At 58.5% G+C, this 115,343-nt stretch carries 97 protein-coding genes and 6 pseudogenes (2 of these 103 only partly in view); 54 read left to right on the top strand and 49 right to left on the bottom strand.

Translation table 11 applies throughout. The features are described 5' to 3' along the window. Positions 1–464, top strand: the 3' portion of a protein-coding gene (locus AC4ANK_RS12875; RefSeq protein ID WP_057425673.1) for an MFS transporter. The gene continues 955 nt to the left of window position 1, outside the view; 464 of the gene's 1,419 nt are visible here — the last part of the coding sequence; the start codon falls outside the window, past its left edge; it ends in the stop codon at positions 462–464. Between the two features lie 22 nt (positions 465–486). Here the strand turns inward: AC4ANK_RS12875 and AC4ANK_RS12870 are convergent, their stop codons facing one another. Continuing rightward, complete coding sequence (locus AC4ANK_RS12870) at positions 487–711, bottom strand: DUF6555 family protein (protein ID WP_004658504.1); 225 nt, start codon at positions 709–711, stop codon at positions 487–489. A 116-nt stretch (positions 712–827) separates the two neighbouring features. Continuing rightward, on the bottom strand, positions 828–2,378 hold the full coding sequence (gene norR / locus AC4ANK_RS12865) for a nitric oxide reductase transcriptional regulator NorR (RefSeq protein WP_002553816.1): 1,551 nt from the start codon (positions 2,376–2,378) through the stop codon (positions 828–830). Between the two features lie 371 nt (positions 2,379–2,749). Here norR and AC4ANK_RS12860 point away from each other — a divergent pair, with 371 nt between their 5' ends. From AC4ANK_RS12860 to AC4ANK_RS12840, 5 genes are read left to right on the top strand one after another with little or no spacing between them, the layout of a single operon-like run. Then, positions 2,750–4,201 carry a UbiA family prenyltransferase gene (locus AC4ANK_RS12860; protein WP_460382805.1) on the top strand — a complete coding sequence of 484 codons (1,452 nt, stop codon included), beginning with the start codon at positions 2,750–2,752 and terminating at the stop codon, positions 4,199–4,201. Continuing rightward, positions 4,198–5,514 (top strand): FAD-binding oxidoreductase, encoded by a 1,317-nt coding sequence (locus tag AC4ANK_RS12855; protein ID WP_002553818.1) that lies wholly within the window; start codon positions 4,198–4,200, stop codon positions 5,512–5,514. The genes AC4ANK_RS12860 and AC4ANK_RS12855 overlap by 4 nt, the downstream gene beginning before the upstream one ends. Beyond that, positions 5,511–6,251, top strand: a complete 741-nt coding sequence (locus AC4ANK_RS12850; RefSeq protein WP_002553819.1) for an SDR family oxidoreductase — start codon at positions 5,511–5,513, stop codon at positions 6,249–6,251. Before AC4ANK_RS12855 ends, AC4ANK_RS12850 begins: the two co-directional genes overlap by 4 nt. Further along, positions 6,248–7,213, top strand: coding sequence for a lysylphosphatidylglycerol synthase transmembrane domain-containing protein (locus AC4ANK_RS12845; RefSeq protein ID WP_031596188.1), 966 nt, complete (start codon positions 6,248–6,250; stop codon positions 7,211–7,213). Before AC4ANK_RS12850 ends, AC4ANK_RS12845 begins: the two co-directional genes overlap by 4 nt. Positions 7,214–7,267: 54 nt before the next feature. Further along, positions 7,268–8,695, top strand: a complete 1,428-nt coding sequence (locus AC4ANK_RS12840; RefSeq protein ID WP_002553821.1) for a DUF2723 domain-containing protein — start codon at positions 7,268–7,270, stop codon at positions 8,693–8,695. Positions 8,696–8,743: 48 nt separating this feature from the next. Here AC4ANK_RS12840 and AC4ANK_RS12835 read toward each other — a convergent pair whose 3' ends face one another. The 7 genes from AC4ANK_RS12835 to AC4ANK_RS12805 all read right to left on the bottom strand — a co-directional run bounded on the left by AC4ANK_RS12835 (position 8,744) and on the right by AC4ANK_RS12805 (position 17,620). Then, on the bottom strand, positions 8,744–10,570 hold the full coding sequence (locus AC4ANK_RS12835) for a glycoside hydrolase family 15 protein (RefSeq protein ID WP_002553822.1): 1,827 nt from the start codon (positions 10,568–10,570) through the stop codon (positions 8,744–8,746). After that, positions 10,563–11,363 (bottom strand): SDR family oxidoreductase, encoded by an 801-nt coding sequence (locus tag AC4ANK_RS12830; protein WP_002553823.1) that lies wholly within the window; start codon positions 11,361–11,363, stop codon positions 10,563–10,565. The genes AC4ANK_RS12835 and AC4ANK_RS12830 overlap by 8 nt, the downstream gene beginning before the upstream one ends. Before the next feature lie 67 nt (positions 11,364–11,430). Next, positions 11,431–12,468, bottom strand: coding sequence for an NADP(H)-dependent aldo-keto reductase (locus tag AC4ANK_RS12825; protein WP_002553824.1), 1,038 nt, complete (start codon positions 12,466–12,468; stop codon positions 11,431–11,433). Between the two features lie 87 nt (positions 12,469–12,555). Then, complete coding sequence (locus AC4ANK_RS12820) at positions 12,556–14,367, bottom strand: ABC transporter ATP-binding protein (protein ID WP_002553825.1); 1,812 nt, start codon at positions 14,365–14,367, stop codon at positions 12,556–12,558. 307 nt (positions 14,368–14,674) lie between these two features. Next, complete coding sequence (locus AC4ANK_RS12815) at positions 14,675–15,745, bottom strand: DUF1615 domain-containing protein (protein WP_002553826.1); 1,071 nt, start codon at positions 15,743–15,745, stop codon at positions 14,675–14,677. Between the two features lie 80 nt (positions 15,746–15,825). Continuing rightward, positions 15,826–16,734 carry a glutaminase B gene (gene glsB / locus AC4ANK_RS12810; RefSeq protein ID WP_002553827.1) on the bottom strand — a complete coding sequence of 303 codons (909 nt, stop codon included), beginning with the start codon at positions 16,732–16,734 and terminating at the stop codon, positions 15,826–15,828. 70 nt (positions 16,735–16,804) lie between these two features. Then, positions 16,805–17,620, bottom strand: a complete 816-nt coding sequence (locus tag AC4ANK_RS12805; protein ID WP_002553828.1) for a class II aldolase/adducin family protein — start codon at positions 17,618–17,620, stop codon at positions 16,805–16,807. A gap of 233 nt (positions 17,621–17,853) precedes the next feature. Between AC4ANK_RS12805 and AC4ANK_RS12800 the strand changes: the two genes are divergently transcribed. Beyond that, positions 17,854–18,891 carry an ABC transporter substrate-binding protein gene (locus AC4ANK_RS12800; RefSeq protein WP_002553829.1) on the top strand — a complete coding sequence of 346 codons (1,038 nt, stop codon included), beginning with the start codon at positions 17,854–17,856 and terminating at the stop codon, positions 18,889–18,891. A 452-nt stretch (positions 18,892–19,343) separates the two neighbouring features. Here the strand turns inward: AC4ANK_RS12800 and AC4ANK_RS12795 are convergent, their stop codons facing one another. From AC4ANK_RS12795 to AC4ANK_RS12770, 6 genes are all read right to left on the bottom strand, one after another. Continuing rightward, positions 19,344–21,746, bottom strand: a complete 2,403-nt coding sequence (locus tag AC4ANK_RS12795; RefSeq protein WP_002553830.1) for a TonB-dependent receptor plug domain-containing protein — start codon at positions 21,744–21,746, stop codon at positions 19,344–19,346. A gap of 279 nt (positions 21,747–22,025) precedes the next feature. Continuing rightward, on the bottom strand, positions 22,026–22,427 hold the full coding sequence (locus AC4ANK_RS12790) for an ExbD/TolR family protein (RefSeq protein WP_002553831.1): 402 nt from the start codon (positions 22,425–22,427) through the stop codon (positions 22,026–22,028). A gap of 1 nt (position 22,428) precedes the next feature. After that, a complete protein-coding gene (locus AC4ANK_RS12785; RefSeq protein WP_002553832.1) occupies positions 22,429–23,157 on the bottom strand; it encodes a MotA/TolQ/ExbB proton channel family protein in 729 nt (242 codons plus the stop codon). 117 nt (positions 23,158–23,274) lie between these two features. Continuing rightward, positions 23,275–24,105, bottom strand: a complete 831-nt coding sequence (locus AC4ANK_RS12780; protein WP_031596192.1) for an energy transducer TonB — start codon at positions 24,103–24,105, stop codon at positions 23,275–23,277. A 291-nt stretch (positions 24,106–24,396) separates the two neighbouring features. Further along, complete coding sequence (locus AC4ANK_RS12775; protein WP_031596194.1) at positions 24,397–24,891, bottom strand: copper chaperone PCu(A)C; 495 nt, start codon at positions 24,889–24,891, stop codon at positions 24,397–24,399. Next, the gene (locus AC4ANK_RS12770) at positions 24,885–25,490 is read right to left on the bottom strand and encodes an SCO family protein (protein ID WP_002553835.1); all 606 of its coding nucleotides are present in this window, start codon (positions 25,488–25,490) and stop codon (positions 24,885–24,887) included. The genes AC4ANK_RS12775 and AC4ANK_RS12770 overlap by 7 nt, the downstream gene beginning before the upstream one ends. A gap of 394 nt (positions 25,491–25,884) precedes the next feature. Between AC4ANK_RS12770 and AC4ANK_RS12765 the strand changes: the two genes are divergently transcribed. Further along, on the top strand, positions 25,885–28,383 hold the full coding sequence (locus tag AC4ANK_RS12765) for a TonB-dependent receptor plug domain-containing protein (protein ID WP_044423842.1): 2,499 nt from the start codon (positions 25,885–25,887) through the stop codon (positions 28,381–28,383). Between the two features lie 17 nt (positions 28,384–28,400). Here AC4ANK_RS12765 and AC4ANK_RS12760 read toward each other — a convergent pair whose 3' ends face one another. Then, the gene (locus AC4ANK_RS12760) at positions 28,401–28,955 is read right to left on the bottom strand and encodes a TetR/AcrR family transcriptional regulator (RefSeq protein WP_002553837.1); all 555 of its coding nucleotides are present in this window, start codon (positions 28,953–28,955) and stop codon (positions 28,401–28,403) included. A gap of 179 nt (positions 28,956–29,134) precedes the next feature. Between AC4ANK_RS12760 and AC4ANK_RS12755 the strand changes: the two genes are divergently transcribed. Together AC4ANK_RS12755 and AC4ANK_RS12750 are read left to right on the top strand one after the other, a co-directional pair. Then, the gene (locus AC4ANK_RS12755; protein WP_031597984.1) at positions 29,135–30,295 is read left to right on the top strand and encodes an efflux RND transporter periplasmic adaptor subunit; all 1,161 of its coding nucleotides are present in this window, start codon (positions 29,135–29,137) and stop codon (positions 30,293–30,295) included. A gap of 33 nt (positions 30,296–30,328) precedes the next feature. Then, positions 30,329–33,472: an efflux RND transporter permease subunit gene (locus AC4ANK_RS12750; protein ID WP_002553839.1), complete on the top strand. Its 3,144-nt coding sequence runs from the start codon at positions 30,329–30,331 to the stop codon at positions 33,470–33,472. Positions 33,473–33,517: 45 nt separating this feature from the next. Here AC4ANK_RS12750 and AC4ANK_RS12745 read toward each other — a convergent pair whose 3' ends face one another. Beyond that, a complete protein-coding gene (locus AC4ANK_RS12745) occupies positions 33,518–35,101 on the bottom strand; it encodes a sensor domain-containing diguanylate cyclase (protein ID WP_002553840.1) in 1,584 nt (527 codons plus the stop codon). 334 nt (positions 35,102–35,435) lie between these two features. Continuing rightward, positions 35,436–36,536, bottom strand: coding sequence for a dimethylsulfone monooxygenase SfnG (gene sfnG, locus AC4ANK_RS12740; RefSeq protein ID WP_002553841.1), 1,101 nt, complete (start codon positions 36,534–36,536; stop codon positions 35,436–35,438). Between the two features lie 323 nt (positions 36,537–36,859). On the opposite strand from sfnG, the gene AC4ANK_RS12735 reads away from it, so the two are divergent. Both AC4ANK_RS12735 and AC4ANK_RS12730 read left to right on the top strand, forming a co-directional pair. Then, positions 36,860–37,195: a hypothetical protein gene (locus tag AC4ANK_RS12735; protein ID WP_002553842.1), complete on the top strand. Its 336-nt coding sequence runs from the start codon at positions 36,860–36,862 to the stop codon at positions 37,193–37,195. 208 nt (positions 37,196–37,403) lie between these two features. Next, a complete protein-coding gene (locus AC4ANK_RS12730; protein WP_002553843.1) occupies positions 37,404–38,441 on the top strand; it encodes an LLM class flavin-dependent oxidoreductase in 1,038 nt (345 codons plus the stop codon). A 137-nt stretch (positions 38,442–38,578) separates the two neighbouring features. Here AC4ANK_RS12730 and AC4ANK_RS12725 read toward each other — a convergent pair. Continuing rightward, a protein-coding gene (locus AC4ANK_RS12725) for an IS3 family transposase (RefSeq protein WP_095077641.1) occupies positions 38,579–39,930 on the bottom strand; the annotation gives its coding sequence in 2 pieces (ribosomal slippage) (positions 38,579–39,471 and positions 39,471–39,930; 1,353 coding nt in all). Positions 39,931–40,244: 314 nt separating this feature from the next. Here AC4ANK_RS12725 and AC4ANK_RS12720 point away from each other — a divergent pair. The 3 genes from AC4ANK_RS12720 to AC4ANK_RS12710 all read left to right on the top strand — a co-directional run bounded on the left by AC4ANK_RS12720 (position 40,245) and on the right by AC4ANK_RS12710 (position 42,574). Continuing rightward, positions 40,245–41,462 (top strand): aldose 1-epimerase family protein, encoded by a 1,218-nt coding sequence (locus AC4ANK_RS12720; protein WP_002554134.1) that lies wholly within the window; start codon positions 40,245–40,247, stop codon positions 41,460–41,462. Positions 41,463–41,620: 158 nt separating this feature from the next. Then, on the top strand, positions 41,621–42,298 hold the full coding sequence (locus tag AC4ANK_RS12715; RefSeq protein WP_460385214.1) for a type 1 glutamine amidotransferase domain-containing protein: 678 nt from the start codon (positions 41,621–41,623) through the stop codon (positions 42,296–42,298). Between the two features lie 126 nt (positions 42,299–42,424). Further along, on the top strand, positions 42,425–42,574 hold the full coding sequence (locus AC4ANK_RS12710) for a hypothetical protein (protein WP_002554136.1): 150 nt from the start codon (positions 42,425–42,427) through the stop codon (positions 42,572–42,574). Between the two features lie 6 nt (positions 42,575–42,580). Here AC4ANK_RS12710 and AC4ANK_RS12705 read toward each other — a convergent pair whose 3' ends face one another. From AC4ANK_RS12705 to AC4ANK_RS12695, 3 genes are all read right to left on the bottom strand, one after another. Next, positions 42,581–43,516 carry a LysR family transcriptional regulator gene (locus AC4ANK_RS12705; protein WP_057425588.1) on the bottom strand — a complete coding sequence of 312 codons (936 nt, stop codon included), beginning with the start codon at positions 43,514–43,516 and terminating at the stop codon, positions 42,581–42,583. Between the two features lie 77 nt (positions 43,517–43,593). Beyond that, a complete protein-coding gene (locus AC4ANK_RS12700; protein ID WP_002554139.1) occupies positions 43,594–44,811 on the bottom strand; it encodes a cyanate transporter in 1,218 nt (405 codons plus the stop codon). 113 nt (positions 44,812–44,924) lie between these two features. Further along, positions 44,925–46,028 (bottom strand): MBL fold metallo-hydrolase, encoded by a 1,104-nt coding sequence (locus AC4ANK_RS12695; RefSeq protein WP_031595838.1) that lies wholly within the window; start codon positions 46,026–46,028, stop codon positions 44,925–44,927. Positions 46,029–46,222: 194 nt separating this feature from the next. Between AC4ANK_RS12695 and AC4ANK_RS12690 the strand changes: the two genes are divergently transcribed. Then, positions 46,223–46,837: a TetR/AcrR family transcriptional regulator gene (locus AC4ANK_RS12690; protein WP_002554141.1), complete on the top strand. Its 615-nt coding sequence runs from the start codon at positions 46,223–46,225 to the stop codon at positions 46,835–46,837. Between the two features lie 18 nt (positions 46,838–46,855). Here the strand turns inward: AC4ANK_RS12690 and fahA are convergent, their stop codons facing one another. Further along, on the bottom strand, positions 46,856–48,151 hold the full coding sequence (gene fahA, locus AC4ANK_RS12685) for a fumarylacetoacetase (RefSeq protein WP_002554142.1): 1,296 nt from the start codon (positions 48,149–48,151) through the stop codon (positions 46,856–46,858). Next, positions 48,148–49,455 (bottom strand): homogentisate 1,2-dioxygenase, encoded by a 1,308-nt coding sequence (gene hmgA / locus AC4ANK_RS12680; protein WP_002554143.1) that lies wholly within the window; start codon positions 49,453–49,455, stop codon positions 48,148–48,150. Before hmgA ends, fahA begins: the two co-directional genes overlap by 4 nt. A gap of 138 nt (positions 49,456–49,593) precedes the next feature. Between hmgA and AC4ANK_RS12675 the strand changes: the two genes are divergently transcribed. Continuing rightward, positions 49,594–50,385 carry an IclR family transcriptional regulator gene (locus tag AC4ANK_RS12675; protein ID WP_002554144.1) on the top strand — a complete coding sequence of 264 codons (792 nt, stop codon included), beginning with the start codon at positions 49,594–49,596 and terminating at the stop codon, positions 50,383–50,385. 1 nt (position 50,386) lies between these two features. Here AC4ANK_RS12675 and AC4ANK_RS12670 read toward each other — a convergent pair. Beyond that, a pseudogene (locus tag AC4ANK_RS12670) lies at positions 50,387–51,956 on the bottom strand (sensor domain-containing diguanylate cyclase). A gap of 356 nt (positions 51,957–52,312) precedes the next feature. Between AC4ANK_RS12670 and AC4ANK_RS12665 the strand changes: the two are divergent. Continuing rightward, complete coding sequence (locus tag AC4ANK_RS12665; protein ID WP_460382817.1) at positions 52,313–54,511, top strand: putative bifunctional diguanylate cyclase/phosphodiesterase; 2,199 nt, start codon at positions 52,313–52,315, stop codon at positions 54,509–54,511. Between the two features lie 58 nt (positions 54,512–54,569). On the opposite strand, the gene hppD is transcribed toward AC4ANK_RS12665, so the two are convergent. Together hppD and maiA are read right to left on the bottom strand one after the other, a co-directional pair. Continuing rightward, positions 54,570–55,646 carry a 4-hydroxyphenylpyruvate dioxygenase gene (gene hppD, locus AC4ANK_RS12660; RefSeq protein ID WP_031595842.1) on the bottom strand — a complete coding sequence of 359 codons (1,077 nt, stop codon included), beginning with the start codon at positions 55,644–55,646 and terminating at the stop codon, positions 54,570–54,572. A gap of 144 nt (positions 55,647–55,790) precedes the next feature. After that, positions 55,791–56,426, bottom strand: a complete 636-nt coding sequence (maiA, locus tag AC4ANK_RS12655) for a maleylacetoacetate isomerase (protein ID WP_031595844.1) — start codon at positions 56,424–56,426, stop codon at positions 55,791–55,793. A gap of 159 nt (positions 56,427–56,585) precedes the next feature. On the opposite strand from maiA, the gene glcD reads away from it, so the two are divergent. From glcD to AC4ANK_RS12635, 4 genes are read left to right on the top strand one after another with little or no spacing between them, the layout of a single operon-like run. Continuing rightward, positions 56,586–58,085, top strand: a complete 1,500-nt coding sequence (gene glcD, locus AC4ANK_RS12650; RefSeq protein ID WP_002554150.1) for a glycolate oxidase subunit GlcD — start codon at positions 56,586–56,588, stop codon at positions 58,083–58,085. Beyond that, a complete protein-coding gene (gene glcE / locus AC4ANK_RS12645; protein ID WP_002554151.1) occupies positions 58,085–59,143 on the top strand; it encodes a glycolate oxidase subunit GlcE in 1,059 nt (352 codons plus the stop codon). Before glcD ends, glcE begins: the two co-directional genes overlap by 1 nt. 2 nt (positions 59,144–59,145) lie before the next feature. Beyond that, the gene (glcF, locus tag AC4ANK_RS12640; protein ID WP_002554152.1) at positions 59,146–60,378 is read left to right on the top strand and encodes a glycolate oxidase subunit GlcF; all 1,233 of its coding nucleotides are present in this window, start codon (positions 59,146–59,148) and stop codon (positions 60,376–60,378) included. A gap of 35 nt (positions 60,379–60,413) precedes the next feature. Next, positions 60,414–60,821: a heme-binding protein gene (locus AC4ANK_RS12635; protein WP_002554153.1), complete on the top strand. Its 408-nt coding sequence runs from the start codon at positions 60,414–60,416 to the stop codon at positions 60,819–60,821. Positions 60,822–60,899: 78 nt separating this feature from the next. On the opposite strand, the gene AC4ANK_RS12630 is transcribed toward AC4ANK_RS12635, so the two are convergent. After that, on the bottom strand, positions 60,900–61,829 hold the full coding sequence (locus tag AC4ANK_RS12630; RefSeq protein WP_054072808.1) for a WD40 repeat domain-containing protein: 930 nt from the start codon (positions 61,827–61,829) through the stop codon (positions 60,900–60,902). A 371-nt stretch (positions 61,830–62,200) separates the two neighbouring features. Continuing rightward, on the bottom strand, positions 62,201–63,217 hold the full coding sequence (gene gntR / locus AC4ANK_RS12625; RefSeq protein WP_002554155.1) for an HTH-type transcriptional regulator GntR: 1,017 nt from the start codon (positions 63,215–63,217) through the stop codon (positions 62,201–62,203). Positions 63,218–63,499: 282 nt separating this feature from the next. Between gntR and AC4ANK_RS12620 the strand changes: the two genes are divergently transcribed. The 3 genes from AC4ANK_RS12620 (at position 63,500) to csrA (ending at position 66,188) form a co-directional block, all read left to right on the top strand. Next, positions 63,500–63,988 carry a gluconokinase gene (locus AC4ANK_RS12620; RefSeq protein WP_005732609.1) on the top strand — a complete coding sequence of 163 codons (489 nt, stop codon included), beginning with the start codon at positions 63,500–63,502 and terminating at the stop codon, positions 63,986–63,988. A gap of 100 nt (positions 63,989–64,088) precedes the next feature. Next, positions 64,089–65,441, top strand: coding sequence for a GntP family permease (locus tag AC4ANK_RS12615; RefSeq protein WP_004667761.1), 1,353 nt, complete (start codon positions 64,089–64,091; stop codon positions 65,439–65,441). Between the two features lie 558 nt (positions 65,442–65,999). Continuing rightward, positions 66,000–66,188 carry a carbon storage regulator CsrA gene (csrA, locus tag AC4ANK_RS12610; RefSeq protein ID WP_002554157.1) on the top strand — a complete coding sequence of 63 codons (189 nt, stop codon included), beginning with the start codon at positions 66,000–66,002 and terminating at the stop codon, positions 66,186–66,188. Positions 66,189–66,296: 108 nt separating this feature from the next. On the opposite strand, the gene AC4ANK_RS12605 is transcribed toward csrA, so the two are convergent. The 3 genes from AC4ANK_RS12605 to AC4ANK_RS12595 all read right to left on the bottom strand — a co-directional run bounded on the left by AC4ANK_RS12605 (position 66,297) and on the right by AC4ANK_RS12595 (position 69,566). Further along, entirely contained in the window at positions 66,297–67,697 is a 1,401-nt protein-coding gene (locus AC4ANK_RS12605; RefSeq protein WP_002554158.1) for a hypothetical protein, read from the bottom strand. A gap of 666 nt (positions 67,698–68,363) precedes the next feature. Beyond that, positions 68,364–68,624, bottom strand: coding sequence for a DUF1652 domain-containing protein (locus tag AC4ANK_RS12600; RefSeq protein WP_460382822.1), 261 nt, complete (start codon positions 68,622–68,624; stop codon positions 68,364–68,366). Between the two features lie 459 nt (positions 68,625–69,083). Continuing rightward, positions 69,084–69,566, bottom strand: coding sequence for a GNAT family N-acetyltransferase (locus tag AC4ANK_RS12595; protein ID WP_002554160.1), 483 nt, complete (start codon positions 69,564–69,566; stop codon positions 69,084–69,086). 363 nt (positions 69,567–69,929) lie between these two features. Here AC4ANK_RS12595 and AC4ANK_RS12590 point away from each other — a divergent pair, with 363 nt between their 5' ends. From AC4ANK_RS12590 to AC4ANK_RS12580, 3 genes and pseudogenes are all read left to right on the top strand, one after another. Further along, a complete protein-coding gene (locus tag AC4ANK_RS12590; RefSeq protein ID WP_460382824.1) occupies positions 69,930–70,874 on the top strand; it encodes an alpha/beta hydrolase in 945 nt (314 codons plus the stop codon). A 54-nt stretch (positions 70,875–70,928) separates the two neighbouring features. Next, on the top strand, positions 70,929–71,366 hold the full coding sequence (locus AC4ANK_RS12585) for a GNAT family acetyltransferase (RefSeq protein ID WP_002554162.1): 438 nt from the start codon (positions 70,929–70,931) through the stop codon (positions 71,364–71,366). A 110-nt stretch (positions 71,367–71,476) separates the two neighbouring features. Then, positions 71,477–73,168 (top strand): annotated as a pseudogene (locus AC4ANK_RS12580) (TonB-dependent siderophore receptor); the annotation flags it as partial. On the opposite strand, the pseudogene AC4ANK_RS12575 reads toward AC4ANK_RS12580, so the two are convergent. Continuing rightward, positions 73,136–74,014 (bottom strand): annotated as a pseudogene (locus tag AC4ANK_RS12575) (site-specific integrase); the annotation flags it as partial. The pseudogenes AC4ANK_RS12580 and AC4ANK_RS12575 sit on opposite strands and share 33 nt — an antisense overlap. Between AC4ANK_RS12575 and AC4ANK_RS12570 the strand changes: the two are divergent. The 4 genes and pseudogenes from AC4ANK_RS12570 to AC4ANK_RS12555 all read left to right on the top strand — a co-directional run. Continuing rightward, positions 74,013–74,222: a hypothetical protein gene (locus tag AC4ANK_RS12570; RefSeq protein ID WP_460382826.1), complete on the top strand. Its 210-nt coding sequence runs from the start codon at positions 74,013–74,015 to the stop codon at positions 74,220–74,222. The pseudogene AC4ANK_RS12575 and the gene AC4ANK_RS12570 overlap by 2 nt on opposite strands. 54 nt (positions 74,223–74,276) lie before the next feature. Beyond that, entirely contained in the window at positions 74,277–74,558 is a 282-nt protein-coding gene (locus AC4ANK_RS12565; protein ID WP_015062535.1) for a hypothetical protein, read from the top strand. Further along, the gene (locus AC4ANK_RS12560; RefSeq protein WP_460382827.1) at positions 74,539–75,768 is read left to right on the top strand and encodes an IS91 family transposase; all 1,230 of its coding nucleotides are present in this window, start codon (positions 74,539–74,541) and stop codon (positions 75,766–75,768) included. Before AC4ANK_RS12565 ends, AC4ANK_RS12560 begins: the two co-directional genes overlap by 20 nt. Before the next feature lie 181 nt (positions 75,769–75,949). Further along, positions 75,950–76,408, top strand: a pseudogene (locus AC4ANK_RS12555) (TonB-dependent siderophore receptor); the annotation flags it as partial. Between the two features lie 58 nt (positions 76,409–76,466). Here AC4ANK_RS12555 and AC4ANK_RS12550 read toward each other — a convergent pair. Next, positions 76,467–76,988 (bottom strand): DUF3237 domain-containing protein, encoded by a 522-nt coding sequence (locus AC4ANK_RS12550; RefSeq protein ID WP_002554164.1) that lies wholly within the window; start codon positions 76,986–76,988, stop codon positions 76,467–76,469. A gap of 224 nt (positions 76,989–77,212) precedes the next feature. Here AC4ANK_RS12550 and AC4ANK_RS12545 point away from each other — a divergent pair, with 224 nt between their 5' ends. The 3 genes from AC4ANK_RS12545 (at position 77,213) to AC4ANK_RS12535 (ending at position 80,226) form a co-directional block, all read left to right on the top strand. Continuing rightward, positions 77,213–77,842, top strand: a complete 630-nt coding sequence (locus AC4ANK_RS12545; RefSeq protein WP_002554165.1) for a TetR/AcrR family transcriptional regulator — start codon at positions 77,213–77,215, stop codon at positions 77,840–77,842. Between the two features lie 185 nt (positions 77,843–78,027). Next, positions 78,028–79,656, top strand: a complete 1,629-nt coding sequence (locus tag AC4ANK_RS12540) for a methyl-accepting chemotaxis protein (protein WP_002554166.1) — start codon at positions 78,028–78,030, stop codon at positions 79,654–79,656. Between the two features lie 141 nt (positions 79,657–79,797). Next, the gene (locus AC4ANK_RS12535) at positions 79,798–80,226 is read left to right on the top strand and encodes a nuclear transport factor 2 family protein (RefSeq protein WP_002554167.1); all 429 of its coding nucleotides are present in this window, start codon (positions 79,798–79,800) and stop codon (positions 80,224–80,226) included. Positions 80,227–80,254: 28 nt separating this feature from the next. Here AC4ANK_RS12535 and AC4ANK_RS12530 read toward each other — a convergent pair whose 3' ends face one another. The 3 genes from AC4ANK_RS12530 to AC4ANK_RS12520 all read right to left on the bottom strand — a co-directional run bounded on the left by AC4ANK_RS12530 (position 80,255) and on the right by AC4ANK_RS12520 (position 83,825). Further along, the gene (locus tag AC4ANK_RS12530; RefSeq protein ID WP_002554168.1) at positions 80,255–81,136 is read right to left on the bottom strand and encodes a CAP domain-containing protein; all 882 of its coding nucleotides are present in this window, start codon (positions 81,134–81,136) and stop codon (positions 80,255–80,257) included. Positions 81,137–81,274: 138 nt separating this feature from the next. Beyond that, positions 81,275–82,915, bottom strand: coding sequence for a methyl-accepting chemotaxis protein (locus AC4ANK_RS12525; protein WP_460382830.1), 1,641 nt, complete (start codon positions 82,913–82,915; stop codon positions 81,275–81,277). A gap of 184 nt (positions 82,916–83,099) precedes the next feature. After that, a complete protein-coding gene (locus tag AC4ANK_RS12520; protein ID WP_002554170.1) occupies positions 83,100–83,825 on the bottom strand; it encodes a GNAT family N-acetyltransferase in 726 nt (241 codons plus the stop codon). A gap of 567 nt (positions 83,826–84,392) precedes the next feature. On the opposite strand from AC4ANK_RS12520, the gene katB reads away from it, so the two are divergent. Together katB and AC4ANK_RS12510 are read left to right on the top strand one after the other, a co-directional pair. Next, the gene (gene katB / locus AC4ANK_RS12515) at positions 84,393–85,898 is read left to right on the top strand and encodes a catalase KatB (RefSeq protein WP_004665787.1); all 1,506 of its coding nucleotides are present in this window, start codon (positions 84,393–84,395) and stop codon (positions 85,896–85,898) included. A 61-nt stretch (positions 85,899–85,959) separates the two neighbouring features. After that, a complete protein-coding gene (locus tag AC4ANK_RS12510; RefSeq protein WP_002554172.1) occupies positions 85,960–86,520 on the top strand; it encodes an ankyrin repeat domain-containing protein in 561 nt (186 codons plus the stop codon). Between the two features lie 12 nt (positions 86,521–86,532). On the opposite strand, the gene AC4ANK_RS12505 is transcribed toward AC4ANK_RS12510, so the two are convergent. From AC4ANK_RS12505 to AC4ANK_RS12495, 3 genes and pseudogenes are all read right to left on the bottom strand, one after another. Further along, positions 86,533–88,626 (bottom strand): hybrid sensor histidine kinase/response regulator, encoded by a 2,094-nt coding sequence (locus AC4ANK_RS12505; protein ID WP_460382833.1) that lies wholly within the window; start codon positions 88,624–88,626, stop codon positions 86,533–86,535. A 207-nt stretch (positions 88,627–88,833) separates the two neighbouring features. Next, entirely contained in the window at positions 88,834–89,052 is a 219-nt protein-coding gene (locus tag AC4ANK_RS12500; protein ID WP_002554174.1) for a DUF6434 domain-containing protein, read from the bottom strand. Positions 89,053–89,149: 97 nt separating this feature from the next. Then, a pseudogene (locus AC4ANK_RS12495) lies at positions 89,150–89,731 on the bottom strand (substrate-binding domain-containing protein); the annotation flags it as partial. 343 nt (positions 89,732–90,074) lie between these two features. Here AC4ANK_RS12495 and AC4ANK_RS12490 point away from each other — a divergent pair. After that, positions 90,075–91,304: an IS91 family transposase gene (locus AC4ANK_RS12490; RefSeq protein ID WP_460382836.1), complete on the top strand. Its 1,230-nt coding sequence runs from the start codon at positions 90,075–90,077 to the stop codon at positions 91,302–91,304. 178 nt (positions 91,305–91,482) lie between these two features. On the opposite strand, the pseudogene AC4ANK_RS12485 reads toward AC4ANK_RS12490, so the two are convergent. Further along, positions 91,483–91,623, bottom strand: a pseudogene (locus AC4ANK_RS12485) (MFS transporter); the annotation flags it as partial. A gap of 224 nt (positions 91,624–91,847) precedes the next feature. Between AC4ANK_RS12485 and rarD the strand changes: the two are divergent. Continuing rightward, positions 91,848–92,732 carry an EamA family transporter RarD gene (gene rarD, locus AC4ANK_RS12480; RefSeq protein WP_002554179.1) on the top strand — a complete coding sequence of 295 codons (885 nt, stop codon included), beginning with the start codon at positions 91,848–91,850 and terminating at the stop codon, positions 92,730–92,732. A 3-nt stretch (positions 92,733–92,735) separates the two neighbouring features. Here the strand turns inward: rarD and zapE are convergent, their stop codons facing one another. Both zapE and AC4ANK_RS12470 read right to left on the bottom strand, forming a co-directional pair. Then, complete coding sequence (gene zapE, locus AC4ANK_RS12475; RefSeq protein WP_031595853.1) at positions 92,736–93,851, bottom strand: cell division protein ZapE; 1,116 nt, start codon at positions 93,849–93,851, stop codon at positions 92,736–92,738. 51 nt (positions 93,852–93,902) lie between these two features. Then, on the bottom strand, positions 93,903–95,348 hold the full coding sequence (locus AC4ANK_RS12470; RefSeq protein WP_031595854.1) for a SulP family inorganic anion transporter: 1,446 nt from the start codon (positions 95,346–95,348) through the stop codon (positions 93,903–93,905). Here AC4ANK_RS12470 and AC4ANK_RS12465 point away from each other — a divergent pair. Together AC4ANK_RS12465 and ampC are read left to right on the top strand one after the other, a co-directional pair. Then, positions 95,347–95,493: a hypothetical protein gene (locus tag AC4ANK_RS12465; protein ID WP_005744526.1), complete on the top strand. Its 147-nt coding sequence runs from the start codon at positions 95,347–95,349 to the stop codon at positions 95,491–95,493. The two genes, AC4ANK_RS12470 and AC4ANK_RS12465, sit on opposite strands and share 2 nt — an antisense overlap. Beyond that, positions 95,493–96,650, top strand: a complete 1,158-nt coding sequence (gene ampC / locus AC4ANK_RS12460) for a class C beta-lactamase (RefSeq protein WP_031595856.1) — start codon at positions 95,493–95,495, stop codon at positions 96,648–96,650. The genes AC4ANK_RS12465 and ampC overlap by 1 nt, the downstream gene beginning before the upstream one ends. Here ampC and ada read toward each other — a convergent pair. Beyond that, positions 96,639–97,745, bottom strand: a complete 1,107-nt coding sequence (ada, locus tag AC4ANK_RS12455) for a bifunctional DNA-binding transcriptional regulator/O6-methylguanine-DNA methyltransferase Ada (RefSeq protein WP_460382839.1) — start codon at positions 97,743–97,745, stop codon at positions 96,639–96,641. The two genes, ampC and ada, sit on opposite strands and share 12 nt — an antisense overlap. Before the next feature lie 70 nt (positions 97,746–97,815). Further along, positions 97,816–98,481, bottom strand: a complete 666-nt coding sequence (locus AC4ANK_RS12450; RefSeq protein WP_002554183.1) for a DNA-3-methyladenine glycosylase family protein — start codon at positions 98,479–98,481, stop codon at positions 97,816–97,818. Between the two features lie 261 nt (positions 98,482–98,742). Here AC4ANK_RS12450 and efeU point away from each other — a divergent pair, with 261 nt between their 5' ends. From efeU to AC4ANK_RS12425, 5 genes are all read left to right on the top strand, one after another. Further along, positions 98,743–99,597, top strand: a complete 855-nt coding sequence (gene efeU / locus AC4ANK_RS12445) for an iron uptake transporter permease EfeU (RefSeq protein WP_002554185.1) — start codon at positions 98,743–98,745, stop codon at positions 99,595–99,597. An 8-nt stretch (positions 99,598–99,605) separates the two neighbouring features. Next, positions 99,606–100,817 carry an iron uptake system protein EfeO gene (efeO, locus tag AC4ANK_RS12440; RefSeq protein WP_002554186.1) on the top strand — a complete coding sequence of 404 codons (1,212 nt, stop codon included), beginning with the start codon at positions 99,606–99,608 and terminating at the stop codon, positions 100,815–100,817. Positions 100,818–100,841: 24 nt separating this feature from the next. Beyond that, positions 100,842–102,164: an iron uptake transporter deferrochelatase/peroxidase subunit gene (gene efeB, locus AC4ANK_RS12435; RefSeq protein WP_002554187.1), complete on the top strand. Its 1,323-nt coding sequence runs from the start codon at positions 100,842–100,844 to the stop codon at positions 102,162–102,164. A 29-nt stretch (positions 102,165–102,193) separates the two neighbouring features. Continuing rightward, entirely contained in the window at positions 102,194–103,018 is an 825-nt protein-coding gene (gene efeO / locus AC4ANK_RS12430) for an iron uptake system protein EfeO (protein WP_002554188.1), read from the top strand. Positions 103,019–103,718: 700 nt separating this feature from the next. Then, positions 103,719–104,948: an IS91 family transposase gene (locus tag AC4ANK_RS12425; protein WP_460382836.1), complete on the top strand. Its 1,230-nt coding sequence runs from the start codon at positions 103,719–103,721 to the stop codon at positions 104,946–104,948. A gap of 593 nt (positions 104,949–105,541) precedes the next feature. Here the strand turns inward: AC4ANK_RS12425 and AC4ANK_RS12420 are convergent. From AC4ANK_RS12420 to AC4ANK_RS12410, 3 genes are all read right to left on the bottom strand, one after another. After that, complete coding sequence (locus tag AC4ANK_RS12420) at positions 105,542–106,312, bottom strand: molybdopterin-dependent oxidoreductase (RefSeq protein WP_002554189.1); 771 nt, start codon at positions 106,310–106,312, stop codon at positions 105,542–105,544. Continuing rightward, on the bottom strand, positions 106,309–106,929 hold the full coding sequence (locus AC4ANK_RS12415) for a cytochrome b/b6 domain-containing protein (protein ID WP_002554190.1): 621 nt from the start codon (positions 106,927–106,929) through the stop codon (positions 106,309–106,311). The genes AC4ANK_RS12420 and AC4ANK_RS12415 overlap by 4 nt, the downstream gene beginning before the upstream one ends. A 72-nt stretch (positions 106,930–107,001) precedes the next feature. After that, entirely contained in the window at positions 107,002–107,607 is a 606-nt protein-coding gene (locus AC4ANK_RS12410; RefSeq protein ID WP_002554191.1) for a hypothetical protein, read from the bottom strand. A 169-nt stretch (positions 107,608–107,776) separates the two neighbouring features. Between AC4ANK_RS12410 and AC4ANK_RS12405 the strand changes: the two genes are divergently transcribed. Both AC4ANK_RS12405 and AC4ANK_RS12400 read left to right on the top strand, forming a co-directional pair. Further along, positions 107,777–108,466, top strand: a complete 690-nt coding sequence (locus AC4ANK_RS12405; RefSeq protein ID WP_002554192.1) for a heavy metal response regulator transcription factor — start codon at positions 107,777–107,779, stop codon at positions 108,464–108,466. Continuing rightward, entirely contained in the window at positions 108,445–109,833 is a 1,389-nt protein-coding gene (locus tag AC4ANK_RS12400; protein ID WP_031597597.1) for a heavy metal sensor histidine kinase, read from the top strand. Before AC4ANK_RS12405 ends, AC4ANK_RS12400 begins: the two co-directional genes overlap by 22 nt. Before the next feature lie 19 nt (positions 109,834–109,852). On the opposite strand, the gene AC4ANK_RS12395 is transcribed toward AC4ANK_RS12400, so the two are convergent. Further along, positions 109,853–110,521, bottom strand: a complete 669-nt coding sequence (locus tag AC4ANK_RS12395; RefSeq protein WP_002554193.1) for a polysaccharide lyase family 7 protein — start codon at positions 110,519–110,521, stop codon at positions 109,853–109,855. 37 nt (positions 110,522–110,558) lie between these two features. Between AC4ANK_RS12395 and AC4ANK_RS12390 the strand changes: the two genes are divergently transcribed. The 6 genes from AC4ANK_RS12390 to AC4ANK_RS12365 all read left to right on the top strand — a co-directional run. Next, positions 110,559–110,798, top strand: a complete 240-nt coding sequence (locus AC4ANK_RS12390) for a hypothetical protein (RefSeq protein WP_031597599.1) — start codon at positions 110,559–110,561, stop codon at positions 110,796–110,798. Positions 110,799–111,076: 278 nt separating this feature from the next. Further along, complete coding sequence (locus AC4ANK_RS12385; RefSeq protein WP_002554194.1) at positions 111,077–111,529, top strand: MarR family winged helix-turn-helix transcriptional regulator; 453 nt, start codon at positions 111,077–111,079, stop codon at positions 111,527–111,529. Continuing rightward, a complete protein-coding gene (locus AC4ANK_RS12380) occupies positions 111,526–113,613 on the top strand; it encodes an FUSC family protein (protein ID WP_002554195.1) in 2,088 nt (695 codons plus the stop codon). Before AC4ANK_RS12385 ends, AC4ANK_RS12380 begins: the two co-directional genes overlap by 4 nt. Continuing rightward, on the top strand, positions 113,610–113,819 hold the full coding sequence (locus AC4ANK_RS12375) for a DUF1656 domain-containing protein (RefSeq protein ID WP_002554196.1): 210 nt from the start codon (positions 113,610–113,612) through the stop codon (positions 113,817–113,819). The genes AC4ANK_RS12380 and AC4ANK_RS12375 overlap by 4 nt, the downstream gene beginning before the upstream one ends. Further along, positions 113,816–114,700 (top strand): efflux RND transporter periplasmic adaptor subunit, encoded by an 885-nt coding sequence (locus AC4ANK_RS12370; RefSeq protein ID WP_005744634.1) that lies wholly within the window; start codon positions 113,816–113,818, stop codon positions 114,698–114,700. The genes AC4ANK_RS12375 and AC4ANK_RS12370 overlap by 4 nt, the downstream gene beginning before the upstream one ends. Then, positions 114,697–115,343 carry the 5' portion of an efflux transporter outer membrane subunit gene (locus tag AC4ANK_RS12365; RefSeq protein WP_460382845.1) on the top strand. It continues 787 nt past the right edge of the window, so 647 of the gene's 1,434 nt are visible here — the first part of the coding sequence; the start codon lies at positions 114,697–114,699; the stop codon falls past the right edge of the window. The genes AC4ANK_RS12370 and AC4ANK_RS12365 overlap by 4 nt, the downstream gene beginning before the upstream one ends.

Below are 115,343 nucleotides of genomic sequence, written 5' to 3'. Positions count from 1 at the left end.
ACAGCCTGGGGTATGCGTTCGTGATCACGCTGGCCTACCCGCTCGGCCCGTTGCTGTTCGTGAAATTTGCCAACCGCTTCGAGAACAAATGGCAAATCGTCGGCTCAGCGTTGGGAGCTATGATCTTCGGCAGCCTGTTTGCCTTCCAGACCAGCGCGGCAGGCCTTATTTTCTGCGGGATCATGATCACATTCTGCAACGCATGGCTGAGCTTCAGTTATCACTCATACCAGGGCGAGTTGTTTCCGACCAACATCCGCGCACGTGCCGTGGGCTTTTGCTACTCGTTCAGCCGCCTGTCAACGGTGTTCAGCAGCCTGCTGATCGGGATTTTCCTCGACCACTTCGGCACACCGGGCGTACTGGCGTTCATCGTTGGCAGCATGCTGATCGTGATCATCACCATTGGCCGGTTCGGACCACGTACACGCAATCTGGCGCTGGAGCAGATAGCCCACCGTTGAGTGAACTGACCGAGGAGTGGGTTCAGGCCTGAGCCCACTCCACATTGGTGACACCAAAGTGTTCCGCATAAGGCTTGGACACTTTGGCGACTTTCTCCAAACGGTATTTCGGTATGCGCGCAAGACCCGCGTCGACACTTGCACAGTGCCATGCTTCAGCGTTGTCCATATTCTCGGTGCGTATATAAAAACTCTTGAACGAACCGTTCAGCAGATAATCAATGCGGTAATGCTTTGGAAGTGCCATTGAAAGCCTGATCCTTTTTTCAGCAGTGGCTTGAAGTATAGGTGACTGCATTCACTGCAAAGAAATTCATTCTTTTTTCAATATCGGCGACCAACGAACATCCCCATTCGGATATATCAGCGAATACCCAGGCGCTTGGCAAGTCGATTGAGATTGGCTCTGTCCACCGCTAAATCGCGCGCCACTTCTGCCCAACGGCCTTGATGTCGTTCAAGACAATCAACAATCAAGGAACGCTGAAAAGCATCCACCGACGCCTTGAGCCCTGCCCCCTGCACAGCCGCTGAAAGGGCTTTTTCAGCCGTGGGTAGTGGCGTGGCAGACGCCGAGCCGTCGAGGCCCAGCGCAGGCCCTTCGACCGTCAGGATGCGCGGTTTTTGCGGATGGGCAGACAACGCCTTGAGCACCGCCCGGCTGATCAGGTGCTCCAGCTCACGAACGTTACCCGGCCAGGGGTGCGCGAGCAGCAGCCGCTGCGCCTCGGCGCTCAGGCGCAGCCCACGTAGCCCCATGCGCACACGGTTTTCCTCGAGAAAATAGCCGGCCAGCAGCAACACATCCCGTCCGCGCTCGCGCAGTGCTGGCACGAGCAGCGGGTAGACGCTCAATCGATGATAGAGATCCGCCCGAAACCGGCCGGAGCGCACTTCCTCGGCCAGATCACGATTGGTGGCAGCGATGATGCGCACATCCACATGGTGTTCCTGATCAGCACCCACCCGTTGCAACTGACCACTTTGCAGCACACGCAACAGCTTGGATTGCACCGACAATGGCAGCTCACCCACCTCGTCAAGGAACAACGTACCGCCATCCGCCAGCTCGAACCTGCCGCTACGCCCATTGACCGCCCCGGAAAAAGCGCCTTTGACATGCCCGAACAATTCGCTTTCGACCAGCATTTCAGGCAGCGCGGCGCAGTTGAGGCTGATCAGCGGCTTGTGTGCCCGCGGCGAGTGCAGATGGATGGACTCGGCCACCAACTCCTTGCCGACACCGGTTTCACCCATGACCAGTACCGTCAGCGGGCTGTTGCCGACCAGTTCAATCTCCTGCTGCATACGCTGGTGAACCGCGCTCTGACCAATCAGCTCGCGAGGCGCTCGCCCTCCGGCAGCGCGCTTGTAGACCTCGGCCAACTGGCGCTGATCTTCAAAACCCCGCGCCAACTGGTTGATGCGCTCGCCCGCCATGACCGTTGCCGCGGCGAGGCTGGCGAAGGCCTGCAGGTTATCCAGATCGACGCTGCCAAAGCTGGAGGGGTCCAGCGAATCCAGGGTAATAAGCCCCCAGGGCCGCCCCTGAACAGACAGCACGCAGCCCAGGCAATCATGCACTTCCAACGCGCCATGACCGTCGACCAGCCCGTCATAAGGGTCCGGTAAATCGCAATCGGCAGCAAAGCGCAGCGGCCCGTCACTCGCAAGCAACGCCTCGAAGCGAGGATGCTCGCTGACCCGGAAGCGACGACCGAGCGCGTCCGGGCTGAGTCCGTCGACCGCCAGTGGAATCAGCACATCACCCTCAAGCCTGAGCAGTGCAGTAGCGTCGCAAGGCAGCCAGTGGCGCAGCGAGCACAGCAGACGCCGATAACGCTCTTCGTCCGGCAGTTCTCTGGACAGGTCGGACACCAACGGTATCAGCTCACGCAACAGGGGGTGGGTCATTACGACTCCAGCAGACGGCCAACAAAGGCGTCATTATGACTCGCCAGGCTGAATAAGTGGTCACCGCGATGTTTATCCAGGCTCGCCCGTTCTGGCACCGTATGTCGAACACGTTGTATCAACGCGCGAATCAGAGCTACCGCCGTTAATCAGCCCTCTGAAATGACTCATTAACTTTACAATTTCCGTACCAGATTCCGTTATTTGATCAATCAATGAATCAATAGCGTTCATGCAATTACAGTTGCCCGACCCTTAATTTTTCTGACGCCACAGGCACGGCTGAATGATGGATATCGTTTAATTTTATTGATGTGGCGATTGTCCGGTCTTGTTCCATAGTGCGCTCACTTTTACAGGAGCAACTGTTCATGCCCGGCACTCAAGGAGGAGTTCTTGAGGTTGATACACCTCTGGTTGTCGACCTCGATGGAACGCTGCTGCGTTCAGATTTGCTGTTTGAAACCGCAGTAGCTTTTATCCGAGGCCGACCACTACAGGTATTCAAGCTTTTTACCTGGCTGTTACAAGGCAAGGCGTCCCTCAAGCAAGGGCTGGCTCTGGGCACCGACATCGACATTGCGTTACTGCCCTACGATGCTGCGGTCATCGCTTATATCCAGACCAGTCGGCAGCACGGGCGCAGGGTGGTTTTGGCAACGGCCTCTCACGAAACCCTTGCCAACCAGATTGCAGCACACCTGCAAATGTTTGATCAGGTCTGGGCCTCGGACGGTAAAACCAATCTTTCTGCCCATCGCAAACGCGATTTGCTGGTCAGCCATTATGGTGAGGGCGGCTTTGATTACATCGGTAATTCCCGGGACGACCTGCGCATCTGGAAAGTCTCACGCAAGGCCATCGTCGCCAGCCCGCTCGCAGGTGTGGAGCGCGCGGCGCGGGCACAAGGAAAAGTCGAACAGGTGATCAAATCCACATCGTCCCGACGCAGTGCGTGGTACAAGGCGTTGCGCCTCCACCAATGGCTGAAAAACACACTGATTTTTGTGCCCCTGCTCGCTGCTCACCAAGTCCAGAGCACGCAATTGCTGCTCGACGGATTGCTGGCATTTTTGTGTTTCGGGCTCTGCGCATCAAGCGTTTACCTGCTCAATGACCTGCTTGATCTGGCAGATGACCGCCACCATCGAAGCAAACGCGAGCGCCCGTTCGCCAGCGGTCAGTTGTCGATCGAATCCGGCTTACTGGTGATCCCGCTGTTGCTCGCAGCAGCCTTCGCCGGCGCGGCAATCATGTTGCCATGGCAATTTGCGGCGGTGCTGGCTGCCTATTACTTGCTGACGCTGGTCTACTCGCTTTACCTCAAGCGCCACATGGCAGTGGACGTCATTGTTCTGGCGATGCTCTACACCACGCGCATCCTGGCCGGTGCAGCGGCGTTTCAGTTGCCGCTGACGTTCTGGATTCTGGCATTTTCAATGTTTCTGTTTCTCAGCCTCGCGCTGGTCAAGCGCTATGCCGAACTGCGCGACGCTAGGCTGTGCGATGTGACCGTCAAGACACGCGGCCGCGGCTACTACCCGGGCGATCTGGACATGATCGCCTCCCTGGGTGCATCGTCGGGCAATCTGGCGGTAATGGTCCTGGCGCTTTACATCCATGAGGGCGCGACGGTTGCCCTGTATCAGCATCCGCATGTGATCTGGCTGGCCTGCCCGTTGCTGTTGTTCTGGATCACCCGGATCTGGATGCTCACCCATCGCGGTCAGATGAACGAGGACCCGGTAGTTTTCGCAATCCGCGACCGGATCAGCCAGGGGATCGGTTTTCTGTTCCTGCTGGTGTTCTGGATCGCCGCATGAGCGCGCCTCTCTACTCCTGGGGGCGCTACCCGCAGGTTGCCCAGCAAGGTCATGACTGTGAGGCGGTAAATCGCTTGCCGGCGCACATCTCGGAAACACTTGCGCACCATCACACCAGCCTGCCGTTCGGCAACGGCCGTAGCTACGGCGACAGTTGTCTGGCCAGCAGTGGTCACGTACTGGACATGCGCAAGCTGGATCGCTTCATCGCCGCAGACTGGCAGAACGGCGTGGTGCAACTGGAAGCAGGCATGACCCTGTCACAACTGCTGGCGGCAGCAATCCCGCGCGGCTGGTTTCTACCGGTCACACCGGGCACGCAGTTTGTGACGATAGGCGGCGCACTTGCCAACGACGTGCACGGCAAGAATCATCATCTACGCGGCACCTTCGGCTGTCATGTCATGCGTTTCGAATTGATACGTCATGGCGAGCCGCCGATGGTTTGTTCGGCCGTGGAAAACCCTTTTTTTTTCGCTGCCAGCATCGGCGGCCTGGGCTTGACCGGCGTTATCAGTCGGGTCGAGCTGCAATTGATGCCGATCCGTACCAGTCAGATCAACAGCACGGTGGTGCGCTTCGCCAATCTGGCAGAATTTTTTACCCTGTCGCACGAGCTGGACGCGCAGCACGAATACAGCGTGGCCTGGATTGATTGCCTGGCGCGAGGCAGTAATAGCGGCCGTGGCGTGTACATCGTCGGCGACCACGCTCGTTACGGGTCGCTAACGGTCGATGCGCCCAAGCGTCTGAGCATACCGTTCATTGCCCCGCTTTCACTGGTCAACCATCTGTCCTTGCGTGCATTCAATTCGATCTACTGGCACGCCCATCCACAACAGGCCAAGGCCCGCCGCAGCGCGTGCGAAGCGTTCTTCTACCCGCTGGATCGCATCCAGCACTGGAATCGTCTTTATGGTCGCAAAGGGTTTCAGCAATACCAGTGCGTGATCCCCGGGCATTGCGCGCCCAAGGCCATGCAACTGCTGCTCGATGCGATTGCTGCATCGGGCCGGGGTTCATTCCTTGCGGTACTCAAGCGCTGCGGCGATATCGCTTCGCCGGGGCTGCTGTCCTTCCCGATGCCGGGTACTTCGCTGGCACTGGATTTTTCGCAGACGCGCGAGCTGGCCGAAACACTGTTCCCACGCCTGGATGCCATTGTCCGTGAAGCGGGTGGACGTCTATATCCGGCAAAAGATGCACACCTGACCGGGAGCGATTTCCGCCAGGCCTATCCAGCCTGGGAGCAACTTGAAGCCCTGCGTGACCCTTCCTTGATGTCCCGCTTCTGGAAACGAGTGATGCCATGAAAAAAATTCTGATCATCGGCGCGACATCAGCCATCGCCCACGCCTGTGCCCGACTCTGGGCCGCGCAGGGCTGTGATTTTTTTCTGGTGGCGCGCGACATGGAGAAGCTCGACAGCAATGCAGCCGATCTCAAGGCGCGCGGTGCCGGGCGTATCGACACACACCGACTGGACGTTACGCACTTTTCAGAACACCCGGCTATGCTGGCCGACTGTCTGGCTGCATTGGGGCAGATCGATATCGTCCTGTTGGCTCACGGCACCCTGCCCGACCAGAAGGCCTGCGAGCAATACGCAGGCCTGGCCATACAGGAATTCATCACCAACGGTGCATCGGTTATTGCCTTGCTGACCCTGCTGGCCAGGCATTTCGAAGTGCAGCGCTGCGGCACACTGGCAGTGCTTTCCTCCGTCGCTGGTGATCGAGGACGCCCTTCCAATTACCTGTACGGCTCGGCCAAGGCTGCCGTCTCGACGTTCTGCGACGGGTTGCAGGCGCGGATGTTCAAACTCGGCGTACACGTAGTGACCATCAAGCCGGGTTGTGTCGACACGCCCATGACCCACGGCCTGCCGTTGCCTGCCTTGCTGGTTGCGCAACCGGCAGCTGTTGCCGAGCGCATCGTCAAGGGCATCGCACGCCGGTCTACAAGCCTTTATGCGCCGGGCTTCTGGGCATGGATCATGTGGGTGATTCGCGCGATTCCACAGCCATTATTCAAAAGGCTCGACCTTTGAGCGACATGCCGCTGCTGTCAGGCTGGCGCTATCGGGCGGTGCTGCTGTCGGTCGTCTTCTCGGCACTGGGCTATCTGGGATTTTCCCTGTGGGGCGGCTGGCAGGCAGTCAGCGCAGCAACCGGCAAGGTCGGGGTGCAGGGCATTGGCTTGGTCTTGCTGATGTCGGCAATCAACTACGCGCTGCGCTTCGGACGCTGGCAGCTTTACCTTGAGGTGCTGGGGCATCCGCTTGCCTGGCGGCAAAGCCTGCGGATCTACCTGGCCGGCTTCGCCCTGACAACCACGCCCGGCAAGGCCGGCGAAGCATTGCGTGGCGTATTGCTCAGGCCGCTGGGCGTACCGTACCCACAAAGTTTTGCTGCATTTTTCAGCGAACGCCTGTCCGATCTGCTGGCCATCGTGCTGCTGACGCTGTTCGGTCTGTCGTGGTACCCGCAGGCGCAACCCATGATTTTTATCGGCCTGGCGCTGGTTCTGGCGGGGCTGCTGGTGCTGTCTCAGGGTCATTTTCTGAAGCGCATGCGAGGTGCGCTGCCGACGGAGAAGAGCACACGACTGCACAGGCTGCGGCGGCAGCTGTTCGACATCCTGCTCGCCGCCCGTCAATGCCTGCACGGGAGAGTGTTGCTGACCGCCAGCCTGCTCAGTCTGCTTGCCTGGAGCGCCGAGGCACTAGCGTTTTACTGGATGCTTGGCTGGATGGGCGCGCAGATCCCACTGACGTTTGCCGTGTTCACCTATGCACTGGCAATGCTCGCCGGAGCGTTGAGCTTCATGCCGGGTGGCCTGGGCAGTGCCGAAGCAGTGATGGTCGGGCTGCTGATGTTCAAGGGCATGCCTGGGGCCGACGCGATTGCCGCCACGCTGCTGATACGTCTGGCGACCCTGTGGTTCGCAGTGGCGATCGGTGCCGTGATGCTTTCCCGATTCAACGCTGCACCACCGGGACGTCAGCCTTGAGGCAGTAAAGCAGGCACCCGACACCTTTTGTTCACCTCACGGAGGAGCTGTTCAATGCTACCCGATTCGCGCACCTCGATTGCCATGCCCCTGTTTCTGCTGGGTGCCGCCATCGCCGCAAGTTTTCTGGCCTCCAGCGGGCCGGTGCAATGGATGGACAATGGCATGTTTCTGGCCAACGCCCGCGAAGGCCATTATTTCAGTGAGTCGCTCGGACCGCTGGAGCATCCGCTTTATCAACTGCTCAACTCGGTATTCTTCACACTGTTCGGCCCACGCGCGCTCAGCCTGCTGAATTCGTTACTCCTCGTGCCGTTGGCATGGATCGTCTATCGACTGGCGCAAAGCCTCGGCGCCGGGCCACGTCAGGCCGTACTCGCTGGCGCAGCGACGGTATTGGCGCACGGAGTGTTCTGGGTGTCGACCAAAGCCGAGGTTTATCTGCTGCACACGCTGTTCGTACTGCTGGCTTATACGCTGCAGTTCAATGACAGTAACCGTCTGACGCCGCTGAAAAAGCTGTTCATGATTGGCGTGCTGACTGGAATGGCGGCCTCGACTCATCAACTGACCTTCGTGGTCCTGCTGCCGCTGTACCTGCATCTGCTGTACCTGTATAAAGCGCGCGTTTTGATCACCCTGCCCGGCTTCATGCTCGGCTTCGCGTCGGCGGCTGTCGCGGTATTCAATGACCTGAACACCGGATTGGGCCTGCTGGATATTGCTCGACGTTACCTGACCGGTGCGTCCGCGACCATTGCGGGGCCTGAGTGGCAAGGCAGCCTGTTGCGTTTCGACGAACTCCTGGAGGAAAGGAACGCAGCCATACTGGTGCTGCTGTCACTGATAGGGCCGCAGTTGGCGGGGCTGCTGCTGTTTCCCAAGGAGAGTCGGCTGCGGTTGTTGTGGAGTGCGGCGCTGTTGAATCTGGTTTTTGCCATTTCCTATAACGTGACCGACCGTTTCACCTTTTTTCTACCCGGCGTGGCGATGCTGAGCATCATCGGCATGATTCAGCTGCGGCGGGTTTTGCCACACAATGTGACACGCAGCACCTTGCTCAATCTCTCGGTATTGTCCTCGCCGACAGTGGTTCTGTTGGCGTATTCACTTTACGCAAACGGGGTCATACATTTTCCTGAGCATAAGGAGAAGCTGCCCTATCGCGACGATATCCGTTATTTCATGGTGCCTTACCTGCGCGACCGCTCTGCCGAGCAGTTCGTGCGCGCCTATGAACAGGTCGTGCCCAACGGTGCGTTGATCATCGCCGACTGGACACCGATGGGTGCCATGCGCTCCGGGCAAGCCATCGGGCTGCTTGGCGGTCGCAGGCTGGCCATGTGCGACGACAACGTTGCCATTCGAGCGGCCTTGAACAGCAACGGCGTCTATCTGCCACGGTTGAGCTATTGCGGGACGCTTACACAGAACTACCGGCTGGAAGAACAGCCGGCAGGATATTCATTGCAGGCGAACTGATCATGAATGAACCTCTGACTCACATTCATGACACGTTCGCGCACACTCTCAAGGCTGCCAGAGCGCCTGCCCGCCGCCCAGTTTGCGGTCCAGAAAACTGGCCGCGCTGATCAACGCCAGATGGCTCAGGGCCTGCGGTGTATTACCGAGATGATGAGCATGCGCGTCGAATTCTTCGGCGTACAAGCCCAGCGGGTTGGCGTAACGCAGCAATTGTTCGAACTCCAGATGCGCCTGCTCGACCCGACCGGCACGGGCCAGACATTCGACGTACCAGAACGAACAGGCAACGAATGCGCCCTCTTCGCCTGCCAGTCCGTCATCGTGATCATCATCGTTGCGATAGCGGAATACCATCCCGTCACGCACCAGTGCTGCTTCGATGGCGTCCAGCGTCGCCAGCCACTTCGGGTCATTGGCACCGACAAAGCGTACCAGCGGCATCAGCAGCATCGAGGCATCCAGATTGCGGCTGCCCTTGTGCTGCACGAAGTGGCCCAGGTCTTCGTTCCAGAAATTCCCCCAGATGTCGTTGTGGATCTCTTCACGTACCCTGGTCCAGCGCTCGAAGGGCCCCGACAGCGAGCGCTTGAACGCCAGGCGCAGTGCCCGGTCCAGTGCAACCCAGCACATCAGCCGCGAATGCAGAAAATGCTGATCGCCACCGCGCATTTCCCAGATGCCCACATCGCGGTCGCTCCAGTGTTCGCACACGTAGTCGACCTGGCGAACGACATGCTGCCAGCCATCATGGGAAATAGCGTCTCCATACTTGTTGGCCAGGTAGACGGCGTCCATCAGTTCGCCATAGATATCCAGCTGAACCTGCTTGTAGGCCTCATTGCCGATGCGTACCGGCTGAGCACCGCCGTAGCCGGACAAATGATCGAGATTGTCTTCCGGCAATTCTGCGTGGCCATCGAGGGCATACAGAATGCCGAGTTTCTCGGTCTGTTCACAGCAGTCATCCAGTCGCCCGCGCACCCAGCTCATGAAGGCATTGGCTTCATCGGTGTACCCCAGGCGCATGAACGCATACACGGTGAATGATGCGTCACGTATCCAGGTGTAACGGTAGTCCCAGTTGCGCTCGCCGCCCTCGGTTTCCGGCAGACCGAACGTCGCGGCTGCGACAATGCCCCCATGCTTGCGCGAGGTCAGCAGCTTGAGCGCCAGCGCCGAGCGAGTGACCATTTCACGCCAGCGGCCCTTGTATTGCGATTGCCCGGCCCAGCGCCGCCAGAATTTCAGTGTGTCGTCGAAATAGCGCGAGCATTTGCCTGCGGCCACGTTCGGGTCGTCGATACCGCCAAGAATGAACTCGACGGTCTGGCCTTTATGCATGTGAAACTTGGCTACAGCGTCCTGCTGCTCCAGCTGTAGCGGCGTAGCAGCCGACAAGCGCATGCCTGGCTGCCCTTCGGCCTCGAAACAGATGTCCTGGCCATCGACGCGAGCGGTGGTTTCAGCACGGCTGTAGTCCATGCGTACCCGGCAGCGCATGCGAATGGTGGCCTCGCCAAAACGCACTTGAACCCTACGCACGATGCGCGGCAGATCGTCCTGATCTTCACCAATCGGCATCAGGTCGGTGACTTCCACCACCGCGCCCTCGGAAATCCAGCGGGTTTGCAGGACATTGGTGTCCGGCAGGTAGATCTGCAGCCGCCTGGCGTCAGGCAAATCGGGCGCCAGCTGAAAGATCCCGGCATCGGGCGTATCCAGCAGCGCGGTGAAAATCGACGGGCTGTCGAAATCCGGCCAGCAGCAGAAATCGATGCTGCCGGTGTTGGCGATCAACGCGGCGCTGCGCATATCGCCGATGATGCCGTGGTCTTCGATACGGTTTTGCGCTTCTTGGGGAAAGTCAGCCATTGCCACGGAACTCCGGATAAAGGGTCATCCCGCCGTCGATGTACAGGGTTGTGCCGTGCACATAATCCGAGGCATCGGAGGCCAGCCAGAGCACGGCATTGGCGACGTCTTCAGGCTCACCGATACGGCCATAAGGGATCAGCTTGAGCATTTCCTTCTCGGCGTCGCCCTTGCGCGCGTCGGCATTGATCGGCGTGCGAATAGCACCCGGCGCGACGCTGTTGACGCGAATTTTCAGCTCGCCGACTTCCTGAGCGATGCTGCGCATCAACAGGTCGACGCCGCCCTTGGACGCTGCGTAATTGACGTGCCCGGCCCATGGAATCAACTGATGCACCGAACTCATGTGAATGATCTTGCCCATCGCCCGTGACACATCAGGGCGCATGCCTTGCTTGATGAACTGGCGCAACGCCGCACGGGCACAGAGAAATTGCCCGGTCAGGTTGACATTGATGACCGTGTTCCAGTCTTCCAGGCTCATGTCGACGATGGCTGCGTCTTTTTGCAGGCCCGAGTTGGCGACCAGGATGTCCAATGCGCCAAAGTGCTCGATGGTCTGCGCAAACAGGCGCTCGACGTCTGCTTCTTTCGACACGTCGGCCCCGACAGCAAGGGCGCGACCGCCCGTTGCGCGAATCTCTTCAGCCAGCTTCTCGGCAGGTTCAGCCTTGGAGTTGTAATTGATCACCACCGCCGCCCCGGCGTCCGCCAGCGCTCGCGCGGCACCCGCGCCGAGACCGGAACTGGCTCCGGTGACGATAGCGACTTGTTGCTTGAGTGAGATATGCATCGAATTTCAGCCTCGGAGTAAGCGTACTAGTGCTGACTGACGAGGCTGAAAGTAAGTTCAGTTCGGCTTAGGGTGCCGGGTTGGGCTGAGTGGTATGAATGGCTTCGATGCCGGCGATGACCTCGTCGGACAGCGTGACGGCGATGCTCTCCAGGTTGATCTTCAGTTGATCCAGTTTCGTGGCACCAATGATGTTGCTGGTCACGAACGGACGGCTGGTGACATAGGCCAGCGCCATCTGCGGTGGATCCAGACCATGCTCGCGAGCCAGCGCGACATACTTGGCTGTGGCAGTGACGGCCTGCGGGTTGTTGTAGCGCTGGAAACGCTCGAACAGGGTCAGGCGGCCATCAGCCGGACGTGCACCGTCCAGGTACTTGCCGGCCAACACACCGAACGCCAGTGGCGAATAGGCCAGCAAGCCGATCTGTTCGCGAATAGCGATTTCTGCCAGACCCACTTCGAAGGTGCGGTTAAGCAGGTTGTAGGGGTTCTGGATCGAGACAGCACGTGGCAGATCGAGGGTTTCGGCAAGGTGCAGAAAACGCTGAGTGCCCCATGGCGTTTCGTTGGATAGGCCGAAGTGGCGAATCTTGCCCGCCTTGACCAGATCGCCCAGTACCGACAGGGTTTCTTCGATTTCGACAGCCTGATCATCCGGGTCGTGGGTGTAACCCAGCACGCCGAAGAAGTTGGTCTTGCGATCCGGCCAGTGCAACTGGTACAGGTCCAGGTAATCAGTATTAAGGCGCTTGAGGCTGGCTTCCAGCGCCGCAGTGATGTTCTTGCGGTCAAGCCGCGGATTGCCATCGCGGATATGATCCATGCGACCTGGACCGGCGACCTTGCTGGCCAGTACCCAGTCGTTGCGGTCCCCGTACTTCTTGAAGTACTCGCCGATGATGCTTTCGGTCTTGGTGTAAGTCTCGCCACGCGGCGGCACCGGGTACATTTCTGCCGTGTCGAGGAAGTTGACCTTGGCATCCTTGGCCATACGAATCTGTTCGAATGCTTCATCCTGGGTGTTCTGCTCGCCCCAGGTCATGGTGCCCAGACAGATCGCGCTGACCGACAGATCGGTTTTGCCCAATTTACGAAATTGCATCGATGTCTCCGTTTGATTCAAAAAGATACAGCTTGAAACAGGGCTCCCATAAAACGCCGACTGGTCATTCACTGCAACACTTTTTATCTAACGATAGCCTTGCGCCTGCAGATCGAACAGCGCGGCGTAGCGCCCTGCGGCGGCGATCAGGCTGTCGTGATCACCGCGCTCCAGCACCCGCCCATGCTCCAGCACCACGATATGTTCGGCGTTGCGCACACTGGAAAAACGGTGGGAAATCAGCAGCGTCATGCGTCCCTTGGCGTACTCGCGAAAGTGCTCGAATACCGCAGCTTCTGCCCCGGCATCCAACGCGGCAGTGGGCTCATCGAGAATCAGAATATCGGCATCGCGGCGCATATAGGCGCGTGACAGCGCGATTTTCTGCCACTGCCCGCCGGACAGCTCCTGACCGCCTGCGAACCAACGCCCCAACTGTGTGGCGTAACCCTTGTCGAGCTGTTCGATAAACTGCGCTGCCATGCCTTGCGCAGCGGCTTCGCGCCAGCGGGTTTCGTCGTGAAAGGCGTGGGTATCGCCGACCCCTAGGTTTTCACCGACCAGAAACTGATAGCGGATGAAGTCCTGAAAAATCACGCCGATGCGCGACCGCAGGGCGTCTTCGTCCCAGTCCTGCAGATCGCTGCCATCCAGCAGAATACGGCCTTGGTCGGGCTGATAAAGGCGCGTCAGCAACTTGATCAGGGTGGTCTTCCCCGAGCCGTTCTCGCCCACCAGCGCCACGCTACGACCCGGTGCAAGATGCAGATCGATGTTTTCCAATGCTGCGCGGCTGGTGCCAGGGTAAGTGAAACTGACGTTCTCGAAACGCATGCCATCGCCGGGCAGCGCACCCTGGGTCAGGCTGCCAGCAGACGGCATGACCGGCTGACCGAGGTAAATGTACAGGTCGGCCAGGTACAGCCCGTCCTCGTACAAACCACTGATCGCACTCAGGCTGCTGCTCACAGCGGCCTGCCCTTGCTTGAACAGCACCAGGTACATGGTCATCTGCCCCAGGGTAATACGCCCATGCACCGCATCGACCACCACCCAGGCGTACGCCAGATAGAACGAAGCAGTGCCCAGCAAGCCGAGCAGAAAGCCCCAGCCATCACGGCGCACGGTCAAGCGGCGGTCTTCGGCATACAACCGTTCAAAGGTGTCGCGATATCGTTTGAGCAGCAGCGGCGCGAAGCCGAACAGCTTGACCTCTTTGATGTAGCCCTCGTGGGAGAGCAGTGTTTCGATGTAGTTCTGCCGACGGGTTTCCGGAGCACGCCGGGTAAACAGGCGGAACGCGTCGCCGGAAAAATGCGCCTCGGCAAAAAACACCGGCAATGCGCCGAGCACCAGAATCAGCAACGCCCAGGGCGAGAAATGCACCAGCAGTACGGCAAAGCTGATCAGCGAAATGAGGTTTTGCAGCAATCCCAGGGATTTGGTCACCAGCGCCAGAGGCCGGGTCGAGGCTTCACGCCGGACTCGTACCAGCTTGTCGTAGAACTCCGAATCCTCGAACTGCGACAGTGACAGGGTCTGGGCCTTCTCCAGAATCAACGTATTGACCTTCTGCCCCAGCAACACCCGCAACAGCGCCTGCTGCACCGACAGCCCGCGTTGCGCACCGGCCAGCAGCGCCAGTACACCGGCCTCCAGCAACACATAACGCAACACCGGCCATAGAGGCGCCTCGCCAGTGCTGGCATGCAGTTGCATGGCACTGACCACCGCATCGACAATCCGCTGCCCCAACCAGGCGGCCAGCGCGGGCAGCAAGCCTGCCACCAGCGTGGCAACGATCAAACCAACGGAGAGCGCTCGGGACGTGGTCCAGACCAGATGCATGGCCCGTAAGGCCTGCTGCATGAACGACGTGAAGCGTTTGAAAACCGGCATACGTTAAAAAATCCTGAAGAGCCTTACATATAGGGGGCAGTTCACTGGAGCGCTCATCGTTATACACAAAGCCTTGAGATGACTATCGTGCCAATGCTCCGCGTTGGCATGCAGTTCGTGACGCTCTGCGTCACACATCTTCAGTCTGGTGAAAACAGCAGGCGTAACCGGAGCTCAGGCCAGCATCTCGTACGACCTGAATCAGGTGTCGAGGCTCTAATGTGTGACGCGGAGCGTCACGAACTGCGTTACCACGCGGAGCGTGGTAACGATAATCGATGTGTGATCGCTTATTCCGGACTCACCCTCACTTCGGTGCGCGCTGTACGCAGCGTTCGCGGCGGTCGTCGACGCGTTCGGCGAACCAGGCGGTGGTCAGGTTGCGGGTGATTTTCGGGCTTTTCAGGGTGATGCCGGGCAGGATGGCTCTTGGCAAGGGCTTGCCTGCTGCCTTGTCCGCCAGTGCAAACACCTTGCTGTACAGATCGGTCTCTTCGAACTCCAGGGTATCGCCCTGCTTGAGCTGGTTCCATATCTGTGACTTGTTCATGCCCAGCCGGTCAGCCAGGGTTCGCACTGCCAGCTCGGTGGAGCCTGGCGAGGTGGAGTCGAAACGAATCAGATCGCCATCAAGCGCCAGCTCGATGCCGGTCGCACGACTCACCGCGTTCTGAAACGCGGCATTGCGACTGGCGTACCAACCGGCATTGAAATCGGCAAAGCGGTACAGGGACTGGGTGTAGTTCACCGGGTAACCCAGTAGATGAACGATGCCGAAATACATGCCGCCACGGCGAGTAAAGACTTCGCGTCGGATCGAGCCATCCACCGTGTAGGGATAATCTTCCGCATGCTTCTCGGCAAAGGCGATGCTGACCTGCATCGGGCCGCCGGTCTTGACCGGGTTGAAATTGCCGAACAGTGTCTGGCCCAGCGGTACCATGCCGATGAAATCATCAAAGATCGCGCTGAGGTCTTTCTCTGTGCGGGCTGAATCGAGCCGCTTGCCATAGGTCTTGCCGTCTGGTGAACGTACGCGCAATGCAGTGGCTATCAATGCATTGGGGATATGCAAGCGCGCCGCGCGGCGGTTTATTTCGGCACGGGCAATGCGGCCCATGTCCGGCACCGCAGGGTCGACCTGAAAGGTTGACTCCTGTTCGGTCACAGCCAATACCGAGCACAGGTTTTCGGTGGTCATCGGAATTTTCTGCGCGGCAAATGCGGCATGGATATCCGTTGCCCAAGCCTGCCGATCCGTAACAGTGGCAGGCATCAGGCGCACGATCTGCGCACGCGCCTGTTCCGGGCTCAGTTCAGGTTCCTGCACACGCTGGGTGCCACAACCTGCCAGCACCAGCAGCCCGACGCTCAGCATGAGCGATTTGCTTAGCCTTCGATTCAATCCATGACTCCTGCCAGGTTCGCGCTTTACCGCACCGTTCACTTCAGAAGGCTTTAAAACACCGACCAGTCGATCCTCGCGCTGAGTTTTTCCAGCGCAGCCATACCGACAAGGGAATTGCCCGCCGCGTTCAACTCCGGAGACCACACACAGACCGAAGCGCGCTCCGGCACAATCGCAACGATACCACCCCCTACTCCGCTCTTGCCCGGCAGGCCGACACGATAGGCGAAGTTACCGGCTTCGTCGTAAAGACCGCTGGTGGCCATGATCGAATTGACCTGAGTGGCCTGGCGTGCGGTGAGTATCTGCTCGCCACTGTGAGTGCAGAAGCCCTGATTGGCCAGAAAACCGAACGCCTTGGCCAGATCAATGCAATTCATGCTCAGCGCACAATGGTGGAAATAGCTGCGCAGCACGTCTTCCACATCGCCATGAAAATTGTCGAAAGACTTCATCAGATAGGCCGCTGCGGCGTTGCGCGAACGGTGCTGGTATTCGGATTCCGCAACTTTGGAATCGGAGGTGATCGCCCGGTTGCCGCACAGGCGTCGAACGAAGTCACGCATTGACAGCGACGGCGCCGCAAACCGTGCCTGATTGATGTCGCAGATCACCAGCGCGCCGGCGTTGATGAAGGGGTTGCGCGGCCTGCCCCGTTCGAATTCCAGCTGCACCAGCGAGTTGAACGGCTGGCCGGAGGGCTCGTGCCCCAGGCGCTGCCAGATGTCCTCACCGGAGTGCCCGATGGCCTGCACCAGGCTGAACACCTTGGAAATACTCTGTATCGAAAACTGCGTTTCGGCATCACCGGCGCTGAACACCTGGCCGTCGTTGCCGTACACCGCAATGCCCAGTTGATCAGGGCGCACCCCGCCCAGCGCCGGAATGTAATCGGCCACCTTGCCCTGACCAAGCAAGGGTCTTACTTCATCGAGGATTTCGTTCAGCAGGTCTTGCATGTGTGCGCCCCTTGTTTTGGCTGCGCACACTACACCAACCCCAGGCGCCTCGCATCACTGTGTGGCAGGCTCAGTCCCGGTAATCGGTGCCGCTACGCTCCAGCTCGCGGATCAGCGCATTCCAGTGTCGGGCGACACCCGGACCATTACCGTCCTTGATTGCCTTGGCCTGCTCTTCCACTTTGGCGATGACCTCCCGGGGCGGAAACACCAGCTCTGCGTTGCCGGCAGACTGCGCTGCAATCTGGATGTTGCAGGCGTACTCGAGGGCATGCAGCTGCTGGAATGCGTGCTCTACACTCACCCCGCCGGTGAGCAAGCCGTGATTGCGCAGGATCATCACGCTCTTGTCACCCAGATCCGCGACCAGTCGTTCACGCTCGCTCAGGTCCAGCGCAATGCCTTCGTAACCGTGATAGGCCACGCGCCCGGAGAAGGCAATGGAGTGCTGGGAAATCGGCAGCAGCCCGTCCTTTTGCGCCGACACTGCGATACCGTCACGGGTGTGGGTGTGCAGCACCGCTTGCAGGTCATGGCGCGCAGCGTGAATGGCACTGTGAATCACGTAACCGGCGTAGTTGATACCCAGCCCTGTCGGGTCATCGACAATCGTGCCGTCGATGTCGACCTTGACCAGATTGGATGCGGTGATTTCATCGAACAACAGGCCAAACGCGTTGATCAGAAAGTGCTCGTCCGGCCCCGGTACCCGCGCCGAGAAGTGTGTATAGATATGGTCGGTCCAGCGCTTGAGCGCGGCCAGCCGATAGGCCGCCGCCAACTTGACCCGGACTTCCCATTCCTGCGGCGAAACCCTGTCACGCACACTGCCGCCACCCGACGGCGTAGTACCTGGCTGGAGTGGCAAAGCGCTGACGTTGCTCATAATGTTGCTCCTTGGTGACTGCTGACTGGCCAGCCAGACTAGGCGCATTACAAATCAATTAAAAATCACATTTACTTCTAAGCTAATTATAGAAAATAAGAATATTAAGAACGACTGGTGTACAGGCTTCCCAAGCGTATCAGGCGGTCTATTCATATTCGTTAAGGTTATTTAAATAAATTTTTATATAGCGATATGCTCCATAAAATTCCGTTTCCGTTTTGGAGCCATGCATGTCAAAACCTGCCCCCTTTCTACCCTGTTTCAGCCGTCTGGCAGCGGCCATCGGGCTTGGTGCCGCGCTACTGACCGGAACGCTGATTGCGCCCGCCAGCGCACAGGCTGAAGGCGAAATTCGCATCGCCGAGCAGTTCGGCATCGTCTACCTGCTGCTCAACGTGGTGCGCGATCAACAATTGATCGAGAAACACGGCAAGGAAGACGGCCTGGAGATCAAGGTGGACTGGACCCAACTGTCCGGAGGTTCGGCGGTCAACGATGCGCTGCTGTCGGGCTCCGTCGATGTTGCCGGTGCCGGGGTTGGCCCGTTGCTGACCATCTGGGACCGCACCAAGGACAGGCAGAACGTCAAGGCGGTCGCATCGCTGGGCAACTTCCCCTATTTCCTGGTGAGCAATAATCCCAACGTCAAAACCATCGCCGACTTCACCGATAAGGACCGCATCGCGGTGCCGGCAGTCAGTGTTTCAGTGCAGTCACGCTACCTGCAATTCGCCGCCGCGAAACTCTGGGGTGATAAGGAATACGCACGCCTGGACAAGTACACCCTGAGCCTGCCGCACCCGGACGCCGCCGCCAGCCTGATCGCGGGTGGCACCGAATTGACCGGGCACTTTTCCAACCCGCCTTATCAGGATCAGGAACTGAAAAACCCCAACGTGCATGTAGTGCTCAACACTTATGACCTGCTGGGGCCTAACTCTCCCACGGTACTGTTCGCCACCGAGAAATTTCGCAACGAAAACCCGAAAACCTACAAGGCCTTCATTGAAGCGCTGGCCGAGGCAGAAGCTTTTGTCAGCAAAGACATTGGTGCTGCCGCCGACATCTACCTGCGCGTCACCAAGGCGAAGATCGACCGTGCCGAACTGTTGAAGATCATTGATCAGCCGGAGTTTCAATTCACCATCACGCCGAAGAACACCTACCCGCTGGCCGAGTTTTTGTACCGTGTCGGCGCGATCAAGAACAAGCCGGCGTCTTGGAAGGATTACTTCTTTCAGGATGCCACCCCGTTGCAGGGCAGTTGAGAGTGAAACGCAGAGCATTTTTGTGACGCTCTGCGTCACACAGGTTCTGCGAGGTCAGATAGATTCAGATAAGACTCAAGTCCCCTTTTCGCCCCTCGGCGCCTCACTTTGAGGGACCAAAGTGAGCAAAGTCCTCGCTTCTGTTTCCGGCCCGACTTCGTCGGGTTCCTTCGCCCTGTCACTGATCCGGGGGCCGCCGCAACGGGCCATCCTTGGCCCGGTGCGGCTTGCTCAGCGTCCTGCCTCGCATCCCCCGGATCAGCGTCAGGACTCAGCCGTCACTAACGTCGCACTCTGCGTCGTCAGTGCCGTCGCGACAAAAAATCGCTTTCATTTATGTGCAGTGACTACGGGCAAGACATGCCGTTGTGTTGCAGCACAGATATGACGCGAAGCGTCACGAGCTGTATGCCAACGCGAAGCATTGGGACGACAATCAGCGGCAAGTCAAATTACCAGTTGTACGTCACCTTGCCGTAGTAAAACGCCCCGCTATACCCGTAAGGCGAGAACGTGCTGTAAGCCAGGTTGCCGCCACTGGACGAGAAGTCGTTGAGTTTCTCGGGGTATTTGTCGGTGATGTTGTCGCCGCCCAGGGTGAAGACCCAGTTCTTGAGTGTGTAGTCTACTGCGAGGTCCAGCAGCCACGCCGCGCTGAAGGTCTGATCTTTGACCTTGTCGGCCTGGTAGCTGGTGAACTCGCCATAGCGAACCAGGTTGGAATGCAGTGCCCAGTTACCGAACGTCAGATCATTGCCCAGCGTCAGTTTGTGCTGCGGAGTGGTGTCACCCAGCAGACCGATGCGCTCCCTGCGATCCACCCGAACCAGATTCACCCCTAACTGATCGAGAATCGCCGGGTTGGCTTTCACGTCGGTGACTTTAGTGTGGTTGTAGTTGTAGCCCACTGTGCTGTTCCAACGGACGCCGTTATCGAACTGGTAGCGGTAATTGGCAACCAGATCGACACCATCGGTGCTGGTGTCTGTGGCGTTGGTGAAATAGCGCGCGCTGGTGTAGTTGATATCACCCACGCCATTGCTGCGCAGGTAGTTGATGGCCGTGTTGTTGAGCACCAGGTTAGAGGACAGCGAGATACGATCCTGAATATCAATGCGGTAGACGTCGGCCGTCACGGTCAGGCTGTCCAGTGGCTGGAGCACCAGGCTCAGGCTGTAGTTGCGCGACTTTTCGGGCTTGAGGTCTTCGGCGCCTAACAGTTGCGCAACGTTACTGCCGGCCGGAAACGTACCCGCTTCCTGGATAGTGTTGCCAATCAGTTGTGACGAGGTAAAGGTGAAATTCTGCTGCGCCAGTGAAGGGGCGCGGAAGCCTGTCGATACGCTGCCTCGCAAAGCCACCTGCGGGGTGAAGTCATAACGCGCCGAGAGCGAGCCACTGACGTTGGAGCCAAAATCGCTGTAGTCCTCGTGGCGAACGGCAGCCGACACACCGAGCTTCTCGGTCAGGTTGGTTTCCACATCCAGATATTGGGCGAAGTTGTGTCGCGAGTAGCTGCCTGCATCGGCGGCGCGGAAGCCGCCCAGCCCGGAACTGCCGGTCTGAAAATACGACTCGGCCTGCCCCGCTTCGATCTGATAACCCTGGTGCAGGTATTCGGCGCCGAACGAGACCGACACCGGGTGAGGCAGCCATGCCGCGCTGAACTCCCGCGACAGATCGAAGCCAAGTTGCTTCTGATCGTTGGTCAGCGTGCCGTTATCGAACGAGCGCGGCGTGTTCAGGCCAAGTGACGTATTGATGGTTTTGGTGCGCAGTTCATAGGTGTTTTTCCCGTAGTTGGCAGACACGTCGTAGTGCCAGTCATCCGCCAGCTCGCCGCGTAATCCCGCTACCAGCGAGGTGTCTTCCAGCGTGCCGTTAATCAGTGGCAGATAACCGTTGGGGTAAATCGCAGCGATGTTGTTGGAGGCGTTGCTCGGCCGATAAAACGCGGCCGTTTCACCACGGCGCTTGCTGTAGCCACCGAAGCTGTAGAACTCCGCCGCATCATTGAAACTGTACTCGGCGTTGTATTGCAGCTTGCCCTCGTGGGTTTGCGGCTCACCCTGACGGAACACCTGCTGACCGTAAGTAGTGGAACCTATGCTGGAAGTACGAAAATCATCACCGGCACGGTTGGTGTAGTCGTTGTTGGAGCCTTCACCCGACAGGTTCAACGTGCCGTTGTCGCCCAGCGCGAAACCGGTGTTGCCGGACACCTGACGCTGAATCCCGTCGCCCTTCTTGTACTGACCGTATTTGCTGGAAATCGAGCCGCCATGATCGGCGCTTTTGAGGATGATGTTGATCACCCCGGCAATCGCATCGGAACCGTATCGCGCTGAAGCACCATCGCGCAGCACTTCGATGTGGTCAATGGCAGACAGCGGAATGGCGTTCAGGTCGGCAGGTGCCGAACCGCGTCCCACCGCCCCACCCAGGTTGACGAAGGCCGATGTGTGGCGACGCTTGCCATTGACCAGCACCAGCACCTGATCCGGCGACAGCCCGCGCAATTGCGCCGGTCGGGTCAGCTCGGCACCGTCCACCAGGCTGGGCCGCGGAAAGTTTATCGAAGGGATCAAGCGCGCCAGCACCGTGCCCAATTCGCTGGAGCCGGAACTGCGCAGGCTGTCGCCGGAAATCACATCGATGGGCGACAGCGAAGCACTGGCGGTGCGCTCCTGCGCCCGAGTGCCGGTAACGATTACCGTGCTAAGGGTGGATGCGCCCTGGCTGTTTTGCTCATCTGTTGCCTGTGCAGCATGAGCACTTGCACTGATGCATGCGACGCTCAGCAAATTGGCTGAAAAAATCGCCGTGGCCAATACACTGCGTTTGAAATTCCCCATACCACTACCCCTTGAAATCCTTGATCCAGAAACTCTGTTCTGGTTACAACGAGCGATCCGTGCGGCGGACGGTAGCGATCATTAGAGTGTCTGATTGGTGTTCCGGAAGTCCGATGCTTTATAGCTTAATGACATTGATTTAAATATTTAAATATCAATAAAGAATAATCATCTACATTTGTGTCCAGACTGAAAAATGCCTGAAACGCGGACAAAAAAAGGCCGCACCTGCCTGAGGATGCGGCCCAAAACTGATGAAGCTGATGGACGAAGAATTGCTTACTTTGCGGTGATCACCGACAGTTTGGTAATGCCTGCGCGTTCGATGGAAGCCATGGCTCGTGCCACTTCGCCGTAATTCACGCCATTGTCCGCCTGCAACTGCACGCGCACGTCAGGGGCCTTGTCCTTGGCCGCCTTGAGGCTGGTTTCCAACAGATCTGGTTGAATTTCATCCTTATTGATGAACAGCTTGCCCTGCCCGTCGATACTCACCACTAGCGGGTCTTTCTGTTCCACCGGCGCAACCGATTCGGTCTTGGGCAGGTTGATCGGAATCGAGTTGGTCAGCAGCGGCGCGGTCACGATGAACACCACCAGCAGCACCAGCATCACGTCCACCAGCGGCGTAACGTTGATCTCGCTCAGCACTTCATCGGTATCTTGTGTGGAGAAAGCCATCTCAGGACGCCTCCTTCACTTTCTGTCCGGCCTGCCCGCCTGTAGCGCCAGACTTAAGGACCGGATGCAGCAGCACGCGAAATGCACTCTTCTGCGCCAGGCTATAGAAGTCGTGGGCAAAGTCATCCAGGTCGGCAGCGGTTAGTTTCAGGCGCCGCAGGAAGTAGTTGTAAACCAGTACCGCAGGCACGGCGACGGCGATGCCGACACCGGTTGCCACCAGCGCTGCACCGATAGGACCGGCAACGGTTTCGAGGCTTGCCGAACCGGCAGCACTGATACCCTTGAGCGCCGACATAATGCCCCAGACCGTACCGAACAGGCCGATAAACGGCGAGGTGCTGCCAATACTGGCGAGAATCGCCAGACCGGTCTCCAGCGAGCGGCGCTCCCGAACGATCTGCTGACGCAGGGCACGTTCAAGGCGGTCCTGATGGTTGATGGACTGACTGAGGTCGTTAGCCTGCGCGCCGTCCGGCACCTGAATGGCGGCGTAACCGGCCAGCGCAACACGAGCAGCAGCGCCGGGCTGTTCCTGGGCCAGTTGCGCGGCCGAATCCAGGCTCGATGCAGCCCAGAATTGCTTGTGGAACTTGCGGTCCTGGGACTTCAGGCGCGAGAACTGCACACCTTTGAGCAGGGCCAGGCCCCAGGTGGCGACGGAAAAAATGACCAGCAGCCAGATGACCGCGTGTTCGATGGATTCAAAAGGCGAAGCAAGTAGGTTCATGGCGCAGCTCTCTTTATGAACGAAGTCTGAACAAGGCATTGGGTGTATCGCGATGCGCCTTTGGTTCAGGTAGCTCGCCGGGTCAATCGAATGTCGTGTTTATTGGAACTTGAAACGTTATTTGATCTTGAAATCAATCGGCACACTGACCCAGCCGTCCTGGGCGACGTCGCCTTGTTTGGCGGGCACGAAACTCCAGCGCTTCACCGCTGCCAGCGCTGCGTCATCCAATTGATCGCGGCCGCTGCTTTTCTGTATCTGAATCTCGCCGGGCTTGCCGCTGGCCAATACATGGACGCGCAACAGCACGGTGCCTTCCCAGCCACGGCGCATTGCCAGCGACGGGTATTCCGGTGCCGGGTTGCGCAGATAGCCAGCGCTGGCAGAAGCCGGAGTTACCGGTTTTGGCGCGGGCGGTGCGGGAGCGACAGGTGCAGCGACAGGTGGCGCGGACACCGGTGGAGCTGGTTGCTCGACCGGTTTTGCCACTGGCTTGACGACCGGTTTGACCACCGGCTTGGGCGGCTGCGGCTTGGGTTTTGGAATCGGTTTGGGCGGTGGCGGCTTGACGGCCAGTTCATCTTCGACCGGGGGCGGCGGCTCGACCACAGGCTGCACGACAGGCTCGGGCGGTGGCGGCGGCGTCTCCGCAACCGGCGGCGCGGGCTGAGAGAACTCGATGGTCATCGGCGGAATTTCCGGCGGCACGACCGGCAATGCGGGTGTCGGGTTCTGGCTCAACCAGTAGATGACCGCGCCATGAAATACCAGCGCCAGTGCACCCAGCAGAATGGCTTCGCGTCGTCCAAGTATGGGTTTGGGGGTGCTTTGCAACCGCGATAACGCCAGAGGCGCACGGAAAGGACGCCCCAGATCGACCAGGTCGCCACTCGGCGTCTGGCGCCAGGGCACATCATGTGCGCTGGCTGCGGTCTGGACATTGCCCATTGATACACTCCTGCATTTTCATGATAAAAATCCAGGTTCTGTTGGTATCAGTCACCTTTCCAAAGTTGATGTGGCAAGGCAATCATCGCTGAAAGAGGCTTGTTCCTGAAAAGAATATTTGGTTCGTCGGTTAGACTTTAAATGAATATATGAACCAGCGCAGACCGTGATGCGAGAGCGTGAGGAACGATAACCTCAACTATCTTGCGACGCAGAGTTGTGACGCGGAGCGTCACAAGAGGCATTCCCACGCTGGAGCGTGAGGAACGATAGTCGTCAGGTAGATCAGGCTCAATGACCGCTGTGATCACCATGCCCGCTGTGCTCGTCGCTGGTCAGTGACTTCGCAATTGCGGTGACTTGAATCGACTCTTTCACGCCCTTGGCGTCTTCCACGGTCAGGGTCAGAGGCACCTGATCACCCTCTTTGACCTGCGCTGCAAGGCCCATGAACATCACGTGGTAGCCGTCGGAATCGAGCATCACCGGTTTGCCGGCTGGCAGGTCAACCGAGTTGACGCGCTGCATGCTCATCACGTCGCCTTTCATGCTCATCTCATGGATCTGCACGGTTTTCGCAACAGGTGAAGCAACATCGACCAGCTTGCTGTCCGTGTCCGAAGTGATGCGCATGAACGCACCAGTGGCGGACTGGCCCGGCACAGTGGCACGCACCCAGGCGTCATCGACTTTGGTTTCGGCCAGCGCCTGAGCGCTCAGGCCCAGCAGCGAAAGGGTCAGCAACAGAGGCTTTGCGACGTTACGAATAAGAACGGTCATCAGCATACTTCCATCAAAGTGAGCAGATCTTCAGTGCATTGTTGGGCGGACAGCCTGTGCGACAAGCCCAGGCGCAGCACGCCGCGGGTGTCGTAGACATAACTGGTGGCGGTATGCGAGATCGTATAGGTGTCGCCCAGCGGGACCTTTTCGAAGAATACGCCGAACTCCTTTGCCGCTGCGGCCGTTTCTTCAAGCGTACCGGACAGGGCGACGAAGGTCGGATCGAAAGCCTTCACGTAGGCGTCGATCACCTCGGGCGTATCACGCTCCGGGTCGAGGGTAATGAACACTACCTGGAGGGTCTTGCCCTCTTCGCCCATCAGCTTTCTGATCTGTGCAGCTCGCGCCAGTGCCGTCGGGCAAATGGCCGGGCATTGGGTGAAGCCGAAGAAGATCATCGGCATCAGGCCACGAAAACTCGACAGGGTCTTGACGTTGCCTTGTGCATCCTTGAGTCGGAAGTTGCGGCCAACTATCTCGTTGCTCATGTCTTTGCCGTGCTTGAACGGCAAGGCATTGGAATTGCCGCAGCCAGTCAGCAGGCCAAGGCTCAGCAACGAGAGGCCTGTGACCACCTCGCGGCGGGTCGGTTGGTACGTCATGTCTTGCGTCCCCTGGAGGGTTAGGCGCGTGGGTTCTGACACATTCAAAGGCCGCGAATTTACCACCCCAAGGCAACAGGGAATACCGCCAATCCTGTTTCAAACCATGAGCAGGCGCGCAAACGTCGGCCTCATGGGCTGCAATACGTCGTGCGACAAAACAGCACAGGCAGCTTTACCACCCTCAAGTACTGTTACCGACCCCCCGTGCGCAACGCTTTAAATGCATACAAAACATATAATAAATAGAAATAATTCAATATTTTTATAATCAACATATAACCAAAAGGCCTTTCACAGGCTCTTTTCATAACCCTATATTCGCCAGCAAACCGACCCTTGCCTTGTGGAGGTGCCCAGAACTTTCTCAGCATTGCCCAAGGATCACTCCGTCATGGCCTTACCCGCTCACGCTCCCCGCCACGCCCTGCGCAACCCGCTGATCAAAAGCATAGCGCTTGTCGGCCTTGGCCTGATGAACCCCGCTCAGGCCGCCGATGAAACCCTCGACCGTGAGGCCCGGCTGGAGAAGGTCACGGTGATTTCCACCGGGGTTCGCGGTACACAGCGCACCGTGACTGAAAGCCCGGCCCCGATTGATATCGTAACCAGCGATCAGTTACTGAAAACCGGTCGCGCCGACCTGACCGAAGCCATCGCCAAACTGCTGCCTTCGTTCAACTATGGCACCAACGTCGCAGGCTATAACTCGACCATCCGCCCGTTGTCCAACCGCAGCCTTGCACCGGCCTACACGCTGGTGCTGGTCAATGGCAAACGCCGCCATAACAGCGCCCTGCCCGCCAATGGCTCGACCGACAGCAGCGGCGCGAACTCGGTGGACATCGACATGATCCCGATCAGCGCGGTGGAGCGCATCGAGGTGCTCAAGGACAGTGCCGCTGCGCAATACGGCTCGGATGCGATTGCCGGGGTGATCAACGTGATTCTCAAATCCAGCGCCGAGGGTGGCCATCTGGGGGTGACGTACGGCAAGCTGTACAGCGGTGAAGGCGAAGTGACCAAATTCGAAGGGGACACCGGCTTCGAACTGGGTGACGGCGGCTTTCTGCATCTTTCGGCCGACGCACGCAAGCGTGGCGATGCCAGCTGGAACGAAAAAGCCACCAATAACGCCTACTTTCCTGGCGACCCTCGAGAGGCGACGTGGGATCGGGTCGGCGTGAAGAATGGCGACCCGCAGATCAAGGCGTTCAACCTGGCCTACAACGCCGAACTGCCGCTGGATGATCAGATCACACTGTATTCCTACGGCACCTATGGGCAGCGTGACGCCATCATCAACAATTACTTCCGCTATCCCAACAGCAACGCCAACATTCCCGAACTGTTTGCCGACGGTTACTACCCGCTTAACAATCTGGACGACACCGACTATCAGTACCTGATTGGCGCCAAGGGTGAAGCGCTGGGCTGGAACTGGGACCTGAGCACTACATACGGGCGCAACAACAACCATCAGTACAGCGATCTGACCATCAACCCGTCGCTGGGACCGGCCTCGCCGACGTCGTTCGACGACCTGGCGACTTACCGATTCGAGCAATGGGTCAACAACGTCGACATCACCCGTGCGTTCGACGGGCTGTTTGGCGTGCCGCTGCAAGTATCCGCAGGGCTTGAGCATCGCTGGGAACGGTTCCGGACGTTTTCCGGCGACGCACAGGCCTATCAGGTGGGCGGCTATCGCTTTCCGGCTACTCTGCCCAATGGTCAGGCCAACCCGCTGGCAGGGCAGCTGGCGTCGATTGCCGCCCAGGCCGCAGCGGTCATCTCGCCGCAGGATGCCACCAGCCTGCAACGCAACAACTACGCAGCTTACGTCGATTTCGGTATCACCCCGATAGAACCTTTGTTTGTCGACCTGGCGCTGCGTGCAGAGCATTTCGACGATGACTCGGGCAACACGGTCAGTGCCAAGCTCAACTCGCGTTACGAATTTACCGACACCTTCGCCGTACGCGGTACCGTCGGCACGGGCTTTCGTGCGCCCTCGCTGACCCAGGTCGGCTACAGCATCTCGGACAACCGGGTCGGTGCTGCGCCGGATGGCACCATAGTGCCCGCCGTGACGCGCATCGCGCCGGTCAACTCGGCGCTGGCCCAGGCGCTCGGTGCGACCACCCTGGACCCGGAAAAATCGCGCAATCTGGGGTTCGGCGTGACCTGGCAACCGGCACCGCGCACCAGCCTGACCGCAGACGCCTACTGGATCGAGATCGACGACCGCATCGCCCGTACCGAAAGCCTGTACGGCCCAGCGCTGGCGCCCATCCTGGCGGCTCAAGGTGTGGACACCAGCACCTGGACTTCGTATTACGCCAACGCGTTTGACACCCGCACCCGCGGCCTGGACATCGTCCTCGACCATTCCAGCCAGTACGGTGCATGGGGCAACGTGCGCTGGAGCGCCGGGTTCAACTACAACAAGACCATTATCACCGACGTCAAGGACGCACCGGCAGCCTTGCAGGGCCTGGGCAGCAACCCTGGCGGCAGCCTGACCTGGGTCGGCCGGGCCCGCGAAGGCGACCTGACCGATGCTCAACCGAAAACCAAATGGGTACTGGGCGGCAAATGGACGCTGGGCGACCTGGGCGTGAATCTGCAAACCACCCGTTACGGCAAGGTCAAGACTCTCCAGCAGCTGGAGAGCGGGGATCGCAGCTTCGGGGCCAAGTGGATCACCGACCTGGATGTGTCCTACACCCTCTACGACAACATCACCCTCAGCGTCGGCGGCACCAATATCTTCGATGTGCGCCCGGACAAGCACGCAATTCCTTCCGCCGTTGGACTCAACCTGTACGGCAACTCACCGTTCTATCCGGGCGGTGGCTTCTGGTACAGCAAGATTGCCTATGATTTCTGACGTCTGCACAGACTTGCTTAGCGTGCCGCCGCGCCGTGCAGAAAAAACTGCGTCACCAATGCGCCCATACCGGCGCGAGCCACACGGCCGCGGCGTTCGGCGTCGACCATCCCGGAGAGCAGCGCTGCGAACATTTCGGTAAGGACGGCGGCACTGACGTCGATCCGGAACAGACCTTCATGCTGCCCACGCAGGAAAAACGCATCGAGGGCGTCGGAGTAAGGCAACCAGCGGCGCCCTCCGCTGCTTTCATCGAGCGAATCCGGGCGCCACTGAAATACCAGAAAGACCAGCATTTCGCGGTGCATGAGGTGGTTGTCGACCAGTCGCTGAAGCGCTTCCAGCGGCGGAGCATGCTGCAGATCCGCGTTGGCAACCATCTGGTTCATCAGGTCCGAGGCGTGATTGAGCAACAGTTCCACGAGGTTGGCGCGGGTGCCGCAGAAGCGGTTGAGCGTCGCCTTGCTGACGCCAGCCGCTTGAGCAATGTCCTTGAGCGTACCGTTGGAGTGGTCAACCAGCGCAACGGCCAGGGCTTTCAGAAATTTGTCGTCAGCAGCAGGTAATTCCATTGGGTACGTCTTCAACTCGTATAAGTGGCAGGCGGCGCATTGTGCAGAAACCTTACCGCGTTCTCAAAGCCTATACACAATTAGTCACTAAAGTCTCACATGAGTCAATATTGACTCATTCTCATACACAGTAGATCATTCGCGGCTTTAGTGTCTGATGGGCTGCGCCCGGGTGAGCGATGAGTAGTTTGAGCGATTGGCGTGTCATGCCTGCAGTAGCCCTGCTGGCAGTGTTGGGTCTGGCCGGGTGCGAGCAGAAACAGCAGCAGGATCACGCTGCATCGACAGCACCCAAAGAGGTGGAAGCCATCGAGGTCAAAGCCGAATCATTCACTGTCGTCGACGAACTGCCGGGCCGTATCGAACCGGTTCGTGTGGCGCAGGTACGCGCCCGGGTGTCCGGTATCGTGCTCACGCGCAATTTCGAGGAAGGCGCCGATGTGAAAGCGGGCGCGGTGCTGTTCCAGATCGACCCGGCACCGTTCAAGGCCGCGCTGTCCAAGGCTCAGGGCGACCTGGCCCGTACAGAGGCCACGCTGTTCGAAACTCAGGCTACGGTCAAACGTTACGAGTCGCTGGTCGAAATCGAAGCGGTCAGCCGTCAGACCTTCGACACCGCCCGCTCTGCGCTGCAAAACGCCATCGCCGCTAAAAAGTCGGCTCAGGCAGATGTCGAAACCGCTAGGCTGAACCTGGGCTATGCCACGGTCAAGGCGCCTATTTCAGGACGCATCGGCCGCGCGATGGTCACTGAAGGCGCGCTGGTCGGTCAGGGCGAAACCACCCTGCTGGCAACCATTCAGCAACTCGACCCGGTCTACGCCGACTTCACCCAGCCGGTCGCCGACGCCTTGCAAATGCGCGCGGCCATTCAGGAAGGTCGCCTGCCCAAGGGTGGCGAAGACGCGCTGTCGCTGAGCGTCGACGGTACTGACTATCAAAGCACTGGCACCCTGTTGTTTACCGACGTTGCAGTAGACCGGACCACCGGCCAGGTGTCGTTACGCGCCCGCTTCGCCAACCCCAAAGGCGTGTTGCTGCCGGGCATGTATGTGCGGGTGCGCACACCTCAGCGGGTCGATGCCAATGCCATCCTCGTCCCGCAACGTGCCGTTCAGCGCTCCAGTGATGGCGCAGCCCGCGTAATGGTGATTGCCCAGGACGGTACGGTCGAAGTCCGCCCGGTCAAAACCGGCGCAATGCAGGATTCGCGCTGGCAGATCACCGAGGGGCTGAAGGCAGGTGAACAGGTTGTCGTCGGCAACATGACCGGGCTCAATTCCGGTGACAAGGTCGTCGCCAAATCGCCCTCCGCCCAGCCGCAATCCAAGTCGCAATAAAGCCGCCTTCAGCGCGATCGAGGATCACCGTTCATGTCTCTGTTCTTTATCAAGCGACCCAACTTTGCCTGGGTGCTGGCCCTGTTCATTCTGCTGGCAGGTCTGATGGCCCTGCCCGCCTTGCCAGTGGCGCAGTACCCTGATGTGGCACCGCCGCAGATCACCATTACCGCTACTTACCCCGGCGCATCCGCGAAAGTGCTGGTCGATTCGGTGACCAGCGTCATCGAGGAAGAGCTGAACGGTGCCAAGGGCATGCTGTATTACGAGTCGACCAGCAACTCGACCGGCAGCGCTGAAATCAACGTGACATTCGTACCGGGCACCAACCCGGACCTGGCACAGGTTGAAGTTCAGAACCGTATCAAGAAAGCCGAGGCGCGCCTGCCGCAGACGGTACTCAGTCAGGGCCTGCAAGTCGAACAGGCCAGTTCCGGGTTCCTGTTGATCTTTACCCTGAACTACAAGGACGGCTCGGCTACCAAGGATACGGTCGCGCTGGCCGACTACGCGGCCCGCAACGTCAATAACGAAATCAGTCGGGTGAACGGCGTCGGCCGGTTGCAGTTTTTCGCCGCCGAAGCCGCGATGCGGGTCTGGATTGACCCGCAGAAGCTGGTTGGTTTCGGGCTGTCCATCGATGACGTGAACGCGGCCATTCGGGCGCAGAACGTACAAGTTCCCGCAGGCAGCTTCGGCAGCAGTCCGGGCTCATCACTGCAGGAATTGACCGCGACCCTGGCGGTCAAGGGCACACTGGACAACCCGGAAGAGTTCGGCCGCATTGTTCTGCGCGCCAACGAAGACGGCTCTGCTGTGCATTTATCCGATGTGGCACGTGTGGCCATCGGCAGTCAGGATTACAGTTTTGAATCGCGCCTGAACGGGCAGCGTGCAGTGGCCGGTGCCGTGCAACTGTCACCAGGTGCCAATGCGATCCAGACCGCCCGGGCAGTCAAGCAGCGCCTCACCGAGCTGTCGGTCAATTTCCCGGAAGGCGTCGAGTTTTCGATACCGTACGACACCTCACGCTTCGTCGACGTGGCCATCGACAAGGTGATCTACACCCTGATCGAGGCCATGGTGCTGGTTTTCCTGGTGATGTTCCTGTTTCTGCAGAACATTCGCTACACGCTGATCCCGACCATTGTGGTGCCGGTGTGTCTGGCCGGGACCCTGGCGATCATGTACCTGATGGGCTTCTCGGTGAACATGATGACCATGTTCGGCATGGTGCTGGCCATCGGTATCCTGGTCGACGACGCCATTGTGGTGGTGGAAAACGTGGAGCGGATCATGGCCGAAGAAGGCCTTTCTCCAGCAGCCGCAACGGTCAAGGCAATGCAGCAGGTCTCCGGCGCGATTTTCGGTATCACGCTGGTACTGGCAGCAGTGTTTCTGCCGCTGGCGTTCATGGGGGGTTCGGTCGGGGTCATCTACCAGCAGTTCTCGCTGTCGCTGGCCGTGTCGATTCTGTTCTCGGGTTTCCTGGCCCTGACCTTTACCCCGGCACTGTGTGCCACGTTGCTCAAGCCGATTCCGGCCGGGCACAGTGAGAAGCGCGGGTTCTTCGGCGGCTTCAATCGGCTGTTCGGTAGATTCACCGACCGTTACGAGCGGGTCAGTTCCGGCATGATCAAACGCGCTGGCCGCTACATGCTGTTGTACGTCGGTATCGTCGGTCTGCTGGGTTTTTTCTACCTGCGTCTGCCGGAATCCTTTGTGCCCGTGGAAGATCAGGGCTACCTGATCATCGACGTGCAACTGCCGCCCGGCGCGACCCGGTCGCGTACCGACCTCACCGCGCAATTGCTCGAGAACTACATGCTGTCCCGCGAAGCCACGGGTGCGGTGACCATGCTGCTGGGGTTCAGCTTCTCGGGCATGGGTGAAAACGCCGGTCTTGCGTTCCCGACCCTGAAGGACTGGTCGGAGCGCGGCAAGGGCCAGTCGGCAGCTGAAGAAGCGGCGGCGTTCAACCAGCATTTTTCCGGGCTCGCCGACGGTACGGTGATGGCGGTGACGCCTCCGCCCATTGACGGCCTGGGCACCTCGGGCGGCTTCTCGCTGCGCCTGCAGGACCGTGCAGGCCTGGGCCGCGAAGCCCTGCTGGCGGCACGCGACAAGCTGCTCGGCGAGGCCAACGGCAACCCGAAGATTCTCTACGCGATGATGGAAGGTCTGGCCGAAGCGCCGCAATTGCGCCTGAATATCGACCGCGAAAAAGCCCGTGCGCTTGGCGTGAGTTTCGAATCGATCAGCAATGCGCTGTCCACCGCCTTCGGCTCCTCGGTGATCAGCGATTTCGCCAATGCCGGACGTCAGCAGCGTGTGGTCGTGCAGGCAGAACAAAGTTCGCGAATGACTCCGGAAAGCGTACTCAAGCTCTACGTGCCCAACAGCAGCGGCACGCTGGTGCCGCTGGGCGCATTCGTTTCGACGCAATGGGAACAAGGCCCGGTGCAGATCGCCCGCTACAACGGCTACCCCGCGTTCAGGATTTCCGGCGATGCAGCACCGGGTGTGAGTACAGGTGAAGCGATGGCGGAAATCGAACGGATCGTTTCCGAGCTGCCGCAAGGCATCGGCTATGAATGGACCGGCCTCTCCTATCAGGAAAGAGTCGCCAGCGGCCAGGCAGCAGGCCTGTTCGGCCTGGCGCTGCTGGTGGTGTTCCTGCTGCTGGTTGCGCTGTATGAAAGCTGGGCGATTCCGCTGGTGGTGATGCTGATCGTACCGGTCGGTGCGCTGGGCTCCGTGCTGGCAGTGACTGCGGTCGGCATGCCTAACGATGTGTATTTCAAGGTCGGGTTGATCACGATCATCGGGCTGGCAGCAAAAAACGCGATTCTCATCGTCGAATTCGCCAAGGAGCTGTGGGATCAAGGCCATTCGCTGCGTGACGCGGCACTTCAGGCTGCGCGACTGCGCTTTCGGCCGATTGTCATGACATCGCTGGCCTTCATCCTTGGCGTCGTGCCCCTCACGCTGGCGACCGGCGCAGGCGCTGCGAGCCAGCGCGCGATCGGCACCGGCGTCATAGGCGGCATGCTCAGCGCTACACTGCTGGGCGTGATTCTGGTGCCGATATTTTTTGTCTGGGTGCTGTCAGTGTTGCGCCGTAAGCCGCATGTACAGCAGGTTGATGACGATAAACACCTGCCCGAGAAACAATAAACGATAAACAGTAAGCGGCCAGCGGGCTGGCGGGCTTCAATCCCGTCACTCCGCCGTTGGTCTGCTGCCGGTTTGCGGGTCCGCCGATGCCTTGACGCGGGTCCAGGCCGGCAGTGTGCTGGTGGCGATTTCCGACGCCACATTCACCCGGTTGCGACCCTGCGACTTGGCAGCATACAGCGCACGGTCGGCAAGTTCGATCAGGCTGCGCTGGTCGAGCTGCCGATCCGTGCCGACGAATGTGGCAACACCGAGGCTGACCGTCACGATGCCAAACGGGCTGGCGGGATGCTCGATCTGCTCGTCGCGGATAGCCTGCAGGATGTTCTCGGCCACCTGACGAGCACTCGACTCGTCAGTGCCGGGCAGCACCACCGCGATCTCTTCACCGCCATAACGAGCAGCGACATCACCGGGGCGGCGGATGCATTGTTCGACCACACGGGCCAGTGCCACCAGGCACTCGTCACCGGCCAGATGGCCGTAATGATCGTTGTAGCGCTTGAAATGATCGGCATCGATCAGAATCAGTGACAGAAGGCTGCGCTCGCGTCTGGCACGCTTGAATTCAACCTCCAGAAACTGATCGAACCGTCTGCGATTGGCCAGCCCGGTGAGCTTGTCTTCCGAAGCTATGAACTCCAGGTGCTGATTCAACTGGATGAGGGCTGCCTGAGAATCGAGTAACTGATCTTCCGCGCGTATACGGCTGTGAATGTGCCCTATCAGGCGGATGCCGAGGCCGACCACCAGCCCGAGCAGCACCAGCATGACCAGAATCGACTGTTTGGTCTGGCCCAGCCAGTCGAGCATGGCCTCTTTCTGGCCCAGCGCGACGACAGTGACAATCGGGTACACGGCGCTGCGCTTGAACGCATAAAAGCGCGCGACGCCGTCGATTCTGGAGACAAACTGAGTGGTGCCAGAGGGTCGATTGCGCTCAGAAGTAAAGATCGGCGTCGATGAGAGGTCACGGCCGATTTCCGCTTCAAGGTGCGGATAGCGCACACGCAACTGCCCGGCCGTCGACGTGAGGCTGATGATGCCGGTTTTGCCGACCTGAATATCCGAATAGAACTTCAACAGATGATCGACACCAATGGTCACGACCATCAGCCCGGCAAAACTCGAATCAGGGTGGTTGATGCGCCTGCTGACCGATATGACCCATTCGCCGGAGGCGCGACTGCGAATCGTCGGGCCGATGTAAGGTGCTTTGTCAGGCGTCTGCAGGTGGTGCTGAAAGAACTCGCGCTGGGTACTGTTGACGCCAATCGCCTTGGGATTGGTTGAAAAGGTGCAAATACCGTCAGCGTTGTACAGCGAAACCGTACCGATTTGCGGCAACGCGCCCATCTCACGGGCAATGACCCATCTGAGACGCTCGATCTGCTCAGGTCCGGCACCGTCTCTTTCGACACGCTCCGTCAGGCCGATCAGCATCAGCTCGCTTTGCTTGAAAATGCCATCGGTGTAAGTGCTCAGCGCCCCAGCCAGATTAATCGTGCTGGTCTGGATGTTCTCCAGCGTGTTGCGGCGCGCGGTCCATGCTTGCCAGGCCATCAACATCACCACGCAGGCGCACACTACGAAGATCAGCCATGACGCAAGCCGAAGGTCGCGTTTCAAAACTTGCCTCCACAACAGGTGAGAACCAGTGCATCTGGTTTTTCTGAAAACCGGACCTGATTGCTCAGGGGCCATCGACAATCCTTTCGCTATCAACTGCCATTGTCGGCAAGCGCTCGGCCGTACCTGAAGGCCTGGCATCAATGAAGCATGCCAGAGAGTGGCATCATAATGCCACGTACAGCGGTCTATTGGTTGATCGGGGTTCAACATACGCAGGCAGGCACGCACTGGATCACAGTGGTGCCTGAGTTTCTGGAGGGCTGTTTTCTGAAGGGGCTGTAAGCGAAGCTCGCTTACAGGGGCAAGGCAGGACGCACGTATTTGCCGGGCTTCATGCTGTTTCGGCGACAGGTTTGCGCAGTGCCGCAGCTTCCAGCTCGCGCACTAAAGGCAGCACGTGCTCGCCGAAATAGGCGACTTCTTCCTGGAAATGCAGAAATGCGGAAAGTACCAGATCGACACCAACGGACTTGAGCTCGACAATGCGCTCGGCAATCTGACGCGGCGTGCCGATCAAATTGGTCTTGAAGCCATCGTTGTACTGCACCAGATCCTGAAAGGTGGATTTGGCCCAATTGCCCTCGCCTTCCGGGCTGGCCTTGCCGGCCTGTTTCGCGGCATCACCAAACGCATTGACGGCTTTCGGATCTGCCTTGTCGACAATTTCAGCCAGCACCGCTCGCGCCTCTTCTTCGGTGTCCCGGGCAATGATGAAGGCATTGACGCCGATCTTCACTGAATGGCCGTTCGCGGCAGCCTTGGCTCGAATGTCATCGACCTGGGCCTTGATGCCTTCGACGGTATTGCCATTGGTGAAATACCAGTCCGACACCCGGGCCGCCATATCCCGCGCGGCACGTGAACTGCCACCCTGAAAGATCTCGGGATGAGGACGCTGGATCGGTTTGGGTTTGAGGGTGTAATCGTGGAAGCGATAGAAGTCGCCCTTGAAGGTGAAATTATCGGTGGTCCAGATACCCTTGAGGGCCCGAATGAACTCTTCGGAACGGCGATAGCGCTCGTCGTGCTCCAGCCAGGGTTCACCAATGGCCTGAAATTCGCCCTTGAACCAGCCGCTGACGATATTGACCGCCACGCGCCCGGCGGTGAGCTGATCAATGGTTGCCAGTTGCTTGGCCGCCACAGAGGGCGTCCACGGTCCTGGCAATATTGCTGCAATGACTTTGAGCTTTTCGGTGGCCGCCAACAGGGCATGGCTGAACGCTACGGACTCATGCTGGAATTCCGCACCGTAACCGGCAGTGAAGCGAATTTGCGTCAGCGCATATTCGAAACCGGATTGTTCGGCGATCTGCGCCAGCTTGCGGTTGTAGTCGATGGTCCAACTGGTACGCTGTTCGATCTTGCTGACGACCAGACCACCGCTGACGTTTGGCACCCAGTACGCAAATTTTATGGAAGATTGGCTCATATCGGCACTCCTCTGACTGCAGGCTTCCCGAGCGCATTAGTCGAACGGGCTTGCAGAACCACAGAGCAGCAACCGTGCCAGACAGTTAAATGAATACAGATCAAAGAGTTGCAGCGCCTGGAGGTTAGCGTCAACTGTTTGCACTTCGGCAAGCTGTCGAAACACTGTTGCCAGGGCAACAGTGTCTGGCCGGGTTGCGCATTCATGCAGTGTTTAATTTAGCGGAAACAAACCGACGGAAGGCTGACCGCGCAGCTATCCAGAATTAAATGGCTAGGGTATTTTTGGATCCAATGAAACCGCGTTCATCCGCAGGAGCACCGATGAAACTGCATGCCTTTTTACTTGCCTTGATGATCCCCGCACTGTCGGCGCATGCCGAAGCCAAAACCATAAACGTCCCCCATGACCCGACCGGGCAGCACGCGCTGGTGGAGAAAAGCGGCAGTCCCCAAGCGCGCGTCGTCGTTACTCGACGTGAAGGTCTGCTGGGCGTGATCTACTCCAAGCGCGTCTACAACTGCGCCAATCACACAGTGAACCTGGTGGGTACCGGCTCTACTCTGGAAATCATGGAACAGGCTCGCGCCGTCAGCGGCATGGGTCCGGTGATACGCGATTCCACAGCCGACTACATCGAGTCCGAAGCCTGCAGTTGATGTCGCACTGATCAAGCACCTCCCCGGCTGAATTAACTACGCCCGAAAGCGCCTCACATGAGGCGCTTTTTTCGTTTCGGCTGCCTCGCCATTCAGCCAACACGTCGGACGCAAAAAACGCTTGCACGTAAAGTATTACGGTATACCATCAGACAGAAATAACTCACCATGCCCGTGCAGGCAGCAGGATTCAAGCGAGGTAAGTGTCATGAAGTTTTCGTTGTTCGTGCACATGGAACGCTGGGATGAAAGTGTTAGTCATCGCCAGCTTTTCGAAGACCTGACCGAGCTGACGCTGATGGCCGAGCAAGGCGGTTTCAGCACCGTGTGGATCGGCGAACACCATGCGATGGAATACACCATCTCGCCGAGCCCCATGCCGCTGCTGGCGTATCTGGCCGCCAGAACAACGCGCATTCATCTGGGCGCGGGCACCATCATTGCGCCGTTCTGGCATCCGTTGCGGGTGGCAGGAGAATGCGCGCTGCTGGATGTGATCAGCAACGGGCGCATGGAAGTCGGCCTGGCGCGCGGTGCCTATCAAGTGGAGTTCGACCGCATGGCGGGCGGCATGCCGGCCTCCGAAGGCGGCAAGGCGTTGCGCGAAATGGTGCCGGTAGTCCGTGCGCTGTGGCAGGGTGACTATGCCCACGACGGCGATATCTGGAAATTCCCGACTTCGACCTCCGTACCCAAGCCAATCAACACGCCACCCATGTGGATCGCTGCTCGCGACCCTGATTCGCATAACTTCGCCGTGCAGAACGGCTGCAACGTGATGGTCACGCCATTGATGAAAGGCGACGAAGAAGTCGTCGACCTGAAGAACAAGTTCGAAGCAGCGCTGGCCAATAACCCTGACGTACCTCGGCCACAACTGATGGTGTTGCACCACACGCATGTGCATGCTGCGGACAACCCTGAAGGCTGGAAAACCGGTGCTGCCGCCATCGCGAAGTTCTACCGCACCTTCGACGCCTGGTTCGGCAACAAGCAGACGCCGGTGAATGGTTTTCTGGCACCCAGCCCGGAAGAGAAATTCAAGGAGCGTCCGGAGTTCGAGCTGGAGAATATCCGCAAGAACACCATGATCGGCACGCCGGAAGAGATCATCCCGCGCATCCGCCATTACCAGGAGCTGGGGGTCGACGAGTTCAGCTTCTGGTGCGACAACAGTCTGCCGCACGCCGAGAAGAAAAAATCACTTGAGCTGTTTATCAAGCACGTGGTGCCGGTGTTTCGTTGAGCTGAACGAGAACGACAGCTCGCTTGCCAATGCTCCGCGTTGGCGTGCAGTTCAGGACGCTCCGCGTCCCTTGCGACGCAGAGCGTCGCGAAATGCATTCCCACGCTGGTGAACTGCCCCCCAAAAGTTGGACGGTTTTAGCTTGCCGCCTGAGCCCTGTATTTTACGGGGCTTTGGCCGTTGAGCTTCAGCTTGATGCGGTCATGGTTGTAGTAGTGGATGTACTCATCCAGACCTGCTTTCAACTCATCGATGCTTTCAAACTGTTTCAGGTAGAAAAACTCGGATTTCAGTGTACCGAAAAAGCTTTCCATTGCCGCATTGTCCAGGCAGTTGCCCTTACGGGACATGCTTTGTTTGACGCCTCGTACCGATAGCTTATGGCGATACTGCGCGTGTTGATACTGCCAGCCCTGGTCCGAGTGCATCACAAGCTTCGGCTCGTCCTGCAACTGCTGAAGCGCCTTGTCCAGCATGCTGGTGACCAGCTCAAAGCTCGGCCTTGTCGACACTTCATACGCCACGATTTCACCGTTGTACAAGTCCATCACGGGTGAGAGATACAGCTTTCGATTGCCTACCTTGAACTCAGTCACATCGGTCACCCACTTCTGGTTCGGGCGTTGCGCGCTGAAATTGCGCTCCAGCAAATTCGGCGCAATGGTTCCGATTACGCCCTTATAGGAGCGGTATTTTTTGGGGCGCACCACTGATCGCAGGCCCAGTTCTGCCATCAGTCGTTCTACAACCTTCTTGTTGACCAAAATACCTGCAGTGCGAATGACCGCCGTGATACGCCGAGCGCCATAAAGGCCTTTCTCCTCGTGGTAAATGCTTTCGACTAACTGTTTCAAAGCAGCATAGGGATCGGGTCTGGATTGCACCTGAACCTGATAGTAAAACGTGCTGCGTGCCAAGCCCGCCAGCCTCAGCAGAGCGCAAAGCGGGAACCGGCCCCTCAGTTGCTTGATGCTCAGGGCTTTTTCGGTTGCCGTCGTTTCTGCTCCTTCAGCTCTTCCAACTTTTTTAGGTAAGCGTTCTCCATGCGCAGATATTCAAGCTCGCTCATCAACTGGTCGCGCGTCTTCTGCGTATCGTCGGCGGTTACTGGTTTGGCGGGATAAGGCTTCTTTGGCATGGCGACAGGCTTTCTTCTGGCAGGAACATACGGGGCTGTACCGCTACTGTAATGCCGCTTTTCCCAAATGACTATTTGGCCGGGATCCCCGATACCAAAATGCGCAGCGGCCTGACGGAGCGATAGCTTGTGTTCACGCCTGTGCTCAAGCACTGAGCGCTTGAAAGCTTCGCTGTATCGAAGACCAGGCTTGCGATGGCCGGTGTGACCATGACTCTTGTAGTTAGCGACCCAGCGTCGAAGCAGGCTGAAATCGATCGAGAACTGGCGGGCTACCATACGAAAGCCCATGTTGTCTTCAAGATACGCTTTGACGACAGTGAGCTTGAACTGCTCTGAATACTTACCCATTTGAACACCCCCGTGAGGTCGGATTGGTGTCCAACTTCTTGGGGGCAGTTCACCGCGTGGGAATGCAGTTCGTGACGCTCCGCGTCACACGCCGGTTCTGTGATGTAAGGTGAATTGGGGCTCGACTCAGGTCACCTTTTCGCCCCTCGGCGAGTTACTTCGATAACGTCGCACTCCGTGTCTTCAGTGCAATGGTGATTGAAAAGCGCTTTGCCTCGACTCGACCCATTGCTGAATCGATTAACTAGGCGTTAAATAGCTGTTGAAACGATATGCAGCACCATAATTCCAATAATTACAGAAGGACCACCACCATGAAATCCCTTCCCCTGCTCGTGGGCCTCGGTGCCCTCACAGCCGCTTCCAGTGTGTTTGCCTGGGATTATGTGCTGCTCGACACCGACAAGACTGCGCAGAATCAGCAGATCACCAGTCAGCAGCTGGGCGTCAAGACCGACAAGCCGTTCACTGTCACGATGCGTACGCTGCATGGCGGTCGTCAGGAAGGCGTGAGCATTATCGATATCGATAATGGCACGATGAAGCTGTCAGTCGTCCCGACCCGTGGCATGAACGTGCTGCAGGCATCAGTCGGCGATGTGCGCATGGGTTGGGATTCGCCGGTCAAGGACGTGGTCAATCCGGCCTTCATCGAGCTCAATGGCCGCGGCGGGCTGGGCTGGCTGGAGGGTTTCAACGAACTGGTGACCCGTTGCGGATACGAGTGGGTGGGCCACCCGGGCATGGACAATGGCGAACTGCTGACCCTGCACGGTCGCGCTGCCAACATTCCGGCGAGCGAGGTGACACTGCAGATCGACGAAAAGCCGCCCTACGCGATCCGCCTCAAGGGTGAATTGAAGGAGCAGGCGTTCAAGAAGGTCGACTTCTCGGTGCAGACCGAACTGGTCACCGAGCCAGGCAGCACGAGCTTTTCGCTCAACGATACGCTGACCAACAATGGCGACTATCCGAAAGAATACCAGGCGCTGTACCACAGCAACTTCAGCACGCCGTTCCTCGAGCAGGGGGCGCGTTTCGAAGCGCCGGTCAAGCAGGTCTCGCCGTTCAATGAAAAAGCCAAGGGTGACCTGGGCGACTGGCAGACCTACCGCGCACCGACGCCGGATTACGACGAGACGGTCTACAACATCGTGCCCTACGGCGATGCCAAGGGTGACACGCTGACCGTGCTGCACAACAAGGCTGGCAGCCTGGGCGTGTCGGTCGGTTTCAATACCAAGCAGTTGCCGGTGTTCTCGCTGTGGAAAAACACCGACACCAAAGGCCAGGGCTACGTCACCGGACTGGAACCGGGGACCAGCTTCTCCTACAACCGCCGCTTCCAGCGCCCGCTGAATCTGGTGCCAACCATTGCGCCGAAAGAGCAACGCCAGTTCCAGATCAGCTACAGTCTGCTGGCTGACAAAGGTGCTGTCGACAAAGCCCTTGGGCAGGTCAAGCACATTCAGGACGGTCGCGAGACAGAAGTGCGCAAAGAACCGCTGGTGGATCTGACCAAGGAGCAATGATCCTCATCCGAAAACGCAGCGGTGAAACAGGGCCGGATGTCGACGCACGTCATTGTGTCGACATCCGGCCCTGCTCGTTCCGGCGGTAAAAAATTCTCACAACACTTGAGGTTTTTGCCTGTCTACACCCTCTCACCCCTTCGAAGACGAGCATGCACATGAAAATCCTGATGGTTTTGACATCCCATGACCAACTGGGCGACACCGGCAAGAAAACCGGTTTCTGCCTCGAAGAGTTCGTCGCGCCGTATTACGCGTTCAAAGAGGCCGGTGCCGACGTTACGCTGGTCTCTCCGAAAGGCGGTCAACCACCGCTGGACCCGAAAAGCGATGAGCCTGATGCTCAGACCGACGACACCAAGCGCTTCTCCAAAGATGCCGATGCGCAAAAAGCGCTCGCCAATACGGGCCTTCTGTCTGGCGTCAATGCGGCCGATTTCGATGCCGTGTTCTACCCGGGCGGTCACGGCCCGCTGTGGGACCTGGCTGAAGACAAGGACTCCATCGCGCTGATCGAGGCCTTTGCCAAGGCAGACAAGCCACACGGGATGGTCTGCCACGCACCTGGCGTATTGCGTCACGTAAAGTCGCCGGACGGCCAGCCGCTGGTCAAGGACCGCCGTGTCACAGGCTTCACCAACAGTGAAGAAGAAGCGGTCGGCCTGACCAATGTCGTGCCTTTTCTGGTCGAAGACACGCTCAAGCAACTGGGCGGTGACTATTCCAAGGGCGACGACTGGGGCGTCTACGTGCTGACCGATGGCAAGCTGGTAACTGGCCAGAACCCGGCCAGCTCTGCGCAGGCGGCCAAAGACTTGATCACTCTGTTGAGCTGATTGATGTGCGCGGTTCAGCGTCCGACGCTAACAGCACCGGGCGATAAACCGCGCGTCATTTAAATCGAATCTTGCACCCGCCACACTGACCAATAACTACACCCCCCGACAAAAAGGAATACGGTCATGGCAGATGAATCCAAACGCGAAGACCTCGATCACAAACCGGAAAACGCCGGCAAGGTGGGCGAGAAGAACAAACAGCTCAATCAGCAGGGCGAACAGGCCCGACCTGCCACCTCACCCGACCCGCAGAAAGACAAGTCAGGCAACTGACACCCGTCAGAGCAAGCCGCGTTCGGCACACACCTTCACGACTTGTTCACGCAGCCAGCCGCTGGCTTCGTCTCGATCCGCTTGGGCGCTCCACAGCATGTCCAGGCTGAAGCCAGGCAGGTCCGGTGGCAGTTCGAATACGGAAATCCACGGTTCATTACCCAGCAGCGTCTGAATACGCCGTGGCAGAACCAGCATGAAATCGGTGCCTTCCAGCAATTGCAAGGCCGCCCGATAGCTGTTGGCCCGCGCGACAATGTTGCGCTCCAGACCCTGTCGCTGCAGCCAGCCATCCACCATGTTGGTGTGGGACGTCCACGGCGTCGGGTAGACATGACGGTGCTGGACGAAGGTTTGAGTGTCGATCAGGGCGCTGAGCGGCGCGAACCTGGAGTCCATGACGCAAACCAGATCATCCTCCATCAACACCTGCGAAATCAGACTGTCCGGGACTCGGTGAAAGCCAGGCCCGAAGCACAGGACGAGGTCAAAACGACCGTCGTTCAACTGCTCGGCAGGCAACTGCTTCTCAAGTTTTTGCACATTGACCGTCACCGAGAAACCAGCGGCAGCGAAGTCACGCATCAAATGCGGCAATACCAGCAGCTCGAAATACTCCGGCGCACAGACCGTGAAGGTCGTTTGTGTGCGAGTCGGGTCGAACAGATCGAGGCCGTCATGGCACAGATTGACCGAGCGGAGAATCTGCTGCACATGGTCGTGCATGGCCAATGCCTTGCGGGTCGGGCGCATGCCGTTGCGGGTGCAGATGAAAAGGTCGTCCTCGAAGTTCGCACGCAGCTTTTTCAGGCAGTAACTGACCGTCGACTGGCTGACATGCAACGCTTCCGCGACCAGGGTCAGGTTGCGCTGCTCATACACCGAGACAAAGACCATCAGGTCCTGCATGTCCAGCTTTCTCAGGGCATTACTGTTAAGCATCAAGGTATCTCGCTGGCGCTGTGACCAGGCGGTCAGGTCAACGCGCACAAGATAGCATCAAAATGCGATCATGCCGCCTATCTGCCAGTGATGACAGGTTCGCCGAGTGCGTCGCGCAGATGATCAGCATAACGCCGGGGGTCGAGTCGCACCACCATCAACAGCATGATCGCGACCAACGCCATCAGTGAACACCATGCACCCGCAAAGCTGCCCGTCAGGTCGCGGATTATTCCGGCAAACAGCGGCGACAGGCTGGCAATCAGATAACCCACGCCCTGCACGAATGCGGTCAGGCCGCCTGCCTGTCGAGGATCATCGGCATGGTCCATAGACACAATCAGGCTCATCGGAAACAAACCGCCGATCCCCAACCCCAGCAAACAGGTCCACAGCAGGCCCAGCCGCTGCGGCAGCAGAATCAGCCCGGCAAAACCGATCATCATCAACACCAGCAGCACCGCCAGCGCTACGCGTTTATCGCGACTGCGGTTAGCCAGCGCCGGAACCAGCAGACCCGATACGACCTCCATCAGGGTCAGAAAGCCCAGCAACAGGCCGGCATCCTGCTCGCTCCAGCCGTTCTCCAGATAATACGGCGCAAGCCAGGCCAGTACGCAGGTATAGGACGCAGTACCGAGGCCGAAGAAAACTCCCAGCATCCAGGCCCAAGGCGTGTGGAAGAAAGTCTGCCGGAGCCCTGCAGTGGTTGACGCATCGGAGCGCAATACGCGCCGCTGGGCAAACCAGAAGCACATTGCCAGAAGAGCCAGTAGTGACCAGACCGCCAGGCCGAAGCGCCAACTGCCACTGCTACCCATTACCACGGGGCTGAATGAAGCGGCCAGCGCGGCCCCGCCCATGATCGCAGTCACATACAAGCCCATGCACAAGGAGACATTGGCTTTGAAGCGCGATTTGATCAACGCGGGCATCAGCGCCTGAATCAAGGCAATACCCAGCCCCGCCAACACGACGCTGAAAATCAGTTCGACAGCAGAATCGAGAACCAGACGCGCCAGGGTTGCCAGGCCGATAAGCACCAGTGAAAGCAGGATGCTGCGATGCGTCCCCAGGTAACGCGCGATGCCGATGCCGAAAAACATCGCCAGCCCCATGGCCATGATCGGCAGCATGGTCAGCAATGACGCCATCCCGAAGCCCAGCGGCACCTCCAGACGAATCGCCGCAAGCAACGGACCGACCGCTGCCATCGATGGGCGCAGGTTGAGCGCCACCAGTACGATACTGACCATCAACCCCATATTCCGAACCGCCGAGCTACGCACCTGCATACCGTCACTATTACTTTCGATGATCAGGATTAGGCCGTGCGCGTGCTCATATGACAAATCAAAATCTGGGTGCTGCTATTTAAAAAATCAGTTCAGCAATGGCGCGGGCAGTTTCAGGCATTTTGCCGAGGGCATTTGCAGTTCGTTACTCGGCCGTGCTGCTCGGGCTCGGGCTCGGGTTCAGGCTCGGCAACTTCATCGACGCCGAGCCACCATGTCAAACCGCGACACGGGTATTGCACATAGAACGGCTGGCCCATCATCGGCGTGGTGATCGAGACATTCTGCTCCCAGGCCAGCGCCAGGATGCGATCGAACGGTTCGTGCCAAGCGTGCATCGATAGGTCGAAGGTGCCGTTGTGAATCGGCAGCAACCAGCGACCGCGCAGGTCCAGATGTGCCTGCAGCGTCTGCTCGGGTTGCATGTGCACATGCGGCCATTCGACGTTATAGGCCCCGGTTTCCATCAGCGTCAGGTCAAACGGTCCGTATTGCTCGCCGATGGTCTTGAAGCCATCGAAATAGCCGCTGTCGCCACTGAAAAAGATCCGCTGATCGCCGTCGATCATCACCCAGGACGCCCACAGGGTGCGGTTGCTGTCGAGCAGCGTACGCCCGGAAAAATGCTGCGAAGGCGTAGCGACAAATTCGATGCCCGCCACTTCGGTGGACTGCCACCAGTCCAGTTGGCGGACCTTGTGCGCGGGTACGCCCCATTCAATCAGCGTATCGCCTACACCAAGTGGTGCCAGAAAATGCTCGGTCTTGTCGGTCAGCGCCTTGATCGCCATACGATCCAGATGGTCGTAGTGGTTATGCGAAAGGATCACCGCCTTGATTGGCGGCAACTCTTCGAGGCTGATCGGCGGCTGATGAAAGCGCTGCGGCCCCGCCCACTGCACCGGCGACGCGCGCTCGGCAAACACGGGATCAGTCAGCCAGAACTGGTCGCGTAATTTGAGCAGGACCGTCGAATGCCCGAGGCGATACACCGTGTTGTTGGGCGCTGCCAGCAACTGCTGACGCGACAGCGGCTGCACCGGAATTTCGCCTGCGGGGCGCGTGTCCTTGGGCTTATTGAATGCCTGATCCCAAAAAATGCGGAGCGTTCGCAGCAGACTCGCCGGTTTCATCGTCGCATGATTCCGATATCGCCCCTCATGACGGGACAGGACAGGCAGTGAAGAAGCATCCTTTTTCTGATGTGTCGAGGCCATGGTTTGCTGACTCCTGGGAACAGGTTGAGGCACCAGCCGTGCATACTTTGTACGTGATCCCGTTGCAGGATGCTCGATGAAAGATATGTAACAGTGTTTTACACTACACGGTGTAGTTTTAAGCTTGCATGATCCTTGGCGACAAGTAAACTGCTGAGTGTAACTTTCTCTAAACGTCCGTTTGAAGCGAACCTATGACCGCACCCATGCGCCTCACCGATCAGAAACGCGAATCCATCGTCCAGGCAGCTATTGCCGAATTTGGAGATCGTGGTTTCGAGGTCACCAGCATGGACCGCATCGCTGCTCGGGCCGAGGTGTCCAAACGCACGGTCTACAACCATTTCCCCAGCAAGGAAGAGCTGTTCGCCGAGATGCTGCAGCGTCTGTGGAGCTGTGCCCCGCCGCAATCGGAAGTGATTTATCACCCCAATGTCGGTCTGCGCGAGCAACTTCGAGACCTGCTGTGGGGCAAGATGCGCAACCTGACCAACAGTAATTTTCTCGACCTGGCGCGTGTCGTGGTGGGCGCTACAATTCACTCGCCCGAGCGTGCTCAAGTGTGGATGGCCCGTATCAATGAGCGCGAAGAAACCTTCAGCGCGTGGATCCGGGCGGCTCAGAAAGGCGGTCGCCTGAAGCCTGTCGACCCCGGTTTTGCGGCGACGCAGATGCACGCGTTGCTCAAGTCGTTCGCATTCTGGCCACAGGTAACCTTCAATGCCGCACTGCTCAACCCTCAGGAGCAAAGTGATGTGGTCGAGTCGGCGTTGAACATGTTTCTGGGCTGGTACGAAGTGACTCCCTGAGGCTTCTGATCCGGTTTTTCAGTCGAGTACGATGCCCCGGCACTCGCCAAAGCCAATCGACACCTGCCCTTCCCGATGACAACGGGCACGCAGGATGACCTCGTCGCCAGCTTCCAGGAATATGCGCTTTTCACCGTTGGGCAACGCCACTGACTGCTTGCCGCCTGCGGTCATCTCCAGCAGGCTGCCGTACTGACCTGTCTGAGGACCGGACAGCGTACCCGTGCCAAGCAGGTCGCCCGGTTGCAGCTTGCAACCGTTGACGCTGTGGTGTGCGACCATCTGCGCCACGGTCCAGTACATGTTCAGCGAGTTGCTCAGACCCAACCGGTAAGGCTCCAACCCCTCGGCCTTCATCTGCGCGGTCAGCAGCAGCACTTCCAGCTCGATGTCCAGCGCGCCACCCTGCTGATCATTCTGATCAAGCAGGTACGGCAGCGGCTGAGGATCGCCCTCCGGACGCAGTGGCTGGGGGCTGCGGAAGGGTATCAGCGCTTCGGCGGTTACCACCCAGGGCGAGATCGTCGTGGCAAAGCTCTTGGACAGAAACGGTCCCAGCGGCTGGTACTCCCACGCTTGAATGTCACGCGCCGACCAGTCGTTGAGCAGGCAGAACCCGGCGATGAGCTCCGCGGCGCGGTCAATCGCGATGGCATCGCCCTGCGCATTCCCCGGCCCGATCCACACACCCAGCTCCAGTTCGTAATCCAGGCGTTTGCAGGGACCGAAAACGGGAACGTCCTGACCCGGCGCAAGGGTCTGCCCATTGGGCCGCCGGACCGGCGTACCGGATGTGCAGAGGGTCGATGCCCGGCCGTGGTAGCCAATCGGCACATATTTGTAGTTGGGCAGCAGCGGATTGTCCGGACGGAACAGCTTTCCGACGTTCAGCGCATGGTGAATACCAACGTAGAAGTCAGAATAATCACCTACCCGCGCCGGCATGTGCAGGCTGCACTCGCTCATCGGCAGCAGCAAACCTGCAACGGCCTGCATACTGTCACGTTGCGGGTTGTCCGCATCCAGCAGTTGCAGCAATGCGCTGCGCAATGCCTGACGTGCTGGAGCGCCCAGTGCAAAGAAATCGTTGAGCTGGTCACGGCTGGCCACTTCGGCAGCTTCAGCGGCCTGCCCGTGAAAAACCCTGGCGGCTGTTGCTGCGCGCAGATCGACAATCAGATCGCCAATCGCCACGCCACCACGCGGGCCGGTAGTGCCATGGCTGAACACACCCAGCGGCAGGTTCTGCAACGGAAAATCAGCGTGCTCGTTGGCCGATGCCACCCAGCTACGACGATTGAGAGAGCCAGTCATCGGCGCGGTTCCTTGTTGAATGTCCTGGTCATGTCGTTCCAGCAGGCATCGTAATCGGCTTGCAGTTGCGGGCAGCCGAGCGCGTGGCGGCTGGGACGCAATACCTTGCCGGTCTCGAACATGAAGGCCATGGTGTTTTCGATTTTGTTCGGTTTCAGCTCGGCAGCAATGGCCTTTTCTGCCGTGACATTATCCGGGCCGTGCGCGCTCATGCAGTTGTGCAGCGAGGCGCCCCCGGGCATGAAGCCTTCAGCCTTGGCGTCGTAGGCGCCATCGATCAGGCCCATGAATTCGTTCATCAGGTTGCGGTGGAACCACGGCGGGCGAAAGGTATTTTCCGCCACCATCCAGCGCGGCGGGAATATAACGAAATCGATATTGGCCTGGCCGTGGGCGGCACCTGGTGAAGTCAACACAGTGAAAATCGATGGGTCCGGGTGATCGTAACTGACCGTACCGATGGTGTTGAAACGCCGCAGATCATACTTGTACACAACGTTGTTACCGTGCCAGCCCACCACATCAAAGGGTGAATGCTCCAGGTGTGTCGACCACAGTTCACCAAGGAACTTCTGCACCAGCTCCACCGGTTGCTGATTGTCTTCAAACCAGGCCACTGGCGTCAGAAAATCACGTGGATTGGCCAGCCCGTTACTGCCGATCGGACCAAGCTCCGGAAGGCGTAAGGCGCAACCGTGGTTCTCGCAGATGTAACCGCGGGCGCTGCTGTCGAGCAGTTGCACGCGAAACTTCATGCCTCGCGGCAAGACGGCGATTTCCAGCGGCTCGATGTCCAGCAGACCCAATTCGGTGATGATTCTGAGTCGCCCCTGTTGCGGCACAATCAACCATTCGCCATCGGCGCTGAAAAACGCACGCTGCATAGAAGTGTTGGCTGCGTATACGTAGACGCTCACACCGTCTGCCTGATCCGCGGCCGAGGTACTCGCCAAAGGGATCAGGCCGTCAATGAAATCGACAGGCTCGGCGGGGATATCGAAGGCGTTCCAGCGCAGCCGGTTGGGGTTGATCGGGCCCTGCTCCTGACCGGCGATCTGCCGACCCATGCGTTGGTAACGCGGATGGGCCGCCGAAGGTTTGATGCGATACAACCAGGTACGCCGGGCTTCGCTGCGCGCGACCGTGAAGGCAGTACCCGAGAACTGCTCGGCATAAAGCCCCAGCGGGTGCTTCTGCGGAGAGTTCTGGCCAATCGGCAATGCTCCGGGCAGCGCCTCGCTGCTGAACTGGTTGCCAAAGCCCGACTGATAAGCCATTGCGTCGGAACGGGAGTGGATAGCCATCTGGACCTCTTGTTGTTATGGGGTCGGGCAGAGACGGGTAAAACATCATTTAACGTAAAACGATTACGCATAACGTAATTTGAGTTTGCCAGCCGGTCAAGCTATAAAGCTGCCTTTCCCGATCGGCGCACAGCACCCATGACCCAGGACATCGAAAGCTCGACAGGCGGACGTCAGCAAAAGGTTCAGGCCGCCGAAGTTGGGCTGGGCGTGCTCAAGGCGCTGGCCGATCTGTCGCCCTCCACTTCCCTGTCGAAACTGGCCGAGCATCTGGGCATGCCTGCCAGCAAGGTTCATCGTTATCTACAGGCGCTGATTGCCAGTGGCTTTGCCGAGCAGGATGCTGTCAACAATCACTACGGGCTGGGGCGCGAAGCGTTGCTGGTCGGGCTGGCCTCACTCGGCAAACTGGACGTGCTGAAAGTATCGGCGCCGTGGCTGGCCAGCCTGCGTGATGAACTGAACCAGACCTGCTTCCTGGCGGTATGGGGCAACAAAGGGCCGACTGTGGTGTATGTCGAAGCGTCGATGGGCGCAGTGACGCTGGTGACGCAAATCGGCTCGGTGCTGCCGTTGCTCGGCTCGTCTACCGGCCTGGTATTCGACAGCTTTCTGAACGAGCGCGAAACCGCTGCGCTTCGCGAGCAGGAAATGCCTTTGCTGAGTGCCGACCAGTTGCGCGACGTCAAGCTGCATATCGAGCAGATCCGTACGACGGGCGTCCACCAGATTCAGGGCTTGCTGATGCCGGGCATAAACGCAGCCTCTTCGCCGCTGTTCGCCATGGGCAACAAGCTGGTAGGCGTGATCACCGTGGTTGGGCCGGGATCGGTGTTGAACGACGAGACGCAGAATCTGGCGGCCAGGCGGCTTTTGCAAACGGCGCAGGCCATCAGCGAGCGTATGGGCGGTAGCCGTCCGTCAGACTGACTCAGGAAGAGGCGGTTGATACCCAAGCAAAATGGCTCGCTCCATGCCAGCCGTGAATCAGCCGACCTTCGACGCGGTTACGCCCTCTGGTTTGCCAGGTAAAGCAGCCGATCCGCTTCCGCCAACGCGGCGGTATGTCCATCCTTCTCTGCTGCGTTGATCGACACCACGCCCGAGCTGATGGTCAGTTTGCCCAGCGGGCTGGCCGAGTGCTCTATACGATTGGTTTCAACGGATGATCTGATTTTTTCCGCGATCTTCAGCGCCCCTGCCAGGTCGGTTTCAGGCAGCAGAATGACAAACTCTTCGCCGCCGTAACGTGCCGCGATATCCCCAGCCCGGTCAAGACTGTTGCCTATGAGCCCAGCCACTTGCTTCAGGCAGTCGTCTCCCTGCAGATGACCGTAGGTGTCGTTGTATTGTTTGAACCAGTCAATATCCAGCAGAATGATCGCGATAGTTGCAGTATTCCGGCTCGCCCCCCCCCACTCCTGCTGCAAGGCCGCATCGAAGCAGCGTCGATTGGCCAGGTGCGTGAGGCTGTCCGTGTGAGCGATGATCTCCAGCTCGTTCCTGGCGATGTTCAGTTCACCTTCCGCATTGATCAACTGCTGGATTTGCCGGTACAGCAGGACGCCAAGCAAAACCAGCGCAAGGATAATAATGCCGGTGATGGTCATGGACCGGTATGCATAGGCCCACCAGGGCGCGAACACATGCTGACAGGAGACGCCTGCAGCGGCGACGATCGGCAACCCGGACACCCGCCGATAGGCGTAGATCCTTTCCACCCCGTCCACCACGGAGTTGATCAACGCGGTGCCGCTGTCGCTGTAGGGCAGATAGCGAGTGAAGATATCGCCCTTGGCGACATTGGTGGTCATCAGTGCGGTTAATGTGGGGCGCCGCGCCAGCAGGTCGCCATTGTTCAGAGCGAGAAAGATCACCCCCTTGTCGTCTACATCCATGCGCTGGAAAAAAGCCTGGAAATAAGCCACCGGCACGGTGGCCAGTGCAACGCCAGCAAAACTGCCATCCGCAGCATTGATACGCCGACTGACCGGGATGACCATATCCCCGGTATTACGGCTTTCTACGATAGACCCCACATGAATGGACGGGTCAGGGTTATCGCGATGGTAAATGAAGTAATCGCGGTCTTCGTTGTTTCTGGTGTGCACGCCGTTGGCAAAGGAATTGGCGACCCAGTTGCCCTGAGCATCGTAGATGAACAGCCCTTGAAGCCCTTTGACGTTTATCAGGTCTTGAGCCATCAGCCTGGTCAAGCGGCTTTGCTGCTGGCCTGCGACCCCGTCCTGTTCCACACGCTCGACAAGGTCACGCAGCGTATTGTCAGCCTGTTGCAGGGTGTCCTGAGCCTGCTGCTCAGCGGCAAGCACGATATTGGACACCGCAATCCTGGCGGTGGCCGCGCGCTCGAGCTTCGACTGGTTCATCTGCCAGACGGTAGCCAGGGTCAGCGATAGACAGACCAGGGCAATGAAGCCGATCAACGCTTTGCTGAGCGCCGAAGGTGTAAGCCTCGTCGAAATAAAGGAAAGCCGTTTCATAGGGTTGTCATCAAATTGGCAGTGAACCCCGCCATGCAGTTTCCATACCTTAGCGCCACTAACCCGAACACGTTGTTACACCGAGGTCACGCGGGGCTTAGTTGAATGAATGCCCCGCAGGCTAGTTGCTCAAGAAGTCATTACAGGTATTCGGTTTTTTGACGATACAGCTTCTAAGCTGCTAGAGGCAGCTACCGATACACTACTGTGAGAGGTGCTGCAATGTATCGAACTTTGCTTTTCCGGCATGGCGCAAGCGCGTGTTGGCAGGGTGTTTTCACCGATGCCGGCACAGCGGCATTGTACATCGATCGCTTCGAGTTTCAGGCGCGATCAGCTTATAGCGATGACCTCAAATGAGTACTTACCCAGTCGGCGATGACGACGAAGAGCGTATTCGGATTTTGAATGCTTTTTCGTTGATGGATACCCCACCTGAGCACGAATACGATCAGATCGTGCAAATGGCATCGCGGATTTTCGATGTGCCCATTGTGCTGATTTCGCTGGTTCATCGCGATCGGCAATTCTTCAAGGCGCGTATCGGCCTCGATGTCTGCGAAACGGGCCGTGACGTCTCATTCTGTAATTTTGCGCTCATGGGCCGTAACGTTTTTCTGGTGCCTGATGCATTGCAGGATGAGAGATTCAGCTCAAACGCCTTGGTAGTAGGCGCTCCCTATATTCGCTTTTATGCCGGGGCGCCGCTGATAACCGCCAGCGGTCATGTGCTGGGCAGCCTGTGCCTGATCGACAATAAACCTCGGGAGACTTTCTCGCAGCGAGATCAATTGGTTCTTAAGGATCTGGCGGTCATAGTCATCGAAAGAATGGAGTTGCGTCGGCTTGCGCTTGAGAATGAAGACAGCCACGCCCGCTTCATGAATATCACCTCGACTTCACCCGACGCGATTATCTGCTCGGACAGCAAAAACCGGATCATCTCATGGAACAACTCGGCCGAGCTCATTTTCGGACATCGATCCGAGGACGCCCTGGGAAAGCCTCTCGACATTATTATTCCGCCAGAAATGCGCTCCAGGCATCATGCAGGTTTGTCGAGGGTGGCGTCAGGCGGCCCGACATTCATTATCGGAAAATCCATTAACCTGACGGCCATACATCGCGACGGTCATACAATCCCGATCGAGCTTTCGCTCTCACAATGGACGTATGCCGGCGAGCCACAATTCGGGGCGATCATTCGTGACGTCACCCAGCGTGTCGAGGCGGACAAATTACTCAAGCATGCGGCTGAATACGATCATCTGACCGGGCTTGCCAATCGATCGACACTCAAAAGGCGGATCAAGGAGGCGTGCGATGCGCAGCTGCCAGCAGCTATCCTGCTGATCGATCTGGACGGTTTCAAGGACGTCAACGACACGCTGGGCCACGCTGCGGGCGATTTTGTGCTCAAGGTGACCTCTCAGCGTCTTCGCGAACACGTACCGGCCTGCCATATGGTCGCCCGTCTGGGCGGCGATGAGTTTGTCGTTTTCCTGTCAGACACGGCAGACCCTGACAACGCAACCAGGCTGGGCCTGGCGCTCATAGCGGTCATCGAGGAGCCGATTGAGTTTGAAGACAATTCAATCTACATCGGTGCCAGCATCGGCGTCTCCGTAAGGTCCGGCTCCGACTACGACGAGGAGCAAATGCTCGGCAATGCGGATCTGGCGCTCTACCAGGCCAAGTCTGACGGACGCTCCCTTGTTCGCACCTTCACCTCCGAGCATCGACAGACCGCGTCAAGAAGAGGCGCGCTCAGCTCATCGATGCGTCAGGCGTGGGCCAACAAAGAGTTCGAGCTGTACTACCAGCCTCAGGTACGACTTGCGGACGGTCGTATTACCGGAGCCGAAGCCCTTATACGCTGGAACCATCCGACACTGGGTGTGGTGTCTCCGGCGGTTTTTCTACCTGCACTGGAAGCGGGTCTTCTCGCGGTACCGGTGGGCGAATGGATCCTGCGCTCAGCCTGTGAGCAGGCAGCGCAATGGCAAAACACCGGCTGTGACGAATTTCGCATCGGCGTCAATCTGTTCGCCGCTCAGTTTCGCATGCGTGACTTTGCCGAAATGGTTGAAAGTGCGCTTGAAGACTTTTCCTTGCCGACACACTCACTCGAGCTGGAGATCACGGAAAACATCATCCTGCGAAACGAACAACGCATTATGGAACCGTTGCGCCACCTTCGCTCATTGGGTGTGGGCATTGCATTCGACGATTTCGGTACCGGCTATGCGTCCCTGAGCCTGCTGAAAGACTATCCGGTGACACGGCTGAAAATTGACCGCTCATTCGTAAGTGGCGTGGAGCGCAGCAAGAAAGACGAAGTCATCATTGAGGCCGTTATCAGGCTGGCGAACGGCTTCAATCTCCAGGTCACGGCAGAAGGCATAGAAACCCGCGAGCAGGAAAGTCTGATGCGCCATTATGTGTGCGACGAGGGTCAGGGCTATTTGTATGGTCGTCCCATGCCAGCGCATGAATTTACCGAGCGTTATATCTCGTCTCTCAATCGACAGGCTGACGTGCTCAAGCACAAATGACTCAGAACGAGCCTGAGCAGGCTCGTCTGATCGCAAGGCGGACACTTCCGGTTATCGCTCAATCCGGCGTCAGTACGCCACGCTGTATCTGGTCACGCTCGATGGATTCGAACAGCGCCTTGAAGTTGCCTTCGCCAAACCCGTCGTCGCCCTTGCGCTGAATGAATTCGAAAAACACCGGGCCCATCAGCGTTGCGGAGAATATCTGCAACAGCAAGCGACGCTCGCCTCCTTCGGAAGAGCCATCGAGCAGAATACCGCGTGACTTGAGCTCGGCCTCCGGCTCACCGTGATCGGGCAGTCTTCCCTGAAGCATTTCGTAGTAAGTATCCGGCGGCGCCGTCATGAAACGCATGCCGGTTTCCTTCAGCGCGTCCCAGGTCTTGATCAGGTCATCGGTAAAGAACGCCACATGCTGAATGCCTTCGCCGTTGAACTGCATCAGAAACTCTTCGATCTGCCCGGCGCCCTTGGACGACTCTTCGTTCAGGGGAATCCGGATCATGCCATCCGGGGCGGTCATGGCCTTTGAGGTCAGACCGGTGTATTCGCCCTTGATGTCGAAATAGCGCAGCTCGCGGAAGTTGAACAGCTTTTCATAGAACCCTGCCCAGTACGCCATGCGCCCGCGATACACGTTGTGGGTCAGGTGATCGATGAATTTAAGGCCGGCACCGACCGGGTGGCGATCAACGCCTTCGATGAAGTTGAAGTCGATGTCGTAAATCGAGGTGCCTTCACCGAAACGGTCTATCAGGTACAGCGGCGCGCCACCGATGCCCTTGATGGCGGGCAAGCGCAATTCCATGGGGCCGGTGGCGATTTCCACCGGTTGTGCGCCCAGTTCAAGTGCCCGGTTGTAGGCCTTTTGCGCGTCTTTCACGCGGAACGCCATGCCGCATACAGAAGGGCCATGTTCGGCGGCAAAGTATGAGGCCAGACTGTGCGGCTCGTTGTTGAGGATCAGGTTGATCGCGCCCTGACGATACAGTGTCACGTCCTTGGAGCGATGGGTTGCGACTTTGGTGAAACCCATCATCTGAAACACAGGCTCCAGGCTGTTGGGGGTCGGTGACGCGAATTCGATGAATTCAAAGCCCATCAGGCCCATGGGGTTTTCGTAGAGATCAGCCATGACTGGCTCCTTGCAGGAAAAGTGAGAGTGGTTAAACCAGCGCAATCACTGTCCTGCGGGCGGCGCACACGGGATCCCTCGCACGCTGCGCGCGAGAAAATCACCGAATATCAGTTGCAGACCAAGAATCTTCATGAGGGCAGCCTACTCCGGCTTGTCCGATTGTGCATCAGGGTGTGCCTGTTGAAAGGCCGGATGTTGCATGGCCAGACGCTCGACCCGCTGGATACGCGGGTATGCACTCAGTTGGACGTTGTAGCGATGGGCTGCATACAGCTGTGGTAACAGGTAAATATCCGCAAGGCCGGGGCTCGTACCAAAACAGAAACCATCCTTTTCGATCAACTGCTCGACGGCCTGCAAACCTTCGCCGATCCAGTGCTCGATCCAGCTCAGAATAGCGGGTTCGTCGTGACCCAGACCGCGTAACCGGTTGAGCACCGAAACGTTGTGCAAGGGGTGAATGTCACAGCCGACCAGCGCCGCAACGGCCCGCTGGCGCGCACGCAGAACAGCATCCTGCGCCAGTAACGCAGGCTGCGGGTAGCACTCTTCCAGGTATTCAATGATCGCCAGTGACTGGGTGATGACCACGCCATCGTCCAGCCTCAATGCAGGCACCCTGCCCTGCGGGTTGACCGCCTTGTAGCCGGGTGTGCGCTGCTCGCCGTCATCAGGCAGCAGGTTGACCGGGATCGCAGCGTAATCCAGCCCTTTTAGGGCCAACGCAATACGCACACGGTAACTTGAGGTCGAGCGGTAGTAAGTGAATAGGTCCACGGAAGTCGCCTGCCTGACGCACGGGTGCTGTGTTTATTATTTTCGTAACAACATTACGTAATGCGTAAATTGCGCGATCCGCCTGACGCTGTCAACTCAAGCCTTGTGCTGAATGAGCTAGGATGCATTAACCCGATAAAAACAACGCTGGGTGCCTGCATGAATATTCTTTATGACGAACGCATCGACGGCGCGCTGCCCGCAGTCGACAAGCAGCAATTGCTGCACGAGATACGACGCCAACTGCCCGACCTGGACATTCTGCACCGCGCCGAAGAGCTTCGGCCCTACGAGTGCGACGGGTTATCGGCCTATCGCACCACGCCGATGCTGGTGGTGCTGCCACGGCATGTCGAAGAAGTGCAGACGCTGCTCAAACTGTGCCATGCGCATCGCGTGCCGGTGGTCGCTCGCGGCGCGGGCACCGGGTTGTCGGGTGGCGCACTGCCACTGGAGAAAGGCGTGCTGCTGGTGATGGCGCGCTTCAATCAGATCCTCGCTATTGATCCGGCTGCTCGTCTGGCGCGGGTCCAGCCCGGCGTACGCAACCTGGCCATTTTCCAGGCAGCAGCACCCCACGGTCTGTATTACGCACCCGACCCTTCCTCGCAAATCGCCTGTTCCATCGGCGGCAACGTGGCAGAAAATGCAGGCGGCGTGCATTGCCTCAAATACGGACTGACCGTGCACAACCTGCTCAAGGTCGAGATACTGACCGTCGAAGGCGAGCCAATGACCCTGGGCAGCGACACGCTGGACTCACCGGGCTTCGACTTGCTGGCACTGTTTACCGGCTCCGAAGGCATGCTCGGTGTCATTACCGAAGTCACGGTCAAGCTGTTGCCCATGCCGCAGGTGGCCAAAGTGCTGCTGGCGGCGTTCGATTCCGTGGAAAAAGCCGGCGGTGCGGTGGCCGATATCATTGCCGCAGGCATCATCCCCGGCGGGCTGGAGATGATGGACAATCTGGCGATTCGTGCCGCCGAGGATTTCATTCACGCAGGCTATCCGGTTGATGCAGAAGCCATCCTGCTTTGCGAGCTGGACGGGGTCGAAGCCGATGTACATGCCGATTGCGAACGGGTTCGCGAGGTATTGACACTGGCTGGCGCGATCGAAGTGCGTCAGGCGAAAGACGAGGCCGAACGGGTGCGCTTCTGGGCCGGGCGCAAGAACGCCTTCCCCGCCGTAGGCCGTCTGTCACCGGATTACTACTGCATGGACGGCACTATCCCGCGACGCGAGTTGCCAGGGGTATTGCGCAGCATCAAGGAGTTGTCAGCTCAGTACGGCCTGCGCGTGGCAAATGTGTTCCATGCTGGCGATGGCAACATGCACCCGCTGATCCTGTTCGATGCCAATCAACCGGGTGAGCTGGAGCGCGCCGAGGCGCTGGGCGGCAAGATCCTTGAGCTGTGCGTCGAGGTCGGCGGCAGCATCACCGGCGAGCACGGTGTCGGTCGCGAGAAGATCAACCAGATGTGCGCGCAGTTCAACAGTGACGAACTGACTTTTTTCCATGCAATCAAGGCCGCATTCGACGCCAGCGGCCTGCTCAATCCCGGCAAGAACATCCCGACCCTGCATCGCTGCGCGGAATTCGGTGCCATGCATATTCATGCCGGGCAATTGCCGTTTCCCGAACTGGAGCGCTTCTGATGAGCGAGATGGACAAAGACGTCAGCCAGGCTCTGCTCGAACGGGTCGATCAAGCGCTACGGGACAGCACGCCGTTACGTATTCAGGGTGGCAACAGCAAGGCCTTGCTTGGCCGTGAGACAACAGGTGAGGTGCTCGATACCCGCGAACACCGTGGCATCGTCAGTTACGACCCGACAGAACTGGTGATCACCGTCCGCGCCGGTACGCCGCTGAGCGAGCTGATGCAGGTGCTGGACGCCGCAGGCCAGATGCTGCCCTGTGAACCGCCCGATTTTGGCTGCGCAACGCTCGGCGGCATGGTCGCCGCAGGACTGTCGGGCCCGCGCCGCCCCTGGAGCGGGTCGGTGCGTGATTTCGTGCTGGGCACCCGGGTCATCACCGGCCTCGGCAAGCATCTGCGCTTTGGCGGCGAAGTCATGAAAAACGTTGCAGGCTATGACGTTTCACGCCTGATGGCAGGCAGTTTCGGCTGCCTTGGGGTGCTGACCGAGGTGTCGCTCAAGGTGCTGCCCAAACCGCGTTTGTGCAGCAGCATCGCGTTGCAGATGGACAGCTCGCAAGCCTTGGCCCGCCTCGCTGAATGGGGTCAGCAACCTATGCCTATCAGCGCAGCCAGCCACGACGGTCAAGTGCTGCGCCTGCGTCTTGAGGGCGGCGAAGGCTCGGTGGCAGCAGCCCATGAGAGGCTCGGTGGCGAAGTGTTCGATGGCGCTTACTGGCAGCAGTTGAATGAGCAGCGTCTGCCCTTTTTTCTGGACCCGCGACCTTTATGGCGGCTCTGCGTACCTGCCCAAAGCGCCGTACTGGAACTGCCAGGCGAGCAACTGCTCGACTGGGGCGGCGCACAACGCTGGCTGAAATCCGACGCAGACGGCGAAACCATTCGAGCGATCACCACGGCGGCTGGCGGGCATGCAACCTGCTACAGCCAGGGCGTTGTCGACAACCCGTTCCAGCCGCTGGCCGCACCTGTACTGCGTTACCACCAGGCCCTCAAGGCCCGGCTCGACCCGCAGGGCATTTTCAACCCCGGCCGACTGTACGCGGAGTTTTAAGCATGCAGACCACATTGAGTGAACACGCCAGAACCCTGCCCCGCGCCGAAGAGGCCGAACACATCCTGCGCAGTTGCGTGCATTGCGGTTTCTGCAATGCCACCTGCCCGACCTATCAACTGTTGGGTGATGAGCTGGACGGCCCGCGCGGCAGGATCTACCTGATCAAACAGGTGCTCGAAGGCCAGCAAGTCACCGAAAAAACCCGCTTGCACCTGGACCGCTGCCTGAGCTGCCGCAACTGCGAAACCACCTGCCCGTCCGGCGTGGATTATCACAACCTGCTGGACATCGGCCGTGCAGCGGTTGAGGCCCTGGTGCCCCGCCCGCTTGGCCAGCGGTTGCTGCGTGAAGGCCTGCGCCAGGTAATTCCCAATGCCGGACTGTTCCGTTTGCTGACCGGAATGGGCATGAAGTTCAGGCCCTTGTTGCCGCAGACACTGGCAACCAAACTGCCTGCAACAGTCCATGCTGCCGGGCTGCGGCCGACCACTCGTCATGCGCGTCAGGCGCTGCTGCTTGATGGTTGCGTGCAGCCAGGTCTGTCACCTAATACCAACGCTGCCACGGCACGCGTGCTTGATCGTCTGGGCATCGGTATTACTGCGGTCAGCAAGGCCGGATGCTGCGGCGCCGTGGATTACCATCTGAATGCACAGGAGGCAGGTCTGAACCGGGCGCGGCGCAACATCGACGTCTGGTGGCCCGCGCTCGAAGGCGGTGCCGAAACCCTCATCCAGACGGCCAGCGGTTGCGGTGCATTCGTCAAGGACTACGGCCATTTGCTGCGCCACGACCCAGCCTATGCAGACAAGGCCGAGCGCATCAGTGCGTGCACAAAGGATCTGGTCGAAGTACTGCGTGACGAGCCGCTGGAAACCCTGGGCATCAAGGTCGACACGCGACTGGCGTTCCACTGCCCATGCACCTTGCAGCACGCACAGAAACTCGGTGGTGAAGTGGAACGCGTACTGACTCGTCTGGGCTTCAACCTGACCCAGGTGCCGGACGGCCATTTATGCTGCGGCTCCGCCGGCACCTATTCAATCACTCAGCCGGCCTTGGCCCGTCAATTGCGCGACAACCGCATGAACGCGCTTGAAAGCGGCAAACCTCAGGTCATCGCCACCGCCAATATCGGTTGTCAGACTCACCTGGCCAGCGCCAACCGAACTTCGGTACGGCACTGGATCGAGCTGATTGATGAAGCGCTTGGCACTCCAGAATCTCGCTGAACTCCTATCCAATAACCACTGCTCCGGAGCAACCCATGAAAATCAAAGCCGTCCTTACCCAAACCGAAGTGAGCCTGATGCTCGGTGCCGCACGCGACGAGGCCCAGGCCAATGGCTGGGCTGTGGCCATCGCGGTCGTTGATGACGGCGGCCATCTGCTCGCATTCGAACGACTGGACGACGCGTCGCCGATCAGCAGCTATATCTCGATCGAAAAAGCCCGTACCTCGGCACTCGGCAAACGTGAGTCCAAAGGTTACGAAGAAATGGTCAACGGCGGGCGTACGGCATTTCTCAGCGCCCCGCTGCTGACCTCGCTGGAAGGCGGCGTTCCGGTCATCGTCGACGGTCAGGTGATTGGCGCGGTGGGTGTTTCCGGCGTTAAGGCCGAGCAGGATGCACAAGTGGCCAAGGCCGGCATCGCGGCGCTGAATGCCGACTGACAGCGCAAGCCGCTGATGACTATATACAACCGGCCACTGCGCCTGCGTCATCCGCCGTGGCAGGTTTGGCAGGCGCAACTACAGCCTGTAGATCGAAATCCAGCTCATGTCCGGGTGGGAGGAGTAGATATACGTACCGGTCCTGTTGAGTACCGCGCCGCCCACCGAAGGAAAATAGGCGATACAGGTGGCGATTCCCTTCACAGTGTCGATCCGGTAGACGTCGTAATTGCAGGTGTAGATCGCATACACATAGCGCTCATCCGGCGTGACGCCTATGACTTTTACCGGATAGCCCTGGGTACCTATCTTCTCCCGATAAAACATTTTGTTGGTGGCGGCATCGATAATGTACACCTCGTCGATTCCGCCCACGTACAGCCAGGCGCCATCGGAACTGAAGGCCATCGACCGCGGATCTGAAAATCCGGGAATATCATGCTGCAGGTAATCCACCCTGCTGATTGCAAGAACATCGGTGGGTGCCGTCCGGTCGACCAGCATCGTTGCGTAAAACCGGTCATTCAGGGGGCTGATCCCGAGGGCCAGCGACGCATTGGTCAGGGCACCCAGATCAAACTCGTTTTCGACCGTGTAGTTCTCGGTCTCGATCAGGCGGATAAGTCCGCCAAGCGCATTCTGAAAGGACAGGCAGATAAAACGGCCATCCGGGCTGCACAGGATGCGGTTGACGTTGGCAGCCGGAAGTATCCTGATGACCTCCCGCAAGCGCGTGTCCACCACGTAGCACCTCTTCTGACCAATGGTGTAAAGCCGTTTCCCATCGGGGCTCAGGGTAATCGCACCCGCGCCTGCCCGCTTGATACTGCCGACCACGCTTGCACTGGCGATGTCGACCACGCTGACTTCGCGGCCACTCTCATGAGCGACATACAGCGTAGTTTCATCGGGACTGATAACGATCTCAGCGGGTACAAAGCCCAGCGGGATGATGCCGGTCAACCATGCGATGTCCAGAGGGACTCCTGAACCGACCGGGTCTGCGATGTGAGTCAGAGCTCTAACGTTTTGAGATGCTTTTTTTTTGCATTTCTCTCACCCTTCAATAGGTCTTGTAAGACCGCCAGGACGGGGAATAGATAAGAAGATATATCCCCGTCATCCAACGATGCGGCCAAGACACTTATGCCGCTCCGATCCAAAAACGTAGGGTCATTGAATACTCAACACGAGGGGATGGGTACTGTCAGAAATAACAGTCCAGACGCACCGAAACCGTCCGAATGAGGGTATCAGCAGCGTTGCAGGACAGGGCCGTCGGGCACTCCAGCCCAGCGTCGGGAAAGCCCGGAGCGCAACGACCACTGGTCAGCGTGATGGCCAGGGGGGAAGCATGCAGGGATGGCCTTAATAAATACTCAGGAGCTTTCCCGTACCACCAGCTCAAACCCCAGATCCACCTGCGAATGCTGCGTGACCCCGTCGAGCAGGCCCAGCAGCAGCTGTGCCGCGCGCTGCCCGACTTCCTCCCTGGGCGTGCGTATCGAGGTCAGGCGCGGCACCATGTGGGCAGAACCGGGCAGGTCATTGAAGCCCACCAGCGATACGCGTTCGGGAATGGCGACGCCCAGACGCAAAGCCTCAAGGGCAGCGCCCTGCGCGAGGTCGTCATTGCAGAAGAAAACTCCGTCGACATCCGGATGTTGCTCCAGCAGGCGGGCAAACAACTCACCACCCAGGCCAATCGAGGACGACTGAGGCGTCGAGACCTGCAGCTCGGGGTCGAACAGCCCGGCGTTCTCCAGCACTTGGCGAAACCCGGCCCCGCGCTGCAATACGCGAGGGTCGAGCTGAGCGGCCATGTAAGCCAGTCGGCGACGACCACGCCCCAGCAGATGGCGTGCGGCTTCTGCTCCGGCCTGCTGTTGCGAGAAGCCGACGCAATAGGTACCCAGTCGCGTATCGAGCTCCATCATGTGCACGCAAGGCACGCCGCTGGTTTCAAGCATCTGGCGCGACGCTGCGGTGTGATCGAAACCGGTCAGCAGAATACCGCGCGGACGATTGACCAGATGGTTGCGCAGCAGTTTCTCTTCCTCATCGGGCGAGTAGTGATAGTTGCCGATCACCACGTCCAGACCGCGGATGCGCAACACGTCCTGAATGGCCTCCAGCGTCTCGATAAACAACTGGTTGGAAAGTGAAGGCACCAGCACAACGACGGTCTGGCTGCAGGAAGAGGCCAGCGCCCTGGCTGCAGAATTTGCGACATAGCCCAGGGTCTGTGCCGCAGCGCGGACCTTTTCCGCCAGCTCCGGCGCAACAGTGGTAACGCCGCGCAGCGCCCGGGAGGCCGTGATCGGCGACACGGCGGCAAGCCTCGCCACCTCATTGAGCGTAGGGCGACCAGTAGAGCGGGAACCAATGCGGATCATGCGTTGCCAACTAACATAGGGGTTGCCAAATGTGTCGAATGCCCCATAAGGTAGCGCTGTCTCATGGAAGGTGACAATGCTTTATCGCTGGTTTCACATGGGCCACCCGGTCAGGGTCGCCGCGGAGAACAGCCTCCAATGCTTATTGATGAGCCCAAAACAACGACAAAAACTGGAACAGCCCGGGCTGAGCCTGATGTCCACCGGACAAAGACAGCGCTGTCTCCAGATGAGGTGCCTACTGTGACAACTGCGAATACTGCTATTTCCGCCCTTGTGGTAATGGGTGTCTCTGGCTGCGGCAAAAGCGCCGTCGGTGCCGAGATCGCCCGCAACAGCGGCGGTCGCCTGATCGAAGGCGATGCGTTCCACCCTCCCGCCAATATCGAAAAAATGAGCGCCGGAACCCCTCTCAATGATGACGACCGGGCCGGCTGGCTGACCCGCCTGGGCGAAGAGATGGCTGCTGCCCTGGCAAACGGTGAGCACCCTGTGCTGACCTGCTCCTCACTCAAGCTTATCTATCGCCAGCGTCTGCGCGATGCCGTACCCGGCCTGGGTTTTGTTTTCCTGGAACTTACCAAGGAACTTGCCGCCGAACGTTGCTCGCACCGGCCGGGGCATTTCATGCCCGCCAGTCTGGTGGACAGCCAGTTCGCAACCCTCGAGCCGCCTTACGGCGAGCCGCTGACGTTGATCGTCGACGCATCGCAGCCTATCGATGTCATCGGTGAACAAGCCGCAGCATGGTGGAAAGACTCCCACGCCTGATAAAGGCGTGAGCGCAGAAGACAGCGCTGTCTTGCGTACACACGATATTAACGTCGGCGCTGTTAACAGCTCCTTAAAACAATAAACCGGAGAAACACCCATGTTCGGTATGACCCATGAGACGTTCCTGCTCGTCGATGCGCTGGTGACCATCGTCGGCCTTGTACTGTTGATCACCACCTTCAAGGTACACCCTTTCGTCGCGCTGACCCTGGCGGCAGGCTTTCTTGGCCTGACCTCGGGAATGCCGGTTGAAAAAGTCATGAAATCGTTTCAGGACGGCTTCGGCGGCGTACTGGGGTTCGTCGGTATCATCCTCGGCCTGGGCACCATGCTCGGCAAGCTGATGGCGGACTCGGGCGGCGCGGACCAGATTGCGCAAACGTTGATACGCACCTTCGGCAAGCAGAAAGTGCACTGGGCCATGATGTTCTCGGCCTTTCTGGTGGGCATCCCGCTGTTCTTCGAGATCGGCTTTGTGTTGCTGATCCCGTTGGTGTTCATTGTTGCCCGTCGCACCGGCGTATCCATCGTCAAGATCGGCATTCCATTGCTGGCAGGCCTGTCAGCCGTGCACGGCCTGGTTCCGCCACATCCGGGTCCGTTGCTGGCCATCGGCATTTTCGGTGCCGACATTGGCAAGACCATTTTCTACGGACTGATCGTTGCACTGCCGACGGCCATCATCGCTGGCCCGATCTTCGGTAGCTGGATTTCAAAAAGCATCCCTGGCACGCCTTCAAAGGAACTGATGGATCAGATTGCCAAAGAGTCGAGCACTGAGAACCTGCCAGGCTTCGGTATCACGCTGGTGACCATCCTGCTGCCGGTCTTCCTGATGCTGCTCAAGACCTTTGCCGACGTGGTGTTGCCGGAAAACAACATGTTCCGCATCTGGATGGACCTGATCGGTCACCCGATCAGCGCCCTCCTCGCAGCGCTTTTGCTGGCGTTCTACACCTTTGGTGCGGCGCGTGGCTTTGACCGTACAAAAATCATGAAACTACTGGACCAGAGCCTGGCACCGGTTGCCGCAATCGTTCTGATCGTGGGTGCAGGCGGTGGCTTCAAGCAAATGCTGGTCGCCAGCGGCGTGGGCGACGTGATCGGACACATGGCTGTGCAGGCTCAGATCAACCCGATCATGCTGGCCTGGCTGGTGGCTGCCGTCATCCGTATTGCAACCGGTTCGGCTACCGTGGCAACCATCACCGGCGCAGGGATCGTGGCACCCGTGGTCGGCCTGATTCCTGGCGTCAACCGCGAGCTGCTGGTGCTGGCAACCGGTGCCGGCTCGTTGATCCTCTCGCACGTCAACGATGCCGGTTTCTGGCTGGTGAAGCAGTACTTCAACATGACGGTTGCCGAAACCTTCAAGACCTGGACGGTGATGGAAACCATCCTGTCGGTGGTCGGCCTGATCTTCATCATGTTGCTGTCGATGGCGCTTTAAGCCCAACTCCGGCAGGGCCTTTGCGGGCAATGAAACCCGCGAAGGCCAACGCCTTGCTGTACATCGCATCTCTGCGCCACAGCGCGCACTCCGGACCGGCCACCCAGTGTCCCTGATAGCGTCAACAAGCCTGAGCGTAGTAGCGATGGCGACCCGGCAGCCCTTTCCTACATCCTCGTTCGACACTTTCAACTGAATTTTCAGAAAGTCCGAGCAATCTCGCAAAGTCATGCCTACGCTTACACTCATGCCGAGATGGGCTTATCCCGCCTCGTCGAGTGAGACGATGACGACCTCACAGCGTGCAGCGGTTCACGATACTTTTTACATGACGCCAGTAAATACGGGCATTTTCACGTCGAAACGGGCAGAATTGGCGCGCTCGTCGTATCGCAGATGCAAATCTCGATGACAAGAAAATGAACCGAGGGAATTTAATTCACCCATGTGACGTCATAAGACGGATGCATTTGGATGCACTCGGCAACAATCACCACGCAAAGGCAAACGCCAGCCTCTTGAGAGAGGCGTTTTCAAGAGGCCATCAAGGAAAAGATTATGTTGATACTCACTCGCAAAGTAGGCGAAAGCATAAACATCGGTGACGAGATCACTGTCACGATTCTTGGCGTTCAAGGGCTTCAGGTCCGCCTGGGCATCAATGCACCAAAAAATGTTTCAGTGCATCGTGAAGAAATCTACAAACGTATCCAGGCAGAACTGGCTCCGAACCAGGACCCACAATAATTCCTGCAGTACCCCTTATTCAATGTTGATTTGCCATTTACTGGCAGACAGCCGTACGGCGTCCCTGGGGCGCCGTTTTTTATGGTGCTGTTTACCTGTAATTGCTGCCTAACCCGCCTGAATGTGAAGCGCTGCCTGCATGAATAAGTCCATACCGATCATCTCGGGAACAGCAGCTGGACAGGACAGTCTGCTGGTGACGGCCTCAACCACTGCTCGGCTTGCATCATGGTGAAACTGCCAGACGCCGTAGATACGTCCATCGAAGGCGGGTTCACTGCCCAGATGCGGATCGACGCCAAGCCCGGCCCCCAGACCAAAAAGATACAGGCCCTTCATTCGACGACCCTGCTGGTCCAACGGACAGCCGCAAGCGTCGGACTCAAGACCGCCCTTTGTCTCGCGCAGGCTGATGAAGTTGCCTTCGGCATCTTTTAGCGTCGGCAGCACAGGTTGATAGCCAGAGCACTGCACGATCACCGCCGAGTCGGCAAGCGCGAGCCGGGCCGGCTCGTGGTCACCAGGTCGCCCGCCCAGCGTCTGAAAAATCTGCACCCGCACGCCCGTCTTGCCGACACGGCCGCTACACAGCGCCTCGCGCCCAATGTCCAGCGCTCTATAACGCAAGCCGCCGGAGCGGTTGACTCGGCCTGATACCGGACACACATCGTGTTGGGCGTCGAAAAGGTAACCAGCTGCCTGTGCTTGTTCGACACTTTCATAAAACAGCCTGATGCGGCTTCGATGAATAAGCGTCAGTTCCTGCAAGCCCGCGAACTCCAGTGCATCTGCCAGATTTTCCAGCATTGAAAAGGCACTGTGTGAGCCACCCACAATCGTGATTCGCCCTTTACCGGCCAGCGCGGGACCGAACACTTCGCGTAATTGCACCGCATTCATACGCAGCAACCTGTCCGCGCTCTGAATACTCACATTGCCTGGCAGCGCCAGCCCCTGCCCGGCGAGAGCATCAATCAGGTGCTGTGGATCCTGACGCCCACCCAGATTGAGTACCAGCGCCCGGCAGCGCACACGTCTTTTGCCGTGCGGACCGTCAACGTGCAGGCAAAATGTGTTGCCGTCACTGACCACTTCATTAATGGTCGTACCGGACCAGACTTTTACTCCGTAGCGTTGCACGATGTGGTCCAGTACCAGCCTGGCGGCCTCGGCCATGAGCAGACCGGCATCAGACAGCTGCGGCGCGCTTTGTGCCTGCGCTTTGATACGCCAATACGCTGCCGAGTTTTCCAACGGCTCGAATACCTCACGTAATGCCGGATCGCGCAGGCAATCGATGAATACATCGCCCACAGAATTGGCGGTAATCCGATACTCCCCCAGCACGCTTGCTCCGGGCCGGTCGCTTGCATCAATGACGACCAATCCTTTCGCGGCAATTCCGGGCATTGCGCCGGTCTTCAGGGCACTGAACAAAAAACCCATGCCGGCGAGCCCGGCCCCTCCGACGACGCAGCCGCAGGTTGTTTCCATACCGTTATCAAACATGATGATGCTCCATCGTCATTTCATACGTTGGTGCAGCACAGAAGTTCTGGATGATCGAGTGCCTGGCTGATCAGGCGAACCAGCGTCCCTGCACGATTCGAGGCGAAACACATACAACCGAACACCGACAAAGGCTCATTCACCGAAGTGATGAGTCGTCATGAAACAGTGTTTTTTACAGAAAGTTACAACACGTAAAACAGGCGGGACCTTGAAGTAGCGGAGTGGGCAGTAAAAAACCGCTCAATGCTACCGCCCGTTTTTTAAGCGGCGTTTTTTATCAAGTGGAAAAGCGTGACAATGCGTTACGCATTCAGGAGGCAATCGGATAGTTGCAAAGAAACGCAAAAGTGTCAAATAGGCAGGGCGTTGAGCAACCCGTTCAATAGTGCGCGATAAGCTGATGATTTCACGGCGCTTGTACTTTTTTAAACCCTTGACGTGCGCACAGTTCAAGACGGTTAAAAAGTTTCATGAATTTCTATTATTTTTTTATCGCCCATCTCCGAAACAGCATGACTCCGACGCTGTTAAATTGACGTGCGATCGGGCAGCGGGTTTTGCCCGAAAAAGTCGAACCGGCAACCGCACAAACGACAAGGCCCCGATCAACACTGATCGAGGCCCTGCTGCGTGATGCCTGGACATCAGAGGGATGAAGCAGTATCAGGCAGCGCTGTAATGCGCTTGTGACGCCTTGGCTTTTGCCGGTTCTTCACGCAACCCGGCTACCAGTGCAGAGATATCCCGGACAGTCTTGATACGGCTGAGCGGGAGGCTCGTCTGACTATGGGTACGCCCGGACACCGGATCGCTTATTTGCACCGTCATCTGATCGTTGGCAATGGTGCAGGTGCAACGCAACGGCAGGAATGCACGTTCAACGATACTCCTGAGTTCTAACTCAGACAGTCCACTCGTAATCATCTCTTTATCTCCTTATGGGTGTAAGCATGTCCCGACCATGACAAATTTTGACAATTTTTATTGTTGATGACTCTTTTAAAAAACGGCCCAGACCAGCCCGCCAATTATCTGTCGTCACTCGCGTTATGCTTAAACGAGTTATACACCTCTCGCAGCCCCTCTAGCAACTTCCACAACCGAATATCCTTGCTCCTTTTAATGCTGTCCCTTATTGAAGAATCAACAGAAAAAACGATTCACCGTAATGATTTCCAGCGTACTACGGCCTGACGTGAATCACGGCGTACAGAAGTCACACTAGAAAGCAGCATAAATACTGACGAACGGTCGACTGCCGGGACGGCGTTATCTGAAAAAATAACCAGACACTGTTATCGAGTCGCTTGAAAAACGGGTTAAAGATAAAAGGCACGCCCGGGCCGATGCAATAATAGCCGTGCGTGCCCCCGCATGAAAAACTTACTGTTCCGAGCCAGACAGACGCAGATGGATCAGCGCCACCCGGGCACCTTGTTTATCGCGTTTCTCTTCGATGGCATAAGGGCGAAAGCCCATCCGCGGGTAAAACAGCAACCCGGGGACGTTATGGTTGTAGCAGGATGCAATCAGCTCAGTCGCTTCGTGCTTGTCAAATGCGATCCCCATCATACTGGTAATCATGTAACGCCCTACCCCTTTGGAGCGGGCCTTCGGAGCGATGATCACATTACCCAGCGAGCAACGGCCGCGAAATTTGCATTGAGAGAAATTGGCAAAACCGACAACTTCGCCATCCATCTCGATGACGGTCGAGTCGTGTCGGGTCTCCAGTGCTTCGCTGAGTTGCGAGGCAGTCAGCGGGTAAGTCGCTCTGGGGAACATGTAGAACAGTTCGTCGGCATTCTGCGGCAGTTCGCAAATCGTGGGGATGTCTTTTTCTTCCAGGGGGCGGTGATGGAACATGAGCGGTAACCTCTTGAAGAAATTGAAGAAAGCGCGAGTTAACGTTAAGCAGATCGGCGATTCGGGCGACGGCTGGTGACAAAAATACAGCGCCTGTCCCTTCACAGCATAATCCCCGGCTATCGAAAAGGGCACCTCAATAACGAATTGTGCTATTGAGCGCCTTTGTTGACGCTGCATTCGGACCTCTTGGCGCAACGTATTGAAGCGTAGGGGTTTGCGTGTACATCATGATTGCTCAGCTTGAAAACATACCCGGAACCCCGCTGTGCAATATTCTGTAACCCATGTTTGGTGGTTCATCTTGCAACCCTGACGCAGAACCGGCATTTATTTCACTTTGTTGACTGGATCATGCGTCTTATGCCGATTTCGCCCCTGGCTCGCTTCAAGGCTCGTCCGATCAAATGGGTCTGCATGTTAGCCATCATTATTGGCCTCCCGGTCGGCTGTGCAGTGCTTGAGCACAAGGAACGCGAACTGGTGTTTCGCATCGAGCCCGGCACCGCAAGCTGGTACAGCGGCCTGCCCGCCGATGTCCAGGAGATCGAACTCAGCACACCGTCATTTGGACCATCGCAGAATATCCACGCCTGGTGGTGGCCCGCATCGGACAAGAACGCCCCGGCCGTGCTGTACCTGCATGGCTCAAGATGGAACCTCACCGGCCAGTTGTTCCGTATCCAGCAACTCAAGGCGCAGGGCTACTCGATACTGGCGATCGATTATCGGGGTTTCGGTCAGAGCATGGGCCAGCTGCCATCCGAGAAGTCGGTGTACGAAGATGCACGCATCGCCTGGGCATGCCTGAAACAACTGCAGCCCGATCCGCAACGCAGACTTATATATGGGCACTCGCTGGGCGGGGCAGTTGCGGTGGATCTGGCAGCCGAACTGGGCAATGACGCAGAAAAGGGCAACGCGCCGATTCAGGCCCGCGGGCTGATAATAGAATCCACCTTCACCAACCTGGCCGATGTGGCCACAGCGCTGGCCAATACCTCGCTGCCTGTGCGCTGGTTGCTGTCGCAGAAGTTCGACTCTCTGGACAAGATTGCAGACATCCACATGCCAGTGCTGATCGTGCACGGCACCGAGGATCGCTACGTACCAGCACGCTTCAGCGAGCAGCTGTTCGAAGCAGCGCAGGAACCCAAGAAGCTGATACTGGTGCCTGGCGGTACACACAACAACAGCATGCAGATCGGACAGCCCGCTTATAGTCGGGCCATCCGTACGTTGCTTGATACACCGGCATCACTGCCCAGGGTCACAACACAGGACCAGCCGTCAAAGAACGCCGGTTAGACATGGCCGGACACGACGCAGTAGTCTCTGGGCTCATCACCCAGAGACCGCGCAATGAACTGCATTGTCGAGTATTCAGACCCGCATCACCGCCTTGCCGTCATCGAACTGTGGAAGACCGTCTTCAATGACCCCATGCCGCATAACCGTCCGGAGTTGTCGATCGACAAGAAACTGGCTGTCGGGGACCGGCTGTTTTTCGTCGCCGTCATGGACGGCCGCGTGACCGGGACCATTCTTGCCGGTTACGACGGCCATCGCGGCTGGCTGTATTCGGTTGCAGTTGCCCCGCACCAGCGTGGCAAAGGACTGGGAACAGCACTGGTCAGGCACGCAGAACAGGCTCTTACGGACCTTGGCTGCGTCAAGATCAATCTGCAGATTCATACGTTCAACGAAAGTGTGCAGGCTTTTTATCAAACATTGGGGTACACGCCCGAGCCCATCATCAGCATGGGCAAGCGGATTGACGCCAACGTCGATAGTCATTGATAACCTGAAAAGGCCCCTGTTTGCAGAGCACCGGGCTCAATCATTTATTTACATGAGAATCAGTATCAAATTACAATTATTGCTATTAACGTCCTTGCTGAGCATTTCCCTTGAGCACCTCCTCCCAATGCCCTCGCCGTCCCGGCCCTTTTTTGCTGTCCGCACTTTCACTGGCGATGTGCGCCAGCGGCGCAGTGCATGCTGCTGAAACCGCAACCTTGCCTGCCACCCAGGTATCCGCCGCCGCTACCGAAGGCCGGGAAGGCTACAGCGCCGAAAGCACCAGTACCGCGAGCAAAAGTGATGTACCGATCAAGGAGGAGGCACAGTCGGTCAATGTGGTAACGCCGCAGACCATCGCCGACTACAACGTGCGCTCACTGGACGACGCCATGAAGTTTGTCAGCGGCGTCAGCCAGGGCAACACACTGGGCAACACCAAGGACTCGGTGATCAAGCGTGGCTTCGGTACCAACGACGACGGCTCGATCCTGCGCGATGGCGTACGCTCGGTGGTATCGAAAAACTTCGGTGCCACCACCGAGCGCGTTGAAGTACTCAAAGGTCCGGCATCGCTGCTGTACGGCGCGATGGAGCCGGGTGGCGTGATCAACGTGATCAGCAAACAACCGCAATATGTGCAAAGCACCACGCTCAGTGGCTCGGCCTACAGCGAAGGCGGTGGCAGTTTCGGCATCGACACCACCGGACCGCTGGGCGATTCCGGGCTGGCCTACCGACTGGTGGCAGAGCGTCAGAGCGAGGACTATTGGCGTAACTATGGCGTCGATCAGCACACCCTGATCGCGCCCTCGTTGTCCTGGACCGGAGAACGCGCCAGCCTGACGCTCGCCTACGAATACAACGACTACATCAGCCCGTTCGACCGCGGCACGGTGTTCACAGGTGGTCATCCGGCCGATATCAGCTATGACAAGCGGCTCGACGAAAAGTGGGCCAATACCGTGGGCATCAGCGAAACCGCAACCGCGCGCTTCGAGTATCAGCTTAGTGATGACTGGAAAACCCGTCTGACCTACGGCTGGAACAACGACCGCTACAGCCTCTCGATTGCCCAGCCAAGCACATTGTCCAGCAGCGGTGTACTGCGTCGTCAGGCCAATGGCGGCCACTATGATTATGAAACGCGTTATGCCAGTTGGGACTTCATCGGCAAGCAAGAGATTCTTGGCCAGCAACATGATCTGTTGATCGGTGCCGAGCAGGAAGACTCCGACAAGTATCGTGGCAAGACCTACCGCAACACGGCTCAAAACGGCTTCAATATCTTTTCGCCCAGCTACGGCAGCCTGGCTGAACCCAGTGTCGTCAGCACGACCACCAGCAACCTGAGCAATCAACTGACCTCATCTTCCCTGTACCTCAAGGATAACTGGCACCTGAATGACCGCTGGATTCTGGTCCTGGGTGGTCGCTATCAGCATTATGACCAGTACATCAAACAAGGCCTTGGTGCTAGCCGAGTCACCAATCTGGACAAGAATGACGATGTATTTCTGCCAATGGCCGGTCTGGTATTCAAGGTCAATGAAGACCTCTCGCTGTACGGCAACTACAGCCGTTCGTTCGTGCCCAACGACGATGTGAACGATGACGGCACGACCTTCGACCCGGAAGAAGGCCGCAGTTACGAAGTTGGTGCCAAATATGCACTGGCACCGGCGCTTAACCTCAACCTCGCGGTGTTCGACATCGAGAAGAAAAACGTCGTCACCCCCACTGGCGTGACCGGCGTCAGCGAAGCAGCTGGCAAGTTTCTGGGCAATCGACAGATCGAACTCTTCGATCACCCTGGTTATGAACGACCGCCGAAAATCGTGGGGCATGATGTTCACCCCCACCTGCCGCCCGCGTTGCTTGGCGATGAAGTAAATGGCATGTTTAGTGATTCTGTCGCGGGTGATGTGACTGCCGCGGCGAATCCGGTTGAACAGGAACGGGTCATCGCCCTGCCCCGGCTGCAGGCACGAGCGGCGCAGTTCCAGCCAGTCGTTCAGCGCCTTGAACGCCCACTCGGGGGCATATTTGATCAACTGCTTGTTGCCTTTGCCCAGCACCCGCAGGCTGCGTTCGGCGAAATCGATCTGTGACAGGTCCAGGTTGACCGACTCGGACTTGCGCATCCCAGAGCCGTACAGAATCGCAATGATTGCGGCGTCGCGACGCCCTTGCGGCCTGGGGTCCGCAGCGCAGGCCTCCATCAATTCACGAATCAGCGTGCGGCGGATATTACGGCCCTTGGCCAGACGCGTACCGCTGACCGGTTTGATCGAGCGAATCTTCAGTAATTGCTCGTGGCTGATCAGGTCGTGCCGCCAGGCTTCGTTCATTACACCGCGAATAGCGTTCACGTACAGCGAGGTGGTATTGGGTGCGTAGTCGTCTTCACGCAGCGTCGCGACCAGTGCGGTCACGTGGCCAGGCTGCAGGGTGTGCCAGGGAATGTCATGAATATCGACGTCAGCCATACCCAGACGATCTGCCGCGTCCTGCAAAACGTAAGTCATGGTCAGGCGGCTTGAGGGTGCCAGGCGGTCGAGATAGAGGCGCAGCGGCTTGTTGACGTCGGGCAGCGAAGGCTGGCTGACAATGCGTGCGTCCTGATCGGTACAAGGGTCTTGCGGCATGTGGAACGACGCCTTTTCTGGTGCAAGCGCGCGAACAGCTGCGGCGCTCTTCATTCATATTCAGGCAGCCGACTTTAGCACGAGGGCCCTGGTGCGACACCTCTGGCGCGGCTCGTTCAGCTCAGCAGCTTCAGCCCACCCGGCAATCATCGGTAACACCCTGCAGCTTGAACTGGGCAGCCTGCGGCTGCAAATTGTGGGATTTTGAAATCGGTTATCATAGCCAAAATTGAGTCGATCCCTCCTCAGCACAGGCTTACACATGGCGTCAGAGACAAAAAAACGTAAACGGGCAAGCCGGGCAAAAGCCAAGGCAAAGCAGACCCGTCTCCAACGCGCCGGGCATACCACCTTCGTTCCCGATACCGAATTTTTCTTCGATGTCGATCCTTTGGGTGATGTCGATCTTTGTAGTTGCTGCCAGACAGCGTATCTGAACGACAGGTTTCCCGACGCTTCTTGCGTAAGCGTTTCGATGAGAGAAGGGCCAGGCGGATTCGCCATCACCGCCGTCATTCACCACGATGAGGAGCCATCCTGCTGACGTGGCCTCTGCACCGCCTGCTTACAAACCTCGACCGCTCAAAAACCTCTTCACGGCCAACGGCTGCTGGGCAGATTTGCTGGAAGCCGGCGGTCTGCGCCAAATCGAAGTGGAGTCGATCAGCAAAATGCTCGCCTGCGGCACCTCGATACTGGGCGTCAAACACTACACCTGTGGCAATGAGCATTGCCCACACGTCAAATACCTGTGCAACACCTGCCATTGCCGGGCCTGTCCTTCCTGCGGCAAAAAGGCCACCGACCAGTGGATCGCCGTGCAAAACAACCGTCTGCCCGACTGCCCCTGGCAGCATCTGGTGTTCACGCTGCCCGACACGCTGTGGTCCCTGTTCTTCTACAACCGCTGGCTGCTCGATGCGCTGTTTCGTCTGGCGGCCGATAACCTGATCTACACCGCCAAGCGGCGCGGTTTGCGCGTCGGGATTTTCGGTGCGCTGCACACCTATGGCCGGCGGCTCAACTGGCATCCCCACGTCCACCTGTCGGTGACCGCGGGCGGCCTGGATGAGCAGGGCGTCTGGAAAAATCTGTCGTTCCACAAAGAGGCCCTGCGGCGGCGCTGGATGTGGCTGGTGCGCGATTACCTGCTGGGACAGCCGCTTTCGCAACTGACGATGCCGCCGCAGCTGGCCCACATCCACTGTGAAAGCGACTGGCGCCGTTTGATACTGACCGCTGGTGGCCAGCACTGGCACATCCACTTGTCGAAGAAGACGGAAAACGGCCGAAAGACCGTCAATTACCTGGGCCGCTACCTGAAAAAACCGCCGATCTCGGGCAGTCGTCTGGCGCATTACACCTGCGGGGCCACGTTGAGCTTTACCTACCTGGATCACCGCACGCAGACCTATCAGCAGGAAACGCTGAGCCAGGCCGACATGCTGCGCCGGGTGGTCCAGCACATCCCGGAAAAGCATTTCCGGATGATCCGGTATTTTGGTTTTCTGGCCAATCGGGTGTGTGGGAAATACCTGCCGAAGGTGTATGAAGCACTGAAGATGGCGACGCCAGGACCGGTACCAAAGCTGTATTTTGCGCCGATGGCCAAAGCCTTTCTAAACGTCGATCCGTTCCGCTGCGTGCTGTGTGGCGCGCGGATGGTATACACGGCAGCGATCAGCGGGCTGACGGTGCAGGGACTGGTCCTCAACGCTCAGGCGATCGCGCAGATGAGGTACGTGAAGCCCTGACAGGGGGAAGGTGCGTCCGCACCTAGGCTCAGCGGTAAAATAAACTGTGTTAATGCGGATTTATAGGGATTTTCACTGCATAAGTAACGCATCAGCGTCTTCCTACGCATCGCTATGAAGGCATGACGCCTCCTTCACAGCGTCAGGTTCATGCATAGGCATTTTGAAATTCCTATGCATCAAGGTCGGCTCACAAGGTGTGGAGCTGGACGTGACCGGGCGCATAGCCGAGCGCTGGGACATGATCGGCACTTACGCTTACACCCACACCGAAGTGCTGGATGATCCAAGCAACAAGGGCAATCGTCTTAGCCAGGCACCCAAGCATACGGCCAGCCTGTACCTCACCCACCATCTGCAAGTCCCGTCCGGTCTGGGCGACTGGCATGCAGGTGGCGGCGCACGCTATGTGGGCGAGCGCGCTGGTGATGATGCCAATACCTTCTATATGAGCAGCTACACCGTAGCCGATGCGTTTCTACGCTGGGATGTGCCGATGGCCGGTTACAAGACGCGCCTGCAACTGAACGTCGATAACCTGTTCGACAAGCAGTACTACCCCTCCAGTACAGGCAGCCAGTTGCAGGTCAACGTTGGCGAGCCGCGCACCGCGCGCCTGAGCGCCAGTGTCACTTTTTAACCAGTTACAACGGAGCAGGCCTGCAACGGCCTGCTCCACGCCTAACCAATGGGATGAATCAGGACTTCATCCGATAAAAACTGATCAGCGTTTCATTGTCTTGAATGTATTCGGTCTTGCCAATGAAGGCGCTCTTTTCCAGCCATTCATTAGGCCCAAGGGAAACCTTGAAGCGCGGCGTGCATGTGCATTGGTAATGGCCGTCACTGATCGGCCAGACCCCGTTCTGCAATTCCTGCTGACCCACTTCGTCCATGAGCAGGACACCCTGGCTTTCAACGCTGATCAATTCACCCAATTGCGTGACCAGAGTGAAACGAGTGTCCAGAAAGGCAAGCTCGGATGACAATTCAACCTGCATACTGCTGCCGCCAGCCTGCACCGAGCCGCTGAAATATTCGGCATGGAACTCTCCGCCCAGAATCCTGCTGCTGCTACGCAGTCCATCGCTGCATATGCCCATAAGCACAGGAACGTCGGTCTTCAGAATGACGGTGAGCACTTTCTCAAGCTGAGGCACCACTGCCGTATTACCACGAAAAGAGCGTTTGACGGGTTTCTTGAAATCGATGATGTTCATGGACCTCTTCACTCCATCGTTGAATGAATTCGGGCAATGGATGGCTGGGCGCAGCCATCGGATTTGCAAAATATAGAACGCCTCGATCCGTCGGCATTTATCTGCGCTGTCTTTTCCAGTAAGCTCCTTGAAACCAGCTGAAATCGTACCGAACGGTTCAGTTCCAGTCTAGAGAATTTTGCATTTACTGTACTACCCGGTTCACTAAGGGATTGAGGATATAAATGAAGGTGCGTACTGAAGCACGCCGCGAAGCCATCATCGATGCCGCAGCAAGTGTCTTCCTTGAAATGGGCTACGAACGTGCGTCGATGAATGAAGTCACCAAACGGATGGGCGGCTCCAAAGCAACGATCTACAGCTACTTCCCCTCCAAGGAGGAGCTGTTCATCGCCGTGGTCAACAGGGTTGCAAACGCTCATCTTGCCGAGGCCGTTTCGGAACTGGCGATCTCTGTCGACAAGGACGCAGATGCAGAATTAGACCTGCGAACGCTGTTCACGCGCTTCGGGGAGCGAATGTTGATGGTACTCATCAATGATGACAGCGCGTTGGCGGTGTACCGCATGGTAGTGGCCGAATCCGGGCACTCCGACATCGGCACAATGTTCTATGACTCAGGCCCCAGGGAATTCCTGCAAACGGTGACGACGCTGATGAATGCGGCCATGCAACGTGGCCAGCTAAGTACCACTGATCCGCATATCGCAGCGCTGCAACTCACCTCGCTGCTGACTGCGGAAACCGATATTCGCCTCTATCAACAAACACCCGCACGCTTGAGCGTCGAGCAGATTCAAAGCATGGTCAAACGAGCAATTGATACTTTTATGCTGGGCATGGAAAAGCGCTGATTCACCGGGCTGCGACAGGTAGCCCTCTTTAAATGCTGGTTAAAATGTAAAGCTGCCAGGCCGTGACATATTTGCTTACCATTTATTCGGACAACCTGATTCAAACCTCGATTCCGGGCCCGTATAGCTCGTCAAGAAAACCCGAAGGAAGGCGATAGCCTATTGCCCACTTCGGAAAAATAATAATGATCCTGCGAAAACTCAATCTTGCACCGCGTTCGGCTTTATGCTTCGGTATTTTTTGCCTGATGATCGTTGCACTGGGCCTGCTGGCTTTGCGTCAGGCAGCACTTCTCAACACAGCAGAAAAATTCATCGAAACCAACGTGCTACCCAGCGTAAAACTGCTCGGCTCTCTGGACAGGGAGTTTGTCGGTATCAGGGGCAATAACGCCCGACTTCGTAACCCCCTTGAGCCGCAGGATCGCAGGACCAAGGCACTTAGCGACATTCAGCAGGCCCGCTCGCTGACTGCCGGTCTTTCGGACTCTCTCAGCAAACTGATCGTTACCCCTCAAGGGCGTCAGGCATTCGACGAGCTCCGCAAAGCCAACGCCGACTATCAAACAGCCCAGGATCGCTACCTGGCCTCTGTTGCAGCGGGCAATCTGGAAGGGGCAGTTGCCATTTCCAATGGCGACATGAAAGTTGCGGCGGATCAGGTCGAAAACACGCTGAAAAAACTCATCGGCATCAACGACAGCAAAGCGGAAAAAGCGGGTGATCAAGCCGAATCTGCTTATCAGCAAACCTTGTTGATGGTGAGTATTTTTATCGCGGTCGGCGTGATTACTACCCTGCTGCTGGCCTGGATGTACACCCGCAGCCTGACTCAGCCGATCGGTGAGTCGCTGAACATTGCGCAACGCATTGCGGCCAATGACCTGAGCAAAGACATTCCACAAGACGGCAGTGATGAAGCGGCCAGACTGATCGCCGCACTGGCGTTGATGCAAGCTAACCTGCGCAGTGCCCTGACCCTGATCGGCGACTCGTCCACCCAGCTGGCCGCTACTTCCGAAGAGATGCACGCAGTCACCGAAGATGCATCGCGCACCATTCAGCGTCAGAGCAATGAGATCGAGATGGCAGCTACGGCCGTCAACCAGATGAGCGCGGCGGTAGAGGAAGTGGCCAGCAACGCCGCATCGGCATCGGAAGTGACGTCTCAATCGAGCACCGCAGCCATGGCCGGACGTGCGCAGGTCGATGAGACTGTCACGGCGATCAACCTGATGGTCTCCAAAGTTCAGATCACCTCAACCGAGGTGCAGGGCCTGGCGGTCATGGCAACGGACATCAGCAAGGTGCTGGATGTGATCCGCGCCATCGCCGAACAAACCAATCTGCTGGCACTCAACGCTGCGATCGAGGCGGCCCGTGCAGGCGAAGCAGGGCGAGGTTTTGCCGTGGTCGCGGACGAAGTACGCGCATTGGCACACCGCACCCAGCAATCGACCCGCGAAATCGAACAGATGGTCGGCTCGATTCAGACCGGCACCGGCAACGCTGTCACTGCCATGGAGCAGACCAGCGTTCAGGCACACAAGACCCTGGAGATGGCCAATGGCGCCGGCAAGGCGCTACTCGAAATTACCGACTCCATCAGCCAGATCAACGAACGCAATCTGATGATCGCTACCGCTGCCGAAGAACAGGCCCAGGTTGCTCGTGAGGTCGACAGGAGCCTGGTCAGCATTCGTGACCTGTCCAGTCAGACGTCCGAGGGCTCCAATCAGACCGCCATCGCCACTGCCGAGTTGTCGACGCTGGCGTCAGGCCTGAACCGTCTTACCAAGCAGTTCCGCGTTTAAGCTCTATCGCCGGGAAGCGCGCTTCCCGGCATCTCCCCTTGTCGAATGGCCTGCCCTGATCTAAGTTGTACGACGACAGATGAATTACTCATCTGCGCGGGCTTCGCTCACATTCAATAACGACAAGAAAAAGGGATGAACATGAAAAAGCTGACACTGCTAATGGCGTTTCTGTGCCTGTTTACCGGCTACGCCGCTGCGGCAACTTCTGACGAGACTGATGTTGCCGAGGCGGTATACAAGCTCACGCAAGCCATGTGGCACAAGGACATAAAGCAACTCAATGCGCTGACCGCCGACAACCTCACGTATGGACACTCCAGCGGCACCATTCAGGACAAGAAAGCGTTCATCGCAGACATCGAGACCGGCAAGAGCGCCTTTAACGAACTGAAGATGCTCAATCAGAAAATCATTCTTTCCGACGACACCGCCCTGGTGCGCAATCATTTCTCGGCACAGGCAGTGAATAGCGGCAAGGTTGTGCCGACCGAAATCGAGAACTTCCAGATCTGGCAAAAGCAGAATGGACAATGGCTGCTCATCGGCCGTCAGGCATTCCGCTTTTAAACCCACCGGTTCAAGGCAGCAGCAGGCGCTACTGCTGCGTGCCGAACATCGCCGTCCAGTAAATTCCTGCGTCACTTTTCGGGTCCATCGCGTAGGCTGCTCCCAACTCGCGGAAATCAGGACTCATCAGGTTGGCGCAGTGGCCGGGGCTCAGCAGCCAGCCATCCACCACCTTGCGCGCGCTGTCCTGGCCTGCAGCGATGTTCTCACCGACCTGCTGGCCTATATAGCCAGCAAGTTCGGCCCGATCGCCAGGCGTACGACCGTCGCGATCCTTGTGGTCAAAAAAGTTCTGATTAGCCATTGCCTGCGAATGACGTTGTGCGGCACTGCCCAGAACAGCGTTCCAGACCAGAGGCGTGGTAGCAGCGAAGGATTGCGTTCCGCACTGACGCGCCTGGGTACGGGCGTTATTGACCATTTCCAGAATTTTTTGCCCTTCTACCTGCCAATCGCCAAGACGCGAAGCCACCAGCGAGCGTGCCAGGACAATGCGCCAGTCTCGCCCCTGCCGGCTAACCCCGATGTCGACAAATTGCGGGTCCAGCACTACTCGGCAAAAACTCTCCAGCACCGCTTTAAGTGCCGAGTCAGCGTCATTTGGGCCGGACAGACTGATCGCCTGCACAGTGACCATTGGATAGGAGGCACGCGTCAGCGCCTGTTGCAGGTCCAGATTGCCACTGGCGGGCAGCACCAGACGTGCATCACTGGTCAGTGGCGGCAGTTCCATGGATACCTGCTCGCCACAGCGCTGTGCCTGACCACGATAGGCGTTGATGGATTCGATCAGTTGCGTATCGTCGCTGGCCAACGCAGCACTGGCAAAGATTCCACAGCACAGCACGGCCACAAATGATAACGATACTCTCGGGAGCGACAGGCGCAGGGTGTTGAAAATGACAGGCATGAAAAGTCTCTCTCGGGCTGAGTCCGCCTATGATGCGCGAAATGACCCGGTCGGGCGCAACGCCTTTTTCATGTCAGTGCGGAAATTAGCCACCGAAAAGGCAAAGACGTGCGCCAGACAGTAATTTGGCGAGACGACTCAAAGCTTGAAGGTGGCGACCAGCGAATTGAACGAGGTGGCCAGTCGCGACAGTTCCTGGCTCGAAGCGCTGGTCTGGTTGGCACCTGCGGCGCTCTGGGTCGAAAGGTCCTGAATGTTGATCAGGTTGCGGTCCACCTCGCGGGCGACCTGGGCCTGCTCTTCGGAAGCCGAAGCAATGACCAGGTTGCGCTCGTTGATGGTCGCCACACCCAGGGTGATTTTTTCCAGCGCGGCACCGGCACGCAGCGCCAGCTCCTGAGTGTTGGTGGCCAGTGACAGGCTCTTGCCCATCGCAGCAACGGCGCCATCGGCTCCGGACTGCACGGTGCTGATCATGCCTTCGATTTCCACTGTCGAGGCCTGGGTACGGTGTGCCAGGGCACGAACCTCATCAGCCACCACCGCAAAACCACGACCCTGTTCGCCGGCACGCGCGGCTTCGATGGCGGCATTCAGCGCCAGCAGGTTGGTCTGTTCGGCGATACTGCGAATCACGTCCAGCACCTTGCTGATCTCCCGCACATGCCCGGCCAGTTCTGATACAGCGCCGGTGGACTCGGTGATCTCGTGCACCATGGTGGTGATGCCCTTGACCGTATGATCCACCTGACCACGTCCATCGACTGCATCATCGGTTGCAGCCTTCGACGCCTCGGACGTCGACACCGCATTACGCGCCACTTCTTCCACGGCAGCAGTCATCTGATTCACGGCAGTCGCAGCCTGCTGGATTTCGTCGTTCTGGCGAGTCAGTCCGCGGGTGCTTTCATCGGTAACGGCGCTCAATTCTTCGGCAGCAGAGGCTAACTGGTCTGAAGCACTGGCAATTTGTTGAATGGTATTTTTCAGACCGGTCTGCATGTCGGACAGTGCGTCCAGCAGTTGTCCGGCCTCATCGCCACGATCAGAAACAATCGGTTGGATCAGGTCGCCACCGGCAATGCGCTGAGCACTTGCTACCGCGACCGCCAACGGCCGGGTAATCATGCGGGTGATCAACAGCCCCAACATGATTGCCACCAGAAAGGCGATGACTACGCCGATTTCAAGCATCATCACCGAAGAATTCCGCAGATCGGCAGCAGCCGCAGCACCCTCTTTGATCTGACGGTTGTTGGAATCGATCATAGTGCGCAAATAGCTGCGCACCTTGGTAAAGCCTTCCGAAGACAGTGTGTTCAGTCGGGTGCGGGCAGCGTCGTAATCACCGGCCTTGATCAGATCGACAACCTGCTGGGCTCCGGCAACGTAGTCGGGCATCATCAGCTCAAACTGGTCACCGGCGGCACGCTCGTCATCTTCCAGCGGCGTGGCACGGTAAATCGCGAATATCCTCTGTGCGCGAGCCAGATCTTCGCTCAACGCCTGTCGAACACGTTCCTTGTCGGCTTCAGGAACACCGCCATCCTGCGCATCCAGCAAACGGTACAGTCCACGGTTGTGAGCGGTGAGGCTGGTCAGCGTTTCATTAGTGTTGCTGACAGAAACAAGGTTGTTGGAAAAGGTAAGCTCAAGCGCGTTGCCCAAGCGGGTAACCCCGACCATGCCCAGGCCGCCAACGGTCAGTGTGATCAGTTCACAAACAATGAATGCCGAAAGAAGCTTGGTCGAAAACTTGGACTGACGCAGGAAATTCATGGGGCTTACCTGTTGCTGAATGAGGTGCGACATCCGTGCCTGAGAGTGACCAAATAGTCGTGATGTCATAGTGACTTCACTCCATTTGGATCGTTCCAACGCACTCCCCACTTTTTTGATAAATTGCGCTTGTGCGACTACTTCCGTCTATCAATACAGGTCTGCCTGCGCGACACCCTGGCTGTCAGTGCAGCCTTGACGCTTGCGCAACACCTTCCGGCACGCCAGGGTTTTCAAGACGCTGCTCGGCGAACGCCCTGGCATCCCGGGTCATACGGTCGAGATGACGGTCACGCTGCTTCTCTGCATCGACCATCGCTCTCTTGCCGTGCTGTTTGAGCAGGTACGCATGAATCTGACGCACTTCCACCGAGCTGTAGATCGGAGCGATGTCCATGACCGCAAGCAGGCCATCCGTTCCGTGATCCAACGTGTTCATGATGACCTGCGGCCCGCGTGCGCCCAGGACCTGGAAGCCCAGCGCTTCGAAATACGCCACTTTGCCCACCACGCAATACAGCTCTGCGTGAGGGTAGCGACCGACCATTTTACTCAGCATCGAGCGTGCAATGCCTTGGCGACGATGGCTTTCGCGCACCGCCATATAGGCCACGGCACAAGCCTGTGGATCATCTTGCACAGGCAGGTACAGTAAAAACCCCAATACGGTTTCCGGGTCCTCATCGTCCAGCGCGACGATCAGTTCGACCGCCAGGTTTTGCGAGCCGTCCATGGCGTTCAGGTAGAGATGCACCTCATACCCCACGCCATACTGATACAGGTTGTACAGCGGATTGCTCGGCGCAATGGCTACCATGCTGATGTCGGTCACGTAGTCCACGACCATCTGCTGGATCTGGCTACGGATGAACTCCGGTGGCGGGGTTTGTAGCAACATGATGGTGGGCATGAGACGAGCGGCTCCATTAAACGCGGCGTGGCTGCACAAGGTGTGGCCACATGATAGCGCGTCAACGCTTTCAAAACCGATAATGTCACTTTGCCGCAGGATAACTTAGTTGTAACTTATACGACGACCGCAGAAGACAATATCAAAAAGCCAGCAATCTTGAATGTCACATTATTTAGTTGCACGATCGTTCCACACCGGGACGCCAGCACTTTATTATTGACGAGCTTTCAAAATGATAATGATTGCTATTAACCTTGAACAGCGTGATTAAACGTGCCTTTTATTAACACCAACATTTAATAAAAAATCCTTTAATTTCATGACTATAAATAACTAAAACCATGATTTTTTATACGTTCACCTGCAGCCCGCCTTCCTCATAGCCAAGGAAATTATTCAACTAATTGTGAAAGTTTTTACTCGGTTCCTCTCCCCTCTCAGTATTTATCTTAATCACCCCGATATATTTTTATAATCACCCCCCTGCCCCCGCGCGCCTAAGATATACCGGCCTACTAAAAATATGAGGGATTCAAAATGCCGTTATTAAACTGGTCCAGACATATGGTGTGTCTGACTGCAGTCGGTCTCGTTACTGTTCCGACCGCCTATGCAGCAGACACCCTGACTCGCGACAATGGTGCCGTCGTCGGCGACAATCAGAACTCTCAGACTGCAGGCGCCCAAGGGCCTGTCCTGCTGCAAGATGTGCAGCTGTTGCAAAAGCTGCAGCGCTTTGATCGCGAGCGTATTCCGGAGCGCGTGGTCCACGCTCGCGGCACGGGTGTCAAAGGTGAGTTCACCGCATCGGCCGATATCAGCGATCTGAGCAAGGCCACGGTGTTCAAATCGGGCGAAAAAACCCCGGTCTTCGTGCGCTTTTCCTCCGTTGTCCATGGCAACCACTCGCCTGAAACCCTGCGCGACCCACACGGCTTCGCCACCAAGTTCTACACGGCAGACGGTAACTGGGACCTGGTAGGCAACAACTTTCCAACCTTCTTCATCCGTGACGCCATCAAGTTCCCGGACATGGTCCACGCCTTCAAGCCTGACCCGCGTACCAACCTGGACAACGATTCGCGTCGCTTTGACTTCTTCTCGCATGTTCCAGAAGCCACCCGTACGCTGACACTGCTGTATTCAAATGAGGGTACGCCTGCAGGCTATCGCTTCATGGACGGCAACGGCGTACACGCCTACAAACTGGTGAATGCCAAAGGCGAAGTGCACTACGTCAAGTTCCACTGGAAGACCCTGCAAGGCATCAAGAACCTTGATCCGAAAGAAGTCGCTCAGGTCCAGTCCAAGGACTACAGCCATCTGACCAACGATCTGGTCGGTGCCATCAAAAAAGGCGATTTCCCGAAATGGGACTTGTACGTTCAGGTCCTGAAGCCTGAAGAGCTGTCGAAATTCGACTTCGACCCTCTGGACGCCACCAAGATCTGGCCTGATGTCCCTGAGAAGAAAATCGGTCAGATGGTCTTGAACAAGAACGTCGACAACTTCTTCCAGGAAACCGAACAGGTCGCAATGGCCCCGGCTAACCTGGTTCCTGGTATCGAGCCTTCCGAGGACCGTCTGCTGCAAGGCCGTGTGTTCTCCTACGCCGACACCCAGATGTATCGCCTGGGCGCGAATGGTCTGAGCCTGCCGGTCAACCAGCCCAAGGTTGCGGTGAACAACGGTAATCAGGACGGTGCTCTGAATACCGGTCACACCACCAGCGGCGTCAACTATGAGCCGAGCCGTCTGGAGCCACGTCCAGCCGACGAAAAAGCGCGCTACAGCGAACTGCCGATCAGCGGCACCACCCAGCAGGCGAAGATTACGCGTGAGCAGAACTTCAAGCAGGCGGGTGATCTGTATCGCTCCTACAGCCCTAAAGAGAAGACCGACCTGGTGCAGAGCTTTGGCGAGTCGCTGGCTGACACCGACACCGAAAGCAAGAACATTATGCTGTCGTTCCTGTACAAGGCAGATCCGGACTACGGCACTCGGGTAACCGAAGTCGCCAAGGGCGATCTGAGCAAGGTCAAGTCGCTGGCTGCAAGCCTCAAAGACTGATGATCTGATGTCCCGCTCCGGCGTTCACGACGCCGGGGCGGTTCCAGCCAGGAGAACGCCTGTGAAAAATCTGATCTATGCCTTGCTGCTGTTTGCTGCAGCCGCAAACGCAACCCCACCCGCCCCGGCACCCGCTTCCGAACTGACCGCTGAACAGACCGCCAGCCAGTTGCGCACGCTGTTTTTCGACGCGTCCCGTGAAGGTAACAACCCGATGCTGGACACCTTCATCGAAGCCCATTACGACCTCAACGTGCGTGACGAACAGGGCTATACCGGCCTTATTCTGGCCGCCTATCACGGCCATGAAGATTCGGTGGAACGCCTGATCAATGCCGGTGCTGACCCTTGCGCCAAGGACAATCGCGGCAACACTGCGCTGATGGGCGCGATTTTCAAGGGTGAGCTGAGCATCGCCAAGCACCTGGTTCAGGCCGATTGCGGCCCAAACCTGACCAACAATGCCGGGCAGACGGCGGCCATGTACGCGGCGCTGTTCAAACGCACTGAAGTGCTCAAGGCGTTGACCGACCAAGGTGCCGACCTGACCATCCGTGACAGCATGGGCAACGACGTGCAGGGCTTGTCGAAAGGCGAATTCCAGACACTGCCTGCCCGCTGACGTTTTTTGGACTCAATCCTTGCGTTCGATCATTTCGTAGATGCGGCTGGCGAACGCGTCCATGGTGAACGGCTTGGTGAGCACCCACATCCCCGGATCCAGATGGCCGTTACCAATGATGGCGTTCTCAGCATAACCGGTGATGAACAGCACTTTAAGGTCTGGTCGAACGATGCGCGCAGCATCCGCCAGTTGCCGACCGTTCATGCCGCCAGGCAACCCGACGTCGGTTACCAGCAGGTCGATACGCATATCGGACTCCAGCATCTTCAGCGCAGACGCGCCCTCGCCCGCCTCGATCGGGATATACCCCTGATCCTCTAGCACTTCGGCCACCAGCATGCGGATGGTCGGCTCATCGTCGACAATCATCACCGTACGCTCGGTCTGCGCAGGCGCCGATTCGCAAGTCTCGACAGCCTCGACCTCTTCCGCAGCCCCAAGGTAATGACGCGGCAGGTACAGGCACATGGTCGTGCCCTGCTCAGGTTCAGAGTAGATACGCACCTGCCCACCGGACTGGCGCACAAAACCGTACACCATCGACAATCCCAGACCCGTGCCCTGCCCGAGTGGCTTGGTGGTGAAAAACGGGTCGAACGCGCGGTTGATAACCTCAGGCGACATGCCGGTACCGGTGTCACTGACACACAGCGACAGGTATTGCCCCGGTGTCAGATCCCGGCTCTGGGAGCCGCGCTCGTCAATCCACCGGTTAGCGGTTTCGATGGTGATTCGCCCGCCTCGCGGCATGGCATCCCTGGCATTGATACACAGGTTCAACAGCGCATTTTCCAGTTGCGGGGCGTCAATGAACGTCGACCACAACCCGACTGAGGTCACGACTTCCAGCGTGATGTGAGGTCCGACCGTACGTCGAATCAGCTCTTCCATCCCGATCACCAGCCGGTTGATATCGACCGGCTTGGGGTCAAGCGTCTGTCGACGTGAAAACGCCAGCAGCCGGTGAGTCAGCGACGCTGCACGCTTGGATGCATCCTGCGCAGCCCCTATGTAGCGATCTATTTCAGTGAAACGGCCCTGGCTCATGCGCGTCTTGAGCAGTTCCAGCGAGCCGGTGATACCGGTCAGCAGGTTGTTGAAGTCGTGGGCGATACCGCCAGTCAACTGACCAACCGCTTCCATCTTCTGCGACTGGCGCAGGGCATCCTCAGCCTGAGCCAGGCGTTCCTGCTCGCGCAACCGTTCGCTGACGTCGTAGGCAAACAGATACGCGCCAATGGACTGGCCTTGTGCATCGCGAAGCGTGCTGTAACGCATTTCGAAGTGGCTGGCCGGATCCTTCGAATCGCTGAAGCTGACGCTTTCGGCAAACTCCTCGCCTGCCAACGCCCGCGTCCAGCGCTGCTTAAGGCCCGCTTTGCTCTGCGGACAGTCGTCCAGCAGGTCGAGCATATTGTCGCCTACCTGAGGACGGACGCCAAAAAGACGCTCGAACTCGCGTAGCGCTGAGCCATTGATGGCCATCCAGCGGTAATTGGCGTCGATGACATGGATGAATGCATTGGTGCCATTGACGACATCGGCGAGCACATTGCGCTCGGCGACGGCCTCGACAATACGAGCCTCCAGCGTTTCATTCATCTGCTGTAACGCCAGCTCTGCGCGCTTGCGTTCGGTGATGTCTTGAAACAACACCGCTACCTGCTTGCGGCTGGCCGGCTCGATGCGGAACGCGGTCAGTGCCAGGTAGCGCCCGGTCGCCACCAGCTCGCGCTCGAAGCGGACCGGCTCACCGGTGCGCAATACCTTGCCGTAGAACTCGACCCAGCCATCCGCCTCTTCGCGAACCATCTCGCGCAGCTTCTTGCCCACCACATTGGGAATGCCGGCGTGATACTCGTAAGCCGGGTTGGCTTCAATATGAATGTAATAGCTCAACGGGCCGTGCGGGCCGTCAAAGAACTCGATGATGCAAAAGCCTTCATCCATCGCGTTGAACAGAAAACGATAACGCTCCTGAGAGTGCGCCAGGGCGTTTTCGGCCTCCTGACCACTGACGCTCAGGCGCTCTTTAAGCGAGGCGTTTTCCTGCTCCAGAGCCGATAATCGGCTCTGGAGATGTTGTAGATCTGTCGGGGTCACGGCGGAGGCACCTGCGGTGTGGGTTGCGCCGCGTTCCCTTCAGGCAGGGCGGCACGAGCACGCTACGAGAAAAAACGCTCAGTTGCAAAAATAATGGCATTTTGCATTCGAAAATCGATGATTTTCGAAAGTCAGGGCGGTATGTGCTTCTCGATACAGCCAGAGCGAGCCCAGCCGAGCAGCCCTCCAACAGCACACAACGTCAGCTCATTCCGATCCTGCTGTTCGCAGAAGCAACCATTCATCCACGATCTGGCCCATGTTTTTGGGCTCGCCATTAGTGATCCACGCCATGAATGGCCGGTCGAACCTGAACGACGGCCCGCATTGTCCGGTCATGAAGCGCCTCACGTTCTTCGTATTTCGGTAGCGGTCGTCCACCGGGGTATCACGTGTAACAGGATCGGAGTGCCCGTCGAATGTCATGCGTTACCCTGCCCGACAGTGTTGAAAGTCTGTGCTTTATAGCTGGAAATCAGCAAGCCCCGCGACTGCTGACTGCCGGTTATGAGAGCCGATCCGTTTACTCTCCGGCAAACGGCACCAGCGACTCCAGCAGCCATGCACCTGCTGGCCCCAGGCTGCGCTGGAATGACCAGATGACATCGACCGCCGAGCGACGCGGCCAGCCCGAGACTTTCAGCTCTTTGAGCAGCCCGCCCGAATAGCGCGACACCAGCCAGCGCGGCAACGCCGACCAGCCAAAACCGAAGGCAGCCATGTCCATCAACAGCAGGTAATTGGGCGCTGACCAATGACGGTGACCGCTGGTGGGCAGGTCGTCGGTGGGGATGCTGTGCTCGACCAGCGTGTTGAGGCGCAATGCGCGGTAACCCGCCAGTTGCTGATAATCGACCCGTTCCAGCGCGGCAAGCGGATGTTTATGCGAGACGAACAGACCGAAATCGGCACTTTCGTCGATGGTCGCGTGACCGATCTCCGGTGGGTAGCTGGCTTGCGCCGACAGCAGCCCCAATGATGCCCTGCCCGACTGCACCAGGCTGATGGCATCACCGTGCTCGGCGAATACGCATTCCATCTCCAGCTCCGGAAAGCGCTGATCCAGCTCGGTCATCAGCCGTTCGAAATCAGCGAACTGGGCAGCCTGCGGCTGCAAATTGTGGGATTTTGAAATCGGTTATCATAGCCGAAATCGAGTCGATCCCTCCTCAGCACAGGCTTACACATGGCGTCAGAGACCAAAAAACGTAAACGGGCGAGCCGGGCAAAAGCCAAGGCAAAGCAGACCCGTCTCCAACGCGCCGGGCATACTACCTTCGTGCCCGATACCGACTTTTCCTTCGATATCGATCCTTTCGGTGATGTCGATCTTTGTAGTTGCTGCCAGACAACGTATCTGAACGACAGGTTTCCCGACGCTTCTTGCGTAAGCGTTTAGATGAGAGAAGGGCCAGGCGGATTCGCCATCACCGCCGTCATTCACCACGATGAGGAGCCGCCCTGCTGACGTGGCCTCTGCACCGCCTGCTTACAAACCTCGACCGCTCAAAAACCTCTTCACGGCCAACGGCTGCTGGGCAGATTTGCTGGAAGCCGGCGGTCTGCGCCAAATCGAAGTGGAGTCGATCAGCAAAATGCTCGCCTGCGGCACCTCGATACTGGGCGTCAAACACTACACCTGTGCCAATGAGCATTGCCCGCACGTCAAATACCTGTGCAACACCTGCCATTGCCGGGCCTGTCCTTCCTGCGGCAAAAAGGCCACCGACCAGTGGATCGCCGTGCAAAACAACCGTCTGCCCGACTGCCCCTGGCAGCATCTGGTGTTCACGCTGCCCGACACGCTGTGGTCCCTGTTCTTCTACAACCGCTGGCTGCTCGATGCGCTGTTTCGTCTGGCGGCCGATAACCTGATCTACACCGCCAAGCGGCGCGGTTTGCGCGTCGGGATTTTCGGTGCGCTGCACACCTATGGCCGGCGGCTCAACTGGCATCCCCACGTCCACCTGTCGGTGACCGCGGGCGGCCTGGATGAGCAGGGCGTCTGGAAAAATCTGTCGTTCCACAAAGAGGCCCTGCGGCGGCGCTGGATGTGGCTGGTGCGCGATTACCTGCTGGGACAGCCGCTTTCGCAACTGACGATGCCGCCGCAGCTGGCCCACATCCACTGTGAAAGCGACTGGCGCCGTTTGATACTGACCGCTGGTGGCCAGCACTGGCACATCCACTTGTCGAAGAAGACGGAAAACGGCCGAAAGACCGTCAATTACCTGGGCCGCTACCTGAAAAAACCGCCGATCTCGGGCAGTCGTCTGGCGCATTACACCTGCGGGGCCACGTTGAGCTTTACCTACCTGGATCACCGCACGCAGACCTATCAGCAGGAAACGCTGAGCCAGGCCGACATGCTGCGCCGGGTGGTGCAGCACATCCCGGAAAAGCATTTCCGGATGATCCGGTATTTTGGTTTTCTGGCCAATCGGGTGTGTGGGAAATACCTGCCGAAGGTCTATGAAGCATTGAAGATGGCGACGCCAGGACCGACACCGAAGCTGTATTTTGTGCAGATGGCCAAAGCCTTTCTAAACGTCGATCCGTTCCGCTGCGTGCTGTGTGGCGCGCGGATGGTCTACACGGCGGCAATCAGCGGGCTGACGGTGCAGGGACTGGTCCTCAACGCTCAGGCAATCGCGCAGATTAGGTACGTGAAGCCCTGACAGGGGGAAGGTGCGTCCGCACCTAGGCTCAGCGGTAAAATAACCTGCACAAATTCGGATTGATAGGGATTTTCACTGCATAAGTAACGCATCAGCGTCTTCCTACGCATCGCTATGAAGGCATGACGCCTCCTTCACAGCGTCAGGTTCATGCATAGGCATTTTGAAATTCCTATGCATCAAGGCCCATCCGCTGTTTGACGTAAGGCACCAGCGGCGCCCAAGAGGCGACACTGAAACCGGCGAAAAACGCGATACGCGTCGAAGACTGCTCCGCCCGAGCCTTGGCATCCTGGGCTGCGGTGCTGAAAGAGGTCATGCATGCTCCTTGTAATTTGCCGAGTACGGTCACACCGGCCAGCGCGACAGCCTAACAAAGCTGATCGATTAGCCAAAACCTCTGATGCACTTGCATGAGGCTCGTTCCATCGTCGTGCAAGGGCCGTCCGATTTGCAGCTTTTTGCACCTCAGGCCAGTAGACTGACTACCACGCGCACCAGACAGGTGCGCAATCTGTCGAATCAGCTGTCGCGGAGGCCGTCGTGTCCAAAGGTGTAGTGCTGTCGATCCTGGCGTCAACGCTGTTCGGGGTCATGTATTTCTATACGTCACTGATGACCCCGCTCGACGGTGAAGAGATCTTCGGCTGGCGCATGCTGCTCACCGTGCCATGCGCGACGCTGTTCATGCTGGTCAGCGGAGACTGGCGGCGAGTCCGCGAAGTGACTGTCCGGCTCAGGCAGCAACCGCTGCTGATCTTCGCGCTGCTGCTGTCTTCGGTGCTGATCGGCGCGCAATTGCTGATCTTCATGTGGGCACCGCTGCACGGGCGCAGCCTGGAGGTGTCGCTGGGTTATTTCCTGCTGCCGCTGAGCATGATTCTCACCGGCCGCATCGTGTACGGCGAGCACCTCTCCTACCTGCAGAAAGTCGCTGCGGTGTTTGCCATGATCGGCGTGGCGCATGAGCTGTGGAGGCTGGGCAGTTTCTCCTGGGAAACCCTGCTGGTCGCGGGCGGCTATCCCCTTTACTTCGTGCTGCGTCGCAAGCTCAGGACCGACCACCTCGGCGGGCTCTGGTTCGACATGCTGCTGATGCTACCCATCGGCCTGTGGTTTATCGCCAACGGTCATCCACAAGCCATCCAGCAGGCACCGCTGCTGTACCTGCTGATTCCCGTGCTCGGGGTCATCAGTGCCTCGGCACTGGTCAGTTATATCGTTGCCAGCCGGTTGCTGCCGTTCAGCCTGTTCGGGTTGCTCAGTTATGTCGAGCCGGTGCTGCTGGTCGGCGTCGCCCTGTTGCTGGGCGAGAGCATCGGCCGCGATGAATGGCTGACTTACCTGCCAATCTGGCTGGCCGTCGTGGTGCTGATGATCGAAGGCGCCAAACACGTGCTGGCCCAGCGCCGTCGGGATGCAGCCTGAAGCTCAGGTCTCGGTGAAACGCTCCAGTTGCATTTCCTGAAGCCGACTCAGGGTGCGCCGAAAGGCAAACGACAGATAACCCTGGGTGTACAGTTCGTCCATCGGCACAGGCGCTTCTACATACAGCGGAATGCGCCGGTCGTAACATTCGTCCACCAGCGCAATGAAACGTCGCACGCCGTCGTCGTTGGGCGATAACTGCGGCAGCTCGCGGTCGCCTGCCGTCACCTGCTCCACGCCATCCTCGGTGCCACGGGCAATCTTCGCCTCGCGCTGGGCGGCGCTGAGGGGCGGCACTTCGCTGAGCAGAATCACCGAGAAACGATCACACAACGCGATAAAATCCATCGCAGCCAGCGGTTGTTCACACAGGTCACGATAGCGGCACCACACTGCCGTATCGGAATGCTGAACCACATTGATGCTGCGATAACCGAGCATGACCTGCGAGTCGTGAACCGGCTGGCCAGCGCTCAGCGCTTCGAATATCCCCTTCAATGAACTTGGCTGACCGGCCTGTGCAACCCAGTAACGCTGGTGCAACTGTCCGGGGTGCAGGCGATGATCCTCGCCGCCGTCGACCGCCACCACATTCATGTATTTCAGGATCGCGGCGACCGCTGGCAGGAAGCGCTCACGATTATGGCCGTGGCTGTACAACTTTTCCGGTGGCTGATTGGACGTACAGACCAGCACTACGCCCTCTTCGAACATAACTTGCAGCAGCCCACCGAGAATCACTGCGTCGCCGATGTCAGTCACGAACAACTCATCGAAACACATCACCCGCACTTCCCGCGCCAGCTCTTTGGCGACCACGGTCAGCGGCTGAGGCGTGCCCATCAGCTCGAACATGCGCTTGTGCACCCAGCGCATGAAGTGATGAAAATGCTGACGCCGGGCCGGCACGCTCAGGCTTTCGAAAAAGCGGTCCATCAACCAGGTCTTGCCGCGCCCGACCGGCCCCCACAAATAGACGCCCTGTGCCCGACCCCGCGCATCGGCCAGGGCCTCATAGCACGCCTGCAACTGTCGGGCAGCCTGCAACTGCGCCTGATCAGGCTGAAAACCACGCTGGACGGCACGTTCGTAGGCTTGCAGCGGGGAGACAGCATCCATCAGGCACACACCTTAGGTATCAGAGAAAAGACATCCAGCCTGAAACGCGGCTCATGCGTGCTGCACGCCGGCGCGCTTGAGCAGCCGCTTGCAGCGCTCGGACAGATGCACCACTCGCAAATGCTTGCCCGCTTTGACATAGCGCTCGCGCAAGGTCTTGAGCGCAGCAATGGCCGAGTAATCGACGAAACTCAGGTGGCGACAGTCCAGTGTCACCTGTGCAGGGTCCTCGGCCGGGTTGAACTGGTCGAGAAACGGCGTGGTCGAGGCGAAGAACAGCGTGCCGTGCAGGTGGTAGACCTTGCTGCCATCGGCCTCTACATGGCTGTCTGCATACAGCTCGCGGGCCTGCTGCCAGGCAAAGTTGATCGCCGCGATGATGATGCCGAACAGCACCGCAGTGGCCAGATCGGTGAGCACCGTGACCACGGTCACGGCAATGATCGCCAGTACGTCATTGACCGGCACCTTGCGCAGCACACGCAACGATGCCCAGGCGAAAGTCTGCTGGGCAACCACAAACATCACCCCGACCAGCGCCGCCAATGGAATGCGCTCGATCAGCGGCGACAGAAACAGCACGAACATCAGGATCATCAAACCCGCCACCACGCCCGACACACGACCGCGGCCGCCGGAACTGAGGTTGATCACCGTCTGGCCGATCATCGCGCAACCGCCCATGCCGCCGAAGGCACCGGAGACCACGTTGGCAGCGCCCAGCGCTACGCACTCACGATCCGGATAGCCACGGGTTTCGGTGATCTCGTCGGTCAGGTTCAGGGTCAGCAGGGTTTCCAGCAGGCCGACCAGCGCCATCAGGATGGCGTATGGGGCGATGATGCGCAGGGTGTCCAGGTTCCACGAAATGTCCGGCATGGCGAATACCGGCAGGCCACCGGCAATGTGCGCCATGTCGCCCAGGGTGCGGGTCGGCAGGCCGAGCAAATAAACCGCCAGCCCGACGCTCAGGATCGCCACCAGCGCAGGCGGTGCAACACGGGTCAGGCGCGGCAACAGATAGACAATCGCCATGGTCAACGCCACCAGACCGAGCATCACGTACAGCGGCGTACCGCTGAGCCATGACTCACCCACCTTGAAGTGCTCCAATTGCGCCATCGCGATGACAATCGCCAGGCCGTTGACGAAGCCCAACATCACCGGATAAGGCACCAGCCGCACCAGTTTGCCGAGCCGCAGCAGCCCGAACAGGATCATGATCAAACCGCCCAGCAATACGGTCGCCAGCAAATATTGCACGCCGTGCTGCACCACCAGCGCGACGATCACCACCGCCATCGAACCGGCCGCGCCGGAAACCATGCCCGGACGCCCGCCGAACAGGGCCGTCAGCGTACAAATGATGAACGCGCCGTAGAGCCCCATCAGCGGGTTGAGATGGGCCACTAGTGCAAAGGCAATGCACTCGGGCACCAAGGCAAAGGATGTCGTGAGCCCGGCCAGGACTTCGGCGCGTATACGGATTGATTTCATGGGTTACCTGAACCGCGCCCCGTGGAGGAAGCGCAAAAAAGGAGGCATATTACGCAAACCCGCCGCCACCGACCACCGCAGCAAGGCTTCAAAACAGCGTTCTTCGATGATCGGCGGCGACCCAAAACAACAAGGAATCATGTGATGCCAAGGAATAAGACACTGTTATGCGCGGCGCTTGTGCTGAACGCTTCCCTTGCCTGCGCTCAAGACCCGGCACCTGACCTTGATGCCGTTGTGCAGCAAGCGGCGCAGCAGGTGATGCAGGAAAACAACATTGCAGGCATGTCCATCGCCATCACCCGCAACGGTACACAACAGTTCTATAACTACGGCGTCGCCTCAAAAACAACCGGCCAGCCGGTGTCCAGCGATACGTTGTTCGAACTGGGCTCGATCATCAAAACCTTCACTGCCACACTGGCCACCTGGGCGCAGGCCAATGGGCAGTTGTCGCTGACCGACAGCATCGACACCTACCTGCCGCAATTGAATGACACACGCCTGGGCAAAATACCGGTCTTTCACCTCGGCACCCACACAGCAGGCGGCTTCCCCCTTCAAGTGCCCGACAAGGTGCGGAACACTCGCCAATTGATGGACTATTTCAAGGCCTGGCAGCCCGACTACCTGCACGGCACCCACCGCACTTATGCCAACCCCAGTGTGGGCCTGCTCGGCCTGGTTGCGGCGCGCAGCATGAAGCTGCCGTATGAAAAAGCCCTCCAGCAGCGCCTGTTTCCGGCGCTGAACCTGAGCAACACCTACGTGAACGTGCCCGACGAAAAGCAGAAGCTTTATGCGCAGGGCTACAACAAACTCGACGAACCGGTCAGGGTTAACCCAGGTCCTCTGGCGAGTGAAGCCTACGGCGTGAAATCGAGTGCGCGGGACATGATCCGTTTTGTCGAGGCAAACCTTGGGCCTGGTCAGTACGACGCGCCGCTGCAACGCGCTCTCAGTGACACACGGATCAGCTATTTCAAAGTCGGCGGCATGACTCAGGACCTGATCTGGGAGCAGTATCCGATGCCGGTTGGCTTGGCGCATCTGCTTGAAGGCAACGCCAGTGCCATGCTGAACACGCTCAAAACCGAAGTGATCGAGCCGCCGCAGGCAGCGCAATCTGCGGTCTGGGTCAACAAGACCGGATCAACCAACGGTTTCGGTGGCTATGTCGCGTTCATACCGGAAAAACAGCTCGGCATCGTGATTCTGGCCAACAAGAACTATCCGAATGAAGAACGGGTAAGGCTGGCCTACCGGATTCTCGGCGAGTCAGGCTGCTGTTCAAAGCCCTGAAAAAAGCCCTGCTCCCCCGGCAGCTTCGATTTCAAGCAGCTTGCGCTTGCGCTCGACACCCCAGCGATAACCGGATAACGACCCGTCGCTGCGCACGACCCGATGACAGGGAATGGCAACTGCCAGCGTGTTGGCACCGCACGCATTCGCCACTGCGCGAACTGCGCTGGGCATACCGATACGCGTGGCGATATCGGTGTAGGTTGCGGTCGATCCGGCAGGTATATCCCTGAGCGCCTGCCATACCCGCTCCTGAAAAACCGTGCCGCGGATATCAAGCGGCAGCGCGAGGCCGGTCGCAGGCGACTCGGCAAAGCCCACGACCCTGGCGACAAGTCGTTCAAACTCTTCATCCCCGCCGATCAGGTTGGCATTGGGGTACTGGTCCTGAAACTTTTCGACCAGCACATTGGGGTCGTCTCCGAGTGAAATGGCGCAGATACCCTTGGGGCTTCTGGCCACCAGAATCGAACCCAGCGAGCTTTCACCCAGTGCAAACCTGATGTCGACATTGGCCCCGCCTGCCCGGTACTCAGAAGGTTTCATGCCCAGCATTTTTTGCGAAGCCTCATAGAATCGGCTGTTGGAGTTGAAACCTGCTTCATACAGCGCACTGGTGATGGTCACATCGTGGGAAAGCTGGACTTTCACTCGCGAGCGCAAGGACGCGACGCTGTAGGCTTTGGGCGTCAACCCGGTGAGTTTCTTGAAAGTGCGATGAAAATGAAAACTGCTCATCCCGACCTTTTCCGCAAGCGCAGCGAGATTGGGCATCGAGTCGCAGGCGTCTATCAGCCTGCAGGCTTCGGAAACGGCCGAAGCATGCTTGAGGTCCACGCTTTGCTGATCACTGCCACTGCGCCGCGACAGGCGAAACCCGGCAGCTTCAGCCTCGCTCGCCGAAGAAAAGAACACGAGGTTTTCCGGCCTTGGAAGTTTGCTCGGGCTGCCGGGTTTGCAGTAGATACCGGTTGTCAGCACACCGTAGACGAAGTCAGCGCCCGCACCTGAACGACGATTGAGCAGGACCTCCCAGCGCGGGTCCTCTTCGGTTCGTGGCGCGCGCGTTTTCAACGTGCCTTTCATGTTTTCCATGGTGATGGCCTGTCTTGGGTTTCGATGAGCCTATCCCTGTCGCAACACACAGGCACTCCGAGTCTTGCTCTCAAATTCGAGATAAATCGATGTCGCTGAAGTTGGCCGGTACTCGCCACAAATACCAGGCGGCAATGGTTCGGTAAGGCGCGAAGCGCTCGGCAAGCCGTGCCATTTGCCGGTGCGACGGTTTGAGTTCCAGAGCATACAGTCGCCGGTAGCCTTCGCACACGCCGAAGTCGCTGGCGGGCATCACATCCAGCTGACCGAGCCCGTAAATGAGCATCATCTCCACGGTCCAGCGCCCCACGCCCGGCAGTTGGATCAGGCGTTCGACCAGTGCTTCGTTGCCCATGGCCAGTGCCGCACTGACCTCAGGCACCAGACCGTCCACTCGCGCAGCGGCAATCGCCTTGATCGCCCGGCATTTGGACGCCGAGAACCCACAGGAGCGCAGTGCCTGATCATCCAGCTCGACCAGTGCCTGCGCCCCCGGGAAGCTGTCATCCACAAAAAGCGCACGCAACCTCATGACCATCGCATCGCCTGCCCTGGCATGCAATTGCTGGTAGGCGACGGCCTTGACCAGCGCCTGAAACGGGTCCTGCGCTGCACTGACCGGGTGCAGACAGGGGCCGACCTGGTCAATCAGCGACTGCCATTGCGGGTCTATGGACCTGAGCGCAGCGACCGCCTCAGCATGCCTGCGGTCAGCGCTGTCTGATTCTGATGACATGATGATTTCCGGAATAAGGCGGTCAGACGGGCAACCACAGTTTACAGGGGTGTTGAAAATGATCGCTGATTTCCGAAGACCGCGGAACGTTCAGAAAACCGTGATCGATTAGCTGAACCTGACCTGAACGACTTTTCAAAAACGCAATCCCGATAAAAAACAACTACCCGCAGTCAAGAATGAGTATCATTATGTTACGCAGTGTTTCCGGCTTATAGCTCGCTGAAGCACGTTCACCCTACAGTTTTGACCCGGTGAGATATGCTCGTTCCGTTTTTGATCATGCTGCGCGAAGGCATCGAAGCCGCGCTGATTGTTGGCATTATCGCCAGTTACCTGAAGCAGACCGGCCGCGGCGAGTGGATGCCTGCGGTGTGGATCGGCGTGTTCCTCGCTGCCGCGCTGTCGCTGTTCGTCGGTGGCGGGCTTGAGTTGATGAGCGCCGAATTCCCGCAGAAGCAACAGGAGTTGTTCGAAGGCATTGTCGGCCTGATCGCCGTGGGCATTTTAAGCTCGATGGTGTTCTGGATGCACAAGGTTGCCCGCTCGATCAAGCACGCGTTGCATGAGTCTCTGGACGCTGCCCTCACCGGCTCGAAAAACCAGACCTACGCGCTGATCGCCATGGTGTTTTTCGCCGTGGCCCGCGAAGGGCTGGAGACCGTATTCTTTCTGCTCGCCGTGTTCCAGCAGAGCGAAGGCTCGGGCGCACCGCTGGGTGCCCTGCTCGGCCTGTTGCTGGCCGTGGGCTTCGGCGTAGCCATTTACAGCGGCAGCATGCGCCTGAACCTGGGCCTGTTTTTCCGTTGGACCGGGCTGTTCATTCTGGTGGTGGCTGCGGGCATTCTGGCCAACTCCGTTCAGGCTTTGCATGAAGCCGGGATCTGGAATCATCTGCAGGAAGTGGTCTTCGACATCAGCGCACTGTTGCCGATGGATGGGCCTGCCGGCTCGGTACTGGCCGGCATGTTCGGTTACCAGGACGCTCCGACCGTCAGCACCTTGAGCGTCTACCTGATTTACCTGATCGGGGCGCTGCTGCTGTTCTTCATGCCGCACACCCCGGCGTCCGGCAAGACCCTACAGCCGAAAACATCTTCTGTGACGAACGAATAAGGGCACCCATGTCTATCCGTACCCCAGGGCCTTCCGAGAACGCCCGGCCGCCCCGTGTCCTGCAATTGGCTGTCGCCGGTTCGGTGATCCTGATGATTGCCGCTGGCGGGCTGTTCTATTACGCCTCGCAGGTCGCGGCAAAAAAGCGTGCAGCCAATGCCGGCACTGAAACCGTGGTCAATATTCACGCCCGCAACTGTGAGCCGAATGTGCTGACAGTGGCGGCGGGCAAGAATGCCTTCCGCATCGTCAACCGCTCGGAACGCGCCGTCGAATGGGAAATTCTCGATGGCGTGCTGGTGGTTGAAGAGCGGGAAAACATTGCGCCGGGGTTGAGCCAGGTGATCAATGCCAATCTGGCTCCCGGCGATTACGCGATCACCTGCGGCCTGCTCAGCAACCCGCGTGGCACCTTGCACGTCACCCCGACCGCCGAGTCCGATGCAAAAGCCAAGGCGCGCCCGTCGATGACCGCCTTCATCGGCCCTCTTTCCGAATACCGGGTGTACCTGAGCCTGCAAGGTTCGGCGCTGATCAAGGCCGTGACGGCTCTGCAACAAGCCATTGACGCTGGCGACCTGAGCGCCGCTCAGGCGGCCTACCTGCCCGCCCGCACCGCGTATCAGCGTATTGCTCCGGCTGCTCAGCGCCTCTCGGAACTGGACAACGCCATCAACGCCCGCGCCGATTACTACGAGAAGCGTGAACAGGATCCGGGCTTTACCGGCTTCCATCGCATTGAATACGCATTGTTCGATCAGCACAGCGTCGAGGGCCTGTCGCCCGTCGCGCAGCGCCTGCAAACCGATGTCACTCAGCTCAAACAGCAGTTGATGGCGCAATCGCTGGCCCCCGAACAACTGGCCGCCATCGCCACCCGCACGATGCGCAGCCTGGCTGACGTACGCAGTAACGGCGAAGAGGAACGCTACAGCCACAGCGACCTCAACGGCTTTGCCGCCAACTTGGACGGAACCCGCAAAATCGTCGATCTGCTGCGTCCGTTGTTGACCCGCAGTGCTGCCGATCTGCTGCAGAAGATCGATGCGGCCATGGCTGATCTGGACACCACACTTGATGCGTTGAGCACCGCTGAGGGAGGCATGCGCCCCTATGACCAGGTGGACGAGACGCAGCGTCGGCAAATCGCCGCCAAGGCCGGCGCGCTGGCTGACGCACTCAACGGCATCGACGCGGCACTTGGCCTTTCTGGCCTCTGATTCACTGGAGCACAGCACACTACGATGAAAAACCCAGACAACAGTCCAGAAGCCACTAACGCCCCCGCTTCAATACAGCGTCGCCGTGTCCTGATGGGTCTCGGTGCTGCCGGTGCCGCGCTGGCTGGCAGCAGCCTGAGCGGCAACGTACTGGCCGCAACGCCGGCGCAAGTCACCGAAGCACCGAACAGTGAAAAGACCCAGGACCACAACGACTTTCATGGCCTGCATCAGACCGGCATCGTCAACCCGCGTCCGGCCGCAGGCATGCTGGTCGCGTTCGACGTGCTGGCTGCCGACCGCGAAGATCTCGAGCGCCTGTTCCGCACGCTCAATGAGCGCATCGCGTTCCTGATGACCGGCGGCCCGGTGCCGGAGATTGATCCGAAACTGCCACCGCCTGATTCCGGCATTCTTGGCCCGGTGGTCACCCCGGACAACCTGACCATTACCGTGTCGGTAGGCGAATCGCTGTTCGATGAGCGCTTTGGCCTGACCCCGGTCAAACCCAAACGCCTGATCCGCATGACCGGCTTCCCCAACGACGCGCTGGATCCGGCCAGTTGCCATGGCGACCTGAGCATCCAGTTCTGCGCCAACACCGCCGACAGCAACATTCACGCCCTGCGCGACATCGTCAAGAACCTGCCTGACCTGCTGCTGGTGCGCTGGAAGCAGGAAGGCACCGTGCCGCCCCAGGCACCGAAGAAGCCTGGCCAGCCGCCGGAAAGCGCGCGCAATTTCCTCGGTTTCCGGGATGGCTCGGCAAACCCGGATTCCAACAACCAGAAGACCATGAACGAGCTGGTCTGGGTGCAGCCGGGTAGCGACGAGCCAGCGTGGGCCGCCAACGGTAGCTATCAGGCCGTGCGGATCATCCGTAACTTCGTGGAACGCTGGGACCGCACGCCATTGCAGGAGCAGGAATCGATTTTCGGCCGCAGCAAAAGCACCGGTGCACCTATGGACGGCAAGGTCGAGACCGACGTACCCAACTACGCGGCAGACCCGGAAGGCAAGAAAACCCGACTGGATTCGCACATCCGCCTGGCCAACCCGCGTACCGCCGAAAGCCAGCGCAACCTGATCCTGCGCCGTCCGTTCAATTACTCCAACGGGGTGAACAAGAACGGTCAGCTGGACATGGGCCTGCTGTTCATCTGCTATCAGGCTGACCTGGAAAAAGGCTTCATCACCGTTCAGAGCCGCCTCAACGGCGAGCCGCTGGAGGAATACCTCAAGCCGGTCGGTGGGGGTTATTTCTTCACCCTGCCGGGGGTAACCGGTGACCAGGATTTCATCGGCCGCTCGCTGCTGGCAGCTGCTTCGCCCACTAAAACCGCATGACCTACCCACTCCAGACCCGGAAGACACCCATGAAAAAGACGCCCCTGGCTTTGCTCTTGACCCTTGGCCTGCTCCAGACGCCACTGGCTGCCTTTGCCGCCACCGCGCCGCTGGACCTGGTAGGTCCGGTTTCGGACTACAAGATTTACGTAACCGAAAACATCGAAGAACTGGTCAGCCATACCCAGAAGTTCACCGATGCCGTGAAGAAGGGCGACATCGCGACAGCCAAAAAGCTGTATGCCCCTACCCGCGTGTACTACGAGTCGGTAGAGCCGATTGCCGAACTGTTCAGTGACCTGGACGCGTCCATCGACTCACGCGTCGACGACCACGAACAAGGCGTCACGGCAGAAGACTTCACCGGTTTCCATCGTCTGGAGTACGCGCTGTTCTCTCAGAACACCACCAAGGACCAGGGCCCTATCGCCGACAAGCTGATGAGCGACGTCAAGGACCTGGAAAAGCGTGTAGCCGACCTGACCTTCCCGCCTGAAAAAGTCGTCGGTGGCGCAGCCGCCTTGCTGGAAGAAGTGGCGGCGACCAAGATCTCCGGCGAAGAAGACCGTTACAGCCACACCGACCTGTACGACTTCCAGGGCAACATCGACGGCGCGAAGAAAATCGTCGACCTGTTCCGCCCGCAGATCGAGCAGCAGGACAAAGCCTTCTCCAGCAAAGTCGACAAGAACTTTGCCACCGTGGACAAGATTCTGGCCAAGTACAAGACCAAGGACGTTGGCTTTGAAACCTACGACAAGGTGAAAGAGAACGACCGCAAAGCCCTGGTCGGCCCGGTCAACACCCTGGCTGAAGACCTCTCGACCCTGCGCGGCAAACTGGGCCTGAACTGACCTGAAACGCCGCGCCTGAAAGCGCTTTTTAACTCGATGACACTGACGACGCAGAGTGCGACGTTAGTGACGGCTGAGTTCTGGTGCTGATCCGGGGGTAGCCTGGCAGGACGCCAGGCTAGCCGCACCGGGCCATGGATGGCCCGTTGCGGCGCCCCCCGGATCAGTGTCAGGGCGAAGGAACCCGACGAAGTCGGGCCGGAAACAGGAGCGAAAGGCTTTGGTTACTTTGGCCTCCGCCGAGGGGCGAAAAGGTGACCTGAGTCGACCTTCAATCCACCTGAAACCACAGAACCGATGTGTGACGCAGAGCGTCACGAACGGCATTCCCACGCGGAGCGTGAGGAACTGGGCAGCCTGCGGCTGCAAATTGTGGGATTTTGAAATCGGTTATCATAGCCGAAATCGAGTCGATCCCTCCTCAGCACAGGCTTACACATGGCGTCAGAGACCAAAAAACGTAAACGGGCGAGCCGGGCAAAAGCCAAGGCAAAGCAGACCCGTCTCCAACGCGCCGGGCATACTACCTTCGTGCCCGATACCGACTTTTCCTTCGATATCGATCCTTTCGGTGATGTCGATCTTTGTAGTTGCTGCCAGACAACGTATCTGAACGACAGGTTTCCCGACGCTTCTTGCGTAAGCGTTTAGATGAGAGAAGGGCCAGGCGGATTCGCCATCACCGCCGTCATTCACCACGATGAGGAGCCGCCCTGCTGACGTGGCCTCTGCACCGCCTGCTTACAAACCTCGACCGCTCAAAAACCTCTTCACGGCCAACGGCTGCTGGGCAGATTTGCTGGAAGCCGGCGGTCTGCGCCAAATCGAAGTGGAGTCGATCAGCAAAATGCTCGCCTGCGGCACCTCGATACTGGGCGTCAAACACTACACCTGTGCCAATGAGCATTGCCCGCACGTCAAATACCTGTGCAACACCTGCCATTGCCGGGCCTGTCCTTCCTGCGGCAAAAAGGCCACCGACCAGTGGATCGCCGTGCAAAACAACCGTCTGCCCGACTGCCCCTGGCAGCATCTGGTGTTCACGCTGCCCGACACGCTGTGGTCCCTGTTCTTCTACAACCGCTGGCTGCTCGATGCGCTGTTTCGTCTGGCGGCCGATAACCTGATCTACACCGCCAAGCGGCGCGGTTTGCGCGTCGGGATTTTCGGTGCGCTGCACACCTATGGCCGGCGGCTCAACTGGCATCCCCACGTCCACCTGTCGGTGACCGCGGGCGGCCTGGATGAGCAGGGCGTCTGGAAAAATCTGTCGTTCCACAAAGAGGCCCTGCGGCGGCGCTGGATGTGGCTGGTGCGCGATTACCTGCTGGGACAGCCGCTTTCGCAACTGACGATGCCGCCGCAGCTGGCCCACATCCACTGTGAAAGCGACTGGCGCCGTTTGATACTGACCGCTGGTGGCCAGCACTGGCACATCCACTTGTCGAAGAAGACGGAAAACGGCCGAAAGACCGTCAATTACCTGGGCCGCTACCTGAAAAAACCGCCGATCTCGGGCAGTCGTCTGGCGCATTACACCTGCGGGGCCACGTTGAGCTTTACCTACCTGGATCACCGCACGCAGACCTATCAGCAGGAAACGCTGAGCCAGGCCGACATGCTGCGCCGGGTGGTGCAGCACATCCCGGAAAAGCATTTCCGGATGATCCGGTATTTTGGTTTTCTGGCCAATCGGGTGTGTGGGAAATACCTGCCGAAGGTCTATGAAGCATTGAAGATGGCGACGCCAGGACCGACACCGAAGCTGTATTTTGTGCAGATGGCCAAAGCCTTTCTAAACGTCGATCCGTTCCGCTGCGTGCTGTGTGGCGCGCGGATGGTCTACACGGCGGCAATCAGCGGGCTGACGGTGCAGGGACTGGTCCTCAACGCTCAGGCAATCGCGCAGATTAGGTACGTGAAGCCCTGACAGGGGGAAGGTGCGTCCGCACCTAGGCTCAGCGGTAAAATAACCTGCACAAATTCGGATTGATAGGGATTTTCACTGCATAAGTAACGCATCAGCGTCTTCCTACGCATCGCTATGAAGGCATGACGCCTCCTTCACAGCGTCAGGTTCATGCATAGGCATTTTGAAATTCCTATGCATGAACGATAGTCAAAATCGCATTAACTACCACCGAAATGCTTTTCAACCACGATGGCACTGACGACGCAGAGTGCGACGTTAGTGACGGCTGAGTCCTGGCGCTGATCCGGGGCTAGCCTGGCAGGACGCCAGGCTAGCCCCGGATCAGCGCCAGGACGAAGGAACCCGACGAAGTCGGGCCGGAAACAGGAGCGAGGGGGGTTGGTTACTTTGGCCCCATCAAAGTAACCCGCCGAGGGGCGAAAAGGTGACCTGAGCCGAACCTCAATCCACCTGACAAAGAAAAAACCGCCATGTGACGCAGAGCGTCACGAACGGCATTCCCACGCTGGAGCGTGAGGAACGATAATCTAACTACCGCCATCGTGCGACGCTCTGCGTCGAATGCCCTTCTGGACGCTCTGCGTCCGCTCCTAGATCCCGCTGAACCAGTTGTAGCCCTGATCCTCCCAGTACCCGCCAGGATTTTCGTTGCTGACGAAGATCTCGACGATGTGCTTGGGGTTCTTGAAGCCCAACTTGGTCGGCACTCGCACCCGCAGCGGGTAACCGTAATCCGGTGGCAGGGCGACTTCACCGAAGTCCAGCGCCAGCAATGTCTGCGGATGCAGCGCAGTAGGCATATCCAGGCTTGAATAATAGCGATCGGCGCACTTGAAGCCGACGAAACGTGCCGTGGTATCGGCACCGATGTACTCCAGAAAAGTCTTCAGCGGCACACCGCCCCATTGTCCTATCGCACTCCAACCCTCAATGCAGATCAACCGCGTGATGTCGGTGCGTTGCGGCAATTTGCGCAGTGCATCCAGCGTCCACGGCTGCTTGTCACGCACCAGCCCGGACACCGCCAGCCGATAGTCGGAAAGCTCCACCTCCGGCACGTTGTATTCGGGGTAGAACGCATTGAACGGGAACGGGTTGGTCAGCTGCGCCTTGCTGTAGGTCGGGGCCAGTTTCTGGCCGTTGAACAGCCAGGCCTGAACCCGGTCATTCCAGCGCGACATGGCCCACAGCACTTTGTCGACCTGATCGCCATCCTGCAGGTTGCAGCCGGTGAGCATCGACATCGCCCCCACTGTCAGCCCGGCGCGTAGAAACGAGCGGCGCTGGATATCGACCAGCTGGCTCTGCTGCGCAGGCTCCAGACGAATGCGCTGGGTGATGCGTTTACGAGGTTCGTTCATGGTTGCGCAGTTCCGTCTTCGTTCGGCTGGCGGCCGCCGGTAATCATGGGTAACAAGGTACTGGGCACCAGCACGACCAGCACCAGATGAACAACAACAAACGCGCCAATGGCCGTCATCGCGCCAAAATGCACCCAGCGGGCAAAATCGAACCCGCCCAGCAGGGCAACCAGGCCCTGAAACTGCACCGGTTTCCAGATAGCCAGCCCGGACACCACCACCAGCACGCCCATGACCAACACCAGCCAGTACATCAACCGTTGTACCGCGTTGTAACGGCCTTTGACGTGGGCCAGCCGAAAGTGCAGCGCATCACTCATGTCACGCTTCACTTCGGACGGGCGAACTGGCAGCAGATCGCGTTTGAAGTGGCGGCTGAATACGCCATACAGCACATACAGCAGGCCGTTGATCACCAACAGCCACATGACCGCGAAGTGCCAGGCAATGGAGCCGCCCAGCCAGCCGCCGAGTGTCAGGAATTTGGGAAAGGTGAATGGCATCAGTGGCGACGCGTTATAAATAGCCCAACCGCTCATGAACATGCAGACCATGCCCAAGGCATTGACCCAATGCGTCAGGCGCACCGGCCACGGGTGGATAGGGCGGGTTTTCATGCGCAGATCCCTCTAGATCAGGTGTAACCGAGGATGTCAGCAGCAGCCTGCCACTGACAGCCTCGGCTGCGATTACATCGGCGGGGTAAAACCGTCCTTGCCGACTGCGACACCACGTGCCGACTTGCCGTCGTCAGCCGGGAACACCACGACCTTGGCGCCCTTGGTCAACTGATCAACCTTGCCTGGCTCGACGTAGGCGATAGGCACATCCTGCGGCACCACCAGCTTCTTCTCGCCACCCTCGTATTTGACGGTCAGCGTGCGGCCATCGGTGCCAGCCAACGTGCCAACGGTGCCATTGGTCATGGTGCCGGTACTGCCATCAGCGTTTTCCCAGCCGTAGTGACCTTCGCCGCTGCCTTTGAGGCTGGCTTCAAAAACGGTCACTTCCAGCGCTTTCAGTGTGCCGTCCGCCTGCGGGATGGCAGCCGAACCTACAAAACTGTCGCCTTTGATTTGCTTGAAGTCAGCTTCGGACACAAGACGAATACCGGTCTTGTCAGTCAGCTTGATACTTTCGTGCTGACCCGAGCGGGTGGTGAAATCGAGGGTGTCGGCGCTTACGCTGTCGACGGTCCCGCGCATGGGTTTGACCACTTTCATGTCAGCAGCCTGAGTCATGACAGCAGCGCTGAGCAACAGCAGGCCGAACGTAGTAGAGAGTGCAGTCTTCATCGGTACTTCCTTGGCAGTTGATATCTGGAACCCATCCTTGCACCGCTACCGGCACCGCAGAATGACCGGGCAATGACATTTTTGTCATTCGCCGGACACCTTGTCGGCAACTGGTTAGACTTTGGCATCGGCGCACGTGGGTGCCTGCAAAAGCGTAGCGGACAAAACGATGCATATCCTGCTGATTGAAGACGACACCAAAACCGGTGAATACCTGAAGAAGGGCCTGGGTGAATCCGGCTACAAGGTCGACTGGACCCAGCACGGTGCCGACGGCCTGCACCTGGCACTGGAAAACCGCTACGACCTGATCGTGCTGGATGTGATGCTGCCAGGCATCGATGGCTGGCAGATCATCGAAGTGCTGCGCGCCCGGCAGGACGTGCCGGTGCTATTCCTGACCGCTCGCGACCAGTTGCAGGACCGGATTCGCGGGCTGGAGCTCGGCGCTGACGATTATCTGGTCAAACCGTTTTCCTTCACTGAACTGCTGCTGCGCATCCGCACCATCCTGCGCCGGGGCGTGGTGCGCGAGGCAGACCATTTTCATCTGGCCGACCTTGAACTGGACCTGCTGCGCCGCCGCGTGACGCGTCAGCAGCAGGTCATCGTGCTGACCAACAAGGAGTTTGCCCTGCTACACCTGTTATTGCGCCGCGAAGGCGACGTGCTGTCACGGGCACAGATTGCCTCGGAAGTCTGGGACATGAATTTCGACAGTGACACCAATGTTGTGGACGTCGCCATCAAGCGCCTGCGCAGCAAGGTCGACCTGCCCTACCCGGTCAAGCTCATCCACACCGTGCGCGGTATCGGTTATGTGTGCGAGGTGCGGCCATGCGACGCCAGCCTTCCCTGACCCTGCGTTCTACCCTCGCCTTCGCGCTGGTGGCGATGCTTACGGTCAGCGGCGCGGGGCTTTATCTGTACCAGTCCATAGAAGAAACTGTCATGCAACGCAGCGACCACGCGGTACTGGCGCGGCTCGATCATTTCCGCAAGCTGTTGCGCTATGACCTGACGATGGACAACCTCAAAGGCAGCCCGCAACTGTTCGAGAACATGCTCGACAGCGAGGAAGATATTTTCATCATCGGCGAACCTGGCAAGCCACCGGTGATATCGGTCAACCCGCAACGCGCGCCACTGCCAGAGCTACCGACCGTGGCGCAGGATCAGCCTTTACGGGTCGATGACCTGCGCAGTGGCCTGAGCCTGCAAGGCGTGCCGTTGCGTGCGGCGGCAGTACAGGTGATGTCCAATGGCGTTGCAGTGCGCTTGCAGGCCGCGCACCTGATGGTCAAGGAGATGGCCATGCTCGCCAGCTTCCGGCAGAGCATTTATATCGCCGTTGCACTGGCGTTCCTGATTACCGCCGTGCTGGGTTACGTATTGCTGCGACGCGGCTTGCGCCCACTGCGCAGAATGGCCGCCCACGCTGCCGCAATAACCCCGGCCAGCCTGCACAAACGGCTCGACAGCCACGACACGCCTGTCGAGCTGCAACAATTGAGCGATGCCTTCAATGCCATGCTTGACCGTCTGGACGACGGCTATCGACGCCTGATGCAGTTCTCCGCCGATCTGGCCCACGAGATTCGTACGCCGGTCGGTTCGCTGATGGGCCACTGCCAGGTTGCCTTGCGCCAGAACCGTAGCGCCGACGAATATCAGGTCCTGCTGGCTTCCAATCTGGAAGAGCTGGAACGTATCTCAAGGCTGGTGGAAAGCATCCTGTTTCTGGCTCGAGCGGACGAAGCCCAGGCCGCGCTGGAACGCCAGCCGCTGGACCTGCACGATGAATTGCAACGCGTGGCAGGTTATTTCGAAGGGCTGGCTGAAGAGCGTAATCTGCGGCTGAGCCATAGCGGACAAGGCACGTTGCTGGCCGACCCGATCCTGCTGCGCCGTGCACTGAGCAATCTGGTCGCCAACGCAATTCGCTATGCGAATGAAAACAGCGAAATCCTGATTCGTGTTGCGGCAGTTGATCGTCAGTGGCGAATCGAGGTAGAAAATCAGGGCCCGGTATTACCACAAGCCACGCTCGCGCGACTGTTCGACCGCTTCTATCGGGGTGACGCCTCGCGCCATGAGCGCTCGGACTCCAACGGCCTGGGGCTGGCCATTGTTACAGCAATCATGCACCTGCATGGCGGGCGGGCCGAAGTGGCTCAACCCGCCGCCGGCAGAATCTGCTTCAGTCTGATATTTCCAGCGGTCTGAATCTTCCAGACCGTAACGATCAATTCTTTTTCTCGTGGGCAATGGCCAGCTTGTAGAAAGTGGCCGAACCGCCTTCAGTGGTGTAACCGGTATTGTCCTGGGTGTAGACCCCTGCCTTGAAATAGAACAGTTTGCTGGCCCAGGCTGAATCCAGCTTGGCGTACCAGACTGCGTCGAACGCATTCACCGTCAGATCGCCAGACGGCGACAGGTTGATGGTGTAGTTGAACTGCTTATTGAGCGGCACACCCTGGGCGATGTTGATGACCTCGATTTCCGAGTCCGGCGTACGACGAAACTTGGCGACGATATTGCCGGTCTGCAGCTTCTCCTTGTACTGATACTCCACCTTCAGCAGCGGTTCGGTGCTCTGGTAGCAGTGAATCTGACCGATCACGATTTTGCCCGTGGAAGGCACTTGATCGACCTCCAGCGTCGCGCGCAGAAAATTGTCAGCGCTTGAGTAGGCCCAGTTGAAGACCCTGCCATCGGACGTCGTCTCGCGTAATTCGGAGCGCGGGTACTTGGCGTTCTCTGTGGTGGAACCGGTCACCGGTGCCCAGAAAAACAGCGTATCCCCGGATTGAAAATAGCCATCCCGATAACCCTTAACCAACTTGGGGGTTTCGATGATGGTCGCGGGACTTCCGACAGGGACGGAAAGATTCCAGGTGGCAAGGTCGATCATGGAGTAGCTCGCAAGGTACGCATTGCGCACCGACAGAATGGCTCTGGAACGGGCGTGCTGGCCCGTTGTGGTCAACCAGACTATCGGCTCAATCGTTTATTTTTTAAACAGCAACGACAACGCAATGACGCCAATAAACCGCCACAAAAAGACCGATGCCACTACTTTGATGCCATATCCCTACACAAGGCAGATCGCCATCCATTTGCTGCAGACGGTGATTCATCAGGACCCTCCTATCGGGTGCCGCGCCATTTTTTTGAATGGTGCTGCGTAGATGCGCGGGATTTTTGGGCTTTTTACCGACGAACGGTAGCAATTATTTTTTGAAATAATGAACTTTCCCCGCTAAAAGCGGACGCGAACAGCCGTTCATCGCCTCTACGCCCTCTCAAAAAACCCTTTCGGGCGTCCCTGCAACCCAAAAAGCCCCACTGGGCAGTTACGGGTTGACTGTAAGAACTTGTTACGAGATATTAGTTAGCACCCTACTAACATCCTACCTAACAATATTGTTCCTAACTAAATTGTTCACGACTCAGCCCCCGGTGATTCATGCTTGTCGACCCACTGCATCGCGCTGTCAGTAGCGGCCTGGTAGCCGCCTCTCGCCAATGGCGACGCATTTGCCAGAACACACTGGTCACCTATGAAATTTCTGAAGCATGTGCCGGGCCACTGCTGGCCATTGCGCGCCTGGGTGACGGCGTGCATCAGGTAAAAGTCGCGCAGGCGGCCGGCATGGAAAGCCCGACACTGGTGCGCCTGCTCGACCAACTGTGCAAGGCCGGCATCGTCTGCCGCAGCGAAGACCCCAATGATCGCCGCGCCAAGGCCCTCAGCCTTACGGACAAGGGTCGTGCGTTGGCAGGCTCGATAGAACAGGAGCTGACGCGTCTGCGGGCGGATGTGCTTCAGGGCCTTCAACCTGCCGATCTCGAAGCCACCTTGCGGGTATTTCAGGCCTTCGCCGAGGCTGCACAAGGTGAGCACGGGGGGCAGGTTTGAACGGATTTTTCTCCAGCGTCCCACCGGCACGCGACTGGTTCTACGGCGTGCGTACCTTCGGCGCGTCGATGCTGGCGCTGTACATCGCGCTGTTGATGGAAATGCCTCGCCCCTATTGGGCCATGGCCACGGTGTACATTGTCTCCAGCCCCTTTGTCGGCCCGACCAGCTCCAAAGCCCTGTACAGGGCCGCCGGCACCCTGGCCGGTGCAGCGGCGTCGGTGCTGCTGGTACCGATGTTCGTACAGACGCCCTTGCTACTGGCCATCGTGGTCGGACTGTGGACCGGCACCCTGTTGTTCCTTTCCCTGCACTTGCGCACGGCCGACAGCTACGCACTGATGCTGGCGGGTTACACCATGCCGCTGATTTCCCTGCCGGTGGTCGACAACCCGCAGGCCGTGTTCGACATCGCCGTGTCGCGTACCGAAGAGATTTTCCTCGGCATCATCTGCGCCGCCGTCGTGGGTGCAATGTTCTGGCCCAGACGTCTGGCACCGGTATTTCAGGCCACCACGGAAAAATGGTTCAGTGACGCCTCGACCTACAGCCAGCGCTTTATCAGCCGCACCTGTCAGCCCGAGGAAATCGGCGCACTGCGCAATTCGATGGTTGGCAGCTTCAACTCGCTGGAAATGATGATCGGCCAGTTGAGCCACGAGGGCGCACGCAAGCAAACCGTACGCAACGCCAATGAGCTGCGCGGCCGGATGATCCATCTCTTGCCGGTCATCGATGCACTGGATGACGCATTGTGGGCGCTGGAGCGACGCACGCCTGAGCTGTTGGCCAGCTTGAAACCCGTGCTGCAAAAGGCTTGCGACTGGCTTGAAAGCACTGCCGACGGCCCGCAACGGGAGCAATGGCAACAGTTGCATGATGAGCTGGAACGCCTTCAGCCGAACTCTACGCAACTGGACGACCGCGATCAGCTGCTGCTCTCCAACACGCTTTTCAGGCTCGGCGAGTGGATTGACCTGTGGCTGGATTGCCGGACCCTGCAATATGCGATCAAGACAGACGATCAATCGCCATGGAGAGCGGTCTATCGCCACTGGCGTCTGGGTCGGTTGACGCCGTTTCTGGACCGCGGCCTGATGCTCTATTCAGTGACCTCGACGGTGCTGGCGATCATCGCTGCATCGGTGTTGTGGATTCTGCTGGGCTGGAAAGACGGCGCCAGTGCCGTGGCGCTGGCAGCGGTGTCGTGCAGCTTCTTTGCAGCCATGGACGACCCTGCCCCGCAAATCTACCGGTTCTTTTTCTGGACTCTGCTTTCGGTGGTATTTGCCAGCCTGTACCTGTTCGTGGTGCTGCCTAACCTGCACGACTTTCCGATGCTGGTGCTGGCCTTTGCGGTGCCCTTCATCTGCGTCGGCACCCTGACTGTGCAACCGCGCTTCTTTCTCGGCACGCTGCTGACCATCGTCAACACCTCGTCGTTCATCAGCATTCAGAGCGCCTACGACGCGGACTTCATGAACTTTCTCAACTCCAACCTGGCCGGACCTGCCGGGCTGTTGTTCGCCTTTATCTGGACGCTGGTGTTCCGCCCGTTCGGGGTTGAACTGGCGGTCAAGCGTCTGACCCGTTTCAGCTGGCGTGACATCGCCAGCCTTAGCGAAGACGCGTCTCTGGCCGAACACCGGCGCATGGGCGTGCAAATGCTCGACCGTTTGATGCAGCAGTTGCCGCGTTTGACACTCACCGCGCAGGACACCGGGATTGCCCTGCGTGAATTGCGCGTCGCGCTGAACATGCTCGACCTGCTGGCCTACACCCGACGCGCCACGCCTGCGGCCCAGGTGCTGTTGCGTCAGGTGATCGATGAAGTCAGCGGCTATTTCAAACACTGTCGCAAGGCCGGTGAAAGGCTGCCCGCGCCCCGCGGCCTGCTGATGGCCATGGACCGCGCACGCCGTTCGTTGACGGCTCAGGAGATGGGCGACAACCCGGCCCGGTTGCATCTGTTGCACGCCCTCAGCGGCCTGCGTCTGGCCTTGTTGCCGGGGGTCGAGATTGTCACCGTCGGCGGCGAACTGACCGAGCAACTGCCGCATAACATCGATGGAGCGCCCCTGTGATCGGTGATCTGGATATCAGCGGGATCTTCATCCCCACGTTCCTGGCGATGATGGGCATCGCCTATCTGCTGTTTCTCGCCGTGCACGCGCTGCTGTCGTGTGCCCACTTCTACCGTCTGGTCTGGCACCGGGCTTTGTTCAACGTAGGTCTATACGCTTTGTTGCTCGGCGCCGTGGATACTCTAAGTCGATACCTGATGACATGAAAAAACCGATACTGACACTGGGCCGCGTGGTCCTGACCCTGCTGGTTGTCACTCTGGCTGCCGTCGTTGTATGGCGCATGGTGATGTATTACATGTACGCGCCGTGGACCCGCGATGGGCATATTCGCGCCGATATCGTGCAGATCGCGCCGGACGTGTCCGGGCTGATCCAGAAGGTCGAGGTCACCGACAATCAGCCCGTGCACAAGGGCCAGGTGCTGTTCACAATCGATCAGGACCGCTTCCGCCTGGCCTTGCGTCAGGCGCAGGCGACAGTCGCCGAGCGCCAGGAAACCTGGGAACAGGCACGTCGCGAGAACAGGCGTAACCGTGGCCTGGGCAACCTGGTGGCGCGTGAGCAACTGGAAGAAAGCCAGTCCCGCGAAGCCCGCGCCCTTTCTGCGCTTGGTGAATCAAAGGTCGCAGTGGATGCCGCGCAGCTGAATCTGGATCGTTCGGTGATCCGCAGCCCGGTGGACGGCTACCTTAACGACCGCGCGCCCCGCGACCATGAATTTGTCACCGCCGGGCGTCCGGTGTTATCGGTGGTCGATGCCGCATCGTTCCATATCGACGGCTATTTCGAAGAAACCAAACTGGACGGCATTCATGTCGGCCAGGGCGTCGACATTCGTGTCATCGGTGACAACGCACGGCTGACCGGCCATGTGGTGAGCATCGTTGCCGGCATCGAAGACCGCGACCGCAGCAGTGGCTCGAACCTGCTGCCCAACGTCAACCCGGCCTTCAGTTGGGTGCGTCTGGCACAGCGCATTCCGGTACGCATTGCCTTTGATGACGTACCTGCCGACTTCCGTATGATCGCCGGGCGTACTGCAACGGTGTCAATCATCGACGATACGCAGGAGGGCACACGATGAAACGTGCCTTACGCATGGCCGCACTCGGTTTTACTGCCGTGTTGTCGGCCTGTCAGGTAGTCGGGCCGGATTACCAACTGCCCAAGGATGGCGCGATCAATCGTCCGGATTTACAGGGCGAACTGGCCGGGCGCTCGGTCAATACGGTATCGGCCCCGGTGCCTGCGCACTGGTGGCGGCTGTATCAGGATGCGCGTCTGGATGAACTGGTGCGCCAGGCCATTGCCTCTAATACCGACCTGCGCATCGCCGCCGCCAACCTGCAGCGCGCCCGCTACCAGACCTCGGAGGCCGAGGCGGCGGGCGGATTTACCAACGGCGCGAAAATCGGCGCACAGCGCGTGCAGGAATCGGGCGAAGCGTTTCTGCTGACCGACAAGGTGCCGGTCGCCAACGTCGGGGATGTGGGTCTGACTACGTCGTATCAGTTCGATCTGTTCGGCACCTTGCAGCGCGGCATCGAAGCAGCGCAGGCCAATGTCGACGCCAATCAGGCGGCGGTGGATACGGCACGTATCACAGTGGTCGCCGATGTGGTGCGCGCCTACACGCAGATTTGCGCTGCCAACGAAGAACTCGACATCGCTCGCGAATCGCTGGACCTGCAGAAACAGAGCGTAACCCTCAACCAGCGTCTTCGCGA

The sequence above is a fragment of the Pseudomonas sp. Pmew2 genome (assembly GCF_058129885.1).
Note: the sequence above shows the minus strand (reverse complement) of the source record. Positions and strands in the feature narration are given on the sequence as shown.

Bases quoted from the DNA above. Each gene is read 5' to 3' on its own strand.
- AC4ANK_RS12870 (WP_004658504.1), bottom strand. From the start codon at position 711: ATGGCACTTCCAAAGCATTACCGCATTGATTATCTGCTGAACGGTTCG.
- norR (WP_002553816.1), bottom strand. From the start codon at position 2,378: ATGACCCACCCCCTGTTGCGTGAGCTGATACCGTTGGTGTCCGACCTG.
- AC4ANK_RS12860 (WP_460382805.1), top strand. From the start codon at position 2,750: ATGCCCGGCACTCAAGGAGGAGTTCTTGAGGTTGATACACCTCTGGTT.
- AC4ANK_RS12855 (WP_002553818.1), top strand. From the start codon at position 4,198: ATGAGCGCGCCTCTCTACTCCTGGGGGCGCTACCCGCAGGTTGCCCAG.
- AC4ANK_RS12850 (WP_002553819.1), top strand. From the start codon at position 5,511: ATGAAAAAAATTCTGATCATCGGCGCGACATCAGCCATCGCCCACGCC.
- AC4ANK_RS12840 (WP_002553821.1), top strand. From the start codon at position 7,268: ATGCTACCCGATTCGCGCACCTCGATTGCCATGCCCCTGTTTCTGCTG.
- AC4ANK_RS12835 (WP_002553822.1), bottom strand. From the start codon at position 10,570: ATGGCTGACTTTCCCCAAGAAGCGCAAAACCGTATCGAAGACCACGGC.
- AC4ANK_RS12830 (WP_002553823.1), bottom strand. From the start codon at position 11,363: ATGCATATCTCACTCAAGCAACAAGTCGCTATCGTCACCGGAGCCAGT.
- AC4ANK_RS12825 (WP_002553824.1), bottom strand. From the start codon at position 12,468: ATGCAATTTCGTAAATTGGGCAAAACCGATCTGTCGGTCAGCGCGATC.
- AC4ANK_RS12820 (WP_002553825.1), bottom strand. From the start codon at position 14,367: ATGCCGGTTTTCAAACGCTTCACGTCGTTCATGCAGCAGGCCTTACGG.
- AC4ANK_RS12815 (WP_002553826.1), bottom strand. From the start codon at position 15,745: ATGCTGAGCGTCGGGCTGCTGGTGCTGGCAGGTTGTGGCACCCAGCGT.
- glsB (WP_002553827.1), bottom strand. From the start codon at position 16,734: ATGCAAGACCTGCTGAACGAAATCCTCGATGAAGTAAGACCCTTGCTT.
- AC4ANK_RS12805 (WP_002553828.1), bottom strand. From the start codon at position 17,620: ATGAGCAACGTCAGCGCTTTGCCACTCCAGCCAGGTACTACGCCGTCG.
- AC4ANK_RS12800 (WP_002553829.1), top strand. From the start codon at position 17,854: ATGTCAAAACCTGCCCCCTTTCTACCCTGTTTCAGCCGTCTGGCAGCG.
- AC4ANK_RS12795 (WP_002553830.1), bottom strand. From the start codon at position 21,746: ATGGGGAATTTCAAACGCAGTGTATTGGCCACGGCGATTTTTTCAGCC.
- AC4ANK_RS12790 (WP_002553831.1), bottom strand. From the start codon at position 22,427: ATGGCTTTCTCCACACAAGATACCGATGAAGTGCTGAGCGAGATCAAC.
- AC4ANK_RS12785 (WP_002553832.1), bottom strand. From the start codon at position 23,157: ATGAACCTACTTGCTTCGCCTTTTGAATCCATCGAACACGCGGTCATC.
- AC4ANK_RS12780 (WP_031596192.1), bottom strand. From the start codon at position 24,105: ATGGGCAATGTCCAGACCGCAGCCAGCGCACATGATGTGCCCTGGCGC.
- AC4ANK_RS12775 (WP_031596194.1), bottom strand. From the start codon at position 24,891: ATGCTGATGACCGTTCTTATTCGTAACGTCGCAAAGCCTCTGTTGCTG.
- AC4ANK_RS12770 (WP_002553835.1), bottom strand. From the start codon at position 25,490: ATGACGTACCAACCGACCCGCCGCGAGGTGGTCACAGGCCTCTCGTTG.
- AC4ANK_RS12765 (WP_044423842.1), top strand. From the start codon at position 25,885: ATGGCCTTACCCGCTCACGCTCCCCGCCACGCCCTGCGCAACCCGCTG.
- AC4ANK_RS12760 (WP_002553837.1), bottom strand. From the start codon at position 28,955: ATGGAATTACCTGCTGCTGACGACAAATTTCTGAAAGCCCTGGCCGTT.
- AC4ANK_RS12755 (WP_031597984.1), top strand. From the start codon at position 29,135: ATGAGTAGTTTGAGCGATTGGCGTGTCATGCCTGCAGTAGCCCTGCTG.
- AC4ANK_RS12750 (WP_002553839.1), top strand. From the start codon at position 30,329: ATGTCTCTGTTCTTTATCAAGCGACCCAACTTTGCCTGGGTGCTGGCC.
- sfnG (WP_002553841.1), bottom strand. From the start codon at position 36,536: ATGAGCCAATCTTCCATAAAATTTGCGTACTGGGTGCCAAACGTCAGC.
- AC4ANK_RS12735 (WP_002553842.1), top strand. From the start codon at position 36,860: ATGAAACTGCATGCCTTTTTACTTGCCTTGATGATCCCCGCACTGTCG.
- AC4ANK_RS12730 (WP_002553843.1), top strand. From the start codon at position 37,404: ATGAAGTTTTCGTTGTTCGTGCACATGGAACGCTGGGATGAAAGTGTT.
- AC4ANK_RS12720 (WP_002554134.1), top strand. From the start codon at position 40,245: ATGAAATCCCTTCCCCTGCTCGTGGGCCTCGGTGCCCTCACAGCCGCT.
- AC4ANK_RS12715 (WP_460385214.1), top strand. From the start codon at position 41,621: ATGAAAATCCTGATGGTTTTGACATCCCATGACCAACTGGGCGACACC.
- AC4ANK_RS12710 (WP_002554136.1), top strand. From the start codon at position 42,425: ATGGCAGATGAATCCAAACGCGAAGACCTCGATCACAAACCGGAAAAC.
- AC4ANK_RS12705 (WP_057425588.1), bottom strand. From the start codon at position 43,516: ATGCTTAACAGTAATGCCCTGAGAAAGCTGGACATGCAGGACCTGATG.
- AC4ANK_RS12700 (WP_002554139.1), bottom strand. From the start codon at position 44,811: ATGCAGGTGCGTAGCTCGGCGGTTCGGAATATGGGGTTGATGGTCAGT.
- AC4ANK_RS12695 (WP_031595838.1), bottom strand. From the start codon at position 46,028: ATGGCCTCGACACATCAGAAAAAGGATGCTTCTTCACTGCCTGTCCTG.
- AC4ANK_RS12690 (WP_002554141.1), top strand. From the start codon at position 46,223: ATGACCGCACCCATGCGCCTCACCGATCAGAAACGCGAATCCATCGTC.
- fahA (WP_002554142.1), bottom strand. From the start codon at position 48,151: ATGACTGGCTCTCTCAATCGTCGTAGCTGGGTGGCATCGGCCAACGAG.
- hmgA (WP_002554143.1), bottom strand. From the start codon at position 49,455: ATGGCTATCCACTCCCGTTCCGACGCAATGGCTTATCAGTCGGGCTTT.
- AC4ANK_RS12675 (WP_002554144.1), top strand. From the start codon at position 49,594: ATGACCCAGGACATCGAAAGCTCGACAGGCGGACGTCAGCAAAAGGTT.
- AC4ANK_RS12665 (WP_460382817.1), top strand. From the start codon at position 52,313: ATGAGTACTTACCCAGTCGGCGATGACGACGAAGAGCGTATTCGGATT.
- hppD (WP_031595842.1), bottom strand. From the start codon at position 55,646: ATGGCTGATCTCTACGAAAACCCCATGGGCCTGATGGGCTTTGAATTC.
- glcD (WP_002554150.1), top strand. From the start codon at position 56,586: ATGAATATTCTTTATGACGAACGCATCGACGGCGCGCTGCCCGCAGTC.
- glcE (WP_002554151.1), top strand. From the start codon at position 58,085: ATGAGCGAGATGGACAAAGACGTCAGCCAGGCTCTGCTCGAACGGGTC.
- glcF (WP_002554152.1), top strand. From the start codon at position 59,146: ATGCAGACCACATTGAGTGAACACGCCAGAACCCTGCCCCGCGCCGAA.
- AC4ANK_RS12635 (WP_002554153.1), top strand. From the start codon at position 60,414: ATGAAAATCAAAGCCGTCCTTACCCAAACCGAAGTGAGCCTGATGCTC.
- gntR (WP_002554155.1), bottom strand. From the start codon at position 63,217: ATGATCCGCATTGGTTCCCGCTCTACTGGTCGCCCTACGCTCAATGAG.
- AC4ANK_RS12620 (WP_005732609.1), top strand. From the start codon at position 63,500: ATGGGTGTCTCTGGCTGCGGCAAAAGCGCCGTCGGTGCCGAGATCGCC.
- AC4ANK_RS12615 (WP_004667761.1), top strand. From the start codon at position 64,089: ATGTTCGGTATGACCCATGAGACGTTCCTGCTCGTCGATGCGCTGGTG.
- csrA (WP_002554157.1), top strand. From the start codon at position 66,000: ATGTTGATACTCACTCGCAAAGTAGGCGAAAGCATAAACATCGGTGAC.
- AC4ANK_RS12605 (WP_002554158.1), bottom strand. From the start codon at position 67,697: ATGTTTGATAACGGTATGGAAACAACCTGCGGCTGCGTCGTCGGAGGG.
- AC4ANK_RS12600 (WP_460382822.1), bottom strand. From the start codon at position 68,624: ATGATTACGAGTGGACTGTCTGAGTTAGAACTCAGGAGTATCGTTGAA.
- AC4ANK_RS12595 (WP_002554160.1), bottom strand. From the start codon at position 69,566: ATGTTCCATCACCGCCCCCTGGAAGAAAAAGACATCCCCACGATTTGC.
- AC4ANK_RS12590 (WP_460382824.1), top strand. From the start codon at position 69,930: ATGCCGATTTCGCCCCTGGCTCGCTTCAAGGCTCGTCCGATCAAATGG.
- AC4ANK_RS12585 (WP_002554162.1), top strand. From the start codon at position 70,929: ATGAACTGCATTGTCGAGTATTCAGACCCGCATCACCGCCTTGCCGTC.
- AC4ANK_RS12570 (WP_460382826.1), top strand. From the start codon at position 74,013: ATGTGGAACGACGCCTTTTCTGGTGCAAGCGCGCGAACAGCTGCGGCG.
- AC4ANK_RS12565 (WP_015062535.1), top strand. From the start codon at position 74,277: ATGGCGTCAGAGACAAAAAAACGTAAACGGGCAAGCCGGGCAAAAGCC.
- AC4ANK_RS12560 (WP_460382827.1), top strand. From the start codon at position 74,539: ATGAGGAGCCATCCTGCTGACGTGGCCTCTGCACCGCCTGCTTACAAA.
- AC4ANK_RS12550 (WP_002554164.1), bottom strand. From the start codon at position 76,988: ATGAACATCATCGATTTCAAGAAACCCGTCAAACGCTCTTTTCGTGGT.
- AC4ANK_RS12545 (WP_002554165.1), top strand. From the start codon at position 77,213: ATGAAGGTGCGTACTGAAGCACGCCGCGAAGCCATCATCGATGCCGCA.
- AC4ANK_RS12540 (WP_002554166.1), top strand. From the start codon at position 78,028: ATGATCCTGCGAAAACTCAATCTTGCACCGCGTTCGGCTTTATGCTTC.
- AC4ANK_RS12535 (WP_002554167.1), top strand. From the start codon at position 79,798: ATGAAAAAGCTGACACTGCTAATGGCGTTTCTGTGCCTGTTTACCGGC.
- AC4ANK_RS12530 (WP_002554168.1), bottom strand. From the start codon at position 81,136: ATGCCTGTCATTTTCAACACCCTGCGCCTGTCGCTCCCGAGAGTATCG.
- AC4ANK_RS12525 (WP_460382830.1), bottom strand. From the start codon at position 82,915: ATGAATTTCCTGCGTCAGTCCAAGTTTTCGACCAAGCTTCTTTCGGCA.
- AC4ANK_RS12520 (WP_002554170.1), bottom strand. From the start codon at position 83,825: ATGCCCACCATCATGTTGCTACAAACCCCGCCACCGGAGTTCATCCGT.
- katB (WP_004665787.1), top strand. From the start codon at position 84,393: ATGGTGTGTCTGACTGCAGTCGGTCTCGTTACTGTTCCGACCGCCTAT.
- AC4ANK_RS12500 (WP_002554174.1), bottom strand. From the start codon at position 89,052: ATGACATTCGACGGGCACTCCGATCCTGTTACACGTGATACCCCGGTG.
- AC4ANK_RS12490 (WP_460382836.1), top strand. From the start codon at position 90,075: ATGAGGAGCCGCCCTGCTGACGTGGCCTCTGCACCGCCTGCTTACAAA.
- zapE (WP_031595853.1), bottom strand. From the start codon at position 93,851: ATGGATGCTGTCTCCCCGCTGCAAGCCTACGAACGTGCCGTCCAGCGT.
- AC4ANK_RS12465 (WP_005744526.1), top strand. From the start codon at position 95,347: ATGGGTTACCTGAACCGCGCCCCGTGGAGGAAGCGCAAAAAAGGAGGC.
- AC4ANK_RS12470 (WP_031595854.1), bottom strand. From the start codon at position 95,348: ATGAAATCAATCCGTATACGCGCCGAAGTCCTGGCCGGGCTCACGACA.
- ampC (WP_031595856.1), top strand. From the start codon at position 95,493: ATGCCAAGGAATAAGACACTGTTATGCGCGGCGCTTGTGCTGAACGCT.
- ada (WP_460382839.1), bottom strand. From the start codon at position 97,745: ATGGAAAACATGAAAGGCACGTTGAAAACGCGCGCGCCACGAACCGAA.
- AC4ANK_RS12450 (WP_002554183.1), bottom strand. From the start codon at position 98,481: ATGTCATCAGAATCAGACAGCGCTGACCGCAGGCATGCTGAGGCGGTC.
- efeU (WP_002554185.1), top strand. From the start codon at position 98,743: ATGCTCGTTCCGTTTTTGATCATGCTGCGCGAAGGCATCGAAGCCGCG.
- efeO (WP_002554186.1), top strand. From the start codon at position 99,606: ATGTCTATCCGTACCCCAGGGCCTTCCGAGAACGCCCGGCCGCCCCGT.
- efeB (WP_002554187.1), top strand. From the start codon at position 100,842: ATGAAAAACCCAGACAACAGTCCAGAAGCCACTAACGCCCCCGCTTCA.
- efeO (WP_002554188.1), top strand. From the start codon at position 102,194: ATGAAAAAGACGCCCCTGGCTTTGCTCTTGACCCTTGGCCTGCTCCAG.
- AC4ANK_RS12425 (WP_460382836.1), top strand. From the start codon at position 103,719: ATGAGGAGCCGCCCTGCTGACGTGGCCTCTGCACCGCCTGCTTACAAA.
- AC4ANK_RS12420 (WP_002554189.1), bottom strand. From the start codon at position 106,312: ATGAACGAACCTCGTAAACGCATCACCCAGCGCATTCGTCTGGAGCCT.
- AC4ANK_RS12415 (WP_002554190.1), bottom strand. From the start codon at position 106,929: ATGAAAACCCGCCCTATCCACCCGTGGCCGGTGCGCCTGACGCATTGG.
- AC4ANK_RS12410 (WP_002554191.1), bottom strand. From the start codon at position 107,607: ATGAAGACTGCACTCTCTACTACGTTCGGCCTGCTGTTGCTCAGCGCT.
- AC4ANK_RS12405 (WP_002554192.1), top strand. From the start codon at position 107,777: ATGCATATCCTGCTGATTGAAGACGACACCAAAACCGGTGAATACCTG.
- AC4ANK_RS12400 (WP_031597597.1), top strand. From the start codon at position 108,445: ATGCGACGCCAGCCTTCCCTGACCCTGCGTTCTACCCTCGCCTTCGCG.
- AC4ANK_RS12395 (WP_002554193.1), bottom strand. From the start codon at position 110,521: ATGATCGACCTTGCCACCTGGAATCTTTCCGTCCCTGTCGGAAGTCCC.
- AC4ANK_RS12390 (WP_031597599.1), top strand. From the start codon at position 110,559: ATGGCTCTGGAACGGGCGTGCTGGCCCGTTGTGGTCAACCAGACTATC.
- AC4ANK_RS12385 (WP_002554194.1), top strand. From the start codon at position 111,077: ATGCTTGTCGACCCACTGCATCGCGCTGTCAGTAGCGGCCTGGTAGCC.
- AC4ANK_RS12370 (WP_005744634.1), top strand. From the start codon at position 113,816: ATGAAAAAACCGATACTGACACTGGGCCGCGTGGTCCTGACCCTGCTG.